Here is a 100,719-nt window from a genome sequence, read left to right as displayed (position 1 = left end):
AGATCCGCCTGCTCCGTCTTCGTCGGCAGACCCGTCGAAGGCCCGCCCCGCTGGATATCGATCACCAGCAACGGCAACTCCAGCGACACCGCGAGGCCGATGGTCTCCGACTTCAGCGCCACACCCGGCCCCGACGTCGTCGTCACCGCCAGCGAGCCGCCGAAGGCCGCGCCCAGCGCCGCCCCGATGCCGGCGATCTCGTCCTCCGCCTGGAAGGTCCGTACACCGAAGTTCTTGTGCCTGCTGAGCTCGTGCAGGATGTCCGAGGCCGGCGTAATCGGATACGAGCCCAGATACAGCGGCAGATCCGCCTGCTTCGAGGCCGCGATCAGCCCGTACGACAGGGCCAGATTCCCCGAGATATTGCGGTAGGTACCGGTCGGGAAGGCGGAGGAGGCCGGGGCGACCTCGTAGGAGACCGCGAAATCCTCCGTCGTCTCACCAAAATTCCAGCCCGCCCGGAACGCCGCAATATTGGCAGCCGCAATCTCCGGCTTCTTCGCGAACTTGGCCTTCAGAAACCTTTCGGTTCCCTCGGTGGGCCGGTGATACATCCACGACAGCAGACCCAGCGCGAACATGTTCTTGCTGCGCTCCGCCTCCTTGCGGGAAAGGTCGAACTCCTTGAGCGCCTCGACGGTCATGGTGGTGAGAGGGACGCGGTGGACACTGAAACCGTCCAGCGAGCCGTCCTCCAGCGGATTCGTGGCATAGCCGACCTTCGACATCGCCCGCTTCGTGAACTCATCCGTGTTCACAATGATCTCCGCGCCACGCGGCACATCGGCGATGTTCGCCTTCAACGCCGCCGGGTTCATGGCGACCAGCACGTTGGGCGCGTCGCCCGGCGTGAGGATGTCGTGGTCGGCGAAGTGCAGCTGGAAAGACGAAACGCCCGGCAGGGTGCCTGCGGGCGCTCGGATCTCGGCGGGGAAGTTCGGAAGGGTCGAGAGGTCGTTGCCGAAGGACGCCGTCTCGGAGGTGAAGCGGTCACCGGTGAGCTGCATACCGTCACCCGAGTCACCCGCGAACCGGATAATCACCCGATCCAGCCGGCGGAGCTCTTTCGCCCCTGCCGGTTTGCGCTGTTCTCCTACGACGGCTCCGTCGGCCTGTTCCGCTGCGCTACTGACCTGGCTGGTCACTGAACTGGACCTCCCTCGAGGCGGCTGTCTGGGAGCGGCCTTCCCGCAGGCCATCCCAGGATCAACCCTACGTCTGTAAGGGTCGCCTTCCCGGGGTCATTCGCACAGTGGACACCATTTTGAGACTGCTTGACAGCATGACTTGTCATGACTTGCCCGCCCCCCGACGCTTCCCTTGAAGACGCTCCCGCTCATCCTTCGGTTCTCGTGCCGCTCGGCCGGCTCTCGTTCCGCCGGTACTCCCACAGTCATCTGACACAGTGTCAGATGGTCAGGACTTCAGGTAGGTGAGGACCGCCAGAACACGTCGGTGGTCCCCGTCGCTCGGGGAGAGCCCCAGCTTCAGGAAAATGTTGCTGACGTGCTTCTCGACGGCGCCGTCGCTCACGACGAGCTGCCGTGCGACGGCGGAATTGGTCCGGCCCTCGGCCATCAACCCCAGGACCTCCCTTTCCCTCGGGGTGAGCCCCGCGAGCACGTCCTGCTTGCGGCTGCGCCCGAGCAGCTGCGCGACCACCTCCGGGTCCAGCGCGGTACCCCCCTTGGCCACCCGTACCACCGCGTCCACGAACTCCCGCACCTCGGCCACCCGGTCCTTGAGCAGATAGCCGACGCCACGGCTCGAACCGGCCAGCAGTTCGGTGGCGTACTGCTCCTCCACGTACTGCGACAGCACGAGCACACCCAGTTCGGGATACGCCTTGCGCAGCTGTACGGCGGCCCTGACCCCCTCGTCGGTGTGCGTCGGCGGCATCCGGACGTCGGCGACGACGACGTCCGGCAACTCACCCCGCTCCGCGAACTCGGTGATCGTCTTGATCAGCGCTTCGCCGTCCCCGACCCCCGCCACGACGTCATGTCCGCGATCGGTCAACAACCGGGTCAGGCCCTCCCTGAGCAGCACTGAATCCTCGGCGATGACGACTCGCACCCTGTCCTCCACGATTTTCGGCCCCCCATTTGTGCGACAGCCCCCCAGCATTCCAGCATTGGGACCGACTTGGGCCGGGGCAGCGAGGATTCAGCCCGTACGGCGTTCGAGGACGAGCGCGTTCAGCGCGATACGGGGGGTCTGGGGGCGGAGCCCCCCAGGTGCGGGAATGGGTAGGGGCGGCGGGGGCGAAAAACACCCCACGCCGCCCCAGGCTCTCCCCGGACCGCTCCCCCCGCCCCCCGGACCGCTCGCCCCCGGACCGGTCACCCCCGCCAGGGCAGCTCCGCGGTGATCCGCGTGGGTCCGCCCACCGGTGAATCCACCACCAGAATCCCGTCCACCGCCCCGAGCCGCTCCGCGAGCCCCGCCAGCCCCGATCCGGCGGAGCCATCGGCGCCGCCCACCCCGTTGTCCACGACCTGAAGCATCAGCCGGTTCTCGACGCGCCAGACATCGACCGTCGCGCGGGTGGCCCGGGAGTGCTTGCTGATGTTCTGAAGCAGCTCCGAGACCGTGAAGTACGCGATTCCCTCGATCGCGGGCGCGGGCCGGGCCGGCAGATCCACATCGACCTGCACCGGCACGGTGCACCGCGAGGACACCGCGGACAGCGCGGCGTCGAGGCCGCGGTCGGTGAGGACCGCCGGGTGGATGCCGCGGGCCAGATCCCGCAGCTCCTGCAACGCCGTCTTCACCTCACCGTGCGCCTCACCCACCATCCGCGCGGCCGCCTCCGGGTCCTCCGTCAGCTTCTCCTTGGCCAGCCCCAGATCCATCGCCAGGGCGACCAGCCGGGCCTGCGCCCCGTCGTGCAGATCGCGCTCGATGCGCCGCAGGTCGGCGGCGGCGGTGTCGACCACGACCCCCCGGTCCGACTCCAGCTCGACCACCCGCGTCGCCAGCCGCGACGGGCCGAGCAGCCCGCGCACCATCACCCCGTCCACCGTGGTCAGTCCGCGCACGATCCACGGCGTGGCCATGGTGAACAACAGCCCCACCAGCGCGGTCACGGTGATCTCGAAGGGGTTGTTCAGATAGACGCTGTGCGTGTCGTCGCCGTAGAGCTGGAGCCCGTCCTGCCCCCCGTACATCGGGAAGACCCAGAACCACAGCGGATACGTCAGCAGCGCCCACCCGTACGCCCAGAAGTTCAGGGCCACCACGAACGAGAACACCGACCACGGGAACTGCACCACCGTGTACAGCAGATGCCGCCAGGACGCACCGCTCCTGAGCACGGCACCCATCCACGCCATCGCCCCGCGCTTCCGCATCCGCAGCGGCTCGGGCGCGGCCACCTCGACCCCGAGCAGCCGACGCGCCCGGGCCCGCTCCAGCGAGCCGAACCCCCGGCAGCCGGCCAGGGCGCCGGCGAGCACCGGGACTCCGAGGAAGGTGATCAGCAGGCCCGCGCCGAGCGAGAACATCGTGACGGCGTACGTGAACATGAGGATGCCGAGCGGCAGGCTCAGCATCACGTAGCCGAACTCACGCCAGCTGCGGGCCTCGATCGGCGCCCGCAGCGGCGCCGGAAGACGCAGCCGCCGTTCCCCGGCACCCGCCCCGTGGGATCCGGGTCCACCGTGCTGCCCGTACCCCTGTCCGTAATCCGTGGCCATCGGTCCGTCCGTTCTACTCGTCTCGTCCTGCTCGTCGGCTCGTACCTCAACCCTGCTGTCCAGGGCGCCCACCGACCATGGAGCGGGTCGGCGTCCTGGAGCGGGGGTTTTCCCTACCTCGGCGGGTGGGGCGGCGGCCGTACGCGTGCACGCGCCGCATTCGGCCGTACGTTCGAGGCCGCCGCCGCACGCACCCGCGGTGGGCCTCGGGCGGCAGGACGGACGGAGTGACCGCCACCCGCAACTGTTACCGCGCGGGCTCGTCCCGCCGGTCCTGAGCCTGCTGACCCTGAGCCTGCTGTCCCTGACCCTGGTCCCGGTCCCGCCAGGGCAGCTCCGCCGTGATGAGCGTCGGACCGCCGGGCGGCGAATCGATGACGAAGAGGCCGTCCACGGCGCCGAGCCGGTCGGCGAGCCCCGCCATCCCCGTACCGCCGCCGATGCCGGCCCCGCCGCTCCCGTCGTCCCGCACCTGGATGAGCAGCCGCTCGTCCGTCCGCCACACGTCGACGGACGCGGACCGCGCACCGCTGTGTTTGCTCACGTTCTGCAGGAGCTCGGAGACGGTGAAATATGCGATGCCCTCGATCGCCGCGGCGGGTCGCGACTCCAGGTCTGCCGTCACCTTCACCGGCACAGTGCAGCGCGAGGCGACCGCGGACAGCGCGGCGTCGAGTCCGCGGTCGGTGAGGACGGCCGGGTGGATGCCGCGGGCCAGGTCGCGCAGTTCCTGCAACGCGAGCTTCACCTCGCCGTGTGCCTCGTCGACCATGGCCGCGACGGTGTCGTCGGCCTGGCCCTCCAGGAGCTTCTCCTTGGCGAGCCCGAGCCCCATCGCCAGGTTGACCAGCCGGGCCTGCGCCCCGTCGTGCAGATCGCGCTCGATACGCCGCAGGTCGGCGGCGGCCGTGTCCACCACGACCCCCCGGTCCGACTCCAGTTCGGCGATACGCCGCTCCAGGTCCTCGGAGGGCGACAGCAGTCCGCGCACCATGGCCCGGTCCACGTTCGTCAGCCCCCGCGCGAGGAACGGCAGCACCGGCCACAGCACAAACAGCGACACGAGCGTGATCGTGAAGGTGAGGATGCCCCAGGGCAGCCGTATGAAGTCGTACAGGACCGTTCGCCAGCCCACCGGATCCTTCAGCGCCAGCCACAACTGGGCGAAGAACCCGCCCCGGCCGCGCAACGGCAGCGGGCTCGGCTCGTCGATCCGCAGCCCGAGCAGCGCCCGGGCCCGGGCCCGTTCCATCCTGCCCAGCAGGCGCGCACCCATCAGTCCGGCCGCGAGCAACGGAAGTCCGATCACGGTCACGGTCAGGCCGACGCCCGTGGACAGCACCGTCACCACATAGGTGAATCCGAGCACTGCCATCGGCAGATTGGCCAGCAGATGTGCGATCTCCTTCCACGTCTGCCGGTCGAGGGCGAAGCGTGCGGGAGGGAGCCGGTCAACGTCGGACGTTCTGTCCGGCGGTCCGGGGAGCGGGATGCGTTCGGTCATATCCGCTAGCGTGCCCGGCGGCGAGCCGCGGCGCCATGAGGTGGACCGCCGGGATCCACTGGGGAAAACCCCACCCCCGGAGCGGACCCGGACAACGACTCCGCCCATGCCCGGGCGTGACGGGCTGCTTACCGTTCCTTTAGCAGGCCCTAGACTCCCGTCCGTACAGATCGTCGAACGAAGCGCAGACAGAGTGCGCGACGCCAACGAGGCCAAGGAGTGTGGGGCTGACGTGCCGGAACCGACCGTTGGCACGGCAACGGGGACCGCTGTCGCGGCGGACTCGTTCCACGGGACCGCTGTTGCCGCGGACTCGTTCCACAGGACCGCTGTCGCGGCGGACTACTTCCAGTCGTACTCGGTCGTCGGACTGCTCGCCGTCGTCGGCGTGTTGTTCGTCGCCGTCGCCTTCGGGGCGGGACGTCTGCTGCGGCCGATCGTCCCCACCCCCGAGAAACTCCTGACGTACGAGTGTGGCGTCGACCCCGTCGGTGAGGGCTGGGCCCACACCCAGGTCCGCTACTACGTCTATGCCTTCCTCTACGTGATCTTCGCCGTCGACTCGATCTTCCTCTTCCCCTGGGCGACCGTCTTCGCCGCACCCGGCTACGGCGCGGCCACGCTCGTGGAGATGTTCATCTTCCTCGGCTTCCTGGCCGTGGGCCTGCTGTACGCCTACAAGAAGGGCGTCCTGGAATGGACGTGACCCCCGAGACCTCCGGGCAACCAGTGATCTCCGGGCAACCGGTGACTTCTGCTCAGCCGGTTTTCGTGCCGGAGCCCCAGCGCCTCGGCGCGCTCTCCCGCCTGGCCCCCGAACCGATGAAGGTGGTCCTCAACTGGGGCCGCCGCTACTCGCTCTGGGTCTTCAACTTCGGCCTCGCCTGCTGCGCCATCGAGTTCATCGCCGCGTCCATGGCCCGGCACGACTTCATCCGGCTCGGCGTGATCCCCTTCGCGCCCGGCCCGCGCCAGGCCGACCTGATGGTCGTGTCGGGCACGGTCACGGACAAGATGGCGCCGGCGGTGAAGCGCCTCTACGAGCAGATGCCGGAGCCGAAGTACGTCATCTCCTTCGGCGCCTGCTCCAACTGCGGTGGCCCGTACTGGGATTCGTACTCCGTCACCAAGGGCGTCGACCAGATCATCCCGGTGGACGTCTACGTGCCGGGCTGCCCGCCCCGCCCGGAGGCCCTCCTCCAGGGCATCCTGAAACTCCAGGAGAAGATCGCGCGCGAGTCGCTGGGCGAGCGGTACGGGTCGGCGTCGCGGCCGTCGCCGGCCGCACTCCAGAGCGGTCTGGTCCAGCCGCCGGCCCCGGCCCCGGCTCCGGCTCCGGACTTGGGAGACGCCCGATGACCGGCTGGCTCCCCGCTCCTGTCGAGGAACTGTTCGGCCCCGAGGCCACGGCCGAGGAGTCGTACGAGGTCCTGACGGTCGACGTCCCGCCGGCCTCCTGGACCGCGGCCCTGGAGACCTCGCGCGAGGTCCTGGGCTGTACGTACTTCGACTGGCTCAGCGCCGTCGACGAACCGGCCACGGGCTTCCGCGTCATGGCGCACGTGGCGGCCCTGGGCCCGCTACGGCGCCTCCTCGTGCGTACGACGGTCCCGCACTCCGCGCCCGTCCTCCCGTCGGCCGTATCCGTGTACGCCGGCGCCGGCTGGCACGAGCGCGAGACCCACGAGATGTTCGGCGTCACCTTCGAAGGCCACCCGGGCCTGGACCACCTGCTCCTGCCGGAGAGCTTCGAAGGCCACCCCCTTCGCAAGGACTTCGTCCTCGCCGCACGCGTCGCCAAGGCCTGGCCCGGGGCCAAGGAGCCCGGCGAATCCGAACACGGCGGCCCCAAGCGCCGCCAGATGCTCCCGCCCGGCGTCCCCGACCCCAACGAGTGGGGCCCCCTCAAGGGCCAACTCCCGCCTGCCCCGGCCCGCCCCGCCCGCGGCACCGCCCGCCCGCCCGGCGACCGCCCGGTACGCCGGGCGCGTACGGCGGGGGAGGGCTCGGCCAGCCAGGGGACGGGTGCGGGTCCTGCGGATACGGGATCTGCGGATACGGGGTCGGTGGGCGCGGGCGCGGGCGCGGGCTCTGCGGACATGGGCTCTGCTGGTGCTGGGGCCGGAGATCCGGGGGCGCCGCGTCGGGCTCGGAGCGCGAGTCAGGGGTCGGCCAGCCAGCAGGGGGCGACACCTGTCCCGGGGGCTGGGGCAACTCCGGACGCACTGGCGGCCGCTGAACCGGCCGCCCCTGAACCGGCCGCCCCTGAGCCGACGGCTCCGGCCGGTCCACGCCGCGCACGCAGCGCGAGCCAGGGTTCGGCGACCCAACGGGCGAAGGCCAACGAACCGACGGCCCCCACGGCGCCTCCAAGCCCCGCCGCGCCGCGCAGCTCGGACGCCCCTTGGCACCAGGCGCGCCCTGCTTTCGACGAGCAGGAGCAGGGGCAGGAGCGGGAGCAGGAGGGGGAGCGGGAGCCGGAAACGCCTCCGGAGCCATCAGCTGCCCGGGATCGCGAGGCCCACGCCCCGAGGACCCCGAGGACCCCCAGGACCCCGAAGCCCGCCTCCTCCCCAGAACCCGAAGCCACCCCCAAACAGCCGCCCGCACCCCCCGACGCCGACCCCGCCCCCGACACCTCCACCCCAACCGCAGACCCCGACGACCCCTCCGGAGGCACGCAGTGAACGACGCTCTCGACGTCGCCCTGCGACTCCTCGTCGTCTTCGTCGTGTTCCTGACGTTTCCTCTGATCGTCGGTCAGGCCGAGCACAAGGTGATGGCCCACATGCAGGGCCGCCTGGGCCCGATGTACGCGGGCGGGTTCCACGGCTGGGCCCAACTCGTCGCGGACGGAGTCAAATTCGCGCAGAAGGAAGACATCGTCCCGGCAGGGGCGGACCGTCGTATCTTCCAACTGGCCCCCGCCGTGGCCCTCCTCCCGTACCTCCTGGTCCTCCTCGCGATCCCCATCGGCCCGGGCGAGGGCGCCGTCGGCGAGGTCGTCGACGCTGGCATCTTCTTCGTACTCGCCGTCATGGGCGTGGGCGTCCTCGGCTCACTCATGGCGGGCTGGGCCTCGGCCAACAAGTTCTCCCTCCTCGGCGGCCTCCGCACCGCCGCCCAACTCCTCGCGTACGAACTCCCGATGCTCCTCACCGCCGCCTCCGTCGCGATGGCGGCCGGCACCGTCTCCCTCCCCGGCATCGTGAACGCCTTCGAGTGGTGGTGGCTGCCCTGGCAGATCGTCGGCGGGATCGTCTTCTTCGTGGCCGGACTCGCGGAGCTGCAACGGCCCCCCTTCGACATGCCCGTCGCCGACTCGGAGATCATCTTCGGCGCGTACACCGAGTACACCGGTCTCCGCTTCGCCCTGTTCCTCCTCGCCGAGTACGCCGGAATCGTCGTCCTGTGCGGTCTGACCACCGTCCTCTTCCTGGGCGGTTGGCACGGCCCCTGGGGCGCCGACGGCCTCGGCTGGGTCTGGACCCTCCTCAAGGCAGCCGTGCTGGCCTTCGTCGTCATCTGGCTGCGCGTCACCTACCCCCGCCTCCGCGAGGACCAGCTCCAGAAACTCGCCTGGACCCTCCTCGTCCCCCTCGCCCTCGCCCAGATCGCCCTCACCGGCATCGTCAAGGTGGTGATCTCCTAACCATGGCCCCCATCCCCGGCTCCGGCCTCGCCAAGGGCCTGGCCGTCACCCTCCGCACGATGACGAAGAAGACCGTCACCGCGCAGTATCCGGACGCCCAGCCCGAACTCCCGCCCCGCACCCGCGGTGTCATCGGCCTCTTCGAGGAGAACTGCACGGTCTGCATGCTCTGCGCCCGCGAGTGCCCGGACTGGTGCATCTACATCGACTCCCACAAGGAGACGGTGCCGGCCGCCGCCCCCGGTGGCCGCGAGCGCAGCCGCAACGTCCTCGACCGCTTCGCCATCGACTTCGCCCTGTGCATGTACTGCGGTATCTGCATCGAGGTCTGCCCTTTCGACGCGCTGTTCTGGTCCCCGGAGTTCGAGTACGCCGAGACCGACATCCACGAACTCACCCACGAACGCGACAAGCTCCGCGAGTGGATGTGGACGGTTCCCGCTCCGCCCGCTCTGGACCCCGCCGCCGAGGAACCGAAGGAACTCGCCGCCGCCCGCAAAGCAGCCGAGAAGCTCACGGCAGCCCAAACCGCCCCCCGGCCCCCGGCCTCGGCTGAACCGCCCACCCGCCCCGAGCCCCCAGCCAAGCCCGAGTCCTCCCCCCGGCCTGAACCGCCTGCCAAGCCCGTGTCTTCCGGGCACCCCGAATCGTCTGCCAAGCCCGTGTCTTCCGCGCGGCCTGAACCGTCTGCCAAGCCCGAGTCTTCCGGGCGCCCCGAATCGTCTGCCAAGCCCGAGTCCTCCCCCCGGCCTGAACCGCCCACCCGGCCCGAGCCCTCCTCCCAGCCCGACTCCGCCAATCCGCAGGAGGGCGAGTCGTGAGCGTCGCAGCAGCCACGGTCACCGCGGCGCACGCCGTGACCACCACCGCATCCGCAATCGCCACCACCGCAACCGCGACTGCCACCACCGCGACTGCCGCCACCACGGCTGCCGCCGAAAGCCACGGCTTCCTCTCCCCGACCGGCGTGGAGATCGCCTTCCTCCTCGTCGGCCTGGTCACCCTCGGCGCCGCGATCGCCAGCGTCACCACCAAACATCTCGTGCACGCCGCCCTGTGGCTGGTGGTGGCGCTCGGCGGCCTCGCCGTCGAATACCTCCTGCTCACCGCGGAGTTCATCGCCTGGGTGCAGGTCCTCATCTACGTCGGTTCCGTCGTCGTCCTCCTCCTGTTCGGTCTGATGCTCACCAAGGCCCCCATCGGCCGCTCCCCGGACGCCGACTCCGGCAACCGCTGGGCCGCCCTGACCGTGGCCGTCGCCTCCGCGGCCGCCCTGGTCTGGGTCGTCGTCGACGCCTTCCGCACGACCTGGATGGACCTGGAAGGCGCAGCCGCCGGCTCCACCGAGGTGACCGGCAAGGCCCTCTTCCAGAACTGGGTCCTCCCCTTCGAGGCCCTCTCCGTCCTCCTCCTCGCCGCTCTGGTCGGCGCGATCGTCCTCTCCCGCAAGTCGAAGGAGGACGCGGCGACCACAACCGGCGCCCCGCGCCCCAGGAGCATCCCGACCACCGGGACCGCCCCCACCGCCTCGACCACCGGGACCGCCCCCACCGCCCCGCCGGCCCGGAGCGAGACGCCTCCGACCCCCCGGAGCGAGAAGGAAGGCACCCGCTGATGCACCTCGCCTACCCCGCCGTGCTCTCCGCCCTCCTCTTCTGCACCGGCCTGTACGGAGTCCTCGCGCGCCGCAACGCGATCCTGGTCCTGATGTCCGTCGAGCTGATGCTCAACGCCGTCAACCTCAACCTCGTCGCCTTCGACGTCTGGCTGAGCAAGACCGCCCAGGACACCCTGCACTCCGGCCAGGCCCTGACCCTGTTCACCATCGCCATCGCCGCCGCCGAGATCGGCATCGGCCTGGCGATCGTCCTCGCCGTCCACCGCAACCGAGGCACCGCGGACATCGACAAGCTCCGCGACACAGCCGAGGGCCCGGACACAGACGGCCCCGACGACGGCCCTGACGACGACGGCTCCGACAGCGACGGACCCGGCAGCGGTGGCCCCGAAGCAGCCGCCGCCCGGCCGGTCGAGAAGGCTGAGGCCACCGCGTGACCACGACCACCCTCGCCGTCCTCGTCCCCCTCCTTCCGTTCCTGGGCGCCGTGGCCGGCCTCCTCCTCGGCCGCACGGCCCCCGGTTTCGTACGCCCCCTCGCCGTACTCCCTACTCTCGCGGCGTTCGCCCTCGCCGTAGTGGTTGCGGTACGCCAGGGCGGCGACCAGGCCGTCGACGCCGCCACCGAACTGACGCCCACCGGGTCCGTCCCCATCGAACTCGCCCTGCACATCGACGGCTTCGCCGCCCTCGTCGCCGTGCTGGTCGGCCTGGTCGCCTCCTGCGTGCAGATCTACTCGACGGGCTACCTGCGCGACGACCCGCGCTACCCCTCGTACGCCGCTCTCGTCTCCCTCTTCACCTCCGCGATGCTGCTCGTTGTCTACTCCGGCGACCTGATCGTGCTCCTGGTCGGCTGGGAGATCATGGGCATCTGCTCGTACTTCCTGGTCGGCCACTACTGGGAGACCCCCGAGGCACGCGCCGCCTCGATCAAGGCCTTCCTGGTCACCAAGCTCGGCGATGTCCCCTTCCTGATCGGCCTGTTCGCCCTCGCCACCGACGCCGGGTCCTTCCGCATCACCAAGGTCCTCGGCGCCGTCGCGAGCGGCAGCCTGGACCACCCGACGCTGATCGCACTGCTCCTCCTCGCCGGTGTGGCGGGCAAGTCGGCGCAGTTCCCGCTGCACACCTGGCTGCCCGACGCGATGGCGGGCCCAACTCCCGTCTCCGCGCTGATCCACGCCGCGACGATGGTCACCGCCGGTGTCTACTTCATCGCCCGGCTCCTTCCCGTCTTCCAGGCCTCCTCGGCCGCGATGGTCGTCCTCGCCGTCATGGCCGCCGTCACGATGGCCGGTTCGGGGCTCGCCGCGCTCGCCCAGGACGACATCAAGCGCGTCCTCGCCTACTCGACGATCGGCCAACTCGGCTACATGACCGGCGCGCTCGCCGTCGGCGACCGCGGTGCCGCCGTCTTCCACCTCCTGTCCCACGGCGCCTTCAAGGCGCTGCTGTTCCTCGCCGCAGGCGTGGTCATCCACGCCTCCGGCACCAACTCGCTCGCCGCCATGTCCCGTATGAAGGACCTGCGTGCCCGCGTCCCCGACGCCTACTGGACGATGACCGTGGCGTTGCTCGCACTCATCGCGATCCCGCCGTTCAGCGGCTTCTTCTCCAAGGAAGCCGTCCTCGGCGCCGCCGAGCACGTCGCCACCGGCCACACCGAACACGCCCCCGGCATCGCGGGCTGGATCGTCCTCGTCGCCGGTCTGGTCAGCGCCGTACTCACAGCCGCATACGCCACCCGGCTATGGCTGCTCGCCTTCCGCGGCCGGGGCATCGAGGCCCCCGACCACGGCAGGCAGCCGTTCACCATGACCGCCGTGCTGTGGGTGCTCGCCGTCCCGTCGCTCGCCCTCGGTCTGGCGTACGGTCCGCTGCCGGACTGGTTCGACGGCCGCGATCTGACGCCGGTGCTCACCACCTCCGTCCTCGGCACGGGGCTCGCGCTGGTCGGCGTGATCGTCACCTACGGCGCCTGGCAGCACACCAGCACGCTGGCCGCCCAAGTCCCCCTGGGCGCGGTCGCGGCCCACCCCGACGCCGATGCCGGCCTGGTCGAAGCCGAGGCGATCGCAAGCCACGCGCCCGCCTACGGAGACGTGGCCTACACCCCCGACCCGGCGGACCCGGGCCGATTGCTCCTCGGCCCACTGCACCGCCACGCCGCCGTCGGCTTCCACCTCGACGCCGTGTACACGGCACTGTTCGTCCGCCCGGTCCAAGCCGCGGCCGCCCTCGTCCAGTTCCTCGACCGTGAGGTCGTCGACACCTACGTACGTGGCGCGGCCGCCCTGCCCCGCTGGCTCGGCGAGGCCGTACGGCGCGCCCAGACCGGCAATGTGCAGACCTATGTGAGCGCGCTGCTCGCCGGCACCGTCGTCCTGGTGGTCGCCGCCCTCCTAGTCGCCACGGGAGCGTGAGCAGGCGTGATCGATATCAGTGAATCCGTGATGCAGATCCTTCTGGCATTCATCGTCGTCGGCCCGCTCATCGGCGCCGCCGCGGCTCTTCTGCCGGCTCCGCCCGGACTGAAGGGAAAGTCGCCCGAGCAGGCCGTGCTGCGGCACGGTGTGACCGTCACCGGCGCGGTGCTCATCGCCGCGATCGTCCTTACGCTCGGGTTCGACCACGACCACCCGTCAAGGATGCAGGCCACGACGGACATCAGCTGGATCCCCGCACTCGACGTGCGGATCCACCTCGGCATCGACGGCATTTCCCTCCCCCTTCTCGTCCTTACCGCGCTGCTGACCTTCCTCTGCGCGCTGTACAGCTACTTCAAGATGCCCGCGGGCCCGACCCCGAAGGCCTTCGTCGCACTCGTCCTCGTCCTCGAGTCCGGCACCCTCGCCACCTTCGCCGTCCTCGATCTGCTGCTGTTCTTCCTCGCGTTCGAGATGGTGCTCATCCCGATGTACTTCCTCATCGCCCGCTGGGGCGGTGAGCAACGGACCCAGGCCGCTTGGAAGTTCATCCTCTACACACTGCTCGGCTCCGTCGTCATGCTGCTGGGCCTGCTCCTGATCGGAATCAAGTCCGGCACATTCGACATGGTGGCACTCGCCACTGACAACGGCCGGTCGCTGACCACATCCGTGCAGGTCATCGCCGTTTTGGCGATCGGAATCGGGCTCGCGGTCAAGACGCCGATGTGGCCGCTGCACAGCTGGCTGCCCGACGCCCACACCGCCGCGCCCACCGTCGGCTCGGTCCTGCTGGCCGGCGTCATGCTGAAGATGGGCACGTACGGATTCGTCCGCATTCTGCTGCCGATCGCACCCGAAGGCATGCACACCTTCGCCCCGTACCTCGCCGCCTTCGCCGTCGTCGGGATCATCTACGGATCCCTGGCCTGCCTCGCCCTCGCCAAACAGGGCGCGAAGGGCGACCTCAAGCGGCTCATCGCGTACTCGTCCGTCGGACACATGGGCTTCGTGCTGCTCGGCATCGCCACGATGACCCCGACCGGAGTGAACGGCGCGCTGTTCGCCAACGTCGCCCACGGCCTCATCACCGGCCTTCTCTTCTTCCTGGTCGGCGCGCTCAAGGACCGCACGGGCACCACCGACCTCGATGCCCTCGCCGAGGAGACCGGCGCCGCCCTGTACGGCAAGGCCCCCCGCTTCGGCGGCCTCCTCGCCTTCGCCGCGGTCGCCTCGCTCGGACTGCCGGGCCTCGCCGGATTCTGGGGAGAGATGCTGGCACTGTTCGGCGCCTTCAACCCCGCCGACGACCTCAGCCGCCCCACGTTTGTGACGTTCATGGCGATCGCCGCCTTCGGCACACTGCTCACCGCCGCCTACATGCTCCTCGTCGTACGCCGCGTCTGCATGGGCGCCACCCCACAGCCGGAGAGCCCGAAGCTCGCCGACATCAAGGGCTACGAATTCGCCGCCTGGGCCCCGCTCGTCGCCCTCACGGTCGTCGCCGGACTCTGGCCCAAGGCCCTCCTCGGCCTGACCGACCCGGCCGTACAGCAGCTCTTCGCAGGAGGTACCCGATGAGCTCCCTGGCCCAGCCCGCGGCTCAGTCCCTCGTCCAGTCCGTCGACTGGCTCGCGATCGCGCCCCCCACCATCGCCGCGGTCGTCGGACTCGTCGTACTCGTGGCCGACCTCTTCCTCGGCGACGCAAAGAAGCCGATGCTCGGCTGGGTGTCGGTCGCGGGACTCGGCGCCGCCACGCTCATGCTGCTGCCCCTCCTGGACGGCGACCGCGCCACCTTCTGCGTGACCGGCAACAGCGACGTGTGCAGCTACACGGCGGACCGCTTCACGCTCGTCATCCAGCTCCTGGTCCTCGGCGGCGCACTCCTGACGGCACTGCTCTCGGTCACGGCCCTGAAGGACGCCAACAGGGAACTCCCCGAAGGGGAGTACTGGTTCCTGTTGCTCTCCTCCGCCGCGGGCGCCGCCCTGCTCCCCGCCTCGCGCGACCTCGCAACCCTCATCGTCGCCCTGGAAGTCGCCTCTCTGCCCGCCTTCGCCCTCGTCGGCATCAAGCGCGGCGACAGGAAGTCCTCCGAAGCAGCCCTGAAGTTCTTCCTGTCCTCCGTCACCGCGACCGCCGTGAGCCTGCTGGGCGTCAGCTTCGTCTACGCCACGACCGGCACCCTCTACCTCACCGAGATCGCGGACAGGATCCAGCAGGTCGACAGCCAGTTCCACACGCTCGCCCAGGCGGGCGTCGCCCTCACCCTCGTCGGCTTCGCCTTCAAGACGGCCGCCGTGCCCTTCCACTTCTGGGTGCCCGACACCTACGTAGGGGCGCCTTTGCCGATCGCCGCCTACTTGTCGGTCGTCGGCAAGGCGGTCGGCTTCTCCGGGCTGATCCTCGTCACCGTCGTCGCCTTCCCGTCGTACGCCGACGTCTGGGGTCCGGCGCTAGCCGCCCTGGCGGCCCTCACCATGACGGTCGGCAACGTCGGCGCCCTACGGCAACAGGCCACGCGCGCGTACAGCGCGGTACGGCTGCTCGCCTGGTCCTCCGTCGGCCAGGCCGGCTACCTCCTGGTGCCGATCGCGTCCGCCGCGTACTCCAAGGACGCGGAGAAGGCCATCGGCTCCACCGTCGCGTACGCCCTGATGTACGCCGCCGTGAACCTCGGCGCCTTCGCCGTGGCCGCCCTGGTCGCCCGTACAAGCCCCCTCAATCGCGTCAGCGACTACCGGGGCCTGTACGCGGCGAGCCCCCTGTCGGCGCTCCTCCTCGGCTTCTTCCTGCTCTGCCTGGCCGGCCTGCCCCCGGGCATCATCGGCCTCTTCGCCAAGGTCACCGTCTTCTCGGCGGCCGTCGACGCCGGCCTCGGCTGGCTGGCCGTGGTCATGGCCGTCAACGTGGTGATCGCGCTCTTCTACTACCTGCAATGGACGACGCTGTTGTTCCGCGCCCCCGAGGGCGAACCCGCCAAACATCCCGTCCCGGCCCCGCTCACGGCGGCGATCGCCCTGACCGCCGTCCTCGGCATCGCCCTCTCCGGAGCACCACAGCTGGCCCTGCGCTTCTCGGCAACCGCCCTTTTCTGACGTCCACCGGGCACGCGCGCGCGTGGACCGTCACCCGGACGGACCACGCCCGCAGGTGCGCGCACAAGGGAACTAGTGCTCCTCGTCTGGCGTTGACCAGTACGGGAGGGTCCACTGAAGAGTGGAAGCAGAGCATCAGTAGAGGGTTCCCCTGCGGCACCATTTGGAGGGCGTACCGTGCACCGCCGGCACAACGGGCTCAGGACCGCTGTTCTCCTCGGGGGACTGTCCGCACTCATCATCGTCATCGGCAGCTTCTTCGGGCGCACCGGCCTCGTCATCGCACTGGTCATCGCGATCGGCACGAACGCCTACGCGTACTGGAACAGCGACAAACTGGCTCTACGCGCGATGCGCGCGCGCCCGGTGAGCGAATTCGAGGCCCCGGTGCTGTACCGCATAGTCCGCGACCTCTCCACGCAGGCCCGCCAGCCCATGCCGAGCCTGTACATCTCACCGACAGAGGCACCGAACGCGTTCGCCACGGGCCGCAACCCGCGCAACGCGGCCGTGTGCTGCACCGAAGGCATCCTGCGCATCCTCGACGAGCGGGAACTGCGCGGCGTCATCGGCCACGAACTCAGCCACGTCTACAACCGCGACATCCTGATCTCGTCGGTCGCCGGCGCCCTCGCCTCCGTGATCATGTTCCTGGTCAACTTCGCCTGGCTGATCCCGATCGGCCGCTCGAACGACGATGACGGACCCGGCATCCTGGGCATGCTGATGGTGATGATCCTGGGCCCGCTCGCCGCGTCCCTCATCCAGCTCGCCATCAGCCGCTCCAGGGAGTACGAGGCGGACGCGTCCGGCGCCCAGCTCACCGGCGACCCCCTCGCCCTCGCCAGCGCCCTGCGCAAGCTCGACGCGGGCACCAAGCAACTGCCGCTGCCCCCCGAGCCGCGTATCGAGACGGCAAGCCACATGATGATCGCCAACCCCTTCCGCCCCGGACAGGGAATGTCGAAGATGTTCTCCACCCACCCGCCCATGGCGGAGCGCATCGCCCGGCTCGAGAAGATGGCAGGTCACCACCAGTGAAGACAATCCTGAACGTCATCTGGCTCGTCCTGAGCGGCTTCTGGCTGTTCCTCGGGTATGTGTTCGCGGGCGCGCTGCTGTGCGTCACCATCATCGGCATTCCGTTCGGCATCGCCGCGTTCCGCATCGGCGTCTACGCCCTGTGGCCCTTCGGCTATACGACGGTGGAGCGCGCCGACGCGGGCGCGCCGTCCTGCATCGGCAACGTCCTGTGGCTGGTGCTCGCCGGCTGGTGGCTCGCCCTCGCCCACATCGTCACCGGCGTCGCCCTGTGCCTCACGATCATCGGCATCCCGTTCGGCATCGCCAACTTCAAGCTCATCCCCGTATCGCTGCTCCCTCTGGGACGCGAAATCGTGCGCACAGACCAGCCGTTCGCGACGCGCTAGCGGGCGGGCCCGGGGGTGGAGTCGCCGAAGTACCTACTGGTCTCCTACGACACCGAAGCCGACTTCAACGGCGATGACGGGTATGCGGAGGCGTGGTCGTCGTGCGCGGAGGCCGAGGGACTCTTCAGCGATCCGCCCCGCCCCGAGCGAGGGACGTACGAACTGCTCGGATGCGCCCTCGAAGGCGAGTTGCGGACCGCCTTCACACGCGCGCGTGCCGATGGTTCGGCGCCGCTCGGCCTTCTGGTCCTGGAAGTCCTGGACAAGAAAGGCGAGTGCCTCGTCGAGTGGGAGCTGGACGACGCGCGTGTCATCGACGACCGCCCGTGCGCGCGTGACCTGGCGCTCCGCGACATCACCGTGGAGGCGTCGGAGTCCGTCGACAACGCGTCCGACTATCCCCAATGCCCGCCGCTCTCCCCGGGCTACCGGTTGTCCGGCGCGGAGAACCTCCCCTGGGGCACCTGCAAGGACCTGGCGCACGTCTGCACCGGACCGCCCGGACCGCCCGGACCGCTGGAGCCGTCACTGCGACTGCTCGGCTGCTCCCCGAGCGGGGCGCTGCGCGCAGCACTGGACGCCGGCGAGGAGGACCTGGGGCATGCCAAGGTGCTGCGACTCGACGCGCACGGCCGCACCGTGCAGTCGGCCGTCGAGGGCGAACTCACCGCGTGGATCCCGTCGGCGCGCGGCCGAGGCCTGGTCGACCTCACCCTCGAACCCTGGTCGGAGCGTCCACCGACCGCGGCCTCCGAGGTCTGGGACCTGTGGTGGGCCGGACGCCCGTCCGAGCCCAACGTGTGGGCGCAATGCACTGCAGAAGGCCGCGAGTTCTGGCTCCGTACGGCCCTGACGAACCACACTTACGGCGAGCCCGACAGACCGCCCGGCACCACCTATCACCTCGACGGCCGGCACATCACGGACGCCCGCGGATTCTTCTGCGCGATCGGCGAAGCCGTGAACGGGCCCGGCGGATACTTCGGCTGGGGCCTCGACGCCCTCAACGACTGCCTTCGGGGACGCTGGGGCGCCGACGCACCCTTCACTCTCGTCTGGCACGGCGCGCACATCGCCCGCAGCTGCCTCGGCGTCACCCCGCACACCGGCAGCCGCCCGGTGACCTTCGAAGAACTGCTCGTCTTCTTCGCCGAAAAACACATCGACGTCCGTCTCGCCTGACGGCGCCGGATCATGCCTGACGGCGCCCGAGGGTTATCCACAGGCTGCCCGATTGTCAGTGGCGCGCGGCATCATGAACCCATGACCGAAATCGAGCAGTTGCTGCAGAGGGTGGCGGAAGGGGCCCGCAACACCCGCCCGTGGGGCTGGCCTTCACTCCCGGAGCCCGTGGACACGACCGCGGTCGCCCGCGCCGAAGCCACCCTTGGCTTCCCGCTACCCGCGCTGCTCGCCGCGCTCTACTTGCGTATAGGGGACGGCGGATTCGGCCCGGAGTACGGCCTGCTGCCCTTGCTCGACGGCTCTGCCTCCGGCGAACCTGCCGCCGTCCCGCAGTACCTCGCCAACAGAAAAAGCGGCCGCAAGGACCCGGAGTGGCCCTGGCCCGAGGGCGTCCTGCCGATATCCCACTGGGGCTGCGGAATGTACGCGTGCGTGGACTGTCAGAACCCGGACGGCACGGTCCTCTTCTTCGAGCCGAACGCGGACGAGGCCGACCACGCCTGGTACGTGGATGCGCCCGACCTGGCGACCTGGCTGCACACCTGGCTCGACGGAGCCGGTTGGTACGAGGAGTCCAACGACGACATGGACATGGCCCCCTGGCCCGAGTTCCGCATACGCACGGCGGCGCCACGAGCCTCGTAGCGCCGCTCAAGGAACCTCGGTCGTCCCGCCCTGCCGCCTGCGCCACGGAGGCGACCGCGCCGCCTCCAACCGGGCCCGTCTCACGCCAACTGCGCCCGCCGCCCTCCGGCAGATGCCTGCTTCCCGCTGCCCGTGGGCAGCACACTGCCGCCGCCCCTACTGCTGTTGCGAACCGCCTGCCCGTCGCCGTATGCCGTAGGCAGCCGCCCCCACCGCCAGCACAGCCGCACCCAGCACCACGGAAACCCCAGGCAGCGCGAACGCCAGTGTCACGCACCCGACCAGTCCCACCGCCGGCATCACCCGCGACACCGGAGCCGAACTCAACGTCCAGGCCGAGGCGTTCGCCACCGCGTAGTACGCCAGCACACCGAAGGAGGAGAAGCCGATCGCGCCCCGTACATCCACCGTCGCGGCCAGCACGGCGACCACCGCGCCCACGGCCAGCTCTGCCCGGTGCGGTACCTGGTAGCGCGGATGTACGGCGGCCAGGGCGCCCGGCAGATGACGGTCACGGGCCATGGCCAGCGTCGTCCGCGAGACGCCCAGGATCAGGGCGAGGAGCGAGCCGAGCGCGGCCACGGCGGCACCCACCCGCACCACCGGCACGAGCCCTGGCACCCCGGCCGCCCGCACCGCGTCGGTCAGCGGCGCCGAGGTCTGCCCGAGCCCACCCGACCCCAGTACGGAAAGGACAGCGACCGCCACCACCGCGTACACCACGAGCGCGATACCCAGAGCCACCGGGATCGCGCGGGGAATGGTGCGCGCAGGATCCCGCACCTCCTCACCGAGCGTCGCGATCCGCGCGTATCCGGCGAACGCGAAGAACAGCAGCCCGGCCGCCTGAAGCACCCCGCCCGCGCCGGTGGAGAGCCCGACATCCAGCCGCGCGGGGTCGGAGGCCTCCGAGCCGAGGCACCCGACCACCACGGAAGCGAGGACCGCGAGGACCACCGCCACGATCGCCCGCGTCAGCCAGGCCGACTTCTGTACGCCGCCGTAGTTCACCGCGGTCAGGGCCACCACGGCCGCGACCGCCACCGCGTGCGCCTGTCCCGGCCAGACGTACGCGCCGACGGTGAGCGCCATCGCCGCACAGGAGGCCGTCTTGCCGACGATGAACGACCAGCCCGCCAGGTACCCCCAGAAGTCCCCGAGCCGTTCGCGCCCATACACATATGTGCCGCCCGAGGCGGGATACCGGGCGGCGAGCCGAGCCGAGGACATCGCGTTGCAGTAGGCGACCACGGCGGCGACCGCGAGTCCGAGCAACAGTCCGGACCCGGCCGCCCGCGCCGAGGGGCCCAGCGCCGCGAAGATCCCGGCACCGACCATCGACCCGAGACCGACGACAACCGCGTCCCCGACACCCAGTGTCCGGCGCAGCTCCGCACTGGCCCGCGAGCTGTCGCCCTCCTGCCCACGAGGCCGTCCGGCACCGGAATGTGTCATACGCCGCACCCTACTGATCGATGCAACCGAGCAGCGTCGACAAGGCGTCCTCCCCGGCAACAAGCCACCAACACACGCGCGACCAGCGGCTTGAGGGCATGGAAGGCATCAAGGCGTCGCGGCATCAAGGCATGAGCACAGGCTGGCCGGAGCAGGAGTACAGGGCAGGCACAGTACGGAGAGGCAGGTTCGGGGCATGGGCATCATCAGCTGGATCATTCTGGGGCTGTTGGCCGGGGCCATCGCCAAATTCCTGCTGCCGGGCCGCGATCCGGGCGGCTTCATCGGAACGACGGTCATCGGCGTCGCGGGCGCCTTCATAGGCGGCTGGATCTCCGCCCGCTGGCTGGACCACCCCATCACCAAGCAGTTCTACGACGGTGCCACCTGGGCCGCCGCGATCGGCGGTTCGCTCGTGCTGCTGGTTCTCTACCGCATCCTGTTCGGCGACTCGCGCCGCTGAGCGCGTACCCCCCAAGGCCGCAGCCAGCAGGCGAGAAGGGTGGGCACCCGGGGACTCCGGATGCCCACCCGTTCTCGTAAGCGCAACGGACCGACCACTGCCGTCAGTCGACGAAGCAACTGCTACCTCTGCCTGGCGCAGCACGGGCAGTGAGGACTACCGGTAGTTCACGTACTGCAGGGCGAAGTCGAAATCCTTGCCCTTGAGCAGTGCCTGGACGGCCTGCAGGTCGTCACGGCTCTTCGAGCTGACGCGCAGTTCCTCGCCCTGCACCTGAGCCTTGACGCCCTTGGGGCCCTCGTCACGAATGATCTTCGCCACCTTCTTCGCGTTGTCCTGGGAGATGCCCTCCTCGATCGACGCGAAGATCTTGTACTCCTTGCCGGAGAGCTGCGGCTCACCGGCGTCCAGCGCCTTCAGCGAGATACCGCGCTTGATCAGCTTGGTTTCGAACACATCGAGGATGGCTTTGACCCGCTCCTCGGAGTTCGCCTCCATGAGGATCTTCTCGCCGGACCAGGAGATGGAGGCGCCCACGTTCTTGAAGTCGTAGCGCTGCGAGATCTCCTTGGCGGTCTGGTTGAGGGCGTTGTCGACCTCCTGCCGCTCGACCTTCGAGACGATGTCGAAACTGGAGTCGGCCATGTCCTGTGGCTCCTTGTATCGGGGTGCGTAAGGGCGGCCGTCGAGCCCGGCATGGTCCCCGGCCGCATCCCCATAAGCCTAGCCACCCCCTCCCCTCCGAGGGCTGATCAATCGGGTGGCGAAGCACCCCCGGTCATCAGGTATCGTTTACGTCGTTGCCACAGAGCACCGTCAAAAACGGTCCTCCCGGCAGCAACCCCTGGCGGTGTGCCCGAGCGGCCAAAGGGAGCAGACTGTAAATCTGCCGGCTTAGCCTTCCGTGGTTCGAATCCACGCGCCGCCACATGGGAAACAAAGGCCCCGTGACCTGCCCTCTACGCAGGTCACGGGGCCTTTGTCATGCGCTGCGCGCGAGTGGGGAGCCGACGGATTGTCGGTCGTGGCGGGCACACTGGTGTCATGTCTACGCGTCGTAGGAACTGCCCCGAGTGCCGTCGGGAGATCGCCGTTGTCGCGGGGCGGTTCGCTCGGCATGATCCACCCGGTGCGCGGGGGAACGGGGAACTGGTCTCGTGCCCGGGGTCGCGCAGTCAGGCCCAGCTCGGAGCGGCTCAGCCGGCGCTGGACGGGTACACCGTGCCCGACTTCTCCGGACAACTTCCCCTGTTCTGACCTGTGGTCATGACCACAGCACTCATGACCAGACCAGAGCAGTCGTGACCCCAGCAGTCGTGACCCCAGCAGTCGTGACCCCAGCAGTCACGACCCCTGGGCCCGACCTCCGGTCCCGACCCCCGTCTCCCCGGTTCCCCTAGTTCCCCGCCACCGACTTGACCGCCACCGAGATCGGGGTCGAACCGCTGATCAGTTCCAGCGTCAGGCCGACCGTCGCCGGGGTGTCCACGAGTTCGGCCAGGACCGCGGCGACGTCGTCGCGTGGGATCGGGCCACGGCCGGTAGAGGCCTCCAGGCGTACGAGGCCGGTGCCGGCGTCGTCGATCAGGCTGCCCGGGCGCAGGATCGTCCAGTCCAGGGCCGCACGGCTGCGTACGTACTCGTCGGCCTCGCCCTTGGCGCGCAGGTAGACGTCGAAGATGTCGTCGCCCGGGTGCGCAGGGTCCGCGCCCATCGAGGAGACGACGATGTGACGGCGTACGCCCGCGCGTTCCGCCGCGTCCGCGAACAGGACGGCTGCGCCCCGGTCCACCGTGTTCTTGCGGCCCACGCCGCTGCCCGGCCCCGCGCCCGCGGCGAAGACGGCCGCGTCCGCACCCTGCAGATGCGCGGCGACCTCCTCCGGCGAGGCGGACTCCAGGTCGCACAGGACCGGCTCGGCACCCGCCGCCCGCAGATCGTCGCTCTGTTCGGCGCGGCGGATGATCCCCGCGACCTCGTCACCGCGCGCGGCGAGCAGGCGCTCCAGCCGCAGCGCGATCTGACCATGACCTCCAGCGATAACAATGCGCATGTTTCCGACCGTACGCCCGGATGGACGCGTTCGCCGCACAACCCTGTGAGCGACTCATGGGTCACATGGGTGATCACTGTGAACAAGGGGGACGTCGTGCCAGTCGCGCTGCGTCGTAAGGGGAACGCCATCACCGTCATACGCAAGACCGTCATCGCGGCCGGTAGCGCCGCCGTTCTGCTCGCCACGGCGGCCGCCTGTGGCACGGTTCAGAATCTCAGCGCAGGTCAGAAGGTGGACCAGGCCGTCGACCGGCTCGGTGAACAGAAGTCGCTGGCCTTCGAGTTGGACCTGGACGCCGATTCCGACGCGCTCACGGCGCTGGCGGGCGAGGCCGGTTCCGAGGAGGAGTTGCCGCCGGAGTTCGCGAAGTTCCTGGCGGGGCTGCGCGTCGAGGTCTCCGTCAAGTCAAAGAAGGCGCTGGCGGATTCGGGTGAGAAGGATCTCATCGGGACGAGTGTCAGGATCGAGGGCGCCGAAGGCGTCCTGGCCGAGTACCGGGTCGTCGGCGACTTCACGTACTACCGCGCCGACATGAAGGCCCTCGGCGAGACCATGGGTATGCCCATGCCTACGGCCGAGCAACTCCCTGAGAGCGAGAAGGAGTTCAGGAAGGTACTTGAGGGCGAGTGGGTCAAGATCGACACCAGTGCCCTGGAGAAGGCCCAGAAGTCGGAGTCGTCCTCGGGCGGCGCCGACGAGACCGCCGGGATCGACGCCAAGACGCAGCAGAAGATCATCAATGCCGTACGTGGTGTCTTCGCGCACGAGGTCACCCTCAGCACGAAGGACGACGGCGACGGCACCGAACACATCGTCGCCAAGGCCAACTTCCGTGACCTGATCACCGGAATCATCGACAAGCTCGGGCCGTTGGAGGGCGAGCTTCCGTCGGGCACCGAACTCCCCACCGCCAAGGACCTGAAGGACGCACCGAACAAGAAGGTCGCGGTCGACCTCACCCTGAAGAACGGCGACCTGACCCAGGTCGAGGTCGACCTCGCCGTCCTCGCCGACGCCCCGAAGGGCACCAAGCTCCCGCTGGTCATGAAGTTCACCGATGCGGGCGACGTCAGCGCGCCGTCGGGGGCCACGGAGATCCCCACGGACATGGTGCCGGGGGGCAGCCCGTTCGCCGGTGGCCTGTTGGGCGGCGGCGAGTTCTGACACCGGGCGTGCAGATGGACGGATCGGTCGGCGAGTTCTGAGCACCGGGCGTGCAGATGGACGGATCGGTCGGCGAGTTCTGGGCACCGGGCGTGCAGATCGATGGATCGGTCGGCGAGTTCTGAGCACGGGGCGTGCAGATCGACGGATCGGTCGGCGAGTTCTGAGCACGGGGCGTGTAGATCGACGGATCGGTCGGCGAGTTCTGGGCACCGGGCGTGCAGGGCGACGGATCAGTCGGCGAGTCAGGGAGCGCGCCGGATAGCCGTCAGTCGCTGGGCACGCGCGCGTGGACGTACACAAACCCGCCCCGCGCGCGTGGACTCGCAAAAACCGGTCCCCGGCGCACTCCAACCCCCGTCAGGACGGCTCCCCCCGCCCCTGCCGCGGCAGATCCAACCCCGCCGCCGAGTTGCAGTACTCCCGTACCGCGCTGGTCCGCGCCACCACGCGCCCCCGGTGCACCACGATCCGGCTGTACGCCAGCGACAGCACCCCCGCGAGCCGGTCCCCGCGTACCGCGAGCAACTCGGCCGGAAAGCCCGCCTCCACACGCACCTCGGGCAGTCCGAGGGCGGTCCGGGCGACGGAACTCACGGCGTCGTACGCGTCCTCGGGCCGCAGCCCGTCTCGCGAGGCCAGCAGATAGGCGGCCTCCAGCGGGTCGCCGCGGCCCACCGGATTCGCCACGTCGCGCAGGGCGCCGCTGCCCGCGGCGACCCGGACGCCGGCGGCCCGCAACAGCCGTACCGGGGCTGTCCCGCGGCGGTCCACGGGTCCGCACCCGCCCTGCGGCAGACACACGACGGTCACTCCGGCCGCTGCGAGTTGCTCGGCGGCGCGGGAGGCGACCTCGGCGGGCAGCCGGCCGAGTCCGCCGCACGGACCGAGCGTCACTCCGGGGCGCAGGCCGCCCGCCATCGCCGCGAGCCGCCCGAGCCGGGCAGGGTCCGCGGCGTCCGTATGCAGGTCGACCGGGCAGCCGTGCTCGGCGGCGAGCTCCAGGACCGCCTCGACGTACCCCGTCGGATCGGGGTCGGCGTCCGGGTATCCGCCCACTACGGAGGCGCCCATTTTCACCGCGTCCCGCAGCATCGCGAGCCCGTCCGCCCCGGCGATCCCGGTCAGCAGCCGAGGCATCGCCACCGCGGTCAGCTCGGTGAGCCCGCGCAGCGACCGCCGTGCCTGGAGCACCGCGGCCAGCGCGTCGAGCCCCTGTACGTCGCCGACGTGCACGTGTGAGCGCAGCGCCGTGGCCCCGTGCCCGAGTTGCAGCAACGCGGCCTCGGTGGCCCGGCGCTGAACCTGCTCCGCGTCGTACGAGGCGGGGCCGTCGCCCTCGGCGGTCAGGGCGGTGTCGCCGTGGGCGTGCGGTTCGGCCGGGGCCGGCAGCAGGAGGTAACCGCTCAGGTCCACCCGCGCGGCGTGCGCGCTGAGGCTCCCGGCGGTGCCGACCGCCTCGATGCGCCCGCCGCCCAGCCGTACGTCCACGGTCCGGCCGTCGGTGAGCCGTGCCCCGCACAGCAGGAGGGTGGCCGTGTCGGTCTGTCCCGACGCGGAGGACGAGGAGCGGGGCGGCTGCGGCTGACTGTCGGGCATCGGACTCTCGGGCATCGCGCTCCTGGGGCTCGGGGGCGGCTGCGGGATGGGTGACTGCGGAGAGTGGAGACGCAAGATCACACAGCGTGAGCCGAGCCTAGGGCGGCGACCCGCCCGCATTGGGGAGGAGCGAAATAGTCGTACCGGGTGTGGGTCCGTCGGGGAGAATCGGGGAGAAAGGGCCGAGAGCACAGGCCGACAGGCCGAGGCGATCAAGCGGCCTGATGGTGGCGATCAACCGGCCTGATGGTGGGGATCAACTGCCCTGACGAGGGGGATCACCGCCGTGGTTCGTGGTGCCCGAGAGGTCCACGGGAACGCCTGCGGACCAGCGGGGAACAGGCCGGGGCGGTTGCCGCGAAACGGATTTGGGCGATCGGTGGCCAACCGTGTAATGTCTTCATCGCTCGCCCCAATAGCTCAGTCGGTAGAGCGTCTCCATGGTAAGGAGAAGGTCTACGGTTCGATTCCGTATTGGGGCTCTGGTGTGGGAGGTTCCTGTCGCAAGGCGGGAACCGATCGCATCTCAGCGGTGTAGCTCAGTCGGTAGAGCAAGCGGCTCATAATCGCTGTGTCACCGGTTCAAGTCCGGTCACCGCTACTGACAGTAGCCGATTGTGGGGTCGGTCCTTCGGTCGGCTACTCTTCTATGCGTTAATCGTCCTATCTGTTTCGTCAAGGAGCACTCCTGTGGCTGCCACCGACGTCCGCCCGAAGATCACGCTGGCCTGCGTGGAGTGCAAGGAGCGGAACTACATCACCAAGAAGAACCGGCGCAACGACCCGGACCGACTGGAGATGAAGAAGCACTGCCCGCGTTGCAACGCGCACACCGCGCACCGCGAAACGCGATAAGTTTCAGGCTCGTACACGAGGCCGTCCCCTTCGCGGGGGGCGGCCTCGCGTCGTTGCGCGGCGCTCGTCGCACCACGCTTCGTCGCACCACGTTCGTTTCGTTTCACCGGCTGAAAGCCAGGAGGTGCCGAGCCCATGGCGCTCGACCAGTCCTTCGTCGGGCGGTCCTATCCGCCCACCGACCCCTATGAGGTCGGGCGGGAGAAGATCCGGGAGTTCGCGGAGGCCGTGGGGGACACCAACCCGGTCTACACGGACCCGGAGGCCGCCAAGGCGCTCGGATACCCGGATGTGATCGCCCCGCCGACCTTTGTCTTCGCGATCAGTTTCAAGGCCGCGGGGCAGGTCATCGAGGATCCCCAACTGGGGCTCGACTACAGCCGCGTGGTGCACGGCGACCAGAAGTTCGCCTACAGCCGCCCGGTGCGCGCGGGTGACCGGCTCACGGTCACCTCGACCATCGAGGCGATCAAGTCCATGGCGGGCAACGACATCCTGGACATCCGCGGCGAGGTCCACGACGAGGCGGGCGAGCACGTGGTGACCGCGATCACCAAGCTCGTGGCGCGGGCGGAGGGCTGATCATGACGGCGAAGATCGCGTACGAGGACGTCGAGGTCGGCACCGAGCTGCCGGCCCAGTCCTTTCCCGTGACCCGGGCCACGCTCGTGCGCTACGCGGGCGCCTCCGGGGACTTCAACCCGATCCACTGGAACGAGAAGTTCGCGGTCGAGGTCGGGCTTCCCGACGTCATCGCGCACGGCATGTTCACCATGGCCGAGGCGATCCGCGTCGTCACCGACTGGGCCGGCGACCCGGGCGCGGTCGTCGAGTACGGCGTCCGCTTCACCAAGCCGGTCGTCGTCCCGAACGACGACAAGGGCGCGACAGTCGAGGTCAGCGCCAAGATCGGTGCCAAGCTCGAGGGCAACACCGTCCGCGTCGACCTCGTCGCGACCAGCGCCGGCCAGAAGGTGCTGGGCATGTCACGAGCGGTCGTACGGCTGCCCTGAGGGTGGCGTGTGGGGGACAGGTGACTCGGGTAAGGGGCGTCCGCAATGGCGGGCGCCCCTTACGCGCGCCTAACCCTTGACCTAGTTAGTGATTGAGTACTAACTTACCTGCATGGTCAGGATGAGCGCAGAGGAGAGGCGCGAGAGTGTCATCCGTGCGGCGATGAGCGAGTTCGCCCGCGGCGGCTACAGCGGCACCTCCACCGAGGCGATCGCCAAACGCGTGGGTGTTTCGCAGCCGTACCTCTTCCGGCTGTTCCCAAGCAAGAAGGCGATCTTCCTTGCGGCGTCCGAACGCTGCATGGAGCTCTTCCGGCAGACGTTCGAGGAGGCCTCCAAGGGGCTGGAGGGCGAAGAGGCCCTGCGCTCCATGGCCAACGCGTACACCAGGGTCATCACGGAGGAGCCCGAGCGGCTGCTCATGCAGATGCAGACGTACGCGGCGGTGGCCGCGGCCGAGGAGTCCGGCGACCCCGAACTCGGTGAGATGGTGCGGGACGGCTGGATGCGGCTCTGGGACACCGCCCACATTCCGCTCGGGGCGGACGTGAACGAAACCACGACCTTCATGGCGTACGGAATGCTCATCAACTGCCTGGTGGCCATGGGTTTTCCGGCGGAGCACCGGGTCTGGGAAGGGCTCTACCCGTCGGCGCGGACGAAGGGGCGACTCGAAGTCGGTCCCCTGGAAGCCGCTGTCGGCGAAGGCTGAACACGGAAGCCGGAGTGGAGAAGGCGGAGGCCTGCGCCTCTTCATGCGCACGAAAGTTAGTCATCAATAACTAACCACTGTTGGTAACCAGCATCGGTAACCACCATCGGTAACCGTCGATAGTGATCACCCTCTGGGGGAGCGATGTCACAGCAGAAGAAACGTCGCGGGGGAGCCGTCTGGGCCCTCGTCATCACCGGCGTCGCCGGGTTCATGGCAGCCCTCGACAACCTCGTCGTCACCACCGCCCTGCCGTCGATCCGTGAGGACCTCGGGGGAGGGCTGGACGACCTGGAGTGGACCGTGAGCGCGTACACGCTCACCTTCGCCGTGCTGCTGATGTTCGGCGCGGCCCTGGGGGACCGGTTCGGTCGGCGGCGGCTCTTCCTCGTCGGTCTCACCGTCTTCACCGGCGCGTCCGCCGCCGCGGCCATGGCGCCCGGCATCGACTCACTGATCGCCGCCCGTGCGGTCCAGGGCGTCGGCGCGGCGATCATGATGCCGCTGACGCTGACCCTGCTGACGGCCGCGGTTCCGGTGGCCAAGCGCGGTATGGCGTACGGGATCTGGGGTGCCGTCAACGGCCTCGCGGTCGCCTCCGGGCCCCTCATCGGCGGCAGCCTCACCGAACACGTGTCCTGGCAGTGGATCTTTTGGCTGAACGTTCCGCTGGGTCTCGCCCTGCTGCCGCTCGCCCGGCTGCGCCTCGCCGAGTCGCACGGCACCGGCGCCCCGCTCGACATCACCGGCACCGTGCTCGCGAGCGGTGGTCTCTTCGGGGTCGTGTACGCGCTGATCCGCGGCAACGTCGACGGCTGGACCAGCGCTCCCGTGCTCACCGGCCTGATCGCGGGCGGCGCGCTGCTCGCCGGCTTCGTCCGGCACGGGATCCGCGCCAAGAACCCGATGCTGCCGATGCGGCTCTTCCGCAGCCGCGCCTTCTCCGCGATCAACGCCGCCAGCCTGCTGATGTTCGTCGGAATGTTCGGCTCGATCTTCCTGCTGAGCCAGTTCCTGCAAGGTGTCCTCGGCTACTCGCCGACCGAGGCGGGCCTGCGGATGCTCCCGTGGACCGGTATGCCGATGATCGTCGCTCCGATAGCCGGGTATCTGTCGGACCGGATCGGCGGGCGCCCGGTCGTGACGGCGGGCCTGGCACTGCAGGCCGTCGGGCTCGGCTGGTTCGCCCTGGTCGTCTCGCCCGAGATGTCGTACGCGGTTCAGCTGCCCGCCCTGATCATCAGCGGCGTCGGCATGGGCCTGTACTTCGCCCCGTCCGCCGCCCTGGTGATGTCCAGCGTCCTCCCCTCCGAGCAGGGCATCGCCTCCGGCGCCAACAACGCCCTCCGCGAGGTCGGCGGCGCACTCGGTATCGCGGTGCTGGCCTCGGTCTTCTCCGCCCAGGGCGGCTACGAGTCCGCGCAGCGCTTCGTGGACGGCCTCTCGCCCGCACTGTGGGTGGGCGCCGCCGTGGTCGGCATGGGCGCGGTGGCTGCCGCGCTGCTGCCCCGCCGGCGGCCGACGACGGGGACCCAGGTCGCGGTCTCCGCCCCGACACGCACCCTCGACACCGCCTCCCGCTGACGCCGCCGGGCGCGGATGCTGCGGCGCTTCGACCGAGCCGCTGATGACGTACGTACGACACGGAAGGGCCCCGTCGGACAGGCGGGGCCCTTCTCCTGGTGTACGGCCGGCCGGGCGCCACCGCTCCTTCTCGTAGTCTTGAGCCCGTGCAGGTACTCCATGACGCCCCGCTCGCCCCGCTGACCACCTTCAGGCTCGGGGGTCCGGCGACCCGGCTGATCACCGCCACGACCGACGCCGAGGTGATCGCCGCCGTTCGTGAGGCCGACGACGCCGGTACGCCGCTCTTGGTGATCGGCGGTGGATCCAACCTGGTCATCGGCGACAAGGGTTTCGCCGGGACCGCTCTGCGGATCGCGACGAGCGGCTTCGAACTCGACGGCGGGAGGCTGGAGCTGGCCGCGGGCGAGGTGTGGACCGACGCGGTCGCCCGCACGGTCGAGGCGGGGCTCGCCGGCATCGAGTGCCTCGCGGGCATCCCCGGCTCCGCGGGTGCGACACCGATCCAGAACGTGGGCGCGTACGGTCAGGAAGTGTCGTCGACCATCACCGAAGTGATCGCGTACGACCGGAGGACGCGCGAAACGGTCACGTTGACGAACGCCGAGTGCGCCTTCTCGTACCGCCACAGCCGTTTCAAGGCCGACCCCGAGCGCCATGTCGTACTCCGCGTCCGCTTCGAACTGGAGGACGCGGAAGGGCTCAGCGCGCCCGTCAAATACGCCGAGACGGCCCGCGCGCTGGGTGTCGAGCCCGGCGACTGCGTGCCGCTGGACAAGGCCCGGGAGACCGTCCTGAAGCTGCGCTCCGGCAAGGGCATGGTGCTCGACCCCGAGGACCACGACACCTGGTCGGCCGGGTCGTTCTTCACCAACCCGATCCTCACGGACGAGGAGTTCGCCGCCTTCCACGCGCGCGTGGAGGAGCGCCTCGGTGCCGAGGCCGCACCACCTGCCTACCCGGCGGGCAACGGACACACCAAGACCTCCGCGGCCTGGCTGATCGACAAGTCGGGCTTCACCAAGGGTTACGGCAACGGTCCCGCCCGGATCTCCACCAAGCACACACTGGCCCTCACCAACCGCGGCGGAGCCACCACCGAGGACCTCCTCGCCCTCGCCCGCGAGGTCGTCGCCGGAGTACATGACGCCTTCGGAATCACCCTGGTCAACGAGCCGGTGACCGTCGGAGCGGAGCTCTAGTACGTCATGAGACCGGGTCGCTGAGCCACGCGTCCACGCCGGACAGCAGCTTTTCCTGTACGCCCTCAGGGGCGGCCGAAGCGCGGATGGACTGGCGGGCCAGTTCGGCCAGTTCGGGGTCGGTGAAGCCGTGGTACTGGCGGGCGATCTCGTACTGGGCGGCGAGCCGTGAGCCGAAGAGGAGGGGGTCGTCGGCGCCCAGGGCCAGGGGGACGCCGGCTTCGAAGAGGGTGCGCAGGGGGACGTCCTCCGGCTTTTCGTAGACGCCCAGCGCGACGTTGGAGGCCGGGCAGACCTCGCAGGTCACCTGGCGGTCCGCGAGGCGTTTCATCAGGCGGGGGTCCTCCGCGGCGCGCACCCCGTGGCCGATCCGGGAGGCGTGCAGGTCGTCCAGGCAGTCGCGGACCGAGGCAGGGCCCGTCAGCTCGCCGCCGTGCGGCGCGGCCAGCAGACCGCCCTCACGTGCGATCTCGAAGGCCCGGTCGAAGTCCCGCGCCATGCCCCGCCGTTCGTCGTTGGAGAGCCCGAAACCGACGATGCCCCGGTCCGCGTACCGCACGGCCAGGCGGGCCAGTGTGCGGGCCTCCAGCGGGTGCTTCATACGGTTCGCGGCCACCAGGACCCGCATCCCGAGCCCGGTCTCCCGCGCGGCGGAGTCCACCGCGTCCAGGATGACTTCGAGAGCCGGGATCAGACCGCCCAGGCGGGGGGCGTACGACGTCGGGTCGACCTGGATCTCCAGCCACCCGGAGCCGTCCTTCACGTCCTCCTCGGCGGCCTCGCGCACCAGCCGCTGGATGTCCTCGGGCTCTCTGAGGCAGGACCGCGCGGCGTCGTACAGCCGCTGGAACCGGAACCAGCCGCGCTCGTCCGTCGCCCGCAACTTCGGCGGCTCCCCGCTGGTCAGAGCGTCGGGCAGCCGTACGCCGTACTTGTCGGCCAGCTCCAGCAGGGTCGTGGACCGCATCGACCCGGTGAAGTGCAGGTGCAGATGGGCCTTTGGCAGTTCACTTACATCACGTACGCGCTCCATCCCAGGATCTTGCCGTACGCGGATGGCGTGCCGGTACCGCTTTCCCTGATCGTGGGCTTGTCCGAACGGAATCCCTAATGAAGAAACGGGGCACCTACTTCGAGAAGTAGGTGCCCCGCGCGCGTGGAGCGCGAAAAACGTCAGACCTTGGCCTCGGACAGCAGCTTCTGGAGGCGCGAGACTCCCTCGACGAGGTCCTCGTCACCCAGTGCGTACGACAGACGCAGATACCCCGGAGTGCCGAAGGCCTCGCCCGGCACCACCGCGACCTCGGCCTCCTCCAGGATGAGCGCGGCCAGCTCGACCGTGTCCTGGGGGCGCTTGCCGCGGATCTCCTTGCCGAGCAGGGCCTTCACCGAGGGGTACGCGTAGAAGGCGCCCTCCGGCTCGGGGCAGAGCACGCCGTCGATCTCGTTCAGCATGCGCACCATGGTCTTGCGGCGGCGGTCGAAGGCCTCGCGCATCTGCTCGACGGCCGTCAGGTCGCCGGAGACGGCGGCCAGCGCGGCGACCTGGGCCACGTTCGAGACGTTCGAGGTGGCGTGCGACTGAAGGTTGGTCGCGGCCTTGATGACGTCCTTGGGGCCGACGACCCAGCCCACCCGCCAGCCGGTCATGGCGTACGTCTTGGCGACGCCGTTCACGATGATGCACTTGTCGCGCAGCTCGGGCACGACCACCGGCAGGGAGTGGAACTCCGCGTCGCCGTAGACCAGGTGCTCGTAGATCTCGTCGGTCAGGACCCACAGGCCCTTCTCGGCGGCCCAGCGGCCGATCTCCTCGATCTGCTCGCGGGAGTAGACCGCGCCCGTCGGGTTGGACGGGGAGACGAAGAGCAGCACCTTGGTGTTCTCGGTGCGGGCGGCCTCGAGCTGCTCGACCGTGACGCGGTAGCCGGTGGTCTCGTCGGCCACGACGTCGACGGGGACACCGCCGGCGAGACGGATCGACTCGGGGTACGTCGTCCAGTACGGCGCGGGGACGATGACCTCGTCGCCCGGGTCGAGGATCGCGGCGAAGGCTTCGTAGATGGCCTGCTTGCCGCCGTTGGTGACCAGGACCTGGGAGGCCTCCACCTCGTAGCCGGAGTCGCGCAGCGTCTTCGCGGCGATCGCGGCCTTCAGCTCGGGCAGGCCGCCGGCCGGTGTGTAGCGGTGGTACTTCGGGTTCGAGCAGGCCTCGATGGCGGCCTGGACGATGTAGTCCGGGGTCGGAAAGTCCGGTTCACCGGCGCCGAAGCCGATCACCGGCCGCCCGGCGGCCTTGAGGGCCTTGGCCTTGGCGTCCACGGCGAGGGTGGCGGACTCGGAGATCGCGCCGACTCGGGCGGAGACCCGGCGCTCGGTGGGAGGGGTTGCTGGGCTCATGACCCCATCGTTTCAGACCGGAAACCTCCCCGGCACGCGGGTTTCACAGACTGAACAGCGACTGAACAACCGTCCGGATCGAGGCGGTGGGCTGGACGATCTTCCGCGATCAAAGTCCGTACGGACGCTTTCTGTTCGACGACCGGCCCCGGAGCACGTACACTCTCTCCTCGTTGGCCTTCACCGGCCGCACTCATCCGGTGCACACCGAGCACTCGGGCGGATGCGGTACGTTGGGGGAAATCAAAGGGTCGTAGCTCAATTGGTAGAGCACTGGTCTCCAAAACCAGCGGTTGGGGGTTCAAGTCCCTCCGGCCCTGCTACACAATCCGTTCGCCAGGATGTGTGCGCAATACGTACCGCTTTGCACCGCCGTGCGGCCTGGCCGGGCACGGCGCAGCCACGACCCGGAATCAGGTGAGGACGAGTGACGGACGCCGTGGGCTCCATCGACATGCCTGATGCCGAGGCACCGGAGTCCAGTAAGAAGACTCGCAAGGGCGGCAAGCGTGGCAAGAAGGGCCCTCTGAGGCGCCTCGCCACCTTCTACCGTCAGATCGTCGCGGAGCTCCGCAAGGTCGTCTGGCCGACGCGTAATCAGCTGACGACGTACACCTCAGTGGTCATTGTCTTCGTGGTCATCATGATCGCCCTGGTGACCGTGATTGACTATGGACTCAACCACGCCGCCAAATACGTATTTGGCTGAGCCAAACGCGAAGGGCGCCGTCACCGGCGCCCCTTTCGTGTGTTCCACCCCCATGTATCCAGGAAGAAGCAGCCACCGTGTCTGACCCGAACCTGAACGACGCCATCGAGTCGGTCGAGTCCGTTGAGGACGAGCTCGACATCGTGGAGGGCGCGGACACCGCGGACACCGAGAACTCTGACGAGGTCGAGGCTGCCGACGCCGCCGCGGGTGAGCCCGCCGAAGAGGCGGCCCTGCACGTCGAGGACGAGTCCGGCGGAGATGTCGAGTCCGGCGGAGATGTCGAGTCCGGCGGGGACGTCGAGTCCCTTGAGGGCGAAGACGTTTCGGACGAGGCCCTTGCCGTCGAGGACGAGGACTCCGAGGCCGAGGAAGCCGAAGAAGAGGCCGAGCCCGTCGATCCTGTCGCCGCCCTGCGTGACGAACTCCGCGCTCTCCCCGGCGAGTGGTACGTCATCCACACGTACGCCGGTTACGAGAACCGCGTGAAGACCAACCTCGAGCAGCGTGCCGTCTCGCTGAACGTCGAGGACTTCATCTTCCAGGCCGAGGTGCCGCAGGAAGAGGTCGCGCAGATCAAGAACGGCGAGCGCAAGACCGTCCGGCAGAACAAGCTGCCCGGCTATGTGCTGGTGCGCATGGACCTGACGAACGAGTCCTGGGGTGTCGTCCGTAACACCCCCGGCGTCACCGGCTTCGTGGGCAATGCCTACGACCCGTACCCGCTGACCCTGGACGAGATCGTCAAGATGCTCGCCCCGGAGGCCGAGGAGAAGGCCGCCCGCGAGGCTGCCGAGGCCGAGGGCAGGCCCGCTCCGGCCCGCAAGCTGGAGGTCCAGGTGCTGGACTTCGAGGTCGGCGACTCGGTCACCGTCACCGACGGTCCGTTCGCCACGCTCCAGGCGACCATCAACGAGATCAACGCCGACTCGAAGAAGGTCAAGGGCCTTGTCGAGATCTTCGGCCGCGAGACCCCGGTCGAGCTCTCCTTCGACCAGATCCAGAAGAACTAGCAGCTTCTGGACGTACGTCTTCCGAACAGGTCAGGCGGCTCTCGCAGCCGTCTGACCTCTCGGTTTTTGGCCGCGCATGGATACCCGTTATCGTTGTGCGGTATGCCTCCATCCGGGTCGGATTCAGTGGTTCGGTTGAAGGCAGTCGTCCGGGCGTGTCTCGGACGTAGGTAGGCGAAAACGAAAGAGGACCCGGAATGCCTCCCAAGAAGAAGAAGGTCACGGGGCTTATCAAGCTCCAGATCCAGGCCGGCGCCGCCAACCCGGCTCCGCCGGTGGGCCCCGCGCTCGGTCAGCACGGCGTCAACATCATGGAGTTCTGCAAGGCCTACAACGCCGCGACCGAGTCGCAGCGTGGCTGGGTGATCCCGGTGGAGATCACGGTCTACGAAGACCGCTCCTTCACCTTCATCACCAAGACTCCGCCGGCCGCCAAGATGATCCTCAAGGCCGCGGGTGTCGAGAAGGGCTCCGGCGAGCCGCACAAGACCAAGGTCGCCAAGATCACCCAGGCGCAGGTCCGCGAGATCGCCACGACCAAGCTGCCCGACCTCAACGCCAACGACCTGGACGCCGCGTCGAAGATCATCGCCGGCACCGCCCGTTCCATGGGCATCACGGTCGAGGGCTGACACCCACCGTCGTAGGAACCATGCGGTCTAGGCCGCACGTGGCAGGGCCTGCTCGGTCCGCACCACGACTCCTCAGAACACATCAGGAGAAGAAGTGAGCAAGCGCAGCAAGTCTCTCCGCGCTGCGGACGCCAAGATCGACCGGGAGAAGTTCTACGCCCCGCTCGAGGCCGTCCGTCTCGCCAAGGAGACCTCCACCTCGAAGTTCGACGGCACCGTCGAGGTCGCCTTCCGTCTGGGTGTCGACCCGCGCAAGGCCGACCAGATGGTCCGTGGCACCGTGAACCTCCCGCACGGCACCGGTAAGACCGCCCGGGTCCTGGTCTTCGCGACCGGTGACCGTGCCGAGGCCGCACTCGCCGCGGGCGCCGACATCGTCGGCTCCGACGAGCTCATCGACGAGGTGTCGAAGGGCCGTCTGGACTTCGACGCCGTCGTCGCCACCCCGGACCTCATGGGTAAGGTCGGCCGCCTCGGCCGCGTCCTCGGCCCGCGTGGTCTGATGCCGAACCCGAAGACCGGCACCGTGACCCCGGACGTGGTCAAGGCCGTGACCGAGATCAAGGGCGGCAAGATCGAGTTCCGCGTCGACAAGCACTCGAACCTGCACTTCATCATCGGCAAGACCTCGTTCGACGAGACCAAGCTGGTGGAGAACTACGGCGCCGCGCTGGACGAGATCCTTCGTCTGAAGCCGTCGGCCGCCAAGGGTCGCTACATCAAGAAGGCCGCGATCAGCACCACGATCGGCCCCGGCATTCCGCTCGACCCGAACCGCACCCGCAACCTCCTCGTCGAGGAGGACCCGGCCGCCGTCTGAGCTTCCAGCTCATCCCGGTGACCGCGTCGCGCACGCGTATCTGACGCGGGCCCCGCAACCTTTCGAGGTGCGGGGCCCGTTGCCGTTTGCGGGAGATGCGGCCACCGGTGCCGCACGCCGGAGTTAGCGTGGACCTCACGGGGCGCACAAGGGGGGCACGGACGATGCACAGAACGGTGGGGCGAGGGATACTCCCGATCGCACTGATGGCTGCGTTGACCACGGTCGCCGCCTGCGGTTTCTGGGGGGACTCGGACAGCCACGCCGAGGAGACCCCCGCCGGGACCGAGCGTGCCGACGCCGGTTCGGTGGCCGCGCTGCGGACCGCCGAGAAGGCCACCGGCAAGGCAGGTTCCGCCAGGATCACCTCCACGACGGTCATGGGCGACATGCTCTCCATGGAGACGGACGGCACCCTCGGCTGGGCCGGCGCCTCGACCGGCAGGCTCCGGCTCACCTACACGGGCGGTCAACTGGCCGAGACCATGCGGAAACTGGGCAGTACGTCGATGGAGGCCCGCCTGCTGCCCGACGCCTACTACGCGAAGGTCGGCGACGGGTTCGCGGCCCAGATGAACGGCAAGCACTGGATCAAGTACGCCTACGACGACCTGGAGAGCCTCCCGGGAGGCTCGGGGACGTATCTGAAGGAGCAACTCGCGAACACCGCCCCGGTGCCGCCGGTCAAGCTCCTGCTCGTCTCCAAGGACCTGCACAAGGTCGGCGAGGAGGAGGTGCGCGGCGAGCGGACCACGCACTACTCGGGCACGGTGAACGTGGCGGACATCAAAGGCGCCGACGCCCTCAAGGAGCAGCTGGAACAGGCCGGCGTCACCGCGGAGACGGTCGACGTCTGGGTCAACGGGGACGACCTGCTGGTCAAGAAGGTCGAGAAGGGCAAGCTGACGAGCGGCTCGATGTCCGCGACGGCGTACTACAGCGAGTACGGCGTGCGGGTCTCCGCGCAGGAGCCCCCGGCGAGCGACACCGCCGACTTCAAGGAGCTGCTGCAGTCGCAGGGTGCCACGCAGTGAGCGCCGCGGGCGCCACCGCGTGAGTGTGCCGGACCGAGCCGGTGAGCACTGCTTACGGGCGGATTTGCCTGACGCGCGGCCGTTCACGTACTCTTCCGGAGAAGCCAAAGACCGCTGGTCGTTGTCTTGTGCTCGCAAGAGGACAGGGTGACCGAAGGATCCGCTGAAACTGCGGACGACCCGCGTAGGTGACTGTGGACATGCTCCTGGAATTCTCCCAAGGAATTCAAGTTGAGCTACGCCCCGTGCGCCTGCGCCGGGGCGTTTCGTTTTCCTCAGCCCCTTCTGAGCGGTCCTCATCACCCGGAAGGAGGCCACGCTTATGGCAAGGCCCGACAAGGCTGCCGCGGTAGCCGAGCTCGCGGACCAGTTCCGTAGCTCGAATGCCGCCGTGCTGACCGAGTACCGGGGTCTCACCGTGGCGCAGCTCAAGACGCTGCGTCGTTCGCTCGGTGAAGACGCCCAGTACGCCGTGGTGAAGAACACGCTGACCAAGATCGCGGCCAACGAGGCCGGGATCTCTACGCTCGACGACCTGTTCAACGGTCCGACGGCGGTCGCCTTCATCACCGGTGACCCGGTGACGTCGGCGAAGGGTCTTCGTGACTTCGCCAAGGACAACCCCAACCTCGTCATCAAGGGCGGTGTCCTTGACGGCAAGGTGCTGTCCGCCGACGAGATCAAGAAGCTTGCGGACCTCGAGTCCCGCGAGGTTCTGCTCGCCAAGCTGGCCGGTGCCTTCAAGAGCAAGCAGTCTCAGGCTGCCTCGCTCTTCCAGGCGCTGCCGTCGAAGTTCGTCCGCACTGCGGAAGCGCTTCGCGTCAAGCTGGACGAGCAGGGCGGTGCCGAGTAACTCGGCTCGCGCATTGACCGCCGCCTGAGGCGACGGTCGCAGCGGGCCGAACGTACGCCCGCCTCACCCGTACATACCGGCACCTGCCGAATTAGTGGAAGGACGCCATCATGGCGAAGCTGTCCCAGGAAGAGCTGCTCGCGCAGTTCGAGAACCTCACCCTCATCGAGCTTGCCGAGTTCGTAAAGGCCTTCGAGGAGAAGTTCGACGTCACCGCCGCCGCCGCGGTCGCCGTCGGTCCCGCCGCCGCCGCTGCGCCGGTCGAGGCCGAGGCCGAGCAGGACGAGTTCGACGTCATCCTCACGGGTGCCGGCGAGAAGAAGATCCAGGTCATCAAGGTCGTGCGTGAGCTGACCTCGCTGGGTCTGAAGGAGGCCAAGGACCTCGTCGACGGCGCTCCGAAGCCGGTCCTCGAGAAGGTCACCAAGGAGGCCGCCGAGAAGGCTGCCGAGTCCCTCAAGGGCGCCGGCGCCGGCGTCGAGGTCAAGTAACACCTCGCGAGTCCCCACCGGGCTCCAGCGCGCTGACACAGCCGCTCACGTAGCGCTGTAACGCTGACGCACCGAAGAGCGATCACCCAACTGGGTGGTCGCTCTTCCGCGTTCCTGGGGGTCCGCAAGCGGCTGCCTTGCGCTGGTGGTCGCGACGAGTAAGGTGATCTTCGTTGTGCCTCCGGCCGCCCCAGTGACGGGCTGCAAGACAGGCTGTGCGTGACAATCGCTGCACTCGGTTTGGGCATGGGGGGCCTTGACGAACCGCACGCAGCGCGCAATTCTCAGGACGCGTCGTCACAACGATCCGGATCCGAGGCATGGATCGGTGGCGAAGAGGGCAGTATCGATGTGCATCGAGGGCGTGGCTTGCAGCAGGGGTTGAGAACAACGAGGGTCTTCAAAAACCCGCACTGGACATCAGTGGGCCTAGTGGCTACACTGACCCTTTGCGCTGCCTGTTAGCTGCCTCCTGCCCGTCACCAGGGGCATACTCGTGTACGAACACTGGGGAATGGATCGTCTCTGACCTGGCCTTTTCTGGCCGATTCGGGAACGCCTCAACTCTGTGTCCGACATGGGACCGGTACGCGCGTAGTGAGTCCGAGCCCTCGGAAGGACCCCCTCTTGGCCGCCTCGCGCACTGCCTCGACCGCGAATACGAACAACGGCGCCAGCACCGCCCCGCTGCGCATTTCCTTTGCAAAGATCAAGGAGCCCCTCGAGGTTCCGAACCTTCTTGCGCTGCAGACCGAAAGCTTCGACTGGCTGCTCGGCAACGCCTCGTGGAAGGCTCGTGTCGAGGCGGCTCTGGAAAGTGGACAGGACGTCCCCACCAAGTCCGGTCTTGAGGAGATCTTCGAGGAGATCTCTCCGATCGAGGACTTCTCAGGGTCGATGTCCCTGACGTTCCGCGACCACCGCTTCGAGCCCCCGAAGAACTCCATCGACGAGTGCAAGGACCGTGACTTCACGTACTCCGCGCCACTCTTCGTCACCGCCGAGTTCACCAACAACGAGACCGGCGAGATCAAGTCCCAGACGGTCTTCATGGGCGATTTCCCGCTCATGACCAACAAGGGCACCTTCGTCATCAACGGCACCGAGCGTGTCGTCGTGACGCAGCTGGTCCGTTCGCCGGGTGTCTACTTCGACTCCTCCATCGACAAGACGTCCGACAAGGACATCTTCTCGGTCAAGGTCATCCCGTCCCGGGGTGCCTGGCTGGAGATGGAGATCGACAAGCGCGACATGGTCGGTGTCCGCATCGACCGCAAGCGCAAGCAGTCCGTCACCGTTCTCCTGAAGGCTCTCGGTTGGACGACCGAGCAGATCCTGGAGGAGTTCGGCGAGTACGAGTCCATGCGCGCCACCCTGGAGAAGGACCACACCCAGGGCCAGGACGACGCGCTGCTCGACATCTACCGCAAGCTGCGTCCGGGCGAGCCGCCGACCCGTGAGGCCGCGCAGACGCTGCTCGAGAACCTCTACTTCAACCCCAAGCGCTACGACCTGGCCAACGTCGGCCGTTACAAGGTCAACAAGAAGCTGGGCGGCGAAGCCCCGCTGGACGCCGGGATCCTGACCGTCGAGGACATCATCGAGACGATCAAGTACCTGGTGAAGCTACACGCCGGTGAGACCGAGACCGTTGGTCCCAACGGCACCTCGATCGTCGTCGAGACCGACGACATCGACCACTTCGGCAACCGTCGTCTGCGCAACGTCGGCGAGCTCATCCAGAACCAGGTCCGCACGGGTCTGGCTCGTATGGAGCGCGTCGTCCGCGAGCGCATGACGACTCAGGACGTCGAGGCGATCACGCCGCAGACCCTGATCAACATCCGGCCGGTCGTCGCCTCCATCAAGGAGTTCTTCGGCACCAGCCAGCTGTCGCAGTTCATGGACCAGAACAACCCGCTGTCGGGTCTGACCCACAAGCGCCGTCTGAACGCGCTGGGCCCTGGTGGTCTGTCGCGTGAGCGGGCCGGCTTCGAGGTCCGTGACGTTCACCCGTCGCACTACGGCCGCATGTGTCCGATCGAGACCCCTGAAGGCCCGAACATCGGTCTGATCGGCTCGCTCGCCTCCTACGGCCGGATCAACGCGTTCGGTTTCGTCGAGACCCCGTACCGCAGGGTCACCGGTGGTGTCGTCACCGACGAGGTCGACTACCTCACGGCTGACGAAGAGGACCGATTCGTCATCGCGCAGGCCAACGCGCCGCTCACCGAAGAACTCCGGTTCGAGGAGTCCCGCGTGCTGGTCCGCCGTCGTGGCGGAGAGGTCGACTACGTCCCCGGTGACGACGTCGACTACATGGACGTCTCGCCGCGCCAGATGGTGTCGGTCGCGACCGCCATGATCCCGTTCCTCGAGCACGACGACGCCAACCGTGCCCTGATGGGCGCGAACATGATGCGTCAGGCCGTGCCGCTCATCAAGTCCGAGGCGCCGCTGGTCGGCACCGGCATGGAGTACCGCTGCGCGGTCGACGCCGGTGACGTCCTGAAGTCGGAGAAGGACGGTGTGGTCCAGGAGGTCTCCGCGGACTACATCACCACCGCCAACGACGACGGTACGTACACCACGTACCGCCTCGCGAAGTTCTCCCGCTCGAACCAGGGCACCTCGGTCAACCAGAAGGTTGTCGTCGACGAGGGTGACCGGGTCGTGGCCAGTCAGGTTCTGGCCGACGGTCCGGCGACCGAGAACGGCGAGATGGCGCTCGGCAAGAACCTGCTCGTGGCGTTCATGCCGTGGGAGGGTCACAACTACGAGGACGCGATCATCCTGTCGCAGCGCCTCGTACAGGACGACGTCCTCTCCTCGATCCACATCGAGGAGCACGAGGTCGACGCCCGTGACACCAAGCTCGGCCCCGAGGAGATCACCCGGGACATCCCGAACGTCTCCGAGGAGGTCCTCGCCGACCTCGACGAGCGCGGCATCATCCGTATCGGTGCCGAGGTCGTCGCCGGTGACATCCTCGTCGGCAAGGTCACGCCCAAGGGCGAGACCGAGCTGACCCCCGAGGAGCGCCTGCTCCGCGCGATCTTCGGTGAGAAGGCGCGCGAAGTGCGCGACACCTCGCTGAAGGTGCCGCACGGCGAGATCGGCAAGGTCATCGGCGTCCGCGTCTTCGACCGTGAAGAGGGCGACGAGCTGCCGCCGGGCGTGAACCAGCTGGTTCGTGTCTACGTGGCGCAGAAGCGCAAGATCACGGACGGTGACAAGCTCGCCGGCCGCCACGGCAACAAGGGCGTCATCTCGAAGATCCTGCCGATCGAGGACATGCCGTTCCTGGAGGACGGCACCCCGGTCGACATCATCCTCAACCCCCTCGGTGTCCCGTCCCGAATGAACCCGGGACAGGTCCTGGAGATCCACCTCGGCTGGCTCGCCAGCCGCGGCTGGGACGTCTCCGGGCTCGGCGAGGACTGGGCGCAGCGCCTCCAGGCCATCGGCGCCGACAAGGTCGCTCCGGGTACCAACGTCGCCACCCCCGTCTTCGACGGTGCGCGTGAGGACGAGCTGGCCGGCCTGCTCCAGCACACCATCCCGAACCGCGACGGCGACCGCATGGTGCTCCCGACCGGCAAGGCAAGGATGTTCGACGGCCGCTCCGGCGAGCCGTTCCCGGAGCCGGTCTCGGTCGGCTACATGTACATCCTGAAGCTCCACCACCTGGTCGACGACAAGCTGCACGCCCGCTCGACCGGTCCGTACTCGATGATCACCCAGCAGCCGCTGGGTGGTAAGGCCCAGTTCGGTGGCCAGCGCTTCGGTGAGATGGAGGTGTGGGCGCTTGAGGCTTATGGCGCCGCGTACGCCCTCCAGGAGCTGCTGACCATCAAGTCCGACGACGTCACCGGCCGCGTGAAGGTCTACGAGGCCATCGTCAAGGGCGAGAACATCCCAGAGCCCGGCATCCCCGAGTCCTTCAAGGTGCTCATCAAGGAGATGCAGTCCCTGTGCCTCAACGTGGAGGTGCTGTCCTCGGACGGCATGTCCATCGAGATGCGCGACACCGACGAGGACGTCTTCCGCGCGGCGGAGGAGCTCGGCATCGACCTGTCCCGGCGCGAGCCGAGCAGCGTCGAAGAGGTCTGACGGGAGTCCGGCGGGCTCAGGGATGAGCCCGCCGGCCCCAGGACCCCCGTATCAGACCCCTAAGACTTACAACCCTGAGAGGGATTGACGCATAGTGCTCGACGTCAACTTCTTCGATGAGCTCCGGATCGGTCTGGCCACCGCTGACGACATCCGTCAGTGGAGCCACGGCGAGGTCAAGAAGCCTGAGACCATCAACTACCGCACGCTCAAGCCCGAAAAGGACGGACTCTTCTGCGAGAAGATCTTCGGTCCGACCCGGGACTGGGAGTGCTACTGCGGCAAGTACAAGCGCGTCCGCTTCAAGGGCATCATCTGTGAGCGCTGTGGCGTAGAGGTCACTCGTGCCAAGGTGCGCCGTGAGCGGATGGGCCACATCGAACTGGCCGCGCCCGTCACCCACATCTGGTACTTCAAGGGCGTTCCGTCGCGTCTTGGCTACCTGCTCGACCTCGCTCCGAAGGACCTGGAAAAGGTCATCTACTTCGCGGCGTACATGATCACGTACGTCGACGACGAGCGTCGTACGCGTGACCTGCCCTCGCTGGAGGCGCACGTCTCCGTCGAGCGTCAGCAGGTCGAGAACCGTCGCGACTCCGACCTCGAATCCCGTGCCAAGAAGCTTGAGGGCGACCTGGCCGAGCTCGAGGCCGAGGGCGCCAAGGCCGACGTACGCCGCAAGGTGCGCGAAGGTGCCGAGCGTGAGATGAAGCAGCTGCGTGACCGTGCGCAGCGCGAGATCGACCGTCTCGACGAGGTGTGGAGCCGCTTCAAGAACCTCAAGGTCCAGGACCTGGAGGGCGACGAGCTTCTCTACCGCGAGCTGCGTGACCGCTTCGGCACGTACTTCGACGGTTCGATGGGTGCCGCGGCGCTGCAGAAGCGCCTGGAGTCCTTCGACCTGAACGAAGAGGCCGAGCGGCTTCGCGAGATCATCCGTACCGGCAAGGGCCAGAAGAAGACCCGTGCGCTCAAGCGCCTGAAGGTCGTCTCCGCGTTCCTGCTGACCAGCAACAAGCCCAAGGGCATGGTCCTCGACTGTGTCCCGGTCATCCCGCCGGACCTGCGTCCGATGGTGCAGCTGGACGGTGGCCGCTTCGCGACCTCCGACCTGAACGACCTGTACCGCCGCGTGATCAACCGCAACAACCGTCTGAAGCGACTCCTTGACCTCGGCGCCCCCGAGATCATCGTGAACAACGAGAAGCGCATGCTTCAGGAGGCCGTCGACGCGCTCTTCGACAACGGCCGTCGTGGTCGCCCGGTCACGGGCCCCGGCAACCGTCCGCTGAAGTCGCTGTCGGACATGCTCAAGGGCAAGCAGGGTCGTTTCCGTCAGAACCTGCTCGGCAAGCGTGTGGACTACTCCGCGCGTTCCGTGATCGTCGTCGGTCCGCAGCTGAAGCTGCACCAGTGTGGTCTGCCCAAGGCCATGGCGCTGGAGCTCTTCAAGCCCTTCGTGATGAAGCGGCTCGTGGACCTCAACCACGCGCAGAACATCAAGAGCGCCAAGCGCATGGTCGAGCGCGGCCGCACGGTCGTGTACGACGTCCTGGAAGAGGTCATCGCCGAGCACCCGGTTCTGCTGAACCGTGCGCCGACGCTGCACCGCCTCGGCATCCAGGCCTTCGAGCCGCAGCTGGTCGAGGGCAAGGCCATCCAGATCCACCCGCTCGTCTGCACCGCGTTCAACGCGGACTTCGACGGTGACCAGATGGCCGTGCACCTGCCGCTCTCCGCGGAGGCGCAGGCCGAGGCCCGCATCCTGATGCTGTCCTCGAACAACATCCTGAAGCCCGCCGACGGCCGCCCGGTCACGATGCCGACCCAGGACATGGTCCTCGGTCTGTTCTTCCTGACCACGGACGGCGAGCTGCGTGACGTCAAGGGCGAGGGCCGGTCCTTCGGCTCCACGGCCGAGGCGATCATGGCGTTCGACGCCGGCGAGCTCGCGCTCCAGTCGGCCGTCGACATCCGCTTCCCGGTGGGCACCATCCCGCCGCGTGGCTGGGTGCCGCCGGTCCGCGAAGAGGGCGAGTCGGAGTGGCAGCAGGGAGACGTCTTCCGTCTCCGTACGACGCTGGGCCGTGCGCTCTTCAACGAGCTGCTGCCCGAGGACTACCCGTTCGTCGACTACGCGGTCAGCAAGAAGCAGCTCTCCGAGATCGTCAACGACCTCGCCGAGCGCTACCCCAAGGTCATCGTGGCGGCGACGCTCGACAACCTGAAGGCGGCCGGCTTCTACTGGGCGACCCGTTCCGGCGTCACCGTGGCCATCTCCGACATCGTCGTTCCCGAGGCGAAGAAGGAGATCGTCAAGGGCTACGAGGCGCTGGACGAGAAGGTCCAGAAGCAGTACGAGCGCGGTCTGATCACCAAGGACGAGCGCACGCAGGAGCTCATCGCGATCTGGACCAAGGCGACCAACGAGGTTGCCGAGGCGATGAACGCGAACTTCCCGAAGACCAACCCCATCTTCATGATGGTTGACTCGGGTGCCCGAGGAAACATGATGCAGATGCGTCAGATCGCCGGTATGCGTGGTCTGGTGTCGAACGCCAAGAACGAGACGATCCCGCGCCCCATCAAGGCCTCCTTCCGTGAAGGCCTGTCGGTGCTCGAGTACTTCATCTCGACTCACGGTGCTCGTAAGGGTCTGGCCGACACCGCCCTGCGTACCGCCGACTCGGGTTACCTGACCCGTCGTCTGGTGGACGTCTCGCAGGACGTCATCATCCGCGAGGAGGACTGCGGCACCGACCGCGGCCTCAAGCTGAAGATCGCGGAGCGCGGCGCGGACGGTGTGCTGCGGATGGCGGAGAACGTCGAGACCAGCGTGTACGCACGTGCGCTGGCCGAGGACATCGTCGTCGACGGTGTGGTGCTGGCCCCGGCCAACACCGACCTGGGCGACGTCCTCATCGACGAGGTCGTCAAGCACGGTATCGAGGAGGTCAAGACCCGCTCGGTCCTGACCTGCGAGTCCGCCGTCGGCACCTGCGCCATGTGCTACGGCCGTTCGCTGGCCACCGGCAAGCTGGTCGACATCGGTGAGGCGGTCGGCATCATCGCCGCCCAGTCCATCGGTGAGCCCGGCACGCAGCTGACGATGCGTACCTTCCACACCGGTGGTGTGGCCGGTGACGACATCACCCAGGGTCTGCCCCGTGTCGTCGAGCTCTTCGAGGCTCGTACGCCCAAGGGTGTCGCCCCGATCTCGGAGGCGGCCGGCCGCATCCGTATCGAGGAGACCGAGAAGACCAAGAAGATCGTCGTCACCCCGGACGACGGCAGCGACGAGACGGCGTTCCCGATCTCGAAGCGTGCCAAGGTCATGGTGCGTGAGGGTGACCACGTCGAGGTGGGCCAGAAGCTCACCTTCGGTGCCACCAACCCGCACGACGTGCTGCGGATCCTCGGTCAGCGCGCGGTCCAGGTCCACCTGGTCGGCGAAGTCCAGAAGGTCTACAACTCGCAGGGTGTGTCGATCCACGACAAGCACATCGAGATCATCATCCGGCAGATGCTGCGCCGTGTGACGATCATCGAGTCGGGCGACGCGGAGCTGCTGCCCGGCGAGCTGGTCGAGCGTTCGAAGTTCGAGACCGAGAACCGTCGTGTGGTCCAGGAGAGCGGTCAGCCCGCCTCCGGCCGTCCGCAGCTGATGGGTATCACCAAGGCCTCGCTCGCCACCGAGTCGTGGCTGTCGGCGGCGTCCTTCCAGGAGACGACCAGGGTTCTGACGGACGCGGCGATCAACGCTAAGTCCGACTCCCTGATCGGCCTCAAGGAGAACGTCATCATCGGTAAGCTCATCCCGGCCGGTACGGGCCTGTCCCGCTACCGCAACATCCGGGTCGAGCCGACCGAGGAAGCCAAGGCCGCGATGTACTCGGCCGTCGGCTACGACGACATCGACTACTCGCCGTTCGGCACCGGCTCCGGCCAGGCCGTCCCGCTGGAGGACTACGACTACGGTCCGTACAACCAGTAAGGCGTACGTCTGCCGAAGGGCGGCCACTCCGTTTCGTACGGGGTGGCCGCCCTTCGGCGTGTCATCGTGTGTCGTCGGTGGGCCCAGGGCCTGTACGGGCCCTTCAGCGCCGCTGAGGGCCGTTCTGTGACCCGCTCGCCCTACGGAATCTATGGAATCCCCAGCTCGAAGATCACATAGTGCGCGTACCACCCCGATGCCACCGCGGCCGTCGTGAAGAACACCAGCAGGGTCGGCAGCTTGAGGCGGCTCATCGCGGCTGCCGGGGCGAGGAGCAGCGGGAAGCAGGGGAGCAGGTAGCGCGAGGTGTTGCCGAACATCTGCTGGGTGCCCAGGACGGAGACGATGCCGGCCAGCGTGTAGGCGACCAGCACCAGGGGCGGTCGCTTGCGCAGCATCAGTGCGATCAGGAAGGGCAGGGCCAGCACCAGTTGTACGGCGAGCAGGTCCGGGACGCCGAACGCGAAGATGTAGTCGTGCTTGCCGACCGCCGTGTTGCGCAGGACGTCGTACGTGTAGTGGCCGAAGTCGAAGTAGTGCGCCCACCCCTCCTTCTGGAGTGTGAAGTACGCCGTGAGGTCGCCCGTGCTGAGGCCGACCCAGGTGAGGTAGGTGAGCAGGCCGAGCGGCGCGGCGAAGATGGCGTACACCGGGCCCGAGACCCCGTGTTCTCGTCTGCTCTCGCGCCGGGCGAGCGTGACCAGCGCGGCCAGTCCCACGGCGCCGATGAGCGCGGCGGACGTCGGCCTGCTGAGCCCGGCGGCGAAGGCGAGCAGTCCGGCCGCCACCCACTGGCGTTTCATCACGGCGTAGCAGCACCAGGCCGCTATCGCCACGAACAGGGACTCCGAGTACACCGCCCACTCGGTGCCGGCGCCGGGTGACACGGCCCACAGCCCGGCGGCGATCGTGCCCGCACGGGCCCCCGCGAGCAGCGAGATCACGGCGTAGATGCCGGCCGCGGCGACGAACGAGGCCAGCACCGAGACCAGCAGGCCGGCCCCGAACAGGCCCAGGCCGGTGATCTCGGACACTGCCCGGATCAGACCCGGGTAGAGCGGGAAGTAGGCGACCGAGTTCTGTTTGACCGTGAACATGCCGCCCGGGTCGAGCCGCTCCAGCGGGCCGGGGTCGTACCCCTTCTCCGCGACCTGGAGGTACCACCAGCCGTCCCAGCTGCCGAGCACGTCCCACCAGTGGGCGCCGCCCCCGAAGCGCGGGTTCTTCTCGTGGTACGCGCCGGCGCTTTCCAGCAGCCGGGCGAAGACGCCGAGTCCGACGAGCTTGGTGACGCCGTAGAGGAGCAGGGGGGCGGCGTACGGCCGTACGCCTGCCGGCAGTGCGAGGTGGCCGGCCAGGTGGCCGCCCGGTATTCGCGATCGCCAGTCCCGCCGCTGCCGGTCCGCTATGGCGGACTCCTTCGCCGCGCTGTCGGAGATCGTGCTCATGACGGTTCCCCCCGTCCGGCCACCGGCCCAGAGCGTGACTCACTGTCCGGGTGGTTGTGAACTGTCTGTACGTAAGATCGCGACAGACTCGCACATCCCGGTCCGGACCCGTCCGGAACCCCCCGTGTGCCGGCCGCTGGGCATTTGTTTTGACCACAGCGAATGAGGTAGGTACGCTCATACCTTGTGCCTGGGGTGTGCCCTGGCTCCGCTGCGTGCCTTCGAACCGCAGAGGAAGTCGTAAGCGGCCACCGTGAATCTGCGCTCTTTTCGCCTTGCGGCGGGAGTCTGCAGGCTTCGACACACCCGACCGCGTGGGTCGGTGACGTTCCAGGTTAGCTCCACCATTCGGCACACAGAAACCGGAGAAGTAGTGCCTACGATCCAGCAGCTGGTCCGGAATGGCCGGCAGGACAAGGTCAAGAAGAACATGACGCCCGCACTCGAGGGTTCGCCCCAGCGTCGCGGTGTCTGCACGCGTGTGTTCACGACCACCCCGAAGAAGCCGAACTCGGCCCTGCGTAAGGTCGCGCGTGTGCGTCTGACCAGCGGGATCGAGGTCACTGCGTACATTCCGGGTGAGGGACACAACCTGCAGGAGCACTCGATCGTGCTCGTGCGCGGCGGCCGTGTGAAGGACCTGCCCGGTGTTCGCTACAAGATCATCCGTGGTTCGCTCGACACCCAGGGTGTCAAGAACCGCAAGCAGGCCCGCAGCCGCTACGGCGCCAAGAAGGAGAAGTAGAAATGCCTCGTAAGGGCCCCGCCCCGAAGCGCCCGGTCATCATCGACCCGGTCTATGGATCCCCTCTTGTCACGTCGCTCATCAACAAGGTGCTGATGAACGGTAAGCGCTCCACCGCCGAGCGCATCGTCTACGGCGCCATGGAGGGCCTGCGCGAGAAGACCGGCAACGACCCGGTCATCACGCTCAAGCGCGCTCTGGAGAACATCAAGCCGACCCTCGAGGTCAAGTCCCGCCGCGTCGGCGGTGCGACGTACCAGGTGCCGATCGAGGTCAAGCCCGGTCGCGCCAGCACGCTCGCGCTGCGCTGGCTCGTCGGTTACTCCCGCGCCCGTCGCGAGAAGACCATGACCGAGCGTCTGCTCAACGAGCTTCTCGACGCCTCCAACGGCCTTGGTGCCGCTGTGAAGAAGCGCGAGGACACCCACAAGATGGCCGAGTCCAACAAGGCCTTCGCGCACTACCGCTGGTAGTCGCTACCCCCATCGAGACCGAGAGAAGACCGAAGCCTTATGGCTACCACTTCACTTGACCTTGCCAGGGTCCGCAACATCGGGATCATGGCTCACATCGACGCGGGCAAGACGACCACCACTGAGCGGATCCTCTTCTACACCGGCGTCAGCTACAAGATCGGTGAAGTCCACGACGGCGCTGCCACCATGGACTGGATGGAGCAGGAGCAGGAGCGTGGCATCACGATCACCTCTGCTGCGACCACCTGTCACTGGCCGCTCGAGGACAACGACTACACGATCAACATCATCGACACCCCGGGGCACGTCGACTTCACGGTCGAGGTGGAGCGCTCGCTGCGCGTCCTCGACGGTGCCGTCACGGTGTTCGACGGTGTCGCCGGCGTTGAGCCGCAGTCCGAGACGGTGTGGCGTCAGGCCGACCGCTACGGCGTGCCGCGTATCTGCTTCGTCAACAAGCTCGACCGGACCGGCGCGGAGTTCCACCGCTGTGTGGACATGATCAAGGACCGGCTTGGCGCCGTTCCGATCATCATGCAGCTGCCGATCGGTGCCGAGATGGACTTCAAGGGCGTTGTGGACCTGGTCCGCATGAAGGCGCTCGTGTGGTCCGCCGAGGCGGAGAAGGGCGAGATGTACGACGTCGTCGACATCCCCGCCACGCACGCCGAGGCTGCCGAGGAGTACCGCGGCAAGCTGGTCGAGACCGTCGCGGAGAACGACGACGAGATCATGGAGCTGTTCCTGGAGGGCCAGGAGCCCACCGAGGAGCAGCTGTACGCCGCGATCCGTCGCGTCACCATCGCGTCCGGCAAGTCCAACGACGTCACGGTCACCCCGGTGTTCTGTGGCACCGCGTTCAAGAACAAGGGCGTTCAGCCCCTGCTCGACGCGGTCGTGCGCTACCTCCCGACTCCGCTTGACGTCGAGGCCATCGAGGGCCACGACGTGAAGAACCCGGAGATCGTGATCAAGCGCAAGCCGTCGGTGGACGAGCCGCTGTCCGCCCTCGCGTTCAAGATCATGAGCGACCCGCACCTGGGCAAGCTCACCTTCGTCCGGGTTTACTCGGGCCGCCTGGAGTCCGGCACCGCGGTGCTGAACTCCGTCAAGGGCAAGAAGGAGCGCATCGGCAAGATCTACCGCATGCACGCGAACAAGCGTGAGGAGATCGAGTCGGTGGGCGCCGGCGACATCGTCGCCGTGATGGGCCTGAAGCAGACCACCACCGGTGAGACGCTCAGCGACGACAAGAACCCGGTCATCCTGGAGTCCATGGACTTCCCGGCGCCGGTCATTCAGGTCGCCATCGAGCCCAAGTCCAAGGGTGACCAGGAGAAGCTGGGTGTAGCCATCCAGCGTCTCGCGGAGGAGGACCCCTCCTTCCAGGTTCACTCGGACGAGGAGACCGGCCAGACCATCATCGGTGGTATGGGCGAGCTGCACCTTGAGGTGCTGGTCGACCGTATGCGCCGTGAGTTCAAGGTCGAGGCCAACGTCGGTAAGCCGCAGGTCGCCTACCGTGAGACGATCCGTAAGGCCGTCGAGCGCGTGGACTACACCCACAAGAAGCAGACCGGTGGTACCGGTCAGTTCGCCAAGGTGCAGATCGCGATCGAGCCCATCACCGAGACCGATGGTCCGGCGTACGAGTTCGTGAACAAGGTCACCGGTGGCCGTATCCCGCGGGAGTACATCCCGTCGGTGGACGCCGGTGCGCAGGAGGCCATGCAGTTCGGCATCCTGGCGGGCTACGAGATGACTGGTGTTCGCATCACGCTTCTCGACGGTGCCTATCACGAGGTCGACTCCTCCGAGCTGGCGTTCAAGATCGCCGGTTCGCAGGCCTTCAAGGAGGGTGCGCGCAGGGCCAGCCCCGTGCTGCTCGAGCCGATGATGGCCGTCGAGGTCACCACGCCCGAGGACTACATGGGCGATGTCATCGGCGACATCAACTCGCGCCGTGGCCAGATCCAGGCCATGGACGAGCGTGCCGGTGCTCGTATCGTGAAGGGCCTCGTGCCCCTCTCGGAGATGTTCGGCTACGTCGGCGACCTCCGCAGCAAGACCTCGGGTCGCGCAAGCTACTCGATGCAGTTCGACTCCTACGCCGAGGTTCCCCGGAACGTCGCCGAGGAGATCATCGCGAAGGCCAAGGGCGAGTAACACACCCCGTTTGCACGCTTTAGGCTTGACACCGACCGCCGGGGGTTCAACCCGGCCAAGGGACGAGCGATCGTCCCCGGGACAGAACCCCGGCGGGCGGCATCCCAGCAAAGATCACCTGGCGCCGATGAGTAAGGCGTACCAGAACCACTCCGCAGGAGGACCCAGTGGCGAAGGCAAAGTTCGAGCGGACTAAGCCGCACGTCAACATCGGCACCATCGGTCACATCGACCACGGTAAGACGACCCTCACGGCCGCCATTACCAAGGTGCTGCACGACGCGTACCCGGACCTGAACGAGGCCTCGGCCTTCGACCAGATCGACAAGGCTCCCGAGGAGCGCCAGCGCGGTATCACGATCTCGATCGCGCACGTCGAGTACCAGACCGAGACGCGTCACTACGCCCACGTCGACTGCCCCGGTCACGCGGACTACATCAAGAACATGATCACGGGTGCGGCGCAGATGGACGGCGCCATCCTCGTGGTCGCGGCCACCGACGGCCCGATGCCGCAGACCAAGGAGCACGTGCTCCTGGCCCGCCAGGTCGGCGTTCCGTACATCGTTGTCGCCCTGAACAAGGCCGACATGGTGGACGACGAGGAGATCCTGGAGCTCGTCGAGCTCGAGGTTCGTGAGCTCCTCTCCGAGTACGAGTACGCGGGCGACGACCTTCCGGTCGTCAAGGTCTCGGCGCTCAAGGCTCTTGAGGGTGACAAGGAGTGGGGTCAGACCGTCCTCGACCTGATGAAGGCCGTCGACGAGAACATCCCGCAGCCCGAGCGTGACGTCGAGAAGCCGTTCCTCATGCCCATCGAGGACGTCTTCACGATCACCGGTCGCGGTACGGTCGTCACCGGCCGTATCGAGCGTGGTGTCCTCAAGGTCAACGAGACCGTCGACATCGTCGGCATCAAGACCGAGAAGACCACCACCACGGTCACCGGCATCGAGATGTTCCGCAAGCTGCTCGACGAGGGCCAGGCGGGCGAGAACGTCGGTCTGCTCCTCCGTGGCATCAAGCGCGAGGACGTCGAGCGCGGCCAGGTCATCATCAAGCCCGGTTCGGTCACGCCGCACACCGAGTTCGAGGCCCAGTCCTACATCCTGTCCAAGGACGAGGGTGGCCGTCACACGCCGTTCTTCAACAACTACCGTCCGCAGTTCTACTTCCGTACGACTGACGTGACCGGTGTTGTGACCCTCCCCGAGGGCACGGAGATGGTCATGCCGGGCGACAACACCACGATGACCGTTTCGCTCATCCAGCCCGTCGCCATGGAAGAGGGCCTGAAGTTCGCCATCCGTGAGGGTGGCCGGACCGTGGGCGCCGGCCAGGTCATCAAGATCAACAAGTAGTCCTACTTGTTGGCTTGAACGCCTGGTAGCTCCTTCAAGAGCTCCGAGAAGGGCCCGTACGACTTCGGTCGTACGGGCCCTTCTGCCATGCTCCGGATCACCAGGTGACGGGGAGTGCCACCGGTCCGCGGATCATCGTGCGCTGCCGCCAGGGGACCTCATCGGCGGGGACGGCGAGGCGCAGCCCCGGCAGCCGGTCGAGGAGGGTGTTGATCAGGAGGTCGGTCTGCATCCGGGCGAGGACGGCGCCGGTGCAGTAGTGGGGGCCGTTGCCGTAGGCGAGGTGGGCGCTGGTGTCCCGGTCGATGTCGATGCGGTCGGGGTCGGGGAAGACGTCCGGGTCGCGGTTGGCGGCGAGGTAGGAGACGTAGACGGGGTCGCCCGCGGTGATCCGTACGCCCTGGATCTCGATGTCCTCCAGGGCGATGCGGGCCAGGCCGACCGACGTGCGGTGCGGGATGAAGCGCAGGAGTTCGTCGATGGCGGCGGGACGGGACTCGGGCTGGCAGCGCAGGCGATCGAGCAGCTCGGGGTCGGTCAGGATGAGGTAGAGCATCTGGCCGACGTGGTGGGTGACGGCCTCGCCGCCGATCTGAAGAGGCCCCGCGATGCCGATGGCCTCCGCCTCGCTGATGTCACCGCGGCCGACGGCGGCGCCGAGGAGCGAGAGGACGTCCTCGGCTTGGCTCCCGGCCCGCTCGCGGATGGCCTCGGTGATCCAGCCGTACATCCCGTCCTTGGCACGCTCCGCGGCCTCGGCGCCTCCCGCGGTCGAGATGATCTGCCGGGTCCACGCGTGGATCTGCTCCCGGTCGGCCTCGGGTACCCCCATGACCTCGCAGACGACGGCGATGGGGAAGGGTTCGAGGACGCGCTCGACGAGGTCGGCGGGGGGACCGTCCTTCGCCACCGCGTCCACGAGCGCGTCGAGCGTCTCCTGGGCGCGGGGGCGCAGCCGCTTCACGGCTCCCACGGTGTACGCGGCCGCCACCGCCTTGCGCAGCCGGTTGTGGTCGGGCTGGTCGGCGAACGCCAGTGACCCGGGCTTCGGCTTGAAGTGCGGTGCGATACGGGTGACTTGGCGGTCGACGACCTCGGCGCGGCTGAAGCGGGGGTCGTTCGTGATCGCCTTCACGTCCTCGTGGCGGGTCGCCAGCCACGCCCAGCCCTCCCCGTGGGGGAGCCGGATCCGGGTCAGCGGCCCCTCGCGCATCAGCTCCGCGAGCACCGGGTCGAAGTCGGTCGCGTGCAGTTCGCGGGGCGGCCAGTCCCGTACGGGGGGAGGAGGCTGGCCGGTCAGGGTGGTGGTCTCTTCTGCCATGAGTCCACCATTAGTCGGCGGGGGCCGGGTGTCGCGTGGGGGTGGTCCAGGCGGAGTCGGTCGGTCACCTCGACGACGGTCGTGTGAGCGGTCCCGTTTCCGCGGGCGGCGACTCTGTGGCGAGCGGCGGCCACGCTGCGGGACCCTTCACGCCTTGGCGAATCACCGCCTTGGCGAAGGCTTCCTCCTTGGGGCGGCCTGCATTTCTTCCAAGCGGCCGGGAGCGAGGACGGTGAGGGCGGCACACAGGGCGTCGGGGGTTTGCTCGGGGCGGGGGATCAGGTCACGTCCGGGGGCGTTCGGCGTGCTCCTCACTGCCCGGGGTGCACGCCGCTCCTACTCTGGGCAGGGAATAGTCGCGCATCCTGCTCACCCAGTCGTTGTCCGGGTTGGAGCGGGAGACCACTTCGATGGCCGCGATGAGGGTACGCGGGTCGAAGGAACCCGGGACGTCCATGTCTGCCCAGGCGATCACCATCACGTCAGGGTGACGCATGATCCCTCGGGTTCGGCCTCCACGTCCGGCGTCCCTGTGTGAGCGACCGGTTCCTCCGGCATGACCTTCTCAAGGCGCCTGCGGAGGTGCAGCGTGGTCAGCTCGTGGGGGCCGACGGGCGCCAGCATGTCGTGCACGATCCCTTCCTTGGTGATCTCGCATTTGCAGGGGAGTGTGTCGTCCATGGACTGAATGGCGTCTCGCATGGCCCGGTATCGGTGGGAGGCGCCTTGCCGCGCGTCGAGTTCGCTGGCAGGCCGGTCTCGGATCCGAGGCAACTTCGGATCCTCGAACTGCGGTATGGCATCGTCCGGGCCCAGGCTCTGGGACTGGGAGCCGGGTACCCACCGCGCGGCAGTCCAGGTGCGGAGCCGGTGGCGCACCGCCGACCCGGACGAGGTCAGCAGGCAGTTCTACGCGATCGTCACCGACCTGGTTGGCACTCCCAGCGAACTTGTCGGCGAGGACGGCGCGATCGCCTGGCGGTCCGCCACCACCCTGTGGGGAAGGCCCCTGGCCGGCGACGACGGGGGCCTGTGCCCGCTGGCTTTCCCGGGCCAGTACCGCGACCCGGAAACCGGCCTGCACTACAACCTGTCCCGCTACTACGACCCGGACACCGCGAGCTACCTCTCACCCGACCCGCTTGGCCTTGCCCCCTCCCCGAACCACCATGCGTACGTCGACAACCCCTTGCGGTGGAGCGACCCGCTCGGTTTGGAGGGCGAGGAGCCGACCCGTATATACGACGACTCGACATACGACAAGCATGGTTCGGGCAGCAGTTCGTCGGGCAAGGGCGAGATCGGTCGTGCCCCCGCCAACGGCCAGGCCGCGCTGGACCGGTCTATCCCGTTGGGTGACCCGAACAACCCGGCCAAATTCCGGCGCCTCGGCGTGGACCATGCCAACAACGAGATCGTGGTCCTTGATCGGCACCATTACGAGACCGACAAGAACGGCAAGATCGTCAAGGAGATCTACCATGGGCATGTCCAGGGCAAGTACCCGTCGGACAGCATCACGGAAGGCGATCTGAACAAGTTGAAGAAGAATGGAATGATCAACAACCTCAAAAAGCAGAAGGTGCTCCCGCCATCGTGCGACTGATTACGCATGGAAGGAAAGCCGGCTATGGCGCCCAAGTGGGACTGGGAGAGCGGCGAAGGCGTGTCGCATATCAACGACCCAGCCGAGGTTGACGCTGCCTTCGAGCGGGGCGAGTGGCCTCTGGGTTCGGCGGTGATCGGGTTGGCCTTCAATTGTTCGCTGGAGGAGGCATCGCCTCGGATTGTCCGGGCGATGCGGGTGCCGGACCTCGCTCAGCGCGGGTTCGCGTTCACCGCGGCCGGTGCCGCAGCGCGGATCAACGGTCGGCTGACCCCCGAGCTGTATGCCGCGCTACGCGCGGAGGGGCTCAAGAGCATTGCCGAGTACGCCATCAAGGACACCCTGACCTTCGTGCCGTTCCGGCAGCTGCCTCCGCGGTTCAAGTGGTGGAAGGTCGCGTCACGGGTGCGCAACAAGCTGGAGAGCTGGTGGCTGCGGTCCGGGGAAACGGCCGAAGACACCTGGCAGGCCCTGCGACGACGTCGCTGACATGGGGAGAGTCAGACATGGCGGCCGAGTGGGACTGGGAAAGTGGCGAGCGTCTGCTGGGACTCGACGTCCCCGAGGAGTGGGATGCCGCGTTCGAGCGTGGCGAGGATCATCTCGGTACGGCGGTGATCGGGTTGGCCTTCAACTGCTCGCTGGAGGACGCTTCGCCTCGGATTCTCCGGGCGATGCAGTTGCCGGACCGAGATCAGCGAGGGTACGCGTTCACCGCAGCGGGAACCGCGGCCCGACTCAACGGTGAGTTGACACCTGAGCTGTACGCCGCGCTGCGTGCCGAGGGCCATGGCGGCATCGCCGAAAACGCCGTCGACGACACTCTGACCTTTGTCCCGTTCTGGCAGCTGCCGCTGTGGTTCAAATGGCGAAAGGTCGTGTCAAAGGTCCAGGACAAGCTGGAGACCTGGCGGCTGGAGACCGTGTACGCGGTCAGCGATGCCTGGAAGGCGCTGCGGCGACGCGCCTGACCGAAGGAGAGCCGTCCATGGCGTCCGAATGGGACTGGAAAAGCGGCGAGGGCCTGATCGGTATCGACGATCCTGCCGAGGTGGACGCGGCGTTCGAGCGTGGCGAGGGTCATCTCGGTACGGCGGTGATCGGGTTGGCGTTCCAGTGCTCGCTGGAGGAGGCGTCGCCCCGGATTGTCAAGGCGCTGCGGCTGCCGGACGTCGGCCAGCGGGGGTTCGCGTTCACTGCGGCCGGTCATGCTGCCCGGCTCAATGGGGAGTTGACCCCGGAGCTGTACGCGGCCCTGCGTGCCGAAGGGCCTGGCGGCGTCGCCGAGCACCCCATCAGGGACACGCTGGGGTACGTACCGTTTCGGAAGCTGCCACCGTGGTTCAAGCGGCGGTGGGTGCTTGTAACCGTGCGCGACAAGCTGGAGGGCTGGTGGTTGCGGTCCGAGGAGGCGTTCAGTGACGCGTGGAAGGCCCTGCGCGGACGCCGCCCTTGAGCAGGTGGGTTCCGTATGTCGCCGGTGTCTCTGGATTTGGGAGCGGAGGAGCACCGCGTGATGCGGCGTGATGGGAATAGGTCGCCCGTCGCCCTAAGGCGTGTTCTGGGCAGCGCCGGATGGAACCAGCCAGGCTGGTCCTGCCCGGTGCGCCTTGATCAAGAACACAGGGCAGCCCCCCGCGGGGCGTGTGAGGTGTGAATTCGGCAGCGAATCGCCCGGCCGGAACGACCCGCGTTTGACGTGCGTCACTCCCGGGGTATTCTCTCCGGCTCGATTAGCCAGGCCCATACCCCGTATGGCAGACTGTCGGAGTTGCTCGGTCGAGCGCCGATGCTGCGCGCCTCCCGTCGGGAGGACCGGAAGCGAGTCCCACAGTACTCGTCGCCCCAACTGCCGTAAGGCAGCGCTGGGGCGGACGTACGGGAATCTTTCGGGAAGTGTCAGCGGGGTGCAGGCCAGGCGCCCGGTGGGTGTTCAGCCCCCGGTCCAGCGGTTGCTTTCGGGCGAGCCGCGTCCCTCGTAGGGAAATCCGTAACGGATATCTGTGCGGCAGGAGCGCGACACACCCGACCGCGTGGGTCGGAGGACAGGACGCGAACCCCCGGGTTCCGGAGCGTTTCACTAGACAAAGGACTACTGAGTAGCCATGGCGGGACAGAAGATCCGCATCCGGCTCAAGGCCTACGACCACGAGGTCATCGATTCCTCGGCGAAGAAGATCGTCGAGACGGTGACGCGTACTGGTGCGTCGGTCGCGGGCCCGGTGCCGCTGCCCACTGAGAAGAACGTGTACTGCGTCATCAAGTCGCCGCACAAGTACAAGGACTCGCGCGAGCACTTCGAGATGCGCACGCACAAGCGCCTGATCGACATTCTCGACCCGACGCCCAAGACCGTTGACTCCCTGATGCGACTCGACCTCCCGGCCGGTGTCGACATCGAGATCAAGCTCTAAGGGCCGGTGATCTGAGAATGGCTAAGCAGATCAAGGGCATCCTGGGCGAGAAGCTCGGCATGACGCAGGTGTGGGACGAGAACAACCGTGTTGTTCCCGTCACCGTCGTCAAGGCCGGTCCGAACGTCGTGACCCAGGTCCGTACGAATGACTCCGACGGCTACGAGTCGGTCCAGATCGCCTTCGGCGAGATCGACCCTCGCAAGGTGAACAAGCCCCTCAAGGGTCACTTCGCCAAGGCCGACGTCACCCCCCGCCGCCACCTCGTCGAGATCCGTACCGCTGACGCCAGCGAGTACACCCTCGGCCAGGAGATCACCGCCGAGACCTTCGAGGCCGGCGTCAAGGTGGACGTGACCGGCAAGAGCAAGGGCAAGGGCTTCGCCGGTGTCATGAAGCGTCACAACTTCAAGGGCCTCGGCGCCGGACACGGTGTCCAGCGCAAGCACCGCTCTCCCGGCTCCATCGGTGGCTGTGCCACCCCTGGCCGTGTCTTCAAGGGCATGCGCATGGCGGGCCGCATGGGCAACGAGCGGGTCACCACCCAGAATTTGACCGTTCACGCTGTTGACGCGGAGAAGGGACTGCTCCTCATCAAGGGAGCCATCCCCGGTCCGAACGGCGGCCTCGTCCTGGTCCGTACCGCGGCCAAGGGGGTCTGAGGACATGACCACCATTGACATTCAGTCGCCCTCCGGCGACATCGCCGGGACCGTTGAGCTCCCGGCCGAGATCTTCGACGTAGAGAAGATCAGCATCCCGCTGCTCCACCAGGTCGTCGTCGCGCAGCTGGCCGCTGCCCGTCAGGGCACGCACAAGGTCAAGCGTCGTGGCGAGGTCCGCGGTGGTGGCCGCAAGCCTTACCGCCAGAAGGGCACCGGCCGCGCCCGTCAGGGTTCGACCCGCGCCCCGCAGTTCGCCGGCGGTGGCGTCGTCCACGGCCCCACGCCGCGTGACTACTCGCAGCGGACCCCGAAGAAGATGAAGGCCGCGGCCCTGCGCCACGCCCTCACCGACCGGGCCCGCAACGCTCGCATCCACGTCATCACCGACGTGATCGACGGCGAGGCCATCTCCACCAAGGCCGCGAAGAGCTTCCTCGGCAAGATCTCGGAGCGCAAGAACGTGCTCCTGGTCATCGAGCGCTCGAACGAGGCCGCGCTGCTTTCCGCGCGCAACCTGCCCCAGGTCCACATCCTGGAGCCGGGCCAGCTGAACACGTACGACGTTCTCGTCTCGGACGACGTGGTCTTCACCCAGGCCGCCTTCGAGTCCTTCGTGTCTGGCGCGCCGGCTGGATCGGCTGCTGACACCGAAGGGAGCGAAGCCTGATGGCTACGCGTCACCCGAGCATTGCCTCGAAGGCCGCCAAGGCCAAGAAGGTCGCGCGCATCGCCAAGGCGAAGCGCCACGAGACCGAGGGCAAGAACACCGTCGAGACGCCGATCAGTAAGTCGTTCACGGACCACCGTGACGTGCTGCTGAAGCCGGTCGTCTCCGAGAAGAGCTACGCGCTGCTCGACGAGGGCAAGTACACCTTCGTCGTCGCGCCGGGCGCCAACAAGACCCAGATCAAGCAGGCCGTCCAGGCGGTCTTCTCGGTCAAGGTCACCGGCGTCAACACGATCAACCGTCAGGGTAAGCGCAAGCGGACCAAGAGCGGTTTCGGTAAGCGTGCTGACACCAAGCGCGCGATCGTGACCCTCGCTGAGGGCGACCGTATCGACATCTTCGGCCAGGCCTCCTAACGGAGCGCCCTGGTCCGAATATCGGACGAGGACTGAGAAATGGGAATCCGCAAGTACAAGCCGACTACGCCGGGCCGCCGTGGCTCCAGCGTCGCCGACTTCGTCGAGGTCACGCGGTCCACGCCGGAGAAGTCGCTGGTTCGCCCCCTGCACAGCAAGGGCGGCCGTAACAATTCCGGTCGTGTGACCGTTCGCCACCAGGGTGGCGGACACAAGCGCGCCTACCGAGTGATCGACTTCCGTCGTCACGACAAGGACGGCGTGCCGGCGAAGGTCGCGCACATCGAGTACGACCCCAACCGCACCGCGCGCATCGCGCTGCTTCACTACGCGGACGGCGAGAAGCGTTACATCCTCGCCCCCCGCAACCTGTCGCAGGGTGACCGCGTCGAGAACGGTCCCGGGGCCGACATCAAGCCGGGCAACAACCTGGCGCTCCGCAACATCCCGGTCGGTACCACGATCCACGCGATCGAGCTCCGTCCGGGTGGCGGCGCCAAGTTCGCCCGCTCCGCCGGTGCCTCGGTGCAGCTGCTCGCGAAGGAGGGCACCATGGCCCACCTCCGCATGCCCTCCGGTGAGATCCGCCTGGTCGACCAGCGCTGCCGCGCCACGGTCGGCGAGGTCGGCAACGCCGAGCAGAGCAACATCAACTGGGGCAAGGCCGGCCGCAAGCGCTGGCTGGGCGTCCGCCCGTCCGTTCGCGGTGTGGCGATGAACCCGGTTGACCACCCGCACGGTGGTGGTGAGGGCAAGACCTCCGGTGGTCGCCACCCGGTCTCCCCGTGGGGTCAGAAGGAGGGTCGTACTCGCTCGCCGAAGAAGGCTTCGAGCAAGTACATCGTCCGCCGCCGCAAGTCGAACAAGAAGCGCTAGGAGCGGGTTTAGATGCCGCGCAGTCTCAAGAAGGGGCCCTTCGTCGACGGACACCTCGTAAAGAAGGTGGACGTACAGAACGAAGCCGGTACCAAGAACGTCATCAAGACCTGGTCCCGTCGCTCGATGATCATCCCGGCCATGCTCGGTCACACGATCGCGGTGCACAACGGCAAGATCCACATCCCGGTGTTTGTCACCGAGTCGATGGTCGGCCACAAGCTCGGCGAGTTCTCGCCGACGCGCACCTTCCGGGGTCACGTCAAGGACGACCGGAAGACGAAGCGCCGCTAGCGCGGGGTGGATTCGACCATGACAGACACTGGAAGGACAACCATGGAAGCCAGGGCCCAGGCGCGGTACATCCGCGTTACGCCCATGAAGGCCCGCCGCGTGGTGGACCTTATCCGTGGCATGGATGCCACGGAGGCTCAGGCGGTCCTGCGTTTCGCCGCGCAGGCCGCGAGCGTGCCGGTAGGCAAGGTGCTTGACAGCGCCATCGCCAACGCCGCGCACAACTACGACCACACCGACGCCGGCAGCCTCGTCATCTCTGAGGCGTACGTCGACGAAGGTCCGACCCTGAAGCGGTTCCGTCCGCGTGCCCAGGGCCGTGCCTACCGGATCCGCAAGCGGACCAGCCACATCACCGTGGTCGTCAGCAGCAAGGAAGGAACCCGGTAATGGGCCAGAAGGTTAACCCGCATGGGTTCCGGCTCGGCATTACCACGGACTTCAAGTCCCGTTGGTACGCCGACAAGCTGTACAAGGACTACGTCAAGGAAGACGTCGCCATCCGTCGGATGATGACGTCCGGCATGGAGCGCGCCGGCATCTCGAAGGTGGAGATCGAGCGCACCCGTGACCGCGTGCGGGTGGACATCCACACCGCGCGTCCCGGCATCGTCATCGGCCGCCGTGGCGCCGAGGCCGACCGCATCCGCGGCGACCTCGAGAAGCTCACGGGCAAGCAGGTCCAGCTGAACATCCTCGAGGTCAAGAACCCCGAGACGGACGCTCAGCTGGTTGCTCAGGCCGTTGCCGAGCAGCTGTCCTCCCGCGTCTCCTTCCGCCGCGCCATGCGTAAGAGCATGCAGTCGTCGATGAAGGCCGGCGCCAAGGGCATCAAGATCCAGTGTGGTGGCCGTCTCGGCGGCGCCGAGATGTCCCGCTCGGAGTTCTACCGCGAGGGCCGTGTGCCCCTGCACACCCTCCGCGCGAACGTCGACTACGGCTTCTTCGAGGCCAAGACGACCTTCGGCCGCATCGGTGTGAAGGTCTGGATCTACAAGGGCAACGTCAAGAACATCGCCGAGGTCCGCGCCGAGAACGCCGCGGCCCGTGCGGGTAACCGCCCGGCGCGCGGTGGCGCGGGTGGCGGCGCTGACCGCCCGGCCCGTGGCGGTGCCCGTGGTGGCGAGCGTGGCGGCCGCGGCCGCAAGCCGCAGCAGCAGTCCGCGCCGGCTGCCGAGGCCCCCAAGGCCGACGCTCCCGCCGCCGCTGCCGCTCCGGCTGAGAGCACCGGAACGGAGGCCTGACCGAAATGCTGATCCCCCGTAGGGTCAAGCACCGCAAGCAGCACCACCCGAAGCGCCGTGGTCAGGCCAAGGGCGGTACGCAGGTTTCGTTCGGCGAGTACGGCATTCAGGCCCTCACGCCGGCTTACGTGACCAACCGCCAGATCGAGGCGGCGCGTATCGCGATGACCCGCCACATCAAGCGTGGCGGCAAGGTCTGGATCAACATCTACCCGGACCGCCCGCTGACCAAGAAGCCTGCCGAGACCCGCATGGGTTCCGGTAAGGGTTCGCCCGAGTGGTGGGTCGCGAACGTGCACCCGGGCCGGGTCATGTTCGAACTGTCCTATCCCAACGAGAAGATCGCCCGTGAGGCCCTCACTCGCGCAGCGCACAAGCTGCCGATGAAGTGCCGGATCGTCAAGCGCGAGGCAGGTGAAGCGTGATGTCGGCCGGTACCAAGGCGTCCGAGCTGCGCGAACTGGGTGACGAGGAGCTTCTCGCGAAGCTTCGCGAAGCCAAGGAAGAGCTGTTCAACCTCCGCTTCCAGGCGGCGACCGGTCAGCTCGAGAACCACGGGCGGCTCAAGGCCGTCCGCAAGGACATCGCGCGGATCTACACCCTGATGCGTGAGCGCGAGCTGGGCATCGAGACGGTGGAGAGCGCCTGATGAGTGAGAGCAATGTGACTGAGACCGCTGAAGCCCGTGGCTTCCGCAAGACCCGTGAGGGTCTCGTCGTCAGCGACAAGATGGACAAGACCGTCGTCGTCGCTGTCGAGGACCGCGTGAAGCACGCGCTGTACGGCAAGGTCATCCGCCGTACCAGCAAGCTCAAGGCCCACGACGAGCAGAACGCCGCCGGCGTCGGCGACCGTGTCCTCCTGATGGAGACCCGGCCGCTGTCCTCGACGAAGCGCTGGCGCATCGTCGAGATCCTCGAGAAGGCCAAGTAATTACTTCAGGGGTTTCCCTGAAGTTGGTTCCGCCAGGCTCGGGGCGGGAGCGCCCTAACCGGTGCTTCCGCCCCGGGAACCGGCAGACAATCAGGAGATAGACGTGATCCAGCAGGAGTCGCGACTGCGTGTCGCCGACAACACTGGTGCGAAGGAAATCCTTTGCATCCGTGTGCTCGGTGGCTCAGGTCGCCGCTACGCGGGCATCGGCGACGTCATCGTCGCCACCGTCAAGGACGCGATCCCCGGTGGCAACGTGAAGAAGGGTGACGTCATCAAGGCGGTCATCGTTCGCACCGTCAAGGAGCGCCGCCGTCCGGACGGCTCGTACATCCGCTTCGACGAGAACGCCGCTGTCATTCTCAAGAACGACGGCGACCCTCGTGGCACCCGTATCTTCGGCCCGGTGGGCCGGGAGCTGCGCGAGAAGAAGTTCATGAAGATCATCTCGCTCGCGCCGGAGGTGCTGTAAGCATGAAGATCAAGAAGGGTGACACGGTTCAGGTCATCACCGGCAAGGACAAGGGCAAGCAGGGCAAGGTCATTGCGGCCTACCCCCGCGAGGACCGCGTCCTGGTCGAGGGTGTCAACCGGGTCAAGAAGCACACCAAGGCCGGCCCGACCGCGAAGGGTTCGCAGGCCGGCGGCATCGTCACGACCGAGGCGCCCGTCCACGTCTCCAACGTCCAGCTGGTCGTTGAGAAGGACGGCAACAAGGTTGTCACGCGTGTCGGTTACCGCTTCGACGATGAGGGCAACAAGATCCGCGTTGCCAAGCGGACGGGTGAGGACATCTGATGACTACCACCACGACTCCGCGTCTCAAGACGAAGTACCGCGAGGAGATCGCGGGCAAGCTGCTTGAAGAGTTCGCGTACGCGAACGTCATGCAGGTTCCCGGGCTCGTCAAGATCGTGGTCAACATGGGTGTCGGCGACGCCGCCCGTGACTCGAAGCTCATGGACGGTGCCGTCCGTGACCTGACCACGATCACCGGTCAGAAGCCGGCCGTCACCAAGGCCCGCAAGTCCATCGCGCAGTTCAAGCTGCGTGAAGGTCAGCCGATCGGTGCCCACGTCACGCTCCGTGGCGACCGCATGTGGGAGTTCCTGGACCGCACCCTGTCGCTCGCGCTTCCGCGCATCCGCGACTTCCGTGGTCTGTCCCCCAAGCAGTTCGACGGGCGTGGCAACTACACCTTCGGTCTCACGGAGCAGGTCATGTTCCACGAGATCGACCAGGACAAGATCGACCGCGTCCGGGGTATGGACATCACCGTGGTCACCACGGCGACCAACGACGCTGAGGGCCGTGCCCTTCTCCGTCACCTCGGCTTCCCCTTCAAGGAGGCGTAACCGAGATGGCGAAGAAGGCTCTGATTGCCAAGGCTGCTCGTAAGCCCAAGTTCGGCGTACGTGGCTACACGCGCTGCCAGCGCTGCGGCCGTCCGCACTCCGTGTACCGCAAGTTCGGCCTGTGCCGCATCTGCCTTCGTGAGATGGCTCACCGTGGCGAGCTGCCGGGCGTGACCAAGAGCTCCTGGTAATCCTCCACCGTCCGTAGGACGTTCGGGATTACCCGAGGCTCTCGGTAAGCAATGGGTCGGTAAGGTGCCCTGCTCTCCATGGCTTAGGCTAGGAGGGTTGGGCGCCTGCCGCCCGTACGACTTACTACGCCGTAGGTCCCCGCACCGCACCCGTCCCGCCACTGAGTGGGGAGAGGGATGGCGCACTGGAAACCCCGGCGAGAGAGGCCGAAGGCCAATTCATGACCATGACTGATCCCATCGCAGACATGCTTACTCGTCTGCGTAACGCGAACTCGGCGTACCACGACGATGTCGCGATGCCGCACAGCAAGATCAAGTCTCACATCGCGGAGATCCTCCAGCAGGAGGGCTTCATCACCGGCTGGAAGGTCGAGGATGCCGAGGTCGGCAAGAAGCTCGTCCTCGAGCTGAAGTTCGGCCCGAACCGTGAGCGCTCCATTGCGGGCATCAAGCGGATCTCGAAGCCGGGTCTGCGTGTGTACGCGAAGTCCACCTCCCTGCCCAAGGTGCTCGGTGGCCTCGGCGTGGCGATCATCTCCACGTCGCACGGTCTCCTCACTGGACAGCAGGCCGGCAAGAAGGGCGTAGGCGGAGAAGTTCTCGCCTACGTCTGGTAGCGGAAGGGAACGGAGGAAAAAGCTATGTCGCGTATTGGCAAGCTCCCCATCACGGTTCCCGCCGGCGTGGACGTCACCATCGACGGACGTACGGTCCAGGTGAAGGGCCCCAAGGGCGCTCTCTCCCACACCGTCGCGGCACCGATCGATGTCGCCAAGGGTGAGGACGGCATTCTCAATGTCACCCGCCCGAACGACGAGCGTCAGAACAAGGCCCTGCACGGCCTGTCCCGCACGCTGGTGGCGAACATGATCACCGGCGTGACCCAGGGTTACGTGAAGAAGCTCGAAATCAGCGGTGTCGGTTACCGCGTCCTGGCGAAGGGCTCCAACCTGGAGTTCTCGCTCGGCTACAGCCACTCGATCACGGTCGAGGCGCCCGAGGGCATCTCGTTCAAGGTCGAGAACCCGACGCACTTCTCGGTCGAGGGCATCGACAAGCAGAAGGTCGGAGAGGTTGCGGCCAACATCCGCAAGCTGCGCAAGCCCGACCCGTACAAGGCCAAGGGCGTCAAGTACGAGGGCGAAGTCGTCCGGCGCAAGGTCGGAAAGGCGGGTAAGTAAGCCATGGCATACGGTGTCAAGATTGCTAAGGGCGACGCTTACAAGCGTGCTGCCATCAAGCGTCGTCACATCCGGATCCGTAAGCACATCTCGGGTACGGCTGAGCGTCCGCGCCTGGTCGTGACGCGCTCCAACCGCCACATCGTGGCCCAGGTCATCGACGACGTTAAGGGTCACACCCTGGCGTCGGCGTCGACCCTGGACACCACGGTCCGCGGTGCCGAGGGCGACAAGTCCGCGCAGGCCAAGTCGGTCGGCGCCCTGGTTGCCGAGCGCGCCAAGGCCGCCGGTGTCGAGGTCGTCGTATTCGACCGTGGTGGAAACCAGTACGCCGGGCGCATTGCCGCTCTGGCGGACGCCGCCCGCGAAGCGGGACTCAAGTTCTGAGTCGCCCGTCGCGCTAGCGACTTCGGTCGCTGCGTAGCTAGCGGAAAAAGAGAGAGGTAATCCAATGGCTGGACCCCAGCGCCGCGGAAGCGGTGCCGGTGGCGGCGAGCGGCGGGACCGGAAGGGCCGTGACGGCGGCGCTGCTGCCGCTGAGAAGACCGCGTACGTTGAGCGCGTAGTCGCGATCAACCGCGTCGCCAAGGTTGTGAAGGGTGGTCGTCGCTTCAGCTTCACTGCGCTCGTCGTAGTGGGCGATGGTGACGGCACCGTCGGTGTCGGTTACGGCAAGGCCAAGGAGGTGCCGGCCGCGATCGCCAAGGGTGTTGAAGAGGCCAAGAAGCACTTCTTCAAGGTCCCCCGTATCCAGGGCACCATCCCGCACCCGATCACGGGCGAGAAGGCCGCGGGCGTCGTCCTGCTCAAGCCTGCTTCCCCCGGTACCGGCGTTATCGCCGGTGGCCCGGTGCGTGCTGTCCTGGAGTGCGCCGGCGTTCACGACATCCTGTCGAAGTCGCTCGGCTCGTCCAACGCGATCAACATCGTGCACGCGACCGTGGCGGCCCTCAAGGGCCTGCAGCGTCCCGAGGAGATCGCGGCCCGCCGCGGTCTGCCCCTCGAGGACGTCGCCCCCGCGGCTCTGCTCCGTGCACGTGCGGGAGCGGGTGCGTAATGGCTCGCCTCAAGGTCACGCAGACGAAGTCGTACATCGGCAGCAAGCAGAACCACCGTGACACCCTGCGCTCCCTTGGTCTCAAGGGCATCAACACGCAGGTCGTCAAGGAGGACCGCCCCGAGTTCCGCGGAATGGTGCACACCGTCCGCCACCTCGTGACGGTTGAGGAGGTCGACTGATCATGGCGGAAAACAGCCCGCTCAAGATCCACAACCTCCGTCCCGCCCCGGGCGCCAAGACCGCCAAGACCCGTGTGGGTCGTGGTGAGGCGTCGAAGGGTAAGACGGCCGGTCGTGGTACCAAGGGCACGAAGGCCCGTTACCAGGTTCCGGAGCGCTTCGAGGGTGGCCAGATGCCCCTCCACATGCGTCTCCCGAAGCTCAAGGGCTTCCGGAACCCGTTCAAGACCGAGTACCAGGTCGTGAACCTCGACAAGCTGGCGTCGCTGTACCCGGAGGGTGGCGAGGTCACCGTCGAGGGGCTCGTCGCCAACGGTGCGGTTCGCAAGAACAGCCTCGTCAAGGTCCTCGGCCAGGGCGAGATCTCCGTGGCACTGCAGGTGACGGTTGACGCCGTCTCCGGCTCCGCCAAGGAGAAGATCACCGCCGCCGGCGGTACCGTCACCGAGCTCGTCTGAATTCAGCAGGCGTCTCGATGACTTGAGCGATCCCAGCCGGGGGTGCCCACAAAAGGGGCATCCCCGGTTGGTCGTTCCTAGGGGGGCAGTGTCGCCGGTAAGGTGGCCTGCGCTGCCGAATATCGTCCGGTGAGTCCCAAGGGAACTCCGGGCGGCCTTTGACTGTTGGTTAGCTGTCAGACATCCGTCGAACCTCAAGACCGTCACCTCTGACGCAGAAGCGCGGGGGTCGCAGGAGGCACCGTGCTCACCGCGTTCGCCCGGGCGTTCAAGACGCCCGACCTGCGCAAGAAGCTGCTCTTCACGCTCGGCATCATCGTGGTCTATCGGGTGGGTACCCACATCCCGATCCCAGGTGTCGACTACCAGAACGTGCAGACCTGTATCGACGTGGCCAAGGGCAGCAGCCAGGGTCTCTTCGGTCTGGTCAACATGTTCAGTGGTGGCGCGCTGTTGCAGATCACGATCTTCGCGCTGGGCATCATGCCGTACATCACGGCGAGCATCATCCTCCAGCTGCTGACCGTGGTGATCCCGCGCCTGGAAGCCCTCAAGAAAGAGGGCTCGGCCGGTACCGCCAAGATCACGCAGTACACCCGTTACCTGACGGTGGCGCTGGCCATCCTCCAGGGCACCGGTCTGGTCGCCACCGCCCGCAGCGGCGCGCTCTTCAGTGGCTGCCAGGTGGCCACCGAGATCGTGCCCGACCAGTCGATCTTCGTCACCATCACGATGGTCATCACCATGACCGCCGGTACGGCCATGGTCATGTGGCTGGGTGAGCTCATCACCGACCGCGGCATCGGCAACGGCATGTCGATCCTGATGTTCATCTCGATCGCCGCGACCTTCCCGGCCGCGCTGTGGACCATCAAGACCCAGGGCACGCTGGCCGACGGCTGGATCGAGTTCGTCACGGTCATCCTGGTCGGCCTCGTCATGGTCGGCCTGGTGGTCTTCGTCGAGCAGGCTCAGCGCCGTATCCCGGTCCAGTACGCGAAGCGCATGATCGGCCGCCGGTCCTACGGCGGCACGTCTACGTACATTCCGCTGAAGGTCAACCAGGCGGGCATCATCCCTGTGATCTTCGCCTCGTCGCTGCTCTACATCCCGGCTCTGATCGCTCAGTTCTCCAGCGGAACGTCCAGCTGGAAGACCTGGATCGAGACGAACCTGACCAAGGGTGACCACCCGATCTACATCACGGTCTACTTCTTGTTGATCGTTTTCTTCGCCTTCTTCTACGTCGCGATCTCCTTCAACCCCGAAGAAGTAGCCGACAACATGAAGAAGTATGGTGGCTTCATCCCGGGCATCCGGGCTGGTCGGCCGACTGCTGAGTACCTGAGCTACGTACTCAACCGGATCACCTGGCCGGGTTCGCTGTATCTGGGTCTGATCGCTCTCGTGCCGACGATGGCGTTGGTTGGTTTCGGGGCAAACCAGAACTTCCCGTTCGGTGGCACCAGCATCCTGATCATCGTGGGTGTCGGTCTGGAGACGGTGAAGCAGATTGAGAGCCAGCTCCAGCAGCGCAATTACGAAGGGTTCCTCCGCTGATGCGAATCGTCCTCGTCGGGCCGCCCGGCGCCGGCAAGGGAACGCAGGCCGCGTTTCTCGCCGCGAACCTGTCGATCCCGCACATCTCCACGGGCGACCTGTTCCGCGCCAACATCAGTCGGCAGACGGAACTCGGCAAGCTGGCGAAGTCCTACATGGACAAGGGCGAACTGGTACCGGACGAGGTCACCATCGGGATGGCCAAGGACCGCATGGAGCAGCCGGACGCGGAGAACGGCTTCCTGCTCGACGGCTTCCCTCGTAACGTCTCGCAGGCCGAGGCGCTCGACGAGATGCTGAAGAACGAAGGCATGAAGCTCGACGCGGTGCTGGACCTTGAGGTTCCCGAGGACGAGGTGGTCAAGCGGATCGCCGGCCGTCGCGTCTGCCGGAACGAATCGGCGCACGTTTTCCATGTCACGTACAAGCCGCCGAAGAAGGACGGCGTGTGCGATGTCTGTGGCGGCGAGCTGTACCAGCGTGACGACGACTCCGAGGAGACCGTGCGCACGCGCCTCGAGGTCTACCACACGCAGACCGAGCCGATCATCGACTACTACAAGGCCCAGGGCCTGGTCGTCACGATCTCCGCGCTCGGCAAGGTGGAAGAGGTCACGGGGCGTGCGATGGAGGCGTTGGCTCGCGGGAATGCGTGATCTCGCGGGGCGCGTTGAGCGGTAAGTAGTGCGTTGCTTCGGCCGCGGCACCCTGGGGGTGCCGCGGCCGAAGTGTGTGGTGGGGCCTGCGGCCCCGGGGCGTGCCGGTTGCTTGCCAGTGGGGCCTGCCTGGGGCCGAGTTGTGCCTTGGAGCGCGCCGCGGGTGGGGGAGGGACCCCTGGGCCGGGTGCCGTGTCGTACGCGTGTGTGAGGCCTTGCCTGTACTGCCGTGGCGCGTGCGTCCCGGTCGGCGCGGGGGCGGGGGTGAGGCTGGTGTCCCCCCGGCCGTGGGTGTCCCCGGCCGTGGGTGTCCGCTTCCGAGGGGGACCGCGGGGGCGTCGTGGTTTGGGTGCCTTGGTCCGCGGGGCAGGTGGGGGCACCCGTATCGTTGGAGTAGTCCGTTCTCTCCGGTCAAGGAAGGCCGCAGTCGCCATGGTGCAGATCAAGACCCCCGAGCAGATCGCCAAGATGCGTGAGGCGGGCCTGGTCGTCGCCGCCATCCACGCGGCAACCCGTGAGGCAGCCGTGCCGGGAGCCACCACGAAGGACCTGGACGAGGTCGCGCGCAAGGTGCTCGCCGAGCACGGGGCCAAGTCGAACTTCCTCGGGTACGGCGGTTTCCCGGCCACCATCTGCACCTCGGCCAACGAGGTCGTCGTCCACGGCATCCCGGACGACAAGACCGTCCTCAAGGACGGCGACATCATCTCCATCGACGCCGGCGCGATCGTCGACGGCTGGCACGGCGACGCCGCGTACACCGCGTTCGTGGGCACCGGTCACGCCCCGGAGCTCATCGAGCTCTCCCGGGTGACCGAGGAGTCGATGTGGGCGGGCATCGCCGCGATGAAGCTGGGGAACCGGCTCGTCGACGTCTCCCGCGCCATCGAGACGTACATCCGCCGCCAGCCCAAGGTCGGCGGCGGCCGGTACGGGATCGTCGAGGACTACGGCGGCCACGGCATCGGCACCGAGATGCACATGGACCCGCACCTCCTCAACTACGTCGAGCGCCGGCGCGGCAAGGGACCAAAGCTGGTCCCGGGGTTCTGCCTCGCCATCGAGCCGATGGTGTCGCTGGGCACACCGAAGACCGAAGTGCTGGAGGACAACTGGACCGTCATCACGACGGACGGGACCTGGTCCTCGCACTGGGAGCATTCCGTGGCGTTGACGGAGGAGGGGCCGCTTGTGTTGACGGCTCCGGATGGTGGGCGGGCGAAGCTGGCGGAGTACGGGGTTGTGGCTGCGCCGGATCCGTTGGTGTAGTCGTTCCGTGCGGGGCCCGAGGCTGCTGCGACAGGGGGCTTCCGGCCTTGGGCCGGCGCCGTGTCGGGCGGGCACCGACGTGCCGTGTCGGTGCCTGAGCTGCCGCGATTTCGATCTTTCTGTCGGCGGTTCGGGGCCGTCTGCTGTAGGGGTTCTGGTTAATGATCTTTGAAGTCGGGCATTCTCCCTCGATTCGTCTTTCCGGGTGCGCTGACGTAGACTGACTCGTCGGCTCTCGTGCACCCGCATGTCTGCATGCGCTCGTACGGAGTCGATCAAGGTAGTCGATTCGAAGGGCGAAGCGTGGCCAAGAAGCAAGGTGCCATCGAGATCGAGGGCACTGTCGTCGAGTCTCTTCCGAACGCAATGTTCAAGGTTGAGCTCCAGAACGGCCACCAGGTTCTGGCACACATCAGCGGCAAGATGCGTATGCACTACATCCGCATCCTCCCTGACGACAGGGTCGTGGTGGAGCTGTCTCCGTACGACCTGACGCGTGGCCGGATCGTCTACCGGTACAAGTAGATCTTGCCTGTGCCCCGCTTCCGCGGGGTGGTGGCACTGACCCGGAGAACCTCACCAATGAAGGTCAAGCCGAGCGTCAAGAAGATCTGCGACAAGTGCAGGGTGATCCGCCGTCACGGCCGGGTCATGGTCATCTGCGAAAACCCGCGCCACAAGCAGCGCCAGGGCTGACGCACGACCGACCTTCTGCTTCCGCAGATACTTCGCGCGACGCAAGTAGTACGTGTTCATACGCAGAGCCCAGGGCTGAGTCGCATCAGGCCTGACACCCCCGGTCGGAGGCCGGGGACCCGATTCGTACCGAATCTTCGACGTGAAGAGGACGGCGGACGGGAACCGGCTTTGCGGAAGACCTCCGAACGACAACTGGAGCCATTGAATGGCACGCGTTTCCGGTGTTGACATCCCGCGCGAAAAGCGCGTGGAGGTTGCGCTCACCTACGTGTTCGGCATCGGCCGGACCCTCTCGCAGAAGACGCTGGCCGAGACCGGCGTCAACCCGAACACCCGCGTTCGTGACCTCTCCGAGGAGGAGCTGGTCAAGATCCGCGAGTACGTGGACGCCCACTTCAAGACCGAGGGTGACCTCCGTCGCGAGGTGCAGGCCGACATCCGCCGCAAGGTCGAGATCGGCTGCTACCAGGGTCTGCGTCACCGTCGCGGTCTGCCCGTTCACGGTCAGCGCACCAGCACGAACGCTCGTACCCGCAAGGGCCCGCGTCGCGCGATCGCCGGTAAGAAGAAGCCGGGCAAGAAGTAGTCCTCAGCGGACAACGCTTCATCAGCGGTCTTCGCTGTAGGACCGACCACCTCCCCGTAGGAGTTATAGATGCCCCCCAAGGGTCGTCAGGGCGCTGCCAAGAAGGTGCGCCGCAAGGAAAAGAAGAACGTCGCTCATGGGCACGCCCACATCAAGAGCACGTTCAACAACACGATCGTCTCGATCACGGACCCCGCGGGCAACGTGATCTCCTGGGCCTCCGCCGGCCACGTCGGCTTCAAGGGCTCGCGCAAGTCCACCCCCTTCGCCGCGCAGATGGCCGCCGAGTCGGCCGCCCGTCGCGCGCAGGAGCACGGCATGCGCAAGGTTGACGTCTTCGTGAAGGGCCCGGGCTCCGGTCGCGAGACCGCGATCCGTTCCCTCCAGGCCACTGGCCTCGAGGTCGGCTCCATCCAGGACGTCACCCCCACCCCGCACAACGGCTGCCGTCCGCCCAAGCGCCGCCGCGTCTGACGCACGGTTGTCTTAGTTTTCCGGGGGTCCGGGCGGTATGGCCTTTCGGGGCCGTGCCGCCCGTACCCTTGTAGCTGGAACACATCGGGCTACCACCCGGTGGCAAGGGCATCAAATAGTGGGTGCCCCTGACTGAAGGACTCCTTCATGCTTATTGCTCAGCGCCCGTCGCTGACCGAAGAGGTCGTCGACGAGTTCCGTTCCCGGTTCGTGATCGAGCCGCTGGAGCCGGGCTTCGGTTACACCCTTGGCAATTCCCTGCGTCGTACGCTCCTCTCCTCGATCCCGGGTGCGGCGGTCACGTCCATCCGCGTCGACGGTGTCCTGCACGAGTTCACCACCGTGCCGGGCGTCAAGGAGGACGTCACCGACCTGATCCTCAACATCAAGCAGCTCGTCGTGAGCAGTGAGCACGATGAGCCGGTCGTGATGTACCTGCGTAAGCAGGGTCCGGGTCTGGTCACCGCCGCCGACATCGCGCCCCCGGCCGGTGTCGAGGTGCACAACCCCGACCTCGTCCTCGCCACGCTCAATGGCAAGGGCAAGCTGGAGATGGAGCTGACCGTCGAGCGCGGTCGCGGCTACGTCTCCGCCGTTCAGAACAAGCAGGTGGGACAGGAGATCGGTCGTATTCCGGTCGACTCGATCTACTCGCCGGTTCTGAAGGTCACGTACAAGGTCGAGGCCACGCGTGTCGAGCAGCGGACCGACTTCGACAAGCTGATCGTCGACGTCGAGACCAAGCAGGCGATGCGCCCGCGTGACGCCATGGCGTCCGCGGGTAAGACGCTGGTCGAGCTGTTCGGGCTTGCCCGTGAGCTCAACATCGACGCCGAGGGCATCGACATGGGTCCGTCCCCGACGGACGCCGCCCTTGCCGCTGATCTCGCCCTGCCGATCGAGGAGCTCGAGCTCACCGTTCGGTCCTACAACTGCCTCAAGCGTGAGGGCATCCACTCCGTGGGTGAGCTCGTCGCACGCTCCGAGGCCGACCTCCTCGACATTCGTAACTTCGGTGCGAAGTCCATCGACGAGGTCAAGGCGAAGCTGGCCGGCATGGGCCTGGCCCTCAAGGACAGCCCGCCCGGATTCGACCCGACCGCAGCCGCCGACGCCTTTGGCGCCGACGACGACGTGGACGCGGGTTTCGTGGAGACCGAGCAGTACTGACCGACCAGTACTGCTCGGGAGCCACACCTCCGGGACCTTTCGGGGTCCCGGATCTCCGACGGGCGATCGCCTGCTCGGACACTGACCTCGGTACCTGATACGGCCGGGGCAGATACGAAGGAGAAACACCATGCCGAAGCCCGCCAAGGGTGCCCGTCTGGGCGGCAGCGCCGCGCACGAGAAGCTGCTCCTCGCGAACCTTGCGAAGTCGCTCTTCGAGCACGGCCGCATCACCACCACGGAGGCGAAGGCCCGGCGCCTGCGCCCGTACGCGGAGCGTCTGGTCACCAAGGCGAAGAAGGGTGACCTTCACAACCGCCGCCAGGTGCTCACGGTGATCACGGACAAGAGCATCGTGCACACGCTCTTCACCGAGATCGGCCCGCGTTACGAGAACCGTCCGGGTGGCTACACCCGTATCACCAAGATCGGTAACCGCCGTGGCGACAACGCGCCCATGGCTGTCATCGAGCTGGTGGAGGCACTGACCGTGGCCCAGGCGGCCACCGGTGAGGCCGAGGCGGCGACGAAGCGTGCCGTCAAGGAAGACGTCCTCAAGAAGGACGACGCCCCGAAGGACGCCCCGGTCGAGACCGAGGCTGCCGACGAGGTCGTCGAGGACGCGAAGCCGGCTGTGGCCGAGGGCGACGAGTCCAAGGACGCCTGAGCTTCTGCTCGTGTGTGAGCGGGTCCGCCCCCTTCGGGGCGGGCCCGCTTTCGCGTTCCCCCGGTGGGGGCGGGGGGCCGTGCGCGGCTGCGGGTCCGGCTGGGCGGCATGCTGCTGTCCCCGTCGTCCTGAGAGGATCTGTCTGTGAGTGATGAAGCGGAAACTGGGTTTGTGCGGGTGCGGCTGGATCTGGGGTATGACGGGCGGGAGTTCTCCGGGTGGGCCAAGCAGGCCAGTGGGCGTAGGACCGTGCAGGGCGAGATCGAGGATGCCCTGCGGACGGTGACGCGGTCGGGGGACGCCACGTATGAGCTGACCGTGGCCGGGCGGACCGACGCCGGGGTGCACGCGCGGGGGCAGGTGGCGCATGTCGATCTGCCCGAGGACGTGTGGGGCGAGCACCGGGAGAAGCTGCTGAAGCGGCTGGCCGGGAGACTGCCGAAGGACGTGCGGGTCTGGTCGCTGGCCGAGGCGCCCAGTGGGTTCAACGCCCGGTTCTCAGCGGTCTGGCGGCGGTATGCGTACCGGGTGACCGACAGCCCCGGTGGCGTCGATCCGCTGCTGCGGGGCCACGTCCTGTGGCACGACTGGCCGCTCGACGTGGACGCCATGAACGAGGCCGCCCAACTCCTTCTCGGAGAGCACGACTTCGCCGCCTACTGCAAGAAGCGGGAGGGGGCCACGACCATTCGTACGCTTCAGGAGCTGAGCCTCGTGCGCGGGGGCGACGGGATCATCACCGCGACGGTTCGCGCCGACGCCTTCTGCCACAACATGGTGCGGTCGCTGATCGGGGCGCTGCTGTTCGTGGGGGACGGGCATCGGGGGCCCGAGTGGCCCGGGAAGGTACTGGGTGCCGGCGTACGGGACTCGGCCGTTCATGTCGTACGGCCGCACGGGCTGACGCTCGAAGAAGTCGGTTACCCGGCCGACGCGTTGCTGGCCGCGCGGAGCAAGGAGGCGCGGAACAAGCGGACGTTGCCGTCGGCGGGATGCTGCTGACCGGCTGACCGGCTGACCGGCTGGCAGGCTGACGGGAAGGCCGACAGACCCGCAGACCCGCTGTGCGCCCGTGTGACGGGGGTGTGGGTGGCGGTGGCTTCCCAGCGTTGCGTGGTGGCCTACCGCCTTGCGTGGTGGACCACCACGTTGCGTGGTGGCCTACCGCGTTGCCCGTAGGCCTACTCGTTGGCCGCCGCCGACGCCTGGGTCTCGCCGCGCTGGCGGATCTGGCGGAAGGCGAACTCGGCGAGGTCGTCCCCGGTCGTGAAGACCGCGGTGTCCTTCGTGGTCACGTCCTTGCCGTCGGTGAAGCCGGCGAGGGTGAAGTAGGCGTAGCGGCCGTAGGAGTTGGTGGTCGAGCGGCACACCGCGGAATTGCAGAAGGCCTTGACGTCGCCGCCGGAGAGCGAGGCCAAGATGCTCTTGGCGTCCGCCTCGCCCTTGGCCTTGGTCGCCTGGGCCTCGGTGTCGAAGACGGCGATGCCGACTGTCGCCGCGACGCCGTCCTTGGTGTAGGTGACGCGCATGAGGCGCGTGCAGTCGTTCTTGGTGAGGATCGTGGCGAGCGTGCCCTTCGCGGCCGAGGCGCAGTTCGTCGTGTCGGACTTCTGGCCCTTGAGGTAGACACGGTCAACCAGGGTCAGCGACGAACCGGGGAAGAGGATGTCCGGGCTGAGTGGTGCTGTGTCCTTCTTCACGCTGGATATGAACTCCTCCGGGTTCAGCGGCGGAGGGGCCGAGGTCGGCTCGAAGGACGGTGTGAGCCCGGTGGTGCCGCTCGGGATGTCCGCGGTGGCGGGCAGGTTGCTGGGCGAGTCCGCGGCCTGGCTGGTGCCGTTCGCGGACACCACAGCCACCGCGACGGCGACGCCGACCGCGACGGTGGCGAGCGCTCCGCCGCAGATCAGCAGTAGTCTGCGGCGTTTGTTGCGCGACTCGGAGGCGTCGGCGAGCGCCGCCCAGTCCGGAGTCCGGTCGTCCGACTGGCTGACCCACTGAGGCCGCTGCGATCCCGAATTCCAGGGATCCCACGGGGGCTGCCCCTGCCCACCCTGCCCATAGCTCATGCGCCGCATCTTAGACGGGCGTTGGGGTGTGTCGTTCCGCTTCGCCGGGCACCTGAGACTCTGGTACGACCTGACCGCGTACGGCAAAAGTGACATCTCCGGGTGGTTGGTACGTCACGTCACCCGGCGTGCGGGGGCCGCTCTGATTTCGTACATTCGTACGAGACATGGTCGGCGCAGGTGTCGGCCCCGGGGACGCGTTTTGACCCGTCCGGGGCAGCCCAGGTACGCTGAACCTTCGTTATGTGTATTGGCTTGCTCATTCTCACGTGAGAGGCCCTTACACCGGTCCACCGGGGCCGATGACCAGCGACCAGCACGCGGTATGCGTCACCGCAGTGCGGTCAGGGCTGTCGTGATCGTCCGTGGTGGCCATGTCAGGACCCACTCACTGAAGAAGCGAAGGCTACGACCGTGCGTACGTTCAGCCCCAAGCCCGGCGACATCACTCGCCAGTGGTACGTCATCGACGCTCAGGATGTCGTCCTGGGCCGTCTGGCAACCACTGCCGCGACCATTCTGCGGGGCAAGCACAAGCCGATTTACGCCCCTCACGTTGATGCTGGTGACTTCGTCATCATCATCAACGCCGACAAGGTGCACCTCTCCGGCAACAAGAAGACCCAGAAGATGGCGTACCGCCACTCCGGTTACCCGGGTGGTCTGCGTTCGGTTCGTTACGACGAGCTGCTGGCGAAGAACCCCGAGAAGGCCGTCGAGAAGGCCATCAAGGGCATGATCCCCAAGAACACCCTGGGCCGTCAGTGCCTCTCGAAGCTGAAGGTCTACTCGGGCGACCAGCACCCGCACGCTGCCCAGCAGCCGGTGCCGTTCGAGATCACCCAGGTCGCGCAGTAGTTCCGGCCACCCCCTAAGACAAAGAGAATCTGAGGAAAATCGTGGCCGAGACCACCGCTGAGCAGCCGGTCGAAGAGACTGAGACCGAGCTCGTCGAGAACGTCGAGAACGTCGAGAGCTACACCACCGAGTCCGAGGTGCCGCCCGTCGAGGGCGAGTACACCTCGGAGTCGCTCGCGGGCCGCTTCGGCGACCCGCAGCCGGCCGCCGGCCTGGGCCGTCGCAAGGAAGCCATCGCCCGCGTCCGGATCGTCCCGGGCACCGGCAAGTGGAAGATCAACGGTCGCACCCTTGAGGAGTACTTCCCCAACAAGGTGCACCAGCAGGAAGTCAACGAGCCCTTCAAGGTGCTCGAGCTCGACAACCGCTACGACGTTGTCGCCCGCATCACGGGTGGCGGCGTCTCCGGTCAGGCCGGTGCGCTCCGTCTCGGTGTCGCCCGCGCGCTGAACGAGGCCGACGTCGACAACAACCGCGGCGCCCTCAAGAAGGCCGGCTTCCTCAAGCGCGACGACCGTGCGGTCGAGCGCAAGAAGGCCGGTCTCAAGAAGGCCCGTAAGGCCCCGCAGTACAGCAAGCGTTAATCTTCGCTGCCTGCTCGTACGCGTAGCACGTGTGGTCAGTCGAGCACGTGGAGTTACGCGTAGTACGTCCGAACGCCCCGGCGGCACGCCACAGTGCCGCCGGGGCGTTCGTTTATCACGGCCTTAGGCGTATAACGGCACAAGGTGCTCAAGGGCTCGTGTGATCGGATGACTTTCGAATTCTGAAGCTTCCTCAGGAGGACAAGTGGGACGACTCTTCGGCACGGACGGCGTGCGCGGTGTCGCCAACGCGGATCTGACGGCCGAGCTCGCGCTCGGTCTGTCCGTCGCGGCGGCGCACGTACTGGCCGAGGCGGGCACGTTCGAAGGCCACCGGGCGGTCGCGGTGGTCGGTCGTGATCCGCGTGCGTCCGGGGAGTTCCTGGAGGCCGCCGTGGTCGCCGGTCTGGCCAGCGCGGGCGTGGACGTCCTGCGCGTCGGTGTGCTGCCCACCCCTGCGGTGGCGTACCTCACCGGCGCGCTGGGCGCCGACCTCGGCGTGATGCTCTCCGCCAGCCACAACGCCATGCCCGACAACGGCATCAAGTTCTTCGCACGCGGTGGCCACAAGCTCGCCGACGAGCTGGAGGACCGGATCGAGGGCGTCTACGAGGAGCACCGCACCGGCGCTCCCTGGGACCGGCCGACCGGCTCGGGCGTGGGGCGCGTGCGCTCGTACGACGAGGGCTTCGACCAGTACGTCGCCCACCTGGTCGCCGTACTCCCGAACCGCATCGACGGTCTGAAGGTCGTCCTGGACGAGGCGCACGGCGCCGCCGCCCGGGTGTCGCCCGAGGCCTTCACGCGGGCCGGCGCCGAGATCATCACGATCGGTGCCGAGCCGGACGGGCTCAACATCAACGACGGGTGTGGCTCCACCCACCTGGAGAAACTCCAGGCCGCCGTTCTCGAACACGGCGCCGACCTCGGCATCGCGCACGACGGCGACGCCGACCGCTGCCTCGCCGTGGACCACACGGGTGCCGAGGTGGACGGCGACCAGATTCTGGCTGTTCTCGCGCTGGCGATGCGGGAGCGTTCCGCACTGCGCTCCGACACCGTTGTCGCGACTGTCATGTCCAATCTGGGGTTCAAGCTCGCCATGGAGCGCGAGGGACTGTCCTTCGTGCAGACGGCGGTCGGTGACCGTTACGTCCTTGAGGCCATGAAGGAGCACGGGTACGCGCTCGGCGGCGAGCAGTCCGGGCACGTGATCATCCTCGACCACGCCACCACCGGCGACGGCACGCTGACCGGGCTGCTCCTCGCGGCCCGGGTCGCCCAGTCCGGCCGTACGCTGCGGGATCTCGCGTCCGTCATGGAGCGGCTGCCGCAGGTGCTCATCAATGTGCCGGACGTCGACAGATCACGGGTGGGCACCTCGGCCGAGCTGGCGACGGCCGTTGCCGACGCCGAGCGTGAACTCGGTTCCACCGGGCGGGTGTTGCTCCGCCCGTCCGGTACCGAGCCGCTCGTACGGGTGATGGTCGAGGCCGCCGACATCGACCATGCGCGGTCGGTGGCCGGGCGGCTCGCGGACGCGGTGAAGTCCGCGCTCGGTTAGGAGAGTTACGAGGCCGTACGCGCGCGCTGTCTCGCCCAGAAGTACTTCTGGGCGAGCAGGGTGAGCGTGCCGGCGGCGATGATGCCGCCGAGGTTGGCGAGAAGCTGCCAGGTGGAGCCCCACGTCTGGGAGTAGTCCGTGTAGCTGAAGGCCACGGCGGCGTTGGCGGCCGCCGGGACCGTCGTCACCGAGATCGCGACGCCGATCAGGGCGCCCGACTTGGCCGAGGTGAGGGACAGGGTCCCGGCGATACCGGCCAGGAACGCCACCACGAACGACATCCAGTCGGGCTTCCAGATGAAGGCCGTGTTCGGCCGGGCCGCCTCCACCATCGACCTCTCGAACAGCCCGAGCGCGTCCAGCAGCCAACTGAAGCCCGCCGTCAGCACCATGGCGACGGCGAACCCGGCGAGCAGCGCCCACAGTGACCGCCACACCAGGTGCGGGGCGCGCCGCACCAGCGCCGTGGAGATCCCGGCGAGCGGCCCGAACTCCGGGCCCACGGCCATCGCGCCGACGATCAGGATCGCGTTGTCGAGCATCACACCGCAGGCCGCGAGCATCGTCGCGACCGCCAGGAGCCCCACGTAGGTGACGGTGAGCGTCGACTCCTCGTGTGTCGCGTCCGCCAGGTGTTCCCACAGCACCGCGTCCACACCCTCGCCCGGCGCCTCGTCCGCCGCCTTGTCGGCGCGCATGGAGAGCGACAGGTCGATGTTCTCGATGGCGATCGACCCGGTCTTGTCTAGGTCCAAGTCCCGCAGGGCGCCGATGAGTTCGTCGCCCGCCTCACGTGCGACGTCGACCATCACGACGTCGCCGGCCGGGTTGCGGGCGGTACCCGGCATGACCACGAGGTGGGCGGTGCCGACCGTGTTCTCGATCAGGCGTAGGACTTCGTCGGTGCGGTCGGGTGGGGTGATGAGGCGGAGGTGCAGCATGCCCGCAGCGTAGTCACAGCTTGCGCAGGCTCAGCTTCTGCACCTTGTGGTCCGGACCCTTGCGGATGACCAGCGTTGCGCGGCCGCGGGTCGGGGCCACGTTCTCCAGGAGATTGACCTTGTTGATGGTCCGCCAGGTCGTACGGGCGTAGTCGAGGGCCTCCTCCTCGGAGACCTGGGTGTACTTGCGGAAGAACGAGGAGGGGTCCTGGAAGGCGGTGGCGCGGAGTTTGCGGAAGCGGTTGAGATACCAGGCCTCGATGTCCTCGGCGCGGGCGTCGACGTACACGCTGAAGTCGAAGTAGTCGGCGAGGCCGACGCGGGTGCGGCCGTCCTGGCCGGGGAGGGCGGGCTGTAGGACGTTCAGGCCCTCGACGATCAGGATGTCCGGGCGGCGGACCGTGAGCCGCCGGCCGGGGACGATGTCGTAGATGAGGTGTGAGTAGACGGGGGCCGTCACCTCGTCCTTGCCCGCCTTGATGTCCGCGACGAACCGGGTGAGCGCCCGACGGTCGTACGACTCGGGGAAGCCCTTCCGTGACATCAGGCCGCGCGCCTCCAGCTCCTTGGTGGGGAGCAGGAAGCCGTCCGTGGTGACCAGCTCGACGCGCGGGTGTTCGGGCCAGCGGGAGAGCAGGGCCTGGAGGAGACGGGCGACCGTGGACTTGCCGACGGCCACCGAGCCGGCGACGCCTATGACGAAGGGCGTGCCGGACTGGGAACCCTTCTCGCCGAGGAAGGTGTTCAGGGCGCCGCGCAGGCCGTCGGTCGCGCCTACGTAGAGGTTGAGGAGGCGGCTCAGCGGGAGGTAGATGTCCCGCACCTCGTCGAGGTCGATGACATCGCCGAGACCGCGCAGCTTCTCGACCTCCTCGGCGTTCAGCGGGAGCGGCGTCTTTTCGCGCAGCGCGCTCCACTCGGCACGGGTGAGGTCGACGTAGGGAGTCGCCTCCGGCCTGGGCCGGTGGGCGCTCCGGGGGATCGAGGAGACCGGAGAGATCACACTCCATTGTTACGGGAGTATGGACGGGCTTGCGCGTGGGGTGCGTCACGCTCCGCTTCCCACCGTCCCTCAGGGAGTGCGGCCTCGGTGCTGGGGGTCGTAGTCCGTCAGTGGGGTGGTGTTCTTGGGCCGCAGAATGCGTTCCATCCCGGCCATGGACTTCTGCAACGGGAGCCGGGTCACGGCGTTCCGTGTCCGTATGCCGATGGGGCTCCTCGGCACGATGAGGCGGATGTTGGGGCCGATCTGCTGCTTGCGCCCGACCAGTTCCCGATGGCTTTCCTCGTACCGGCGGAAGGCGAGCCGATGGTCCCCGTCCGCCGCTGCGAGTTCTCCGGCGAGCCGGTATGCGCCGACCAGGGCCAGTTCCGCCCCGGCACCCGAGACCGGGGAGGCGCAGTGGGCCGCGTCGCCCACGAGCACCACGCGTCCCGTCGACCACGACGGCATGCGTACCTGGCTGAGGGTGTCGAAGTAGAGGTCGGGATCGGCGAGTGCGCCCGCGAGCAGTTCTGGCACGCACCACGAGGACTCGCCCGCGAACTCGGCCCGCAGGAGCCGTTTGTGCTGGTCGACGTCGCGGTAGTCGTAGGCCGGTGGCCGACGCCGACGGAACATGAAGTAGGCCTTGGCCTGGGCGTGGTTGCCCGAGCGGTAGATCCCGGTCATCCTGCCCGGTGTGTTGTGCACGGTGATCCAACGGTCCTCGCCCAGAGCCGAGTCCGCGTTCCCGAAGGCTGCGTAGTGGTTCTGGTACCGGAGGAATGCTGATTCGGGGCCGAAGGCCAGGCGGCGGACCGTGGAGTGCAGTCCGTCGGCGCCGACGACCAGGCCGAATCGGCGAGTGGGTCCACGTTCGAAGGCGGCCGTCACGCCGTCATCGGTCTGTTCCAGTGTCCGGATGGAGTCACCGAAGAGGTACTCGACCTCGTTCTCGGTCTCCGCGTGGAGGATCTCCACCAGGTCGCCGCGCATGATCTCGATCTCGCCATTGCCGTACGTGTTCCTGGCGCCCTCCAAGTCGACGCTCGTCGGCTTGTTCTTGATGCCTCCCAAGTCGATGCTCGCCAGGCTCTCGCCGGCACCGTCCACGAACCTCATGCCGTGGATGTCGGCGGCCAGTGCCCGGAGCCCGGGCAGGATGCCCATCCGCTCGGCCACTTCGATCGCCTGGTCCCGTACGTCGACTCCCTGGCCGCCCGTGCGCAGTCGCGGGGCCCGCTCCACCAGCGTGGCCCGGAACCCGTGCCGGGCCAGCCAGTGGGCCAGGGTCTGTCCGGCGATGCCGGCCCCGGAGATCAGGATTGGCTCGTTCATCGTGTGGCCACCACCATCCGGCGCGGGGTGTCCGCTGCATTCAGGCGTTGGGCGACGGCTTCGATGTCGTGCCAGTCGGCACGTTCGCCATCGAGCGGCGTGAGGCGGCCTGTCGCCATGAGGCCGAGCAGGTAGGCAAGATCAGGTCCGAAGCCGTCGCCCGCGTAGAAGCTCTCGATGCGGCGACGCCTTCCGATCAGCTGGTAGGGGGCGAAGGTGGTGGGTTGTCCCGAGCCGGCACCTACCTGCTGGATGACGCCTCCCTCGGCCAGCAGGTCGAACGCCTCGGCCAGCAGCGGCCCCCCGACCGAGTCGATGACATCGTGTGGCGGTGCGGAGAGGTCGGACAGGCGGGTCACCACCTCGGCTGCGCCGAGCGCGCGCAACCTGTCCCGGGCGCCGAGGTCGCGTACCGAGGCGATCACCTCCGCCCCGGCCAACCGGCCCAGCTGGATGGCGAAGTGCCCGACCGCACCGGCGGCTCCGGTGATCAGCAGGCGCTTGCCGGTGAGCGCGCCCAGCCTGCGGATGGCACGCAGTGCGCTCACCCCCGGGATCAGCATCACGCCGGCCTGGCCCGGGTCGACGTTTCCGGGCACGGTCGCGAGCTCCCCGGTCGGTACGGCCCGCAGCCCCGCCCACGCGTTCCCGATGAGGAGGGTGGCCACGCGGGTGCCGACGGCCGGCCCGGAACCGTCGCCGGTCCCGCGCACCACCGTGCCCACCGCGTCGAACCCGGGCACGCTGCCGACCGGCAGGGTGGCGGCATGGGCGAAGTGGTCGGCGACAACCGTGAACAGTTCGATCTCGACCAGGACCTCGTCCGTCCCCGGCGTCGGATCGGGTATCTCGTCGAGTCGCAGGCCGGTGGGGGTTTGCGGTGTGGTGATCAGTGCTTGCACAGGTTCTCCCGGACTCATAAAATAACTGAAATAGACGTTCCATTTAAAGATATGGAAGAGGCATTCCAGATGTCAACCGCTTCGGGACCCGACTCCCAACCCCGCCGGGCCGACGCCGTACGCAACCGGCTGCTTGCGCTGGAGGCCACCAAGGCGCTGCTGAAGCAACGGGACGCCACCATCACGGTGGAGGCCATCGCCCGGCAGGCCGGCCTGGGCGCGGCCACTGTCGTACGCGCCTTCGGGAACAAGGACGCGCTCGTTGACGCGGCTGTGGCGGAGCTGCTTGATCCGTTGATTCGGCGGGCTGGGGGTGTGCTGTCCGACTCCGGCTCGGGGGCCGACTCCGGCTCTGGAGCCGAACCCGGCTCGGGAACTGACCCCCGGCAGGCGCTGCGTGCCTTCCTGCTCGATCTGATCGCGTTCCAGTCCGCCCACTGGATCATGAACGAGCAGCTCAGGGGGGTGAAGGCACCCCTGACCGCCGCCCGTCGGACCGAGCTTCGTGAGGCGTTCCGGGCGCTGGTGGCCCGCACCCGGGATGCGGGCGGGATGCGGACGGACATCGACATCGACGTCGCCACCACGCTGCTGGGCGAGATGGCGTATGCGATCGCGCGTTCGGACGCGGCGTCACGGCAACTCGCGGACGGCTTCGTCACCGTCGTCATGGACGGCCTGCGGCCGCAGAGCTGAACGCGGCTGTGTGTGGGTGGGGGGAGAGGGTGAGGGGCTCGATGGTGGTATCGGTCGGGGGTGGCTGATAGTCACCCCTGGCCGGAATTTCCGATTTCGGGCACGGAGTGCCGGGATCGTCCGGCTTCCGGCCTTTAGGCTGCCGCTCATGTGCGGAATCGTGGGATACGTGGGGTCGCAGTCGGCGCTTGACGTGGTGATGGCCGGACTGAAGCGGCTGGAGTACCGGGGGTACGACTCGGCGGGGGTCGCCGTGCCGGCGGACGGTGGGCTTGCCGCCGCGAAGAAGGCCGGGAAACTGGTCAACCTGGAGAAGGAGCTGGTCGAACGGCCGCTGCCGGCCGGGTCGACGGGGATCGGGCACACGCGCTGGGCCACGCATGGCGGGCCCACGGACGCGAACGCCCACCCGCATCTCGACAACGCCGGTCGGGTCGCCGTCGTGCACAACGGGATCATCGAGAACTTCGCGGTGCTGCGGGCCGAACTGGCCGAGCGCGGGCACCGCCTGGCCTCCGAGACGGACACCGAGGTGGTCGCCCATCTGCTCGCCGAGGAGTTCTCGGTCTGCGGCGACCTGGCCGAGGCGATGCGGCTGGTGTGCCGACGCCTGGAGGGCGCGTTCACGCTGGTCGCCGTGCACGCCGACGAGCCCGACGTGGTCGTCGGGGCGCGACGGAACTCGCCGCTCGTGGTGGGCGTCGGCGAGGGCGAGGCCTTCCTCGCCTCGGACGTCGCCGCGTTCATCGCCCACACGCGGTCGGCGATCGAGCTGGGCCAGGACCAGGTGGTGGAGCTGCGCCGGGACGGTGTGACGGTCACCGGTTTCGACGGTCGGCCCGCCGACGTACGCGCGTTCCACGTGGACTGGGACGCGTCAGCCGCCGAGAAGGGCGGCTACGACTACTTCATGCTGAAGGAGATCGCCGAGCAGCCCAAGGCGGTCGCCGACACCTTGCTCGGTCGCATCGATGTCTCCGGCCTGCTGAAGCTGGACGAGGTGCGGATTCCGGTTCACGAACTGCGCGAGATCGACAAGGTCGTCATCGTGGCGTGCGGGACCGCCTTCCACGCCGGGCTGATCGCCAAGTACGCCATCGAACACTGGACGCGGATCCCGTGCGAGGTGGAACTGGCGAGCGAGTTCCGGTACCGCGATCCGATTCTGGGCGTGCGGTCCCTGGTGATCGCCATCTCCCAGTCCGGCGAGACCATGGACACGCTGATGGCGCTGCGGCATGCGCGCGAGCAGGGCTCGAAGGTGCTCGCCATCTGCAACACCAACGGTTCGACGATTCCCCGGGAGTCGGACGCGGTGCTGTACACACATGCGGGTCCTGAGGTCGCCGTCGCCTCGACCAAGGCGTTCCTGACGCAGTTGGTGGCCTGTTACCTGGTCGCGCTGTACCTGGGCCAGGTGCGCGGGACCAAGTGGGGGGACGAGATCCAGGACGTGATCCGGGATCTGGCCGAGATCTCCGGCTCGGTGGAGCGGGTTCTGGAGACCATGGAGCCCGTACGTGACCTTGCGCGCTCCCTCGCCGACAAGAACACGGTGCTCTTCCTCGGGCGGCACGTGGGCTATCCGGTGGCCCTGGAGGGTGCGCTCAAGCTCAAGGAGCTCGCCTACATGCACGCCGAGGGCTTCGCGGCCGGCGAGCTGAAGCACGGGCCGATCGCGCTGATCGAGGAGGATCTGCCGGTGGTCGTGGTGGTGCCCTCGCCCCGCGGGCGCTCCGTACTCCACGACAAGATCGTGTCCAACATCCAGGAGATCCGGGCGCGGGGCGCACGCACCATCGTCATCGCGGAGGAGGGGGACGAGGCGGTGGTGCCGTACGCGGATCACTTGATTCGGATTCCGGCTACGCCGACTCTGCTCCAACCGCTCGTCGCCACCGTGCCCTTGCAGGTGTTCGCCTGTGAGTTGGCCACGGCTCGGGGGAACGAGGTGGATCAGCCTCGGAACCTGGCGAAGTCGGTGACGGTGGAGTGAGATTTGAGGGACGTGATGAAGGTGGTGAAGGCTCCGGCCGGGAAGGGGAGGGTGGGGCCGGCCGGGGTTTTGGAGTCGCGGATGGCTATGTGGGTGGGTGAGTTGGCGATCTCCACGCACTCGTTGCCATCGTCAGGGCCTGAGTAGGACGACTTCCGCCAGTTGTCGGGGGTGTCCATGGAGTGCCTCACAGCTCTTTCGCCAACCTGTGGATGAAGTCGCGCGACCGTTCGGGGTCGAGCGATGCGGCCTCCCTTTTACGGAAGAGCGTTCGAAAGGCGCCGAGTTGGGCTTCGGAATCGATGAAGGCCGCGCCGTGGGATGCATCGCGTACGACGGTGTCCAACTTGAGTACGGGGCCTCCCGCGTACGTCATGGCGGTCCAGGATCCGCCGAAGCCGTCCAGGTCGAAGGGGATGACGCGGACGCCGACCCCCGGCCGCCGGAGCCGCCCCGACCGTTCGACGAAGGCGCCGACCTGGAGGAGGGGCGCGGGCTGGCCCTGGTCCTGGCGTGCGCCGACCTCTGGAGCTGGCAGCCACTGGCCAGGGACGGGAGGCGGGGCAAGTACGTGTGGTGCGAGCTTGCTGCGGCGTAGGGGGAGAGGGGAGGTACAGGTGGGGTGGAGTGGTGAGGTTCCCGTGGCTGGGAGGTCCCCTGGCGCCTTGCCCTGGCGGGAAACCGTGGGTGTGTCCGCGGCGTGGGAAATCATGGGGCATGCGATCGGATGGCTGGTACCTCACTGAAGACGTCGAAGACTTTCTTGTGCGGGCCGGGGTCTTTCTGCGCTCGCGGCCCGCTTGGCACACCACCATGCTGACGACGGTCGAGAAGTTGCGGATCGGCGGAGCGGATGCGCGGGGTGCCGAAGCCGCCGTATTCGGGTGGTTGGAGCGAGGGGGAGAGGTTCGGGCCGTCTTGTATCGCCGTAGTCCGGCCGGTCTCCTGGGGCTCACCGCCGACTTCACTCGCGACGAGGCCGACGTGCTTGCCGCTCGGCTGGCCGGCCTTGGCCACCCGCTCCCCGGCGTCAGTGGAGACCACGACACCGCTACCGCGTTCGCCGAGGCGTGGGAGCGGCACACGGGAGCGACGGCGGTATTCCGCCAGCCTTTGCATCTCTATCGTCTCGGCACGCTCACCCCGCCGGAGCCGGTCCCGGAGGGTCGGGTTCGCGTCGCGGGCGAGCAGGACCTTGAGCAAGTCGTGCGCTGGTGCCATGAGTTCGCCGCCACTGTTGACGAGGTCCTCCCCGACTCCTGGGCCGACACACGTTTCGCGGACAAGCACTTCTCGTTCTGGGAGACCCCGGACGGTACTCCGGTCTCCATGGCGGCCATGACTTCGTTGATTGGAGGGATGGTTCGGGTGGATCCCGTCTACACCCCTGCCCATCTGCGTGGTCGCGGCTACGCGGGCGCCGTGACGGTGGCGGTGAGCCGGGCCGCGCTGGCCGCCGGTGCGAAGGAGGTCGTGCTGTACACCGACCCGGCCAACCCCACCAGCAACGCCCTCTACAAGCGCGTCGGATACGTCCTGCTCGCCGACTGGGCTGTGTACGACTTGTCAGCACCGCGCCGCTGACCCACCCACGTTCCCGCCAGGGCCAGGCACCAGGGGGCCTCCCAAGCCAGAAGAGCTCACCAAATACCCATTACCGAATGTGCGGCCTAGGTGTGCCGTCCCCGTTCGCCATCGACGTCGCGGGCTGTCGCCGCCGGTTGCGGCCCCGGCGCGCGACCTGCGTGATCTGGCGTAATCCGGCGTGATCCGGCTCACAAGCTGAGGGGCTGTCAGCTCTGGGTATGTACGATTCAGCGTCTCAACAGGCCCTGCCGGGGGGATAGTTCGGCGGGGTCTCTCGATTCACTGTGGGGGATTTCATGCGTGTACGCGCTGCTGCCGTCGTTCTTGCCGGCGCTGTTGTTCTTTCCGCGCTCGCTCTTCCGGCCGTCGCCCAGACGTCGGAGCGTCCGGGTGTGTCGACGGAGCTCAGAACCTTCGGCTCGAAGACCGTTCTTCCGAACGACTCGTTGGGTGGCACCGAGTTCTCGAACGCGGTCGTCAACGGCGGCAAGGACATCGTCCTCGGCACCACCACCAAGAAGTCCGTCACCGTCACGTACACCGCCTCCAACGCGAGCGGCGTCGCTCTCTCGGTGGCGTACCTGTGGCAGGGCACCGACAGCTCGACCGTGGAAGGCATCACCGGCTCCCTGGGGACGGACGAAAACGTCGAGTGCACGGAGTCGACGACCCAGATCGGCGTCTACAGCTGCAAGGGCGTCTTCAACCTCGACGCCGCGAGCGACTTTCAGGGCAACGGCGCCGCCGGGACCTGGAAACTGTTCCTCGGCGCCTACGACCTCTACGCGAACGCCAGTGTCGACGACAACGTCGCCACCACCAAGATCAAGCGCGCCGCCAAGCTGACCGTCAACGCCTCCCCGGAGCCGGTGAAGAAGGGCAAGACCATCACGGTCACCGGCAACCTGAGCCGCGCCAACTGGACCACCGGCAAGTACGCGGGCTACGGGACCCAGCCCGTGAAGCTGCAGTTCCGCAAGAAGGGAAGCACCACCTACACCACCCTCAAGACGGTCAAGTCCAGCAGCACCGGCGTCCTGAAGACCACCACCAAGGCCAACCTCGACGGTTACTACCGCTTCGCCTTCGCCGGCACCACCAGCACCGGCTCTGTGAGCGCGGCCGGTGACTTCGTCGACGTCAAGTAGGCAGGGCCTGAGGAATGGCCGCCGCACGGTCCACGTCTGCGGCCGCACCGCGTCCCTGGCGCGGTCGCCGACGTCACGTACCAGTAGGCCACCGGCCGTAAGGTGCCCGGCATGAGCATCATCGGGGTCGGTATCGACGTGGCTGAGATCGATCGGTTCCGGGCTTCGCTGGAGCGGACGCCCGGGCTGGCCGAACGGCTTTTCCTGGAGAGTGAGTTGCTGTTGCCGAGTGGTGAGCGACGGGGCGCTGCCTCGCTCGCGGCTCGGTTCGCGGCGAAGGAGGCGCTGGCCAAGGCGCTGGGCGCCCCGGCCGGCCTGCACTGGACCGACGCCGAGGTCTACGTCGAGAGCACTGGGCAGCCGCGGCTTCGGGTGACCGGCACGGTGGCGGCTCGCGCGGCTGAGCTGGGGGTCCGGTCGTGGCATGTCTCGCTGAGTCATGACGCGGGGGTGGCCTCGGCCGTGGTGGTGGCGGAGGGGTAGCCCGGTCGGCCGGTGCGTCCACGGTTGGGGCTGTGGTTCGGGGTGCCGTACGGGAGACTCGAACGTATGCGTACTGCGTACAGCGTGGAGACGGTGAGGGCGGCGGAGCGTTCGCTGATGGCCCGGCTTCCGGACGGGGCCCTGATGCAACGGGCTGCTGCCGGGCTCGCCGCGGCCTGCGGACAGTTGCTGGGGCGGGTGTACGGAAGCCGCGTCGTGCTGCTGGTCGGTAGTGGTGACAACGGGGGCGACGCCCTGTACGCCGGGGCGCGGTTGGCACGGCGAGGGGCCGGGGTCACCGCGGTGCTGCTCGCGCCCGAGCGGAGTCATGGCGCAGGGCTGGCCGCGCTGCGGCGGGCGGGTGGCACGGTGGCCCCGCCCGGTACCGCCGAGGAAGCGATCCGGCGGGCCGACCTCGTCCTCGACGGGATCATCGGGATCGGGGGCAGGGGCGGGCTCCGGCCCGACGCGGCCGCGCTGGTCGGGGTCCTCGACGGCTCCCGCGCCGCCGTCGTCGCCGTCGATCTGCCCAGCGGGGTCGAGGCGGACACCGGTGAGGTGCGCGGCGCCGCAGTCCGCGCCGACCTGACGGTCACTTTCGGGACGCACAAGCCAGGGCTGCTGATCGATCCGGCGCGGGAGTACGCCGGGTCGGTGCGGCTCGTCGACATCGGGCTCGAATTGCCGGACGAGCCCGACTTGGAGGCCCTCCAGCACGCGGACGTGGCGGCCCTGCTTCCGGTGCCGGGGGCGGAGAGCGACAAGTACCGGCGGGGCGTCGTCGGGATCGCCGCCGGGTCGGCGCGGTATCCCGGGGCTGCCGTGCTCGCCGTGGCGGGGGCGTTGAGGGGCGGAGCGGGGGCCGTACGGTACGTGGGGCCGGCGGCGGACACGGTGCTCGCCCGGTTCCCGGAGACGCTGGTGTCCGACCAGGGGCCCGAGAAGGCGGGGCGGGTACAGGCGTGGGTCGTGGGGCCCGGGGCCGGGGACGACGCGTCGGCCGTGGCGGAGGCGCTGGCGGCGGATGTGCCGGTGCTGTTGGACGCCGACGGGTTGCGGTTGGCGGAACGCGATGTCGTACGGGGGCGGAGGGCGCCGACCTTGATGACTCCGCATGCCGGGGAGGCCGCGGCGCTGCTCGGGGTCGCGCGGGAGTCCGTCGAGGGGGGTCGACTGGCTGCCGTGCGGGAGCTTGCGGGGCTGTATGGGGCGACTGTGCTGCTCAAGGGGTCGACCACGGTGGTGGCCGATGCGGGGGGTGGGGTTGTGCGGGTGAATTCCACCGGGACGGGGTGGCTTGCCACTGCGGGGAGTGGGGACGTGTTGTCGGGGCTTTCGGGGTCGTTGCTCGCGGCTGGGTTGTCGGCGTTGGACGCGGGGAGCGTTGCCGCGTATCTGCATGGGCTTGCGGGGCGGTTTGCTGCGGATGGGGCACCTGCGGGGGCGCATGATGTGGCTGCTGCGATTCCGGATGCCTGGCGGGATGTGTCTGGCTGAGTGGGTGTTTTTTTCGCCCCCTCCGCCCCTTCCCGTCCCGTTTCTGGGGGCTGCCGCCCCCAGACCCCCGCTTCGGCCTGGACGGCCTCGTCCTCAAACGCCGGACGGGCTGAAGGTGCCCGGCCGGCGCTGAAAGCCCTCGCCCCCGCCTAACGGGCGACTCCCCCCGCGCGGCTCACCCCCACCCCCTCCTCCATTGCGTATGGCTGATCACATGATCAGCAGACGAATGACTTGTCGTGGGATTGCGGTGATGCTTGCCGCGGTGGTGGTGCTGCCTGGTGGGGTGGCGTATGCGGAGCCTGTTCCGCCTGCTGCTGGGCCGGAGGCGGAGCTGGTGCCCGGGGTGGCGCCGGGGCCGTATCAGCCGTGGCAGATTGATACGCCCGACCAGGTTCTGGCGCCGAAGGTGTACGCGCCGACTGGCTCGGAGGACGCCGTCGAGCCGCGGGACGCGATGGAGGGGACGTACGCGCTCGTCGAGTATGTGCCGCTCGGGGACGCCGCCGCGAAGGTGGCGTGCAGCAAGCAGACCGGGCCCTACCAGCGGCAGGTCGAGCGGTGGCTGAGGCTGAAGGTGGACGGGAAGCAGTCCGGCGCCGACTGCCTCGCGATCCGTGGCTTCCAGACGAAGCACAAGATCAAGCCGAGCATCGGTTTCGCCGGGCCTGTCACCTGGGCCCAGATGCAGTTGCTGTCGGCGAAGAAGAACCCGAACGCGGCCAAGAAGTGTCCCGTCCGGTCCTACCGCGTGGCCTGTGTGGATCTCACCCGGCAGCTCACCTGGGTGCAGAAGGGGAAGAAGGTCGTGTACGGGCCGGTGCCGATGCGCAGCGGGCGGGCCGGGTACGGGACCCGGACCGGGTGGAAGAAGATCTACTGGAAGCACAAGAACCACTGGTCGACGCTCTACAACACCTCCATGCCGTACAGCCAGTTCTTCGACGGCGGACAGGCCTTCCACGCCGTGTACGGCAGCATCTACACCACCGTCGGCTCGTGGGGCTGCGTGAATCTGCGGCTCGCCGACGCACGCAAGTTGTGGGGCGTCCTCAAGAAGGGCGACCGGGTTTATGTATGGGGCCGCAGGGCCGGTTCCTGAGAGGTACCGGTGCCCGGGTGCTGTCCGATGCCTCTGAGAGACTGGAGGCGCTATGAACGAGACAGCACCCCTGCGCGCCCGCGCCGAGATCGATCTGGCCGCCCTTCGGGCCAATGTGCGGACTCTGCGCGCCCATGCGCCGTCCGCGGCCGTGATGGCCGTGGTCAAGTCCGACGCGTACGGCCACGGGGCGGTCCCGTGTGCCCGCGCGGCGCGTGAGGCGGGTGCCACCTGGCTCGGCACGGCCACCCCCGAGGAGGCCCTCGCGCTGCGGGCGGCCGGACTGCCGGGGCGCATCATGTGCTGGCTCTGGACGCCCGGCGGCCCCTGGGCCCAGGCCATCGAGGCCGACCTCGACGTGTCGGTGAGCGGGCTGTGGGCGCTGGAGGAGGTCACCCGGGCGGCGAGGGATGTCGGCAGGCCCGCCCGTGTCCAGCTGAAGGCCGACACCGGACTCGGACGCAACGGCGCGCAGCCCGCCGACTGGCCCGAACTCGTCGCGCGGGCCCTGCGCGCCGAGGCCGACGGGCTGATCACCGTCACCGGCCTCTGGTCGCACTTCGCCTGCGCCGACGAACCCGGCCACCCCTCCATCCAGGCCCAACTCACCCTTTTCCGCGAGCTGGTGACGTACGCCGAGGAGCGCGGCGTCCGCCCCGAGGTGCGGCACATCGCCAACTCGCCCGCCACGCTGACCCTTCCCGAGAGCCACTTCGACCTAGTCCGCACGGGAATCGCGGTCTACGGCCTCTCGCCGAGCCCCGAGATCGGCACCCCGGCCGACTTCGGGCTGCGCCCGGTGATGACGCTGAGCGCGTCGATCGCGCTGGTGAAGCACGTGGAGGGGGGACACGGCGTCAGTTACGGGCATCACTACCTCACCTCCGGTGCCACGACCCTCGGCCTCGTGCCCGTCGGCTATGCGGACGGCATCCCTCGGCACGCCTCCGGCACCGGCCCCGTGCTGGTCGGCGGCAAGCTGCGGACGGTCGCCGGACGGATCGCGATGGACCAGTTCGTCGTCGACCTCGGCGGGGACGAGCCGGAAGTCGGCACGGAAGCGGTGCTGTTCGGGCCCGGCGACCGGGGCGAGCCGACCGCCGAGGACTGGGCACGGGCCGCGGGCACCATCGCGTACGAAATCGTCACCCGGATCGGAACCCGCGTACCCCGTGTGTACGTGAAGGTGAATGACGAACAAAACGGGTAACAGCGAAGAGGCGTGCAGCGACGTGGTGTGCGGCGCGGGCACGCCAGGTCACCGAAGAGTGCGGAAACCGGCGAAGAGGAGCGGGAAGTGAGCGAGAGCAGCGCGGGGGCCGTCGCGGGTGCGGCCTCGGCGGTCGCCGCCTCCGCCGGGAACTGGCGCAAGGCCGGGATCGCGGGCGTCGCCATAGGCGTGGTCGCGGCGGGTGCCGCCGCCGGCGTCGCCATAGAGCGGCTCACGGTCGGCCGCGGTATGCGGGAGCGGGCCCGGCTCGCCCTCGACTCGGCGGGACCGTACGGCGCCCTGCGCGGCACTCCCGGCAAGGCGTACGCGGACGACGGCACGGAGCTGTACTACGAGGTCGACGACGCCGAGCCCGAGGCCCCACTGGGCGGTCGCCGACGGCGTCTGTTCGGCCGCAAGGCCCCGGTCCCCGTCACCGTCGTCTTCAGCCACGGCTACTGCCTCAACCAGGACTCCTGGCACTTCCAGCGGGCCGCGCTGCGCGGAGTCGTGCGCATGGTGCACTGGGACCAGCGCAGCCACGGGCGGTCCGGCCGGGGTGTCGCCCAGGTCAAGGACGGGACGCCGGTCACCATCGACCAGCTCGGCCAGGACCTCAAGGCCGTCATCGACGCGGCCGTGCCGGAGGGGCCGATCGTGCTGGTCGGGCACTCCATGGGCGGGATGACGGTGATGGCGCTGGCCGACCGGTACCCCGACCTCATCCGCGACCGGGTCGTCGCCGTCGCACTGGTCGGTACGTCGTCGGGGCGGCTCGGCGAGGTCAACTTCGGGCTGCCCGTCGCGGGCGTCAACGCGGTGCGATGGGCGCTGCCGAGTGTGCTGAAGGCGCTCGGTCAGCAGGCCGCCCTGGTGGAGCGGGGGCGGCGGGTCACCGCCGATCTGTTCGCCGGGATCATCAAGCGGTACTCGTTCGCGAGCAAGGACGTCGACCCGGCGGTCGAGCGGTTCGCCGAGCGGATGATCGAGGGCACGCCGATCGACGTGGTCGCCGAGTTCTACCCGGCGTTCACCGAACACGACAAGACCGCGGCGCTCGTGCACTTCGCGGACATGCCCGTCCTCGTCCTCGCCGGCGTCAAGGACCTGGTGACCCCGAGCGAGCACAGCGAGGCGATCGCGGACCTGCTGCCGGACGCCGAGCTGGTGCTCGTACCGGACGCCGGACACCTCGTGATGCTGGAGCACCCCGAGGTCGTCACGGACCGTCTCGCCGACCTCCTGATGCGCGCGGGAGCCGTACCGGCAGGGGCTACGGTTGCTGGCTATGGAACGACCAGCAGCACCGCACAGCCCGGCTGAGCCCACCGCGGGGGGCGTCGGCGTCCGGATCACCGTCAACTCTCCGGAGCAGATGCGCGAGTTGGGCCTCCGCCTGGCCAAGCTGGTGCGCGCGGGCGACCTGGTGATGCTGAACGGCGAGCTCGGCGCGGGCAAGACGACGCTGACCCGCGGCCTGGGAGAGGGGCTCGGTGTACGGGGTGCGGTCACCTCGCCGACCTTCGTCATCGCGCGCGTGCACCCCTCCCTCGGCGAGGGTCCGCCGCTCGTCCACGTGGACGCGTACCGCCTCGGTGGCGGGCTCGACGAGATGGAGGACCTCGATCTCGACGTCTCGCTGTCCGACTCGGTGATCGTCGTGGAGTGGGGCGAGGGCAAGGTCGAGGAGCTGACCGACGACCGGCTCCAGGTCGTGATCCACCGGGCCGTGGGGGACACCACGGACGAGGTACGACACGTCACGCTGACCGGGCTCGGCGAGCGCTGGGCGACGGCCGATCTGAGCGGGTTGTCGGCGCTCTCGGCCTGAACACACGCGCTCTCGGCCTGAACATGCCCGCGCTCGGCCTGGGAGCGGGTGGGCGCGCGGGATTCTTCGTACACGCGCGGGATTCTTCGTACATTCGAATAACGTTCCGACAAGACGTCGGCAAGCTGTTGCGTTTCGCGTCCTGGGCGTGGTCACATGGACATCAGTCCGTGGTTAGGTCTACCTAACCACGGTGGCCCCCGAAGCTCCAGGAGGCGTCCATGTCCGCTTCAGAACGGTCGGCTTCAGAACGTGACGTGCCGGCGCAGCAGCCGCGGGTGGCCGTCGGGGTGTCGATGCGGGATCTGCTGGCGTCGTGCGTTCTCGCCGAGGCGGTTTCGCGTGCGCCGCGCGCGCCACTGCCCGAGGTGTCCGAGCCCGCCGGTGTCGAACAGCCCCGTCGGGCCGCGTAGTCCTTGTCCGCGGGGCCGGTTTCCGCGGGTCCGGTGGGGGCTGGTCGCGCCCACGCGGCGGAGCCGCATATATGTCACAGCCCCGCGCCCCTGACGGGGCCCCTGAGGGGGCGCTCTACTGGACGACCACGACCTTCACGCCCACCGTCGCGAAGGTCCACATCGCGTCGCCGTCCGCGCGGGACTCGCGGATGCCGCCGAGCTTCCGGGCGGCGTCCGGGGCGGTGGTCGAGCCGTTGAGGGCCGCGCTGAAGCCGATCGCGATGCCGTCGACGCTGGTGAACCGTACGACGTGCTCGATCTGCACCCCGTCCGACCCGGTGACCGCGTTGGCGCGGGTCGTGACGGCGTAGGTGCCGACGGTCGGGTCCACCGTGCCGGGGGTGACCTCGAAGGTGCGCTGCACCTTGTTGTTCGCGGCGACCAGCCACACGCGGTCGTTGCCGGTCGCGTAGACGACGCGCTCACCGGTGCCGGACGCGGTGGGCAGCGCGTTCGGGTTCGCCGGGGCCCCGGGGGTCTTCGAGACGGAGGCCTTGGGCGTCACGCTCGTGTCCGCTTTGCCCAGGGTGTCCGGCACGCTCGCGGACGCCTGGTAGGCGAGGAAACCGACCCCGGCGATCGCCGCCACGGTGAGCCCGGCCACGATTCCCGAGCTGCTCCTAGCCACCTTGTGCGCCTACCTCTCGAACCACGTTCTTACCCTGTACGTCGCTTGTGGTGACGGTAGCAGGAGGGGCCCGGCAGACCGGGGCGGCCGTACGTCAGGCTCGGGCGCCGTACGCTGTTTGCGTGCTCTTGCTCGCTCTGGATACCGCCACCCCCGCCGTGACCGTCGCCCTGCACGACGGCACATCCGTCATCGCCGCGTCGAGCCAGGTGGACGCACGTCGGCACGGGGAACTGCTGCTGCCGGCCGTCGACCGGGTGCTCGCCGAGGCCGGCCTGCGTCTCGACGCCGTCACCGGCATCGTGGTCGGCGTCGGCCCGGGCCCCTATACCGGACTGCGCGTCGGCCTCATGACCGCCGACACCTTCGCTCTCGCGCTCGGCGTGCCCGCGTACGGCCTGTGCACCCTCGACGGCCTCGCGTACGCGGCCGACATCGAGGGCCCCTTCGTCGTGGCGACCGACGCACGGCGCAAGGAGGTCTACTGGGCGCGGTACGCCGATCCCCGTACCCGCGTGTCGGAGCCCGCCGTGGACCGGCCCGCGGACCTGGACCTCGGCGGTCTGCCCGTCGTCGGGGCGGGCGCGCTGCTCTACCCCGACACCTTCCCGGACGCCCGCGCGCCCGAGCACGTCTCGGCGGCCGCGCTGGCCTCCCTGGCCGCGGAGAAGCTCGCCGCGGGCGAGGAACTGGCCGTCCCCCGGCCGCTCTACCTGCGCCGCCCCGACGCCCAGGTGCCCAAGAACTACAAGGTGGTCACCCCCAAGTGACCCCCGTGCTGCGCGAGATGCGCTGGTGGGACATCGATCCCGTACTGGAGCTGGAGAAGGACCTCTTCCCCGAGGACGCCTGGTCGCGGGGGATGTTCTGGTCCGAGCTGGCCCATTCGCGGGGGCCCGAGGCGACGCGTCGCTATGTCGTGGCCGAGGACGAGGGGCGCCTCTTCGGGTACGCGGGACTCGCGGCCTCCGGCGACCTGGGCGACGTACAGACGATCGCGGTACGCCGCGAGCAGTGGGGCACGGGGCTTGGCGCACGGCTGCTGGCCGAACTGCTGCGGGCCGCGACCGCGTTCGAGTGCGCCGAGGTGCTGCTCGAGTGCCGGGTGGACAACGTGCGCGCGCAGAAGCTGTACGAGCGCTTCGGCTTCGAGGCCATCGGGTTCCGGCGCGGCTACTACCAGCCGGGGAACGTCGACGCCCTCGTGATGCGCCTCAACGACCCTTCCACCTCAGTAAACGGCGTACAAGGAACCGAGATCAATGGTTGAGAGCAATGGCTGACGAACCGCTCGTCCTCGGCATCGAGACCTCCTGCGACGAGACCGGCGTCGGCATCGTCCGCGGCACCACGCTGCTCGCGGACGCCATCGCGTCGAGCGTCGACGAGCACGCGCGCTTCGGCGGGGTGGTGCCCGAGGTCGCCTCGCGGGCGCACCTCGAAGCCATGGTGCCGACCATCCAGCGCGCCCTGAAGGAGGCGGGGATCGCCGCCTCGGACCTGGACGGGATCGCGGTGACCGCCGGCCCCGGGCTCGCGGGTGCGCTGCTCGTCGGGGTCTCGGCGGCGAAGGCGTACGCCTATGCGCTGGGCAAGCCGCTGTACGGCGTGAACCATCTCGCCTCGCACATCTGCGTCGACCAGCTCGAACACGGTCCGCTGCCCGAGCCGACCATGGCGCTGCTCGTCTCCGGCGGCCACTCCTCGCTGCTCCTTTCGAGTGACATCACCTCCGACGTACGGCCGCTCGGCGCGACCATCGACGACGCGGCCGGCGAGGCCTTCGACAAGATCGCGCGGGTGCTGAACCTCGGCTTCCCCGGCGGCCCGGTCATCGACCGGTACGCGAAGGAGGGCGACCCGAAGGCGATCGCGTTCCCGCGCGGGCTCACCGGGCCGCGCGACGCGGCGTACGACTTCTCCTTCTCCGGTCTGAAGACCTCCGTGGCCCGTTGGATCGAGGCCAAGCGGGCGGCGGGGGAGGAGGTGCCGGTGCGCGATGTCGCCGCGTCCTTCCAGGAGGCGGTCGTCGACGTGCTGACGCGCAAGGCCGTACGGGCCTGCAAGGACCAGGGCGTCGACCACCTCATGATCGGCGGCGGGGTGGCCGCCAACTCCCGCTTGCGGGTGCTCGCCCAGGAGCGGTGCGAGGCCGCCGGGATCCGGCTGCGGGTGCCGCGGCCGAAGCTGTGCACGGACAACGGAGCGATGGTGGCCGCGCTGGGCGCCGAGATGGTGGCGCGGAACCGGTCCGCCTCCGACTGGGATCTGTCGGCGGACTCGTCGCTGCCGGTGACCGACACGCATGTGCCCGGACACGGACATTCCCATGACCATGTGCATGAGGTCAGCAAGGAGAACCTGTACTCGTGAGCGTCGCGCTGATGTGGGAGGCGCGGGCTGTCTCCGGGCGCGGCGAGGAGTTGCTCGACTGGGTGCGGAAGCAGGAGCTGGCGGCCCCGCCACTGCGTCAGGAGATCTTCCGGGCGCCGCAGGACCGGGTGCTCGTCATCACCTGGTGGGACGCGCCCTACGACGCCGAACTGCCCGAACTTCCGGAGCCGGACGGGGAGTTGGTCGGCCGGGCCGTCCATCGGTGGCGGTTCGAGTCGGTGTCCTGACACTGGGGCGATGTTTTGGGTTTCGGCGTTCGGACCTTAGCCAGGCCTGAGAAGTCTGAGATTTTCCGAAGGAAAGCCCAGAAGAGTTCCTGCTCGTAATAATTCGGACTTATGTTCCTGCGCGTGACTGCTGAATACGAGCGCGGGGACGACTACGTGGGCGTCGGGAGACGTGGGGGCCGGCGGCGGGGCCTGCTGAAAGCCGCCGGGATCGTGTTCGCCGGCGCCTTCGTGCTCGCAGCCGCGGGGGCGGGCTGGACCTACTGGCACCTGAACCAGAACATCAAGAGCGTCGACATCAACAGCGCGCTCGGCGACGACCGCCCGCCGAAGATCGTGTCGACGCCCTCGGCGGCCGCCTCCGCCTCCGCTTCGGCCTCCGCGACCCCGCTCCCCAGCGGGGCGCTCAACATCCTGGTCCTCGGCTCCGACTCCCGCAGCGGCGAGGAGAACGCGGCGCTGGGCGGCGGCAGCAGCTCGGGTGCCCGCTCCGACACGGCGATGGTCGTCCACATCGACGAGGGCCGTACCGCGGCGACGGTGGTCAGCATCCCGCGCGACACCCTGGTCACCCGCCCGTCGTGCCCCACCTCGTCCGGTGGGACGACCGCGGTGGCGTACAACTCGATGTTCAACAGCGCCTACTCGGTGGGCGGTCCGGTCT

At 68.1% G+C, this 100,719-nt stretch carries 109 protein-coding genes, 4 tRNA genes and 3 pseudogenes (1 of these 116 only partly in view); 95 read left to right on the top strand and 21 right to left on the bottom strand.

Annotated features, from left to right (window positions below; genetic code table 11):
* From ACIPC1_RS31200 to ACIPC1_RS31185, 4 genes are all read right to left on the bottom strand, one after another.
* A partial coding sequence (locus ACIPC1_RS31200; protein WP_402522948.1) for a 2-oxoacid:acceptor oxidoreductase family protein occupies positions 1 to 1,145 on the bottom strand: 1,145 nt, incomplete at its 3' end.
* A gap of 271 nt (positions 1,146 to 1,416) precedes the next feature.
* Positions 1,417 to 2,076, bottom strand: a complete 660-nt coding sequence (locus ACIPC1_RS31195) for a response regulator (RefSeq protein ID WP_384394017.1) — start codon at positions 2,074 to 2,076, stop codon at positions 1,417 to 1,419.
* Positions 2,077 to 2,342: 266 nt separating this feature from the next.
* On the bottom strand, positions 2,343 to 3,698 hold the full coding sequence (locus tag ACIPC1_RS31190; protein ID WP_402522944.1) for a sensor histidine kinase: 1,356 nt from the start codon (positions 3,696 to 3,698) through the stop codon (positions 2,343 to 2,345).
* Between the two features lie 247 nt (positions 3,699 to 3,945).
* Complete coding sequence (locus ACIPC1_RS31185; protein ID WP_402522942.1) at positions 3,946 to 5,202, bottom strand: sensor histidine kinase; 1,257 nt, start codon at positions 5,200 to 5,202, stop codon at positions 3,946 to 3,948.
* A gap of 232 nt (positions 5,203 to 5,434) precedes the next feature.
* On the opposite strand from ACIPC1_RS31185, the gene ACIPC1_RS31180 reads away from it, so the two are divergent.
* The 14 genes from ACIPC1_RS31180 to ACIPC1_RS31115 all read left to right on the top strand — a co-directional run bounded on the left by ACIPC1_RS31180 (position 5,435) and on the right by ACIPC1_RS31115 (position 19,261).
* The gene (locus ACIPC1_RS31180; RefSeq protein WP_402522939.1) at positions 5,435 to 5,908 is read left to right on the top strand and encodes an NADH-quinone oxidoreductase subunit A; all 474 of its coding nucleotides are present in this window, start codon (positions 5,435 to 5,437) and stop codon (positions 5,906 to 5,908) included.
* Entirely contained in the window at positions 5,899 to 6,561 is a 663-nt protein-coding gene (locus tag ACIPC1_RS31175; RefSeq protein WP_402522935.1) for an NADH-quinone oxidoreductase subunit B, read from the top strand. Before ACIPC1_RS31180 ends, ACIPC1_RS31175 begins: the two co-directional genes overlap by 10 nt.
* The gene (locus ACIPC1_RS31170) at positions 6,558 to 7,889 is read left to right on the top strand and encodes an NADH-quinone oxidoreductase subunit C (RefSeq protein WP_402522933.1); all 1,332 of its coding nucleotides are present in this window, start codon (positions 6,558 to 6,560) and stop codon (positions 7,887 to 7,889) included. The genes ACIPC1_RS31175 and ACIPC1_RS31170 overlap by 4 nt, the downstream gene beginning before the upstream one ends.
* Positions 7,886 to 8,854: an NADH-quinone oxidoreductase subunit H gene (locus tag ACIPC1_RS31165; protein WP_402522931.1), complete on the top strand. Its 969-nt coding sequence runs from the start codon at positions 7,886 to 7,888 to the stop codon at positions 8,852 to 8,854. Before ACIPC1_RS31170 ends, ACIPC1_RS31165 begins: the two co-directional genes overlap by 4 nt.
* A 2-nt stretch (positions 8,855 to 8,856) precedes the next feature.
* On the top strand, positions 8,857 to 9,675 hold the full coding sequence (locus ACIPC1_RS31160; protein ID WP_402522929.1) for a 4Fe-4S binding protein: 819 nt from the start codon (positions 8,857 to 8,859) through the stop codon (positions 9,673 to 9,675).
* A 56-nt stretch (positions 9,676 to 9,731) separates the two neighbouring features.
* Positions 9,732 to 10,469 (top strand): NADH-quinone oxidoreductase subunit J, encoded by a 738-nt coding sequence (locus ACIPC1_RS31155; RefSeq protein WP_402522990.1) that lies wholly within the window; start codon positions 9,732 to 9,734, stop codon positions 10,467 to 10,469.
* Positions 10,469 to 10,909: an NADH-quinone oxidoreductase subunit NuoK gene (nuoK, locus tag ACIPC1_RS31150; RefSeq protein ID WP_402522926.1), complete on the top strand. Its 441-nt coding sequence runs from the start codon at positions 10,469 to 10,471 to the stop codon at positions 10,907 to 10,909. The genes ACIPC1_RS31155 and nuoK overlap by 1 nt, the downstream gene beginning before the upstream one ends.
* Positions 10,906 to 12,897, top strand: a complete 1,992-nt coding sequence (locus ACIPC1_RS31145) for an NADH-quinone oxidoreductase subunit L (protein WP_402522924.1) — start codon at positions 10,906 to 10,908, stop codon at positions 12,895 to 12,897. Before nuoK ends, ACIPC1_RS31145 begins: the two co-directional genes overlap by 4 nt.
* Before the next feature lie 6 nt (positions 12,898 to 12,903).
* Positions 12,904 to 14,481 carry an NADH-quinone oxidoreductase subunit M gene (locus ACIPC1_RS31140; protein ID WP_402522922.1) on the top strand — a complete coding sequence of 526 codons (1,578 nt, stop codon included), beginning with the start codon at positions 12,904 to 12,906 and terminating at the stop codon, positions 14,479 to 14,481.
* On the top strand, positions 14,478 to 16,001 hold the full coding sequence (locus ACIPC1_RS31135; RefSeq protein WP_402522919.1) for an NADH-quinone oxidoreductase subunit N: 1,524 nt from the start codon (positions 14,478 to 14,480) through the stop codon (positions 15,999 to 16,001). Before ACIPC1_RS31140 ends, ACIPC1_RS31135 begins: the two co-directional genes overlap by 4 nt.
* 177 nt (positions 16,002 to 16,178) lie before the next feature.
* Positions 16,179 to 17,042, top strand: a complete 864-nt coding sequence (gene htpX / locus ACIPC1_RS31130; protein WP_402522917.1) for a zinc metalloprotease HtpX — start codon at positions 16,179 to 16,181, stop codon at positions 17,040 to 17,042.
* Complete coding sequence (locus ACIPC1_RS31125; RefSeq protein WP_402522915.1) at positions 17,039 to 17,431, top strand: YccF domain-containing protein; 393 nt, start codon at positions 17,039 to 17,041, stop codon at positions 17,429 to 17,431. Before htpX ends, ACIPC1_RS31125 begins: the two co-directional genes overlap by 4 nt.
* 15 nt (positions 17,432 to 17,446) lie before the next feature.
* Entirely contained in the window at positions 17,447 to 18,613 is a 1,167-nt protein-coding gene (locus ACIPC1_RS31120; protein WP_402522912.1) for a barstar family protein, read from the top strand.
* An 81-nt stretch (positions 18,614 to 18,694) separates the two neighbouring features.
* A complete protein-coding gene (locus ACIPC1_RS31115; RefSeq protein WP_402522910.1) occupies positions 18,695 to 19,261 on the top strand; it encodes an SMI1/KNR4 family protein in 567 nt (188 codons plus the stop codon).
* A gap of 156 nt (positions 19,262 to 19,417) precedes the next feature.
* On the opposite strand, the gene ACIPC1_RS31110 is transcribed toward ACIPC1_RS31115, so the two are convergent.
* Positions 19,418 to 20,716 (bottom strand): APC family permease, encoded by a 1,299-nt coding sequence (locus ACIPC1_RS31110; protein WP_402522908.1) that lies wholly within the window; start codon positions 20,714 to 20,716, stop codon positions 19,418 to 19,420.
* Between the two features lie 196 nt (positions 20,717 to 20,912).
* Here ACIPC1_RS31110 and ACIPC1_RS31105 point away from each other — a divergent pair, with 196 nt between their 5' ends.
* Entirely contained in the window at positions 20,913 to 21,179 is a 267-nt protein-coding gene (locus ACIPC1_RS31105; protein WP_384380321.1) for a GlsB/YeaQ/YmgE family stress response membrane protein, read from the top strand.
* A 156-nt stretch (positions 21,180 to 21,335) separates the two neighbouring features.
* On the opposite strand, the gene ACIPC1_RS31100 is transcribed toward ACIPC1_RS31105, so the two are convergent.
* A complete protein-coding gene (locus ACIPC1_RS31100; protein ID WP_384380324.1) occupies positions 21,336 to 21,824 on the bottom strand; it encodes a YajQ family cyclic di-GMP-binding protein in 489 nt (162 codons plus the stop codon).
* A gap of 201 nt (positions 21,825 to 22,025) precedes the next feature.
* Here ACIPC1_RS31100 and ACIPC1_RS31095 point away from each other — a divergent pair.
* A tRNA-Tyr gene (locus ACIPC1_RS31095) sits at positions 22,026 to 22,107 on the top strand.
* A gap of 116 nt (positions 22,108 to 22,223) precedes the next feature.
* Positions 22,224 to 22,436, top strand: coding sequence for a hypothetical protein (locus tag ACIPC1_RS31090; RefSeq protein WP_402522905.1), 213 nt, complete (start codon positions 22,224 to 22,226; stop codon positions 22,434 to 22,436).
* Between the two features lie 139 nt (positions 22,437 to 22,575).
* Here ACIPC1_RS31090 and ACIPC1_RS31085 read toward each other — a convergent pair whose 3' ends face one another.
* Entirely contained in the window at positions 22,576 to 23,232 is a 657-nt protein-coding gene (locus tag ACIPC1_RS31085; RefSeq protein ID WP_402522903.1) for an SDR family oxidoreductase, read from the bottom strand.
* A gap of 96 nt (positions 23,233 to 23,328) precedes the next feature.
* Here ACIPC1_RS31085 and ACIPC1_RS31080 point away from each other — a divergent pair, with 96 nt between their 5' ends.
* Positions 23,329 to 24,399 (top strand): hypothetical protein, encoded by a 1,071-nt coding sequence (locus ACIPC1_RS31080; protein ID WP_402522901.1) that lies wholly within the window; start codon positions 23,329 to 23,331, stop codon positions 24,397 to 24,399.
* Between the two features lie 360 nt (positions 24,400 to 24,759).
* Here ACIPC1_RS31080 and ACIPC1_RS31075 read toward each other — a convergent pair whose 3' ends face one another.
* Positions 24,760 to 25,998, bottom strand: a complete 1,239-nt coding sequence (locus tag ACIPC1_RS31075; protein WP_402522988.1) for an amidohydrolase family protein — start codon at positions 25,996 to 25,998, stop codon at positions 24,760 to 24,762.
* Between the two features lie 409 nt (positions 25,999 to 26,407).
* Between ACIPC1_RS31075 and ACIPC1_RS31070 the strand changes: the two genes are divergently transcribed.
* The 8 genes from ACIPC1_RS31070 (at position 26,408) to ACIPC1_RS31035 (ending at position 31,364) form a co-directional block, all read left to right on the top strand.
* Positions 26,408 to 26,480, top strand: a tRNA-Thr gene (locus ACIPC1_RS31070).
* Between the two features lie 46 nt (positions 26,481 to 26,526).
* Positions 26,527 to 26,599 (top strand) — tRNA-Met (locus ACIPC1_RS31065).
* 89 nt (positions 26,600 to 26,688) lie between these two features.
* Positions 26,689 to 26,853: a 50S ribosomal protein L33 gene (rpmG, locus tag ACIPC1_RS31060; protein ID WP_004571794.1), complete on the top strand. Its 165-nt coding sequence runs from the start codon at positions 26,689 to 26,691 to the stop codon at positions 26,851 to 26,853.
* 135 nt (positions 26,854 to 26,988) lie between these two features.
* Entirely contained in the window at positions 26,989 to 27,435 is a 447-nt protein-coding gene (locus ACIPC1_RS31055) for a MaoC family dehydratase N-terminal domain-containing protein (protein WP_384380335.1), read from the top strand.
* A gap of 2 nt (positions 27,436 to 27,437) precedes the next feature.
* Positions 27,438 to 27,866, top strand: a complete 429-nt coding sequence (locus ACIPC1_RS31050) for a MaoC family dehydratase (RefSeq protein WP_402522899.1) — start codon at positions 27,438 to 27,440, stop codon at positions 27,864 to 27,866.
* 112 nt (positions 27,867 to 27,978) lie between these two features.
* Complete coding sequence (locus ACIPC1_RS31045; protein WP_402522897.1) at positions 27,979 to 28,578, top strand: TetR/AcrR family transcriptional regulator; 600 nt, start codon at positions 27,979 to 27,981, stop codon at positions 28,576 to 28,578.
* Positions 28,579 to 28,722: 144 nt separating this feature from the next.
* Positions 28,723 to 30,162, top strand: coding sequence for an MFS transporter (locus ACIPC1_RS31040; protein ID WP_402522895.1), 1,440 nt, complete (start codon positions 28,723 to 28,725; stop codon positions 30,160 to 30,162).
* A 146-nt stretch (positions 30,163 to 30,308) separates the two neighbouring features.
* Positions 30,309 to 31,364, top strand: coding sequence for a UDP-N-acetylmuramate dehydrogenase (locus tag ACIPC1_RS31035; RefSeq protein WP_402522893.1), 1,056 nt, complete (start codon positions 30,309 to 30,311; stop codon positions 31,362 to 31,364).
* 4 nt (positions 31,365 to 31,368) lie between these two features.
* On the opposite strand, the gene ACIPC1_RS31030 is transcribed toward ACIPC1_RS31035, so the two are convergent.
* Together ACIPC1_RS31030 and ACIPC1_RS31025 are read right to left on the bottom strand one after the other, a co-directional pair.
* The gene (locus ACIPC1_RS31030) at positions 31,369 to 32,397 is read right to left on the bottom strand and encodes an adenosine deaminase (RefSeq protein ID WP_402522891.1); all 1,029 of its coding nucleotides are present in this window, start codon (positions 32,395 to 32,397) and stop codon (positions 31,369 to 31,371) included.
* Positions 32,398 to 32,537: 140 nt separating this feature from the next.
* The gene (locus ACIPC1_RS31025; protein ID WP_402522888.1) at positions 32,538 to 33,764 is read right to left on the bottom strand and encodes a pyridoxal phosphate-dependent aminotransferase; all 1,227 of its coding nucleotides are present in this window, start codon (positions 33,762 to 33,764) and stop codon (positions 32,538 to 32,540) included.
* A gap of 247 nt (positions 33,765 to 34,011) precedes the next feature.
* Between ACIPC1_RS31025 and ACIPC1_RS31020 the strand changes: the two genes are divergently transcribed.
* The 10 genes from ACIPC1_RS31020 (at position 34,012) to ACIPC1_RS30975 (ending at position 47,423) form a co-directional block, all read left to right on the top strand.
* Positions 34,012 to 34,084: transfer RNA gene (locus ACIPC1_RS31020), tRNA-Trp, on the top strand.
* A gap of 107 nt (positions 34,085 to 34,191) precedes the next feature.
* Complete coding sequence (gene secE / locus ACIPC1_RS31015; protein WP_402522886.1) at positions 34,192 to 34,473, top strand: preprotein translocase subunit SecE; 282 nt, start codon at positions 34,192 to 34,194, stop codon at positions 34,471 to 34,473.
* Between the two features lie 77 nt (positions 34,474 to 34,550).
* Positions 34,551 to 35,486, top strand: a complete 936-nt coding sequence (gene nusG, locus ACIPC1_RS31010) for a transcription termination/antitermination protein NusG (protein WP_402522884.1) — start codon at positions 34,551 to 34,553, stop codon at positions 35,484 to 35,486.
* 197 nt (positions 35,487 to 35,683) lie between these two features.
* A complete protein-coding gene (gene rplK / locus ACIPC1_RS31005) occupies positions 35,684 to 36,118 on the top strand; it encodes a 50S ribosomal protein L11 (RefSeq protein WP_010986329.1) in 435 nt (144 codons plus the stop codon).
* A 94-nt stretch (positions 36,119 to 36,212) separates the two neighbouring features.
* On the top strand, positions 36,213 to 36,938 hold the full coding sequence (gene rplA, locus ACIPC1_RS31000) for a 50S ribosomal protein L1 (RefSeq protein WP_365442135.1): 726 nt from the start codon (positions 36,213 to 36,215) through the stop codon (positions 36,936 to 36,938).
* Positions 36,939 to 37,102: 164 nt separating this feature from the next.
* Complete coding sequence (locus ACIPC1_RS30995; RefSeq protein ID WP_402522880.1) at positions 37,103 to 37,972, top strand: hypothetical protein; 870 nt, start codon at positions 37,103 to 37,105, stop codon at positions 37,970 to 37,972.
* Positions 37,973 to 38,294: 322 nt separating this feature from the next.
* The gene (gene rplJ, locus ACIPC1_RS30990; RefSeq protein ID WP_402522878.1) at positions 38,295 to 38,825 is read left to right on the top strand and encodes a 50S ribosomal protein L10; all 531 of its coding nucleotides are present in this window, start codon (positions 38,295 to 38,297) and stop codon (positions 38,823 to 38,825) included.
* 110 nt (positions 38,826 to 38,935) lie between these two features.
* Entirely contained in the window at positions 38,936 to 39,316 is a 381-nt protein-coding gene (gene rplL, locus ACIPC1_RS30985; RefSeq protein ID WP_365442141.1) for a 50S ribosomal protein L7/L12, read from the top strand.
* A gap of 627 nt (positions 39,317 to 39,943) precedes the next feature.
* Positions 39,944 to 43,429 carry a DNA-directed RNA polymerase subunit beta gene (rpoB, locus tag ACIPC1_RS30980; RefSeq protein ID WP_402522875.1) on the top strand — a complete coding sequence of 1,162 codons (3,486 nt, stop codon included), beginning with the start codon at positions 39,944 to 39,946 and terminating at the stop codon, positions 43,427 to 43,429.
* A 94-nt stretch (positions 43,430 to 43,523) separates the two neighbouring features.
* On the top strand, positions 43,524 to 47,423 hold the full coding sequence (locus tag ACIPC1_RS30975) for a DNA-directed RNA polymerase subunit beta' (RefSeq protein WP_365442145.1): 3,900 nt from the start codon (positions 43,524 to 43,526) through the stop codon (positions 47,421 to 47,423).
* A gap of 149 nt (positions 47,424 to 47,572) precedes the next feature.
* Here the strand turns inward: ACIPC1_RS30975 and ACIPC1_RS30970 are convergent, their stop codons facing one another.
* Positions 47,573 to 48,871 carry a glycosyltransferase family 39 protein gene (locus ACIPC1_RS30970; protein ID WP_402522872.1) on the bottom strand — a complete coding sequence of 433 codons (1,299 nt, stop codon included), beginning with the start codon at positions 48,869 to 48,871 and terminating at the stop codon, positions 47,573 to 47,575.
* 373 nt (positions 48,872 to 49,244) lie between these two features.
* On the opposite strand from ACIPC1_RS30970, the gene rpsL reads away from it, so the two are divergent.
* The 4 genes from rpsL (at position 49,245) to tuf (ending at position 53,619) form a co-directional block, all read left to right on the top strand.
* On the top strand, positions 49,245 to 49,616 hold the full coding sequence (gene rpsL, locus ACIPC1_RS30965) for a 30S ribosomal protein S12 (RefSeq protein WP_050372972.1): 372 nt from the start codon (positions 49,245 to 49,247) through the stop codon (positions 49,614 to 49,616).
* 2 nt (positions 49,617 to 49,618) lie between these two features.
* Positions 49,619 to 50,089: a 30S ribosomal protein S7 gene (gene rpsG / locus ACIPC1_RS30960; protein WP_055517367.1), complete on the top strand. Its 471-nt coding sequence runs from the start codon at positions 49,619 to 49,621 to the stop codon at positions 50,087 to 50,089.
* Positions 50,090 to 50,128: 39 nt separating this feature from the next.
* Complete coding sequence (gene fusA, locus ACIPC1_RS30955) at positions 50,129 to 52,258, top strand: elongation factor G (protein WP_384380377.1); 2,130 nt, start codon at positions 50,129 to 50,131, stop codon at positions 52,256 to 52,258.
* Between the two features lie 167 nt (positions 52,259 to 52,425).
* Entirely contained in the window at positions 52,426 to 53,619 is a 1,194-nt protein-coding gene (gene tuf / locus ACIPC1_RS30950) for an elongation factor Tu (RefSeq protein WP_365442151.1), read from the top strand.
* 97 nt (positions 53,620 to 53,716) lie between these two features.
* Here tuf and ACIPC1_RS30945 read toward each other — a convergent pair whose 3' ends face one another.
* Together ACIPC1_RS30945 and ACIPC1_RS30940 are read right to left on the bottom strand one after the other, a co-directional pair.
* Positions 53,717 to 54,940, bottom strand: coding sequence for a cytochrome P450 (locus ACIPC1_RS30945; protein WP_402522868.1), 1,224 nt, complete (start codon positions 54,938 to 54,940; stop codon positions 53,717 to 53,719).
* Positions 54,941 to 55,286: 346 nt separating this feature from the next.
* Positions 55,287 to 55,642: pseudogene (locus ACIPC1_RS30940) on the bottom strand (Uma2 family endonuclease); the annotation flags it as partial.
* 94 nt (positions 55,643 to 55,736) lie between these two features.
* Between ACIPC1_RS30940 and ACIPC1_RS30935 the strand changes: the two are divergent.
* From ACIPC1_RS30935 to truA, 35 genes are all read left to right on the top strand, one after another.
* Positions 55,737 to 56,546 (top strand): RHS repeat-associated core domain-containing protein, encoded by an 810-nt coding sequence (locus tag ACIPC1_RS30935; RefSeq protein WP_402522867.1) that lies wholly within the window; start codon positions 55,737 to 55,739, stop codon positions 56,544 to 56,546.
* A gap of 24 nt (positions 56,547 to 56,570) precedes the next feature.
* Positions 56,571 to 57,035: a hypothetical protein gene (locus ACIPC1_RS30930; RefSeq protein ID WP_402522865.1), complete on the top strand. Its 465-nt coding sequence runs from the start codon at positions 56,571 to 56,573 to the stop codon at positions 57,033 to 57,035.
* 17 nt (positions 57,036 to 57,052) lie between these two features.
* A complete protein-coding gene (locus ACIPC1_RS30925; RefSeq protein WP_402522862.1) occupies positions 57,053 to 57,517 on the top strand; it encodes a hypothetical protein in 465 nt (154 codons plus the stop codon).
* Positions 57,518 to 57,534: 17 nt separating this feature from the next.
* Complete coding sequence (locus tag ACIPC1_RS30920; RefSeq protein WP_402522860.1) at positions 57,535 to 58,002, top strand: hypothetical protein; 468 nt, start codon at positions 57,535 to 57,537, stop codon at positions 58,000 to 58,002.
* Positions 58,003 to 58,651: 649 nt separating this feature from the next.
* Positions 58,652 to 58,960, top strand: coding sequence for a 30S ribosomal protein S10 (rpsJ, locus tag ACIPC1_RS30915; RefSeq protein WP_003948644.1), 309 nt, complete (start codon positions 58,652 to 58,654; stop codon positions 58,958 to 58,960).
* Between the two features lie 17 nt (positions 58,961 to 58,977).
* On the top strand, positions 58,978 to 59,622 hold the full coding sequence (gene rplC / locus ACIPC1_RS30910) for a 50S ribosomal protein L3 (protein ID WP_365442167.1): 645 nt from the start codon (positions 58,978 to 58,980) through the stop codon (positions 59,620 to 59,622).
* 4 nt (positions 59,623 to 59,626) lie between these two features.
* On the top strand, positions 59,627 to 60,292 hold the full coding sequence (gene rplD / locus ACIPC1_RS30905) for a 50S ribosomal protein L4 (protein ID WP_402522858.1): 666 nt from the start codon (positions 59,627 to 59,629) through the stop codon (positions 60,290 to 60,292).
* Positions 60,292 to 60,708 (top strand): 50S ribosomal protein L23, encoded by a 417-nt coding sequence (rplW, locus tag ACIPC1_RS30900; RefSeq protein ID WP_385737179.1) that lies wholly within the window; start codon positions 60,292 to 60,294, stop codon positions 60,706 to 60,708. The genes rplD and rplW overlap by 1 nt, the downstream gene beginning before the upstream one ends.
* Before the next feature lie 39 nt (positions 60,709 to 60,747).
* Positions 60,748 to 61,584, top strand: coding sequence for a 50S ribosomal protein L2 (gene rplB, locus ACIPC1_RS30895; RefSeq protein WP_043676819.1), 837 nt, complete (start codon positions 60,748 to 60,750; stop codon positions 61,582 to 61,584).
* Between the two features lie 12 nt (positions 61,585 to 61,596).
* Positions 61,597 to 61,878, top strand: a complete 282-nt coding sequence (gene rpsS / locus ACIPC1_RS30890; protein ID WP_384380405.1) for a 30S ribosomal protein S19 — start codon at positions 61,597 to 61,599, stop codon at positions 61,876 to 61,878.
* A 42-nt stretch (positions 61,879 to 61,920) separates the two neighbouring features.
* Positions 61,921 to 62,268, top strand: a complete 348-nt coding sequence (rplV, locus tag ACIPC1_RS30885; RefSeq protein ID WP_266456014.1) for a 50S ribosomal protein L22 — start codon at positions 61,921 to 61,923, stop codon at positions 62,266 to 62,268.
* A complete protein-coding gene (rpsC, locus tag ACIPC1_RS30880; protein ID WP_384380408.1) occupies positions 62,268 to 63,122 on the top strand; it encodes a 30S ribosomal protein S3 in 855 nt (284 codons plus the stop codon). Before rplV ends, rpsC begins: the two co-directional genes overlap by 1 nt.
* Before the next feature lie 5 nt (positions 63,123 to 63,127).
* The gene (rplP, locus tag ACIPC1_RS30875) at positions 63,128 to 63,547 is read left to right on the top strand and encodes a 50S ribosomal protein L16 (RefSeq protein WP_099500627.1); all 420 of its coding nucleotides are present in this window, start codon (positions 63,128 to 63,130) and stop codon (positions 63,545 to 63,547) included.
* Positions 63,547 to 63,771, top strand: a complete 225-nt coding sequence (rpmC, locus tag ACIPC1_RS30870) for a 50S ribosomal protein L29 (protein WP_003998824.1) — start codon at positions 63,547 to 63,549, stop codon at positions 63,769 to 63,771. The genes rplP and rpmC overlap by 1 nt, the downstream gene beginning before the upstream one ends.
* The gene (rpsQ, locus tag ACIPC1_RS30865; protein WP_327431000.1) at positions 63,771 to 64,055 is read left to right on the top strand and encodes a 30S ribosomal protein S17; all 285 of its coding nucleotides are present in this window, start codon (positions 63,771 to 63,773) and stop codon (positions 64,053 to 64,055) included. Before rpmC ends, rpsQ begins: the two co-directional genes overlap by 1 nt.
* A 103-nt stretch (positions 64,056 to 64,158) precedes the next feature.
* On the top strand, positions 64,159 to 64,527 hold the full coding sequence (gene rplN / locus ACIPC1_RS30860; protein ID WP_003992364.1) for a 50S ribosomal protein L14: 369 nt from the start codon (positions 64,159 to 64,161) through the stop codon (positions 64,525 to 64,527).
* 2 nt (positions 64,528 to 64,529) lie between these two features.
* Positions 64,530 to 64,853, top strand: coding sequence for a 50S ribosomal protein L24 (gene rplX / locus ACIPC1_RS30855; protein ID WP_266455993.1), 324 nt, complete (start codon positions 64,530 to 64,532; stop codon positions 64,851 to 64,853).
* On the top strand, positions 64,853 to 65,410 hold the full coding sequence (gene rplE / locus ACIPC1_RS30850) for a 50S ribosomal protein L5 (protein WP_365442181.1): 558 nt from the start codon (positions 64,853 to 64,855) through the stop codon (positions 65,408 to 65,410). Before rplX ends, rplE begins: the two co-directional genes overlap by 1 nt.
* Before the next feature lie 5 nt (positions 65,411 to 65,415).
* Positions 65,416 to 65,601, top strand: coding sequence for a type Z 30S ribosomal protein S14 (locus ACIPC1_RS30845; RefSeq protein WP_261705331.1), 186 nt, complete (start codon positions 65,416 to 65,418; stop codon positions 65,599 to 65,601).
* 221 nt (positions 65,602 to 65,822) lie between these two features.
* The gene (gene rpsH, locus ACIPC1_RS30840; protein WP_081218894.1) at positions 65,823 to 66,221 is read left to right on the top strand and encodes a 30S ribosomal protein S8; all 399 of its coding nucleotides are present in this window, start codon (positions 65,823 to 65,825) and stop codon (positions 66,219 to 66,221) included.
* Positions 66,222 to 66,245: 24 nt separating this feature from the next.
* Positions 66,246 to 66,785, top strand: coding sequence for a 50S ribosomal protein L6 (rplF, locus tag ACIPC1_RS30835; protein ID WP_384380415.1), 540 nt, complete (start codon positions 66,246 to 66,248; stop codon positions 66,783 to 66,785).
* A gap of 3 nt (positions 66,786 to 66,788) precedes the next feature.
* Positions 66,789 to 67,172 carry a 50S ribosomal protein L18 gene (gene rplR / locus ACIPC1_RS30830; protein WP_384380419.1) on the top strand — a complete coding sequence of 128 codons (384 nt, stop codon included), beginning with the start codon at positions 66,789 to 66,791 and terminating at the stop codon, positions 67,170 to 67,172.
* Positions 67,173 to 67,236: 64 nt separating this feature from the next.
* Entirely contained in the window at positions 67,237 to 67,842 is a 606-nt protein-coding gene (rpsE, locus tag ACIPC1_RS30825) for a 30S ribosomal protein S5 (RefSeq protein WP_006376045.1), read from the top strand.
* A complete protein-coding gene (gene rpmD, locus ACIPC1_RS30820; protein ID WP_055553514.1) occupies positions 67,842 to 68,024 on the top strand; it encodes a 50S ribosomal protein L30 in 183 nt (60 codons plus the stop codon). Before rpsE ends, rpmD begins: the two co-directional genes overlap by 1 nt.
* Positions 68,025 to 68,026: 2 nt before the next feature.
* Positions 68,027 to 68,482: a 50S ribosomal protein L15 gene (rplO, locus tag ACIPC1_RS30815; RefSeq protein ID WP_329255929.1), complete on the top strand. Its 456-nt coding sequence runs from the start codon at positions 68,027 to 68,029 to the stop codon at positions 68,480 to 68,482.
* 243 nt (positions 68,483 to 68,725) lie between these two features.
* On the top strand, positions 68,726 to 70,042 hold the full coding sequence (secY, locus tag ACIPC1_RS30810; RefSeq protein WP_402522851.1) for a preprotein translocase subunit SecY: 1,317 nt from the start codon (positions 68,726 to 68,728) through the stop codon (positions 70,040 to 70,042).
* Positions 70,042 to 70,698 (top strand): adenylate kinase, encoded by a 657-nt coding sequence (locus tag ACIPC1_RS30805; protein WP_402522849.1) that lies wholly within the window; start codon positions 70,042 to 70,044, stop codon positions 70,696 to 70,698. The genes secY and ACIPC1_RS30805 overlap by 1 nt, the downstream gene beginning before the upstream one ends.
* 432 nt (positions 70,699 to 71,130) lie before the next feature.
* Positions 71,131 to 71,967: a type I methionyl aminopeptidase gene (map, locus tag ACIPC1_RS30800; protein WP_402522847.1), complete on the top strand. Its 837-nt coding sequence runs from the start codon at positions 71,131 to 71,133 to the stop codon at positions 71,965 to 71,967.
* A 303-nt stretch (positions 71,968 to 72,270) separates the two neighbouring features.
* Positions 72,271 to 72,492, top strand: a complete 222-nt coding sequence (gene infA / locus ACIPC1_RS30795) for a translation initiation factor IF-1 (protein WP_003948620.1) — start codon at positions 72,271 to 72,273, stop codon at positions 72,490 to 72,492.
* A gap of 57 nt (positions 72,493 to 72,549) precedes the next feature.
* Positions 72,550 to 72,663, top strand: a complete 114-nt coding sequence (gene rpmJ, locus ACIPC1_RS30790; protein ID WP_003998809.1) for a 50S ribosomal protein L36 — start codon at positions 72,550 to 72,552, stop codon at positions 72,661 to 72,663.
* 208 nt (positions 72,664 to 72,871) lie between these two features.
* The gene (gene rpsM / locus ACIPC1_RS30785; protein WP_365442195.1) at positions 72,872 to 73,252 is read left to right on the top strand and encodes a 30S ribosomal protein S13; all 381 of its coding nucleotides are present in this window, start codon (positions 72,872 to 72,874) and stop codon (positions 73,250 to 73,252) included.
* A gap of 69 nt (positions 73,253 to 73,321) precedes the next feature.
* Positions 73,322 to 73,726 (top strand): 30S ribosomal protein S11, encoded by a 405-nt coding sequence (rpsK, locus tag ACIPC1_RS30780; RefSeq protein WP_006376016.1) that lies wholly within the window; start codon positions 73,322 to 73,324, stop codon positions 73,724 to 73,726.
* A 147-nt stretch (positions 73,727 to 73,873) separates the two neighbouring features.
* Positions 73,874 to 74,896: a DNA-directed RNA polymerase subunit alpha gene (locus ACIPC1_RS30775; protein ID WP_046583607.1), complete on the top strand. Its 1,023-nt coding sequence runs from the start codon at positions 73,874 to 73,876 to the stop codon at positions 74,894 to 74,896.
* A 130-nt stretch (positions 74,897 to 75,026) separates the two neighbouring features.
* On the top strand, positions 75,027 to 75,563 hold the full coding sequence (gene rplQ, locus ACIPC1_RS30770) for a 50S ribosomal protein L17 (RefSeq protein ID WP_402522844.1): 537 nt from the start codon (positions 75,027 to 75,029) through the stop codon (positions 75,561 to 75,563).
* Positions 75,564 to 75,707: 144 nt separating this feature from the next.
* On the top strand, positions 75,708 to 76,565 hold the full coding sequence (gene truA / locus ACIPC1_RS30765) for a tRNA pseudouridine(38-40) synthase TruA (RefSeq protein WP_402522842.1): 858 nt from the start codon (positions 75,708 to 75,710) through the stop codon (positions 76,563 to 76,565).
* 179 nt (positions 76,566 to 76,744) lie between these two features.
* On the opposite strand, the gene ACIPC1_RS30760 is transcribed toward truA, so the two are convergent.
* Entirely contained in the window at positions 76,745 to 77,632 is an 888-nt protein-coding gene (locus ACIPC1_RS30760) for a hypothetical protein (protein WP_402522839.1), read from the bottom strand.
* A gap of 414 nt (positions 77,633 to 78,046) precedes the next feature.
* Here ACIPC1_RS30760 and rplM point away from each other — a divergent pair, with 414 nt between their 5' ends.
* The 3 genes from rplM (at position 78,047) to glmM (ending at position 80,638) form a co-directional block, all read left to right on the top strand.
* Complete coding sequence (gene rplM, locus ACIPC1_RS30755) at positions 78,047 to 78,490, top strand: 50S ribosomal protein L13 (RefSeq protein WP_365436862.1); 444 nt, start codon at positions 78,047 to 78,049, stop codon at positions 78,488 to 78,490.
* Positions 78,491 to 78,531: 41 nt separating this feature from the next.
* Positions 78,532 to 79,074, top strand: a complete 543-nt coding sequence (gene rpsI / locus ACIPC1_RS30750; RefSeq protein ID WP_402522837.1) for a 30S ribosomal protein S9 — start codon at positions 78,532 to 78,534, stop codon at positions 79,072 to 79,074.
* Positions 79,075 to 79,279: 205 nt separating this feature from the next.
* Complete coding sequence (gene glmM, locus ACIPC1_RS30745; protein WP_384380452.1) at positions 79,280 to 80,638, top strand: phosphoglucosamine mutase; 1,359 nt, start codon at positions 79,280 to 79,282, stop codon at positions 80,636 to 80,638.
* A gap of 5 nt (positions 80,639 to 80,643) precedes the next feature.
* On the opposite strand, the gene ACIPC1_RS30740 is transcribed toward glmM, so the two are convergent.
* The 4 genes from ACIPC1_RS30740 to ACIPC1_RS30725 form a co-directional block, all read right to left on the bottom strand.
* Positions 80,644 to 81,579 carry a DUF389 domain-containing protein gene (locus tag ACIPC1_RS30740; protein ID WP_402522834.1) on the bottom strand — a complete coding sequence of 312 codons (936 nt, stop codon included), beginning with the start codon at positions 81,577 to 81,579 and terminating at the stop codon, positions 80,644 to 80,646.
* Between the two features lie 13 nt (positions 81,580 to 81,592).
* The gene (coaA, locus tag ACIPC1_RS30735; RefSeq protein WP_384380458.1) at positions 81,593 to 82,582 is read right to left on the bottom strand and encodes a type I pantothenate kinase; all 990 of its coding nucleotides are present in this window, start codon (positions 82,580 to 82,582) and stop codon (positions 81,593 to 81,595) included.
* Positions 82,583 to 82,651: 69 nt separating this feature from the next.
* Positions 82,652 to 83,899 (bottom strand): FAD-dependent monooxygenase, encoded by a 1,248-nt coding sequence (locus tag ACIPC1_RS30730; protein ID WP_402522832.1) that lies wholly within the window; start codon positions 83,897 to 83,899, stop codon positions 82,652 to 82,654.
* Positions 83,896 to 84,801, bottom strand: a complete 906-nt coding sequence (locus ACIPC1_RS30725; protein WP_402522830.1) for a zinc-binding dehydrogenase — start codon at positions 84,799 to 84,801, stop codon at positions 83,896 to 83,898. The genes ACIPC1_RS30730 and ACIPC1_RS30725 overlap by 4 nt, the downstream gene beginning before the upstream one ends.
* Before the next feature lie 69 nt (positions 84,802 to 84,870).
* On the opposite strand from ACIPC1_RS30725, the gene ACIPC1_RS30720 reads away from it, so the two are divergent.
* Positions 84,871 to 85,497 carry a TetR/AcrR family transcriptional regulator gene (locus ACIPC1_RS30720; RefSeq protein ID WP_402522828.1) on the top strand — a complete coding sequence of 209 codons (627 nt, stop codon included), beginning with the start codon at positions 84,871 to 84,873 and terminating at the stop codon, positions 85,495 to 85,497.
* 148 nt (positions 85,498 to 85,645) lie between these two features.
* Positions 85,646 to 87,493, top strand: a complete 1,848-nt coding sequence (gene glmS, locus ACIPC1_RS30715) for a glutamine--fructose-6-phosphate transaminase (isomerizing) (RefSeq protein WP_402522826.1) — start codon at positions 85,646 to 85,648, stop codon at positions 87,491 to 87,493.
* Here the strand turns inward: glmS and ACIPC1_RS30710 are convergent.
* On the bottom strand, positions 87,454 to 87,672 hold the full coding sequence (locus tag ACIPC1_RS30710; protein ID WP_402522823.1) for a DUF397 domain-containing protein: 219 nt from the start codon (positions 87,670 to 87,672) through the stop codon (positions 87,454 to 87,456). The genes glmS and ACIPC1_RS30710 overlap by 40 nt on opposite strands.
* Positions 87,673 to 87,680: 8 nt before the next feature.
* A pseudogene (locus ACIPC1_RS30705) lies at positions 87,681 to 87,926 on the bottom strand (Scr1 family TA system antitoxin-like transcriptional regulator); the annotation flags it as partial.
* Here ACIPC1_RS30705 and ACIPC1_RS30700 point away from each other — a divergent pair.
* The 10 genes and pseudogenes from ACIPC1_RS30700 to ACIPC1_RS30655 form a co-directional block, all read left to right on the top strand.
* Positions 87,918 to 88,091, top strand: a pseudogene (locus ACIPC1_RS30700) (ATP-binding protein); the annotation flags it as partial. The pseudogenes ACIPC1_RS30705 and ACIPC1_RS30700 sit on opposite strands and share 9 nt — an antisense overlap.
* A 119-nt stretch (positions 88,092 to 88,210) precedes the next feature.
* On the top strand, positions 88,211 to 89,077 hold the full coding sequence (locus tag ACIPC1_RS30695) for a GNAT family N-acetyltransferase (RefSeq protein WP_402522820.1): 867 nt from the start codon (positions 88,211 to 88,213) through the stop codon (positions 89,075 to 89,077).
* A 299-nt stretch (positions 89,078 to 89,376) separates the two neighbouring features.
* Complete coding sequence (locus ACIPC1_RS30690; RefSeq protein WP_402522818.1) at positions 89,377 to 90,228, top strand: hypothetical protein; 852 nt, start codon at positions 89,377 to 89,379, stop codon at positions 90,226 to 90,228.
* A gap of 111 nt (positions 90,229 to 90,339) precedes the next feature.
* On the top strand, positions 90,340 to 90,711 hold the full coding sequence (locus ACIPC1_RS30685) for a holo-ACP synthase (RefSeq protein WP_384380488.1): 372 nt from the start codon (positions 90,340 to 90,342) through the stop codon (positions 90,709 to 90,711).
* A gap of 66 nt (positions 90,712 to 90,777) precedes the next feature.
* The gene (locus ACIPC1_RS30680) at positions 90,778 to 92,208 is read left to right on the top strand and encodes an NAD(P)H-hydrate dehydratase (protein ID WP_402522815.1); all 1,431 of its coding nucleotides are present in this window, start codon (positions 90,778 to 90,780) and stop codon (positions 92,206 to 92,208) included.
* 253 nt (positions 92,209 to 92,461) lie between these two features.
* A complete protein-coding gene (locus ACIPC1_RS30675) occupies positions 92,462 to 93,310 on the top strand; it encodes a L,D-transpeptidase (RefSeq protein ID WP_402522813.1) in 849 nt (282 codons plus the stop codon).
* Positions 93,311 to 93,362: 52 nt separating this feature from the next.
* The gene (gene alr / locus ACIPC1_RS30670; protein ID WP_402522810.1) at positions 93,363 to 94,520 is read left to right on the top strand and encodes an alanine racemase; all 1,158 of its coding nucleotides are present in this window, start codon (positions 93,363 to 93,365) and stop codon (positions 94,518 to 94,520) included.
* Between the two features lie 87 nt (positions 94,521 to 94,607).
* The gene (locus ACIPC1_RS30665; protein WP_402522807.1) at positions 94,608 to 95,843 is read left to right on the top strand and encodes an alpha/beta fold hydrolase; all 1,236 of its coding nucleotides are present in this window, start codon (positions 94,608 to 94,610) and stop codon (positions 95,841 to 95,843) included.
* Entirely contained in the window at positions 95,809 to 96,351 is a 543-nt protein-coding gene (gene tsaE / locus ACIPC1_RS30660) for a tRNA (adenosine(37)-N6)-threonylcarbamoyltransferase complex ATPase subunit type 1 TsaE (protein WP_402522804.1), read from the top strand. Before ACIPC1_RS30665 ends, tsaE begins: the two co-directional genes overlap by 35 nt.
* Positions 96,352 to 96,572: 221 nt before the next feature.
* Complete coding sequence (locus tag ACIPC1_RS30655; RefSeq protein ID WP_384380506.1) at positions 96,573 to 96,764, top strand: hypothetical protein; 192 nt, start codon at positions 96,573 to 96,575, stop codon at positions 96,762 to 96,764.
* 115 nt (positions 96,765 to 96,879) lie between these two features.
* Here ACIPC1_RS30655 and ACIPC1_RS30650 read toward each other — a convergent pair whose 3' ends face one another.
* Entirely contained in the window at positions 96,880 to 97,434 is a 555-nt protein-coding gene (locus ACIPC1_RS30650) for a hypothetical protein (protein ID WP_402522801.1), read from the bottom strand.
* 122 nt (positions 97,435 to 97,556) lie between these two features.
* Here ACIPC1_RS30650 and tsaB point away from each other — a divergent pair, with 122 nt between their 5' ends.
* The 5 genes from tsaB to ACIPC1_RS30625 all read left to right on the top strand — a co-directional run.
* Entirely contained in the window at positions 97,557 to 98,204 is a 648-nt protein-coding gene (tsaB, locus tag ACIPC1_RS30645) for a tRNA (adenosine(37)-N6)-threonylcarbamoyltransferase complex dimerization subunit type 1 TsaB (protein ID WP_402522799.1), read from the top strand.
* 17 nt (positions 98,205 to 98,221) lie between these two features.
* The gene (gene rimI / locus ACIPC1_RS30640) at positions 98,222 to 98,704 is read left to right on the top strand and encodes a ribosomal protein S18-alanine N-acetyltransferase (protein ID WP_402522985.1); all 483 of its coding nucleotides are present in this window, start codon (positions 98,222 to 98,224) and stop codon (positions 98,702 to 98,704) included.
* Positions 98,705 to 98,709: 5 nt separating this feature from the next.
* Positions 98,710 to 99,807 carry a tRNA (adenosine(37)-N6)-threonylcarbamoyltransferase complex transferase subunit TsaD gene (tsaD, locus tag ACIPC1_RS30635; RefSeq protein WP_402522796.1) on the top strand — a complete coding sequence of 366 codons (1,098 nt, stop codon included), beginning with the start codon at positions 98,710 to 98,712 and terminating at the stop codon, positions 99,805 to 99,807.
* Positions 99,804 to 100,055, top strand: coding sequence for a hypothetical protein (locus ACIPC1_RS30630; protein ID WP_402522794.1), 252 nt, complete (start codon positions 99,804 to 99,806; stop codon positions 100,053 to 100,055). The genes tsaD and ACIPC1_RS30630 overlap by 4 nt, the downstream gene beginning before the upstream one ends.
* Positions 100,056 to 100,166: 111 nt before the next feature.
* Positions 100,167 to 100,719, top strand: partial view of an LCP family protein gene (locus tag ACIPC1_RS30625; RefSeq protein ID WP_402522791.1) — the 5' portion only. It continues 539 nt past the right edge of the window; the window shows 553 of its 1,092 coding nt (coding positions 1–553); its start codon is at positions 100,167 to 100,169; the stop codon falls past the right edge of the window.

Source organism: Streptomyces sp. NPDC087263, from assembly GCF_044744645.1.
Taxonomy (GTDB): domain Bacteria; phylum Actinomycetota; class Actinomycetes; order Streptomycetales; family Streptomycetaceae; genus Streptomyces.
The sequence above is the reverse complement of the archived record's forward strand: the minus strand, read 5'-3'. Positions and strand labels throughout refer to the sequence as shown.

Excerpts from the sequence above, each read along its gene's own strand:
- ACIPC1_RS30740 (WP_402522834.1), bottom strand. The coding sequence starts at position 81,579 with ATGCTGCACCTCCGCCTCATCACCCCACCCGACCGCACCGACGAAGTC.
- rplJ (WP_402522878.1), top strand. The coding sequence starts at position 38,295 with ATGGCAAGGCCCGACAAGGCTGCCGCGGTAGCCGAGCTCGCGGACCAG.
- ACIPC1_RS30675 (WP_402522813.1), top strand. The coding sequence starts at position 92,462 with ATGCTTGCCGCGGTGGTGGTGCTGCCTGGTGGGGTGGCGTATGCGGAG.
- rpsJ (WP_003948644.1), top strand. The coding sequence starts at position 58,652 with ATGGCGGGACAGAAGATCCGCATCCGGCTCAAGGCCTACGACCACGAG.
- rplF (WP_384380415.1), top strand. The coding sequence starts at position 66,246 with ATGTCGCGTATTGGCAAGCTCCCCATCACGGTTCCCGCCGGCGTGGAC.
- ACIPC1_RS30945 (WP_402522868.1), bottom strand. The coding sequence starts at position 54,940 with ATGGCAGAAGAGACCACCACCCTGACCGGCCAGCCTCCTCCCCCCGTA.
- rplV (WP_266456014.1), top strand. The coding sequence starts at position 61,921 with ATGGAAGCCAGGGCCCAGGCGCGGTACATCCGCGTTACGCCCATGAAG.
- ACIPC1_RS30655 (WP_384380506.1), top strand. The coding sequence starts at position 96,573 with ATGTCCGCTTCAGAACGGTCGGCTTCAGAACGTGACGTGCCGGCGCAG.
- ACIPC1_RS30690 (WP_402522818.1), top strand. The coding sequence starts at position 89,377 with ATGCGTGTACGCGCTGCTGCCGTCGTTCTTGCCGGCGCTGTTGTTCTT.
- ACIPC1_RS31190 (WP_402522944.1), bottom strand. The coding sequence starts at position 3,698 with ATGGCCACGGATTACGGACAGGGGTACGGGCAGCACGGTGGACCCGGA.
- ACIPC1_RS31115 (WP_402522910.1), top strand. The coding sequence starts at position 18,695 with ATGACCGAAATCGAGCAGTTGCTGCAGAGGGTGGCGGAAGGGGCCCGC.
- rpsH (WP_081218894.1), top strand. The coding sequence starts at position 65,823 with ATGACCATGACTGATCCCATCGCAGACATGCTTACTCGTCTGCGTAAC.
- rplO (WP_329255929.1), top strand. The coding sequence starts at position 68,027 with ATGGCGGAAAACAGCCCGCTCAAGATCCACAACCTCCGTCCCGCCCCG.
- ACIPC1_RS30920 (WP_402522860.1), top strand. The coding sequence starts at position 57,535 with ATGGCGTCCGAATGGGACTGGAAAAGCGGCGAGGGCCTGATCGGTATC.
- nuoK (WP_402522926.1), top strand. The coding sequence starts at position 10,469 with ATGCACCTCGCCTACCCCGCCGTGCTCTCCGCCCTCCTCTTCTGCACC.
- tsaD (WP_402522796.1), top strand. The coding sequence starts at position 98,710 with ATGGCTGACGAACCGCTCGTCCTCGGCATCGAGACCTCCTGCGACGAG.
- ACIPC1_RS31135 (WP_402522919.1), top strand. The coding sequence starts at position 14,478 with ATGAGCTCCCTGGCCCAGCCCGCGGCTCAGTCCCTCGTCCAGTCCGTC.
- map (WP_402522847.1), top strand. The coding sequence starts at position 71,131 with ATGGTGCAGATCAAGACCCCCGAGCAGATCGCCAAGATGCGTGAGGCG.
- rpmJ (WP_003998809.1), top strand. The coding sequence starts at position 72,550 with ATGAAGGTCAAGCCGAGCGTCAAGAAGATCTGCGACAAGTGCAGGGTG.
- rpsC (WP_384380408.1), top strand. The coding sequence starts at position 62,268 with ATGGGCCAGAAGGTTAACCCGCATGGGTTCCGGCTCGGCATTACCACG.
- rplD (WP_402522858.1), top strand. The coding sequence starts at position 59,627 with ATGACCACCATTGACATTCAGTCGCCCTCCGGCGACATCGCCGGGACC.
- ACIPC1_RS31025 (WP_402522888.1), bottom strand. The coding sequence starts at position 33,764 with ATGAGCCCAGCAACCCCTCCCACCGAGCGCCGGGTCTCCGCCCGAGTC.
- ACIPC1_RS31055 (WP_384380335.1), top strand. The coding sequence starts at position 26,989 with ATGGCGCTCGACCAGTCCTTCGTCGGGCGGTCCTATCCGCCCACCGAC.
- rpsM (WP_365442195.1), top strand. The coding sequence starts at position 72,872 with ATGGCACGCGTTTCCGGTGTTGACATCCCGCGCGAAAAGCGCGTGGAG.
- rplL (WP_365442141.1), top strand. The coding sequence starts at position 38,936 with ATGGCGAAGCTGTCCCAGGAAGAGCTGCTCGCGCAGTTCGAGAACCTC.
- ACIPC1_RS31030 (WP_402522891.1), bottom strand. The coding sequence starts at position 32,397 with ATGGAGCGCGTACGTGATGTAAGTGAACTGCCAAAGGCCCATCTGCAC.
- ACIPC1_RS31045 (WP_402522897.1), top strand. The coding sequence starts at position 27,979 with ATGGTCAGGATGAGCGCAGAGGAGAGGCGCGAGAGTGTCATCCGTGCG.
- ACIPC1_RS30710 (WP_402522823.1), bottom strand. The coding sequence starts at position 87,672 with ATGGACACCCCCGACAACTGGCGGAAGTCGTCCTACTCAGGCCCTGAC.
- rplC (WP_365442167.1), top strand. The coding sequence starts at position 58,978 with ATGGCTAAGCAGATCAAGGGCATCCTGGGCGAGAAGCTCGGCATGACG.
- ACIPC1_RS30760 (WP_402522839.1), bottom strand. The coding sequence starts at position 77,632 with ATGAGCTATGGGCAGGGTGGGCAGGGGCAGCCCCCGTGGGATCCCTGG.
- rpsS (WP_384380405.1), top strand. The coding sequence starts at position 61,597 with ATGCCGCGCAGTCTCAAGAAGGGGCCCTTCGTCGACGGACACCTCGTA.
- ACIPC1_RS31110 (WP_402522908.1), bottom strand. The coding sequence starts at position 20,716 with ATGACACATTCCGGTGCCGGACGGCCTCGTGGGCAGGAGGGCGACAGC.
- ACIPC1_RS31105 (WP_384380321.1), top strand. The coding sequence starts at position 20,913 with ATGGGCATCATCAGCTGGATCATTCTGGGGCTGTTGGCCGGGGCCATC.
- ACIPC1_RS31170 (WP_402522933.1), top strand. The coding sequence starts at position 6,558 with ATGACCGGCTGGCTCCCCGCTCCTGTCGAGGAACTGTTCGGCCCCGAG.
- rpsE (WP_006376045.1), top strand. The coding sequence starts at position 67,237 with ATGGCTGGACCCCAGCGCCGCGGAAGCGGTGCCGGTGGCGGCGAGCGG.
- ACIPC1_RS31160 (WP_402522929.1), top strand. The coding sequence starts at position 8,857 with ATGGCCCCCATCCCCGGCTCCGGCCTCGCCAAGGGCCTGGCCGTCACC.
- ACIPC1_RS31090 (WP_402522905.1), top strand. The coding sequence starts at position 22,224 with ATGTCTACGCGTCGTAGGAACTGCCCCGAGTGCCGTCGGGAGATCGCC.
- rplR (WP_384380419.1), top strand. The coding sequence starts at position 66,789 with ATGGCATACGGTGTCAAGATTGCTAAGGGCGACGCTTACAAGCGTGCT.
- rplP (WP_099500627.1), top strand. The coding sequence starts at position 63,128 with ATGCTGATCCCCCGTAGGGTCAAGCACCGCAAGCAGCACCACCCGAAG.
- rplE (WP_365442181.1), top strand. The coding sequence starts at position 64,853 with ATGACTACCACCACGACTCCGCGTCTCAAGACGAAGTACCGCGAGGAG.
- ACIPC1_RS30720 (WP_402522828.1), top strand. The coding sequence starts at position 84,871 with ATGTCAACCGCTTCGGGACCCGACTCCCAACCCCGCCGGGCCGACGCC.
- alr (WP_402522810.1), top strand. The coding sequence starts at position 93,363 with ATGAACGAGACAGCACCCCTGCGCGCCCGCGCCGAGATCGATCTGGCC.
- ACIPC1_RS31075 (WP_402522988.1), bottom strand. The coding sequence starts at position 25,998 with ATGCCCGACAGTCAGCCGCAGCCGCCCCGCTCCTCGTCCTCCGCGTCG.
- rplK (WP_010986329.1), top strand. The coding sequence starts at position 35,684 with ATGCCTCCCAAGAAGAAGAAGGTCACGGGGCTTATCAAGCTCCAGATC.
- ACIPC1_RS31100 (WP_384380324.1), bottom strand. The coding sequence starts at position 21,824 with ATGGCCGACTCCAGTTTCGACATCGTCTCGAAGGTCGAGCGGCAGGAG.
- ACIPC1_RS30935 (WP_402522867.1), top strand. The coding sequence starts at position 55,737 with ATGGCATCGTCCGGGCCCAGGCTCTGGGACTGGGAGCCGGGTACCCAC.
- ACIPC1_RS30805 (WP_402522849.1), top strand. The coding sequence starts at position 70,042 with ATGCGAATCGTCCTCGTCGGGCCGCCCGGCGCCGGCAAGGGAACGCAG.
- rpmC (WP_003998824.1), top strand. The coding sequence starts at position 63,547 with ATGTCGGCCGGTACCAAGGCGTCCGAGCTGCGCGAACTGGGTGACGAG.
- rpsQ (WP_327431000.1), top strand. The coding sequence starts at position 63,771 with ATGAGTGAGAGCAATGTGACTGAGACCGCTGAAGCCCGTGGCTTCCGC.
- ACIPC1_RS31175 (WP_402522935.1), top strand. The coding sequence starts at position 5,899 with ATGGACGTGACCCCCGAGACCTCCGGGCAACCAGTGATCTCCGGGCAA.
- ACIPC1_RS30930 (WP_402522865.1), top strand. The coding sequence starts at position 56,571 with ATGGCGCCCAAGTGGGACTGGGAGAGCGGCGAAGGCGTGTCGCATATC.
- ACIPC1_RS30845 (WP_261705331.1), top strand. The coding sequence starts at position 65,416 with ATGGCGAAGAAGGCTCTGATTGCCAAGGCTGCTCGTAAGCCCAAGTTC.
- ACIPC1_RS31050 (WP_402522899.1), top strand. The coding sequence starts at position 27,438 with ATGACGGCGAAGATCGCGTACGAGGACGTCGAGGTCGGCACCGAGCTG.
- rplX (WP_266455993.1), top strand. The coding sequence starts at position 64,530 with ATGAAGATCAAGAAGGGTGACACGGTTCAGGTCATCACCGGCAAGGAC.
- ACIPC1_RS30775 (WP_046583607.1), top strand. The coding sequence starts at position 73,874 with ATGCTTATTGCTCAGCGCCCGTCGCTGACCGAAGAGGTCGTCGACGAG.
- ACIPC1_RS30970 (WP_402522872.1), bottom strand. The coding sequence starts at position 48,871 with ATGAGCACGATCTCCGACAGCGCGGCGAAGGAGTCCGCCATAGCGGAC.
- rplQ (WP_402522844.1), top strand. The coding sequence starts at position 75,027 with ATGCCGAAGCCCGCCAAGGGTGCCCGTCTGGGCGGCAGCGCCGCGCAC.
- ACIPC1_RS30925 (WP_402522862.1), top strand. The coding sequence starts at position 57,053 with ATGGCGGCCGAGTGGGACTGGGAAAGTGGCGAGCGTCTGCTGGGACTC.
- rpsK (WP_006376016.1), top strand. The coding sequence starts at position 73,322 with ATGCCCCCCAAGGGTCGTCAGGGCGCTGCCAAGAAGGTGCGCCGCAAG.
- rplB (WP_043676819.1), top strand. The coding sequence starts at position 60,748 with ATGGGAATCCGCAAGTACAAGCCGACTACGCCGGGCCGCCGTGGCTCC.
- rplW (WP_385737179.1), top strand. The coding sequence starts at position 60,292 with ATGGCTACGCGTCACCCGAGCATTGCCTCGAAGGCCGCCAAGGCCAAG.
- ACIPC1_RS30695 (WP_402522820.1), top strand. The coding sequence starts at position 88,211 with ATGCGATCGGATGGCTGGTACCTCACTGAAGACGTCGAAGACTTTCTT.
- rpmD (WP_055553514.1), top strand. The coding sequence starts at position 67,842 with ATGGCTCGCCTCAAGGTCACGCAGACGAAGTCGTACATCGGCAGCAAG.
- ACIPC1_RS31040 (WP_402522895.1), top strand. The coding sequence starts at position 28,723 with ATGTCACAGCAGAAGAAACGTCGCGGGGGAGCCGTCTGGGCCCTCGTC.
- glmS (WP_402522826.1), top strand. The coding sequence starts at position 85,646 with ATGTGCGGAATCGTGGGATACGTGGGGTCGCAGTCGGCGCTTGACGTG.
- ACIPC1_RS31185 (WP_402522942.1), bottom strand. The coding sequence starts at position 5,202 with ATGACCGAACGCATCCCGCTCCCCGGACCGCCGGACAGAACGTCCGAC.
- tsaE (WP_402522804.1), top strand. The coding sequence starts at position 95,809 with ATGGAACGACCAGCAGCACCGCACAGCCCGGCTGAGCCCACCGCGGGG.
- fusA (WP_384380377.1), top strand. The coding sequence starts at position 50,129 with ATGGCTACCACTTCACTTGACCTTGCCAGGGTCCGCAACATCGGGATC.
- ACIPC1_RS30995 (WP_402522880.1), top strand. The coding sequence starts at position 37,103 with ATGCACAGAACGGTGGGGCGAGGGATACTCCCGATCGCACTGATGGCT.
- ACIPC1_RS30730 (WP_402522832.1), bottom strand. The coding sequence starts at position 83,899 with ATGAACGAGCCAATCCTGATCTCCGGGGCCGGCATCGCCGGACAGACC.
- ACIPC1_RS31085 (WP_402522903.1), bottom strand. The coding sequence starts at position 23,232 with ATGCGCATTGTTATCGCTGGAGGTCATGGTCAGATCGCGCTGCGGCTG.
- rimI (WP_402522985.1), top strand. The coding sequence starts at position 98,222 with ATGCGCTGGTGGGACATCGATCCCGTACTGGAGCTGGAGAAGGACCTC.
- ACIPC1_RS30685 (WP_384380488.1), top strand. The coding sequence starts at position 90,340 with ATGAGCATCATCGGGGTCGGTATCGACGTGGCTGAGATCGATCGGTTC.
- rpsG (WP_055517367.1), top strand. The coding sequence starts at position 49,619 with ATGCCTCGTAAGGGCCCCGCCCCGAAGCGCCCGGTCATCATCGACCCG.
- ACIPC1_RS30680 (WP_402522815.1), top strand. The coding sequence starts at position 90,778 with ATGCGTACTGCGTACAGCGTGGAGACGGTGAGGGCGGCGGAGCGTTCG.